Origin of the sequence: Mesorhizobium sp. M0174 (assembly GCF_040322275.1) — a bacterium.
Taxonomy (GTDB): Bacteria; Pseudomonadota; Alphaproteobacteria; order Rhizobiales; family Rhizobiaceae; genus Mesorhizobium.
In genome coordinates, this window is the sequence record NZ_JAMYTB010000002.1 from 1 (window position 1) to 108,218 (window position 108,218).

127 protein-coding genes and 4 pseudogenes (1 of these 131 running past the window's edge) are annotated in these 108,218 nt (G+C 62.8%); 64 read left to right on the forward strand and 67 right to left on the reverse strand.

The features are described from left to right. Positions 1–149 precede the first annotated feature (149 nt). From NKJ13_RS03380 to NKJ13_RS03395, 4 genes are all read left to right on the forward strand, one after another. Positions 150–890, forward strand: a complete 741-nt coding sequence (locus tag NKJ13_RS03380) for an ABC transporter permease (protein WP_352777138.1) — start codon at positions 150–152, stop codon at positions 888–890. Between the two features lie 10 nt (positions 891–900). Next, positions 901–1,683 (forward strand): ABC transporter ATP-binding protein, encoded by a 783-nt coding sequence (locus NKJ13_RS03385; RefSeq protein ID WP_352737273.1) that lies wholly within the window; start codon positions 901–903, stop codon positions 1,681–1,683. Positions 1,684–1,948: 265 nt separating this feature from the next. Further along, entirely contained in the window at positions 1,949–2,350 is a 402-nt protein-coding gene (locus NKJ13_RS03390) for a YciI family protein (protein ID WP_352475767.1), read from the forward strand. Between the two features lie 85 nt (positions 2,351–2,435). Then, positions 2,436–3,692, forward strand: a complete 1,257-nt coding sequence (locus NKJ13_RS03395; protein ID WP_352737272.1) for an RNA polymerase sigma factor — start codon at positions 2,436–2,438, stop codon at positions 3,690–3,692. Between the two features lie 138 nt (positions 3,693–3,830). On the opposite strand, the gene NKJ13_RS03400 is transcribed toward NKJ13_RS03395, so the two are convergent. Next, the gene (locus tag NKJ13_RS03400) at positions 3,831–4,256 is read right to left on the reverse strand and encodes a type II toxin-antitoxin system VapC family toxin (protein ID WP_352737271.1); all 426 of its coding nucleotides are present in this window, start codon (positions 4,254–4,256) and stop codon (positions 3,831–3,833) included. Next, positions 4,256–4,498, reverse strand: coding sequence for a type II toxin-antitoxin system Phd/YefM family antitoxin (locus NKJ13_RS03405; protein WP_352737270.1), 243 nt, complete (start codon positions 4,496–4,498; stop codon positions 4,256–4,258). The genes NKJ13_RS03400 and NKJ13_RS03405 overlap by 1 nt, the downstream gene beginning before the upstream one ends. 193 nt (positions 4,499–4,691) lie before the next feature. On the opposite strand from NKJ13_RS03405, the gene NKJ13_RS03410 reads away from it, so the two are divergent. The 6 genes and pseudogenes from NKJ13_RS03410 (at position 4,692) to NKJ13_RS03435 (ending at position 7,170) form a co-directional block, all read left to right on the forward strand. After that, positions 4,692–5,015 (forward strand): ArsR/SmtB family transcription factor, encoded by a 324-nt coding sequence (locus NKJ13_RS03410; protein ID WP_352737269.1) that lies wholly within the window; start codon positions 4,692–4,694, stop codon positions 5,013–5,015. After that, on the forward strand, positions 5,012–5,422 hold the full coding sequence (locus NKJ13_RS03415) for an SRPBCC family protein (protein WP_254818850.1): 411 nt from the start codon (positions 5,012–5,014) through the stop codon (positions 5,420–5,422). Before NKJ13_RS03410 ends, NKJ13_RS03415 begins: the two co-directional genes overlap by 4 nt. Before the next feature lie 73 nt (positions 5,423–5,495). Next, positions 5,496–5,693: pseudogene (locus tag NKJ13_RS03420) on the forward strand (VOC family protein); the annotation flags it as partial. A 282-nt stretch (positions 5,694–5,975) separates the two neighbouring features. Beyond that, positions 5,976–6,206 carry a hypothetical protein gene (locus NKJ13_RS03425; protein WP_352737307.1) on the forward strand — a complete coding sequence of 77 codons (231 nt, stop codon included), beginning with the start codon at positions 5,976–5,978 and terminating at the stop codon, positions 6,204–6,206. 4 nt (positions 6,207–6,210) lie between these two features. After that, the gene (locus NKJ13_RS03430) at positions 6,211–6,681 is read left to right on the forward strand and encodes a DUF1801 domain-containing protein (protein ID WP_352737268.1); all 471 of its coding nucleotides are present in this window, start codon (positions 6,211–6,213) and stop codon (positions 6,679–6,681) included. A gap of 108 nt (positions 6,682–6,789) precedes the next feature. Further along, a complete protein-coding gene (locus NKJ13_RS03435; RefSeq protein ID WP_352737267.1) occupies positions 6,790–7,170 on the forward strand; it encodes a DUF1801 domain-containing protein in 381 nt (126 codons plus the stop codon). Here the strand turns inward: NKJ13_RS03435 and NKJ13_RS03440 are convergent, their stop codons facing one another. Then, complete coding sequence (locus NKJ13_RS03440) at positions 7,171–8,079, reverse strand: dihydrodipicolinate synthase family protein (RefSeq protein WP_352737266.1); 909 nt, start codon at positions 8,077–8,079, stop codon at positions 7,171–7,173. 264 nt (positions 8,080–8,343) lie between these two features. On the opposite strand from NKJ13_RS03440, the gene NKJ13_RS03445 reads away from it, so the two are divergent. The 6 genes from NKJ13_RS03445 to NKJ13_RS03470 all read left to right on the forward strand — a co-directional run bounded on the left by NKJ13_RS03445 (position 8,344) and on the right by NKJ13_RS03470 (position 14,092). Next, on the forward strand, positions 8,344–9,441 hold the full coding sequence (locus tag NKJ13_RS03445; RefSeq protein ID WP_352737265.1) for a Gfo/Idh/MocA family protein: 1,098 nt from the start codon (positions 8,344–8,346) through the stop codon (positions 9,439–9,441). Positions 9,442–9,452: 11 nt separating this feature from the next. Then, a complete protein-coding gene (locus NKJ13_RS03450; protein WP_352475758.1) occupies positions 9,453–10,112 on the forward strand; it encodes a ThuA domain-containing protein in 660 nt (219 codons plus the stop codon). A gap of 150 nt (positions 10,113–10,262) precedes the next feature. After that, a complete protein-coding gene (gene uxuA, locus NKJ13_RS03455; protein ID WP_352506821.1) occupies positions 10,263–11,459 on the forward strand; it encodes a mannonate dehydratase in 1,197 nt (398 codons plus the stop codon). Beyond that, a complete protein-coding gene (locus tag NKJ13_RS03460; RefSeq protein WP_352737264.1) occupies positions 11,456–12,370 on the forward strand; it encodes a PfkB family carbohydrate kinase in 915 nt (304 codons plus the stop codon). The genes uxuA and NKJ13_RS03460 overlap by 4 nt, the downstream gene beginning before the upstream one ends. Before the next feature lie 96 nt (positions 12,371–12,466). Then, a complete protein-coding gene (locus tag NKJ13_RS03465; RefSeq protein ID WP_352737263.1) occupies positions 12,467–13,249 on the forward strand; it encodes an SDR family NAD(P)-dependent oxidoreductase in 783 nt (260 codons plus the stop codon). Between the two features lie 72 nt (positions 13,250–13,321). Next, positions 13,322–14,092 (forward strand): GntR family transcriptional regulator, encoded by a 771-nt coding sequence (locus tag NKJ13_RS03470; protein ID WP_352737262.1) that lies wholly within the window; start codon positions 13,322–13,324, stop codon positions 14,090–14,092. 59 nt (positions 14,093–14,151) lie between these two features. Here NKJ13_RS03470 and NKJ13_RS03475 read toward each other — a convergent pair whose 3' ends face one another. From NKJ13_RS03475 to NKJ13_RS03485, 3 genes are read right to left on the reverse strand one after another with little or no spacing between them, the layout of a single operon-like run. Beyond that, positions 14,152–14,340: a hypothetical protein gene (locus NKJ13_RS03475; RefSeq protein ID WP_352737261.1), complete on the reverse strand. Its 189-nt coding sequence runs from the start codon at positions 14,338–14,340 to the stop codon at positions 14,152–14,154. A gap of 8 nt (positions 14,341–14,348) precedes the next feature. Next, positions 14,349–14,483 carry a hypothetical protein gene (locus NKJ13_RS03480; RefSeq protein ID WP_352688544.1) on the reverse strand — a complete coding sequence of 45 codons (135 nt, stop codon included), beginning with the start codon at positions 14,481–14,483 and terminating at the stop codon, positions 14,349–14,351. A gap of 6 nt (positions 14,484–14,489) precedes the next feature. Further along, positions 14,490–14,702 (reverse strand): DUF2934 domain-containing protein, encoded by a 213-nt coding sequence (locus NKJ13_RS03485; RefSeq protein WP_352737260.1) that lies wholly within the window; start codon positions 14,700–14,702, stop codon positions 14,490–14,492. 147 nt (positions 14,703–14,849) lie between these two features. Between NKJ13_RS03485 and NKJ13_RS03490 the strand changes: the two genes are divergently transcribed. The 9 genes from NKJ13_RS03490 (at position 14,850) to NKJ13_RS03530 (ending at position 21,347) form a co-directional block, all read left to right on the forward strand. After that, a complete protein-coding gene (locus tag NKJ13_RS03490) occupies positions 14,850–15,320 on the forward strand; it encodes a hypothetical protein (RefSeq protein WP_352737259.1) in 471 nt (156 codons plus the stop codon). Continuing rightward, the gene (locus tag NKJ13_RS03495) at positions 15,317–16,537 is read left to right on the forward strand and encodes an NRAMP family divalent metal transporter (protein ID WP_352737258.1); all 1,221 of its coding nucleotides are present in this window, start codon (positions 15,317–15,319) and stop codon (positions 16,535–16,537) included. Before NKJ13_RS03490 ends, NKJ13_RS03495 begins: the two co-directional genes overlap by 4 nt. Continuing rightward, positions 16,537–16,899 (forward strand): hypothetical protein, encoded by a 363-nt coding sequence (locus tag NKJ13_RS03500; RefSeq protein ID WP_352737257.1) that lies wholly within the window; start codon positions 16,537–16,539, stop codon positions 16,897–16,899. Before NKJ13_RS03495 ends, NKJ13_RS03500 begins: the two co-directional genes overlap by 1 nt. After that, a complete protein-coding gene (locus NKJ13_RS03505; RefSeq protein ID WP_352752096.1) occupies positions 16,899–17,237 on the forward strand; it encodes a hypothetical protein in 339 nt (112 codons plus the stop codon). Before NKJ13_RS03500 ends, NKJ13_RS03505 begins: the two co-directional genes overlap by 1 nt. Before the next feature lie 34 nt (positions 17,238–17,271). Next, positions 17,272–18,558 carry an SDR family oxidoreductase gene (locus tag NKJ13_RS03510; RefSeq protein ID WP_352737255.1) on the forward strand — a complete coding sequence of 429 codons (1,287 nt, stop codon included), beginning with the start codon at positions 17,272–17,274 and terminating at the stop codon, positions 18,556–18,558. Next, the gene (locus NKJ13_RS03515) at positions 18,558–19,031 is read left to right on the forward strand and encodes a DUF2269 family protein (RefSeq protein WP_352737254.1); all 474 of its coding nucleotides are present in this window, start codon (positions 18,558–18,560) and stop codon (positions 19,029–19,031) included. The genes NKJ13_RS03510 and NKJ13_RS03515 overlap by 1 nt, the downstream gene beginning before the upstream one ends. A gap of 269 nt (positions 19,032–19,300) precedes the next feature. Further along, positions 19,301–20,029 (forward strand): WXG100 family type VII secretion target, encoded by a 729-nt coding sequence (locus tag NKJ13_RS03520; RefSeq protein ID WP_352737253.1) that lies wholly within the window; start codon positions 19,301–19,303, stop codon positions 20,027–20,029. After that, on the forward strand, positions 20,026–20,421 hold the full coding sequence (locus NKJ13_RS03525; RefSeq protein ID WP_352737252.1) for a phage holin family protein: 396 nt from the start codon (positions 20,026–20,028) through the stop codon (positions 20,419–20,421). The genes NKJ13_RS03520 and NKJ13_RS03525 overlap by 4 nt, the downstream gene beginning before the upstream one ends. Further along, the gene (locus NKJ13_RS03530; RefSeq protein ID WP_352737251.1) at positions 20,418–21,347 is read left to right on the forward strand and encodes a hypothetical protein; all 930 of its coding nucleotides are present in this window, start codon (positions 20,418–20,420) and stop codon (positions 21,345–21,347) included. The genes NKJ13_RS03525 and NKJ13_RS03530 overlap by 4 nt, the downstream gene beginning before the upstream one ends. Before the next feature lie 538 nt (positions 21,348–21,885). Here NKJ13_RS03530 and NKJ13_RS03535 read toward each other — a convergent pair. From NKJ13_RS03535 to NKJ13_RS03580, 10 genes are all read right to left on the reverse strand, one after another. Further along, positions 21,886–22,455: a c-type cytochrome gene (locus NKJ13_RS03535; protein ID WP_352476444.1), complete on the reverse strand. Its 570-nt coding sequence runs from the start codon at positions 22,453–22,455 to the stop codon at positions 21,886–21,888. Continuing rightward, positions 22,436–23,320 carry a cytochrome c oxidase assembly protein gene (locus tag NKJ13_RS03540; protein WP_352476445.1) on the reverse strand — a complete coding sequence of 295 codons (885 nt, stop codon included), beginning with the start codon at positions 23,318–23,320 and terminating at the stop codon, positions 22,436–22,438. Before NKJ13_RS03540 ends, NKJ13_RS03535 begins: the two co-directional genes overlap by 20 nt. Beyond that, positions 23,317–23,658: a hypothetical protein gene (locus NKJ13_RS03545; protein ID WP_352476765.1), complete on the reverse strand. Its 342-nt coding sequence runs from the start codon at positions 23,656–23,658 to the stop codon at positions 23,317–23,319. Before NKJ13_RS03545 ends, NKJ13_RS03540 begins: the two co-directional genes overlap by 4 nt. A 1-nt stretch (position 23,659) precedes the next feature. After that, positions 23,660–24,265, reverse strand: coding sequence for a cytochrome c oxidase subunit 3 (locus NKJ13_RS03550; protein WP_254818826.1), 606 nt, complete (start codon positions 24,263–24,265; stop codon positions 23,660–23,662). Next, the gene (ctaD, locus tag NKJ13_RS03555) at positions 24,262–26,238 is read right to left on the reverse strand and encodes a cytochrome c oxidase subunit I (RefSeq protein WP_352737250.1); all 1,977 of its coding nucleotides are present in this window, start codon (positions 26,236–26,238) and stop codon (positions 24,262–24,264) included. The genes NKJ13_RS03550 and ctaD overlap by 4 nt, the downstream gene beginning before the upstream one ends. Beyond that, entirely contained in the window at positions 26,235–27,209 is a 975-nt protein-coding gene (gene coxB, locus NKJ13_RS03560) for a cytochrome c oxidase subunit II (RefSeq protein ID WP_352505441.1), read from the reverse strand. Before coxB ends, ctaD begins: the two co-directional genes overlap by 4 nt. Before the next feature lie 38 nt (positions 27,210–27,247). Further along, positions 27,248–27,781 carry a c-type cytochrome gene (locus tag NKJ13_RS03565; protein ID WP_254818823.1) on the reverse strand — a complete coding sequence of 178 codons (534 nt, stop codon included), beginning with the start codon at positions 27,779–27,781 and terminating at the stop codon, positions 27,248–27,250. Next, entirely contained in the window at positions 27,778–28,647 is an 870-nt protein-coding gene (locus NKJ13_RS03570) for a substrate-binding domain-containing protein (protein WP_352751138.1), read from the reverse strand. The genes NKJ13_RS03565 and NKJ13_RS03570 overlap by 4 nt, the downstream gene beginning before the upstream one ends. Beyond that, complete coding sequence (locus NKJ13_RS03575; RefSeq protein ID WP_352612696.1) at positions 28,628–30,385, reverse strand: methanol/ethanol family PQQ-dependent dehydrogenase; 1,758 nt, start codon at positions 30,383–30,385, stop codon at positions 28,628–28,630. Before NKJ13_RS03575 ends, NKJ13_RS03570 begins: the two co-directional genes overlap by 20 nt. 104 nt (positions 30,386–30,489) lie before the next feature. Further along, a complete protein-coding gene (locus NKJ13_RS03580; RefSeq protein WP_352612095.1) occupies positions 30,490–31,269 on the reverse strand; it encodes a heme-binding protein in 780 nt (259 codons plus the stop codon). Between the two features lie 215 nt (positions 31,270–31,484). On the opposite strand from NKJ13_RS03580, the gene NKJ13_RS03585 reads away from it, so the two are divergent. The 3 genes from NKJ13_RS03585 to NKJ13_RS03595 all read left to right on the forward strand — a co-directional run bounded on the left by NKJ13_RS03585 (position 31,485) and on the right by NKJ13_RS03595 (position 33,812). Beyond that, positions 31,485–32,315, forward strand: a complete 831-nt coding sequence (locus NKJ13_RS03585) for an SIR2 family NAD-dependent protein deacylase (RefSeq protein WP_352612097.1) — start codon at positions 31,485–31,487, stop codon at positions 32,313–32,315. Positions 32,316–32,596: 281 nt separating this feature from the next. Then, entirely contained in the window at positions 32,597–33,232 is a 636-nt protein-coding gene (locus NKJ13_RS03590) for a LysE family translocator (protein WP_352505437.1), read from the forward strand. An 82-nt stretch (positions 33,233–33,314) separates the two neighbouring features. After that, on the forward strand, positions 33,315–33,812 hold the full coding sequence (locus NKJ13_RS03595) for a hypothetical protein (protein WP_352505436.1): 498 nt from the start codon (positions 33,315–33,317) through the stop codon (positions 33,810–33,812). A gap of 32 nt (positions 33,813–33,844) precedes the next feature. On the opposite strand, the gene NKJ13_RS03600 is transcribed toward NKJ13_RS03595, so the two are convergent. The 3 genes from NKJ13_RS03600 to NKJ13_RS03610 form a co-directional block, all read right to left on the reverse strand. Next, complete coding sequence (locus NKJ13_RS03600) at positions 33,845–34,141, reverse strand: DUF982 domain-containing protein (protein ID WP_352701937.1); 297 nt, start codon at positions 34,139–34,141, stop codon at positions 33,845–33,847. A 32-nt stretch (positions 34,142–34,173) separates the two neighbouring features. Further along, complete coding sequence (locus NKJ13_RS03605) at positions 34,174–34,521, reverse strand: DUF982 domain-containing protein (RefSeq protein ID WP_254818815.1); 348 nt, start codon at positions 34,519–34,521, stop codon at positions 34,174–34,176. Positions 34,522–34,639: 118 nt separating this feature from the next. Then, positions 34,640–34,843 (reverse strand): hypothetical protein, encoded by a 204-nt coding sequence (locus NKJ13_RS03610; protein WP_254818814.1) that lies wholly within the window; start codon positions 34,841–34,843, stop codon positions 34,640–34,642. Between the two features lie 295 nt (positions 34,844–35,138). Here NKJ13_RS03610 and NKJ13_RS03615 point away from each other — a divergent pair, with 295 nt between their 5' ends. Further along, positions 35,139–35,723, forward strand: coding sequence for a sigma-70 family RNA polymerase sigma factor (locus tag NKJ13_RS03615; protein WP_502899790.1), 585 nt, complete (start codon positions 35,139–35,141; stop codon positions 35,721–35,723). An 11-nt stretch (positions 35,724–35,734) separates the two neighbouring features. Here NKJ13_RS03615 and NKJ13_RS03620 read toward each other — a convergent pair whose 3' ends face one another. The 11 genes and pseudogenes from NKJ13_RS03620 to NKJ13_RS03670 all read right to left on the reverse strand — a co-directional run bounded on the left by NKJ13_RS03620 (position 35,735) and on the right by NKJ13_RS03670 (position 44,682). Next, complete coding sequence (locus NKJ13_RS03620; RefSeq protein WP_254818813.1) at positions 35,735–35,911, reverse strand: hypothetical protein; 177 nt, start codon at positions 35,909–35,911, stop codon at positions 35,735–35,737. Between the two features lie 179 nt (positions 35,912–36,090). Beyond that, positions 36,091–36,309: a hypothetical protein gene (locus NKJ13_RS03625; protein WP_023676213.1), complete on the reverse strand. Its 219-nt coding sequence runs from the start codon at positions 36,307–36,309 to the stop codon at positions 36,091–36,093. Positions 36,310–36,531: 222 nt separating this feature from the next. Beyond that, positions 36,532–37,299, reverse strand: a pseudogene (locus tag NKJ13_RS03630) (class I SAM-dependent methyltransferase); the annotation flags it as partial. Then, positions 37,296–38,285 (reverse strand): GNAT family N-acetyltransferase, encoded by a 990-nt coding sequence (locus NKJ13_RS03635; RefSeq protein WP_352505433.1) that lies wholly within the window; start codon positions 38,283–38,285, stop codon positions 37,296–37,298. The pseudogene NKJ13_RS03630 and the gene NKJ13_RS03635, both read right to left, overlap by 4 nt. Before the next feature lie 7 nt (positions 38,286–38,292). Then, positions 38,293–39,357, reverse strand: coding sequence for a glycosyltransferase family 4 protein (locus NKJ13_RS03640; RefSeq protein ID WP_352688578.1), 1,065 nt, complete (start codon positions 39,355–39,357; stop codon positions 38,293–38,295). A gap of 20 nt (positions 39,358–39,377) precedes the next feature. After that, the gene (locus tag NKJ13_RS03645) at positions 39,378–40,310 is read right to left on the reverse strand and encodes a glycoside hydrolase 5 family protein (protein WP_352505431.1); all 933 of its coding nucleotides are present in this window, start codon (positions 40,308–40,310) and stop codon (positions 39,378–39,380) included. Then, positions 40,303–41,064, reverse strand: a complete 762-nt coding sequence (locus NKJ13_RS03650; RefSeq protein ID WP_352737248.1) for a TIGR04290 family methyltransferase — start codon at positions 41,062–41,064, stop codon at positions 40,303–40,305. The genes NKJ13_RS03645 and NKJ13_RS03650 overlap by 8 nt, the downstream gene beginning before the upstream one ends. Positions 41,065–41,066: 2 nt before the next feature. Beyond that, a complete protein-coding gene (locus NKJ13_RS03655; RefSeq protein WP_352737247.1) occupies positions 41,067–41,867 on the reverse strand; it encodes a nucleotidyltransferase family protein in 801 nt (266 codons plus the stop codon). Next, a complete protein-coding gene (locus tag NKJ13_RS03660; protein ID WP_352701929.1) occupies positions 41,867–42,970 on the reverse strand; it encodes a CgeB family protein in 1,104 nt (367 codons plus the stop codon). Before NKJ13_RS03660 ends, NKJ13_RS03655 begins: the two co-directional genes overlap by 1 nt. 15 nt (positions 42,971–42,985) lie before the next feature. Then, positions 42,986–43,582 (reverse strand): histidine phosphatase family protein, encoded by a 597-nt coding sequence (locus tag NKJ13_RS03665; protein WP_352737246.1) that lies wholly within the window; start codon positions 43,580–43,582, stop codon positions 42,986–42,988. Then, a complete protein-coding gene (locus NKJ13_RS03670; RefSeq protein WP_352505425.1) occupies positions 43,579–44,682 on the reverse strand; it encodes an inositol-3-phosphate synthase in 1,104 nt (367 codons plus the stop codon). Before NKJ13_RS03670 ends, NKJ13_RS03665 begins: the two co-directional genes overlap by 4 nt. Positions 44,683–44,840: 158 nt before the next feature. Between NKJ13_RS03670 and NKJ13_RS03675 the strand changes: the two genes are divergently transcribed. Next, entirely contained in the window at positions 44,841–46,661 is a 1,821-nt protein-coding gene (locus NKJ13_RS03675) for a hypothetical protein (protein ID WP_352737245.1), read from the forward strand. A gap of 243 nt (positions 46,662–46,904) precedes the next feature. Here NKJ13_RS03675 and NKJ13_RS03680 read toward each other — a convergent pair whose 3' ends face one another. From NKJ13_RS03680 to NKJ13_RS03715, 8 genes are read right to left on the reverse strand one after another with little or no spacing between them, the layout of a single operon-like run. Beyond that, positions 46,905–47,951 carry a UDP-glucuronic acid decarboxylase family protein gene (locus NKJ13_RS03680; protein ID WP_352701920.1) on the reverse strand — a complete coding sequence of 349 codons (1,047 nt, stop codon included), beginning with the start codon at positions 47,949–47,951 and terminating at the stop codon, positions 46,905–46,907. 23 nt (positions 47,952–47,974) lie between these two features. Continuing rightward, complete coding sequence (locus tag NKJ13_RS03685) at positions 47,975–49,084, reverse strand: CgeB family protein (RefSeq protein ID WP_352701918.1); 1,110 nt, start codon at positions 49,082–49,084, stop codon at positions 47,975–47,977. Continuing rightward, positions 49,081–50,175 (reverse strand): CgeB family protein, encoded by a 1,095-nt coding sequence (locus tag NKJ13_RS03690; RefSeq protein ID WP_352701915.1) that lies wholly within the window; start codon positions 50,173–50,175, stop codon positions 49,081–49,083. The genes NKJ13_RS03685 and NKJ13_RS03690 overlap by 4 nt, the downstream gene beginning before the upstream one ends. Beyond that, the gene (locus NKJ13_RS03695; RefSeq protein ID WP_352737244.1) at positions 50,172–51,302 is read right to left on the reverse strand and encodes a CgeB family protein; all 1,131 of its coding nucleotides are present in this window, start codon (positions 51,300–51,302) and stop codon (positions 50,172–50,174) included. The genes NKJ13_RS03690 and NKJ13_RS03695 overlap by 4 nt, the downstream gene beginning before the upstream one ends. A gap of 2 nt (positions 51,303–51,304) precedes the next feature. Beyond that, on the reverse strand, positions 51,305–52,405 hold the full coding sequence (locus NKJ13_RS03700; RefSeq protein WP_352701911.1) for a glycosyltransferase family 4 protein: 1,101 nt from the start codon (positions 52,403–52,405) through the stop codon (positions 51,305–51,307). Beyond that, the gene (locus NKJ13_RS03705) at positions 52,390–53,682 is read right to left on the reverse strand and encodes a TIGR04295 family B12-binding domain-containing radical SAM protein (RefSeq protein WP_352737243.1); all 1,293 of its coding nucleotides are present in this window, start codon (positions 53,680–53,682) and stop codon (positions 52,390–52,392) included. Before NKJ13_RS03705 ends, NKJ13_RS03700 begins: the two co-directional genes overlap by 16 nt. Further along, a complete protein-coding gene (locus tag NKJ13_RS03710) occupies positions 53,679–54,758 on the reverse strand; it encodes an NAD-dependent epimerase/dehydratase family protein (protein ID WP_352737242.1) in 1,080 nt (359 codons plus the stop codon). The genes NKJ13_RS03705 and NKJ13_RS03710 overlap by 4 nt, the downstream gene beginning before the upstream one ends. Then, a complete protein-coding gene (locus tag NKJ13_RS03715) occupies positions 54,755–55,861 on the reverse strand; it encodes an NAD-dependent epimerase/dehydratase family protein (RefSeq protein ID WP_352737241.1) in 1,107 nt (368 codons plus the stop codon). The genes NKJ13_RS03710 and NKJ13_RS03715 overlap by 4 nt, the downstream gene beginning before the upstream one ends. A 256-nt stretch (positions 55,862–56,117) precedes the next feature. Between NKJ13_RS03715 and NKJ13_RS03720 the strand changes: the two genes are divergently transcribed. Continuing rightward, the gene (locus tag NKJ13_RS03720; protein WP_352505415.1) at positions 56,118–56,390 is read left to right on the forward strand and encodes a hypothetical protein; all 273 of its coding nucleotides are present in this window, start codon (positions 56,118–56,120) and stop codon (positions 56,388–56,390) included. 29 nt (positions 56,391–56,419) lie between these two features. On the opposite strand, the gene NKJ13_RS03725 is transcribed toward NKJ13_RS03720, so the two are convergent. Next, positions 56,420–57,016, reverse strand: a complete 597-nt coding sequence (locus NKJ13_RS03725; protein ID WP_352505414.1) for a response regulator — start codon at positions 57,014–57,016, stop codon at positions 56,420–56,422. Between the two features lies 1 nt (position 57,017). After that, entirely contained in the window at positions 57,018–57,215 is a 198-nt protein-coding gene (locus tag NKJ13_RS03730) for a hypothetical protein (RefSeq protein ID WP_352645256.1), read from the reverse strand. 166 nt (positions 57,216–57,381) lie between these two features. On the opposite strand from NKJ13_RS03730, the gene NKJ13_RS03735 reads away from it, so the two are divergent. The 7 genes from NKJ13_RS03735 to NKJ13_RS03765 all read left to right on the forward strand — a co-directional run bounded on the left by NKJ13_RS03735 (position 57,382) and on the right by NKJ13_RS03765 (position 62,526). Next, positions 57,382–60,486, forward strand: a complete 3,105-nt coding sequence (locus NKJ13_RS03735) for a CheR family methyltransferase (protein ID WP_352701896.1) — start codon at positions 57,382–57,384, stop codon at positions 60,484–60,486. A 14-nt stretch (positions 60,487–60,500) separates the two neighbouring features. Next, the gene (locus NKJ13_RS03740; protein ID WP_352505411.1) at positions 60,501–60,842 is read left to right on the forward strand and encodes a response regulator; all 342 of its coding nucleotides are present in this window, start codon (positions 60,501–60,503) and stop codon (positions 60,840–60,842) included. Continuing rightward, a complete protein-coding gene (locus NKJ13_RS03745; protein ID WP_352737240.1) occupies positions 60,820–61,212 on the forward strand; it encodes a hypothetical protein in 393 nt (130 codons plus the stop codon). Before NKJ13_RS03740 ends, NKJ13_RS03745 begins: the two co-directional genes overlap by 23 nt. 27 nt (positions 61,213–61,239) lie before the next feature. After that, complete coding sequence (locus NKJ13_RS03750; protein ID WP_352505410.1) at positions 61,240–61,677, forward strand: GFA family protein; 438 nt, start codon at positions 61,240–61,242, stop codon at positions 61,675–61,677. Positions 61,678–61,781: 104 nt separating this feature from the next. Next, positions 61,782–61,982 carry a hypothetical protein gene (locus tag NKJ13_RS03755; RefSeq protein WP_352701892.1) on the forward strand — a complete coding sequence of 67 codons (201 nt, stop codon included), beginning with the start codon at positions 61,782–61,784 and terminating at the stop codon, positions 61,980–61,982. 136 nt (positions 61,983–62,118) lie between these two features. Further along, the gene (locus NKJ13_RS03760) at positions 62,119–62,304 is read left to right on the forward strand and encodes a hypothetical protein (RefSeq protein ID WP_352701890.1); all 186 of its coding nucleotides are present in this window, start codon (positions 62,119–62,121) and stop codon (positions 62,302–62,304) included. A gap of 3 nt (positions 62,305–62,307) precedes the next feature. Continuing rightward, entirely contained in the window at positions 62,308–62,526 is a 219-nt protein-coding gene (locus NKJ13_RS03765) for a hypothetical protein (RefSeq protein ID WP_352701888.1), read from the forward strand. Positions 62,527–62,567: 41 nt separating this feature from the next. Here the strand turns inward: NKJ13_RS03765 and NKJ13_RS03770 are convergent, their stop codons facing one another. Then, entirely contained in the window at positions 62,568–62,834 is a 267-nt protein-coding gene (locus tag NKJ13_RS03770; RefSeq protein ID WP_352701886.1) for a hypothetical protein, read from the reverse strand. Positions 62,835–63,097: 263 nt separating this feature from the next. Beyond that, positions 63,098–63,466 carry a hypothetical protein gene (locus NKJ13_RS03775; protein ID WP_352777443.1) on the reverse strand — a complete coding sequence of 123 codons (369 nt, stop codon included), beginning with the start codon at positions 63,464–63,466 and terminating at the stop codon, positions 63,098–63,100. Here NKJ13_RS03775 and NKJ13_RS03780 point away from each other — a divergent pair. From NKJ13_RS03780 to NKJ13_RS03820, 9 genes are all read left to right on the forward strand, one after another. Continuing rightward, the gene (locus tag NKJ13_RS03780) at positions 63,371–63,994 is read left to right on the forward strand and encodes a GntR family transcriptional regulator (protein WP_352777418.1); all 624 of its coding nucleotides are present in this window, start codon (positions 63,371–63,373) and stop codon (positions 63,992–63,994) included. The two genes, NKJ13_RS03775 and NKJ13_RS03780, sit on opposite strands and share 96 nt — an antisense overlap. After that, complete coding sequence (locus tag NKJ13_RS03785; protein WP_352737305.1) at positions 63,994–65,088, forward strand: LLM class flavin-dependent oxidoreductase; 1,095 nt, start codon at positions 63,994–63,996, stop codon at positions 65,086–65,088. Before NKJ13_RS03780 ends, NKJ13_RS03785 begins: the two co-directional genes overlap by 1 nt. Next, a complete protein-coding gene (locus NKJ13_RS03790) occupies positions 65,088–65,633 on the forward strand; it encodes a flavin reductase family protein (protein ID WP_352688599.1) in 546 nt (181 codons plus the stop codon). Before NKJ13_RS03785 ends, NKJ13_RS03790 begins: the two co-directional genes overlap by 1 nt. A 91-nt stretch (positions 65,634–65,724) precedes the next feature. Beyond that, complete coding sequence (gene dctP, locus NKJ13_RS03795) at positions 65,725–66,702, forward strand: TRAP transporter substrate-binding protein DctP (protein WP_352737238.1); 978 nt, start codon at positions 65,725–65,727, stop codon at positions 66,700–66,702. 74 nt (positions 66,703–66,776) lie between these two features. Continuing rightward, a complete protein-coding gene (locus tag NKJ13_RS03800) occupies positions 66,777–67,289 on the forward strand; it encodes a TRAP transporter small permease (protein WP_352688604.1) in 513 nt (170 codons plus the stop codon). 3 nt (positions 67,290–67,292) lie between these two features. After that, entirely contained in the window at positions 67,293–68,603 is a 1,311-nt protein-coding gene (locus tag NKJ13_RS03805) for a TRAP transporter large permease (protein WP_254818782.1), read from the forward strand. A 241-nt stretch (positions 68,604–68,844) separates the two neighbouring features. Beyond that, entirely contained in the window at positions 68,845–69,342 is a 498-nt protein-coding gene (locus tag NKJ13_RS03810) for a hypothetical protein (RefSeq protein WP_352737237.1), read from the forward strand. A gap of 41 nt (positions 69,343–69,383) precedes the next feature. Further along, on the forward strand, positions 69,384–70,142 hold the full coding sequence (locus tag NKJ13_RS03815) for an HpcH/HpaI aldolase family protein (protein WP_352505399.1): 759 nt from the start codon (positions 69,384–69,386) through the stop codon (positions 70,140–70,142). Between the two features lie 12 nt (positions 70,143–70,154). After that, a complete protein-coding gene (locus NKJ13_RS03820) occupies positions 70,155–71,111 on the forward strand; it encodes a C-terminal binding protein (RefSeq protein ID WP_352505398.1) in 957 nt (318 codons plus the stop codon). 238 nt (positions 71,112–71,349) lie between these two features. Here NKJ13_RS03820 and NKJ13_RS03825 read toward each other — a convergent pair whose 3' ends face one another. From NKJ13_RS03825 to NKJ13_RS03860, 8 genes are all read right to left on the reverse strand, one after another. Next, positions 71,350–71,829, reverse strand: a complete 480-nt coding sequence (locus NKJ13_RS03825; protein ID WP_352505397.1) for a MaoC/PaaZ C-terminal domain-containing protein — start codon at positions 71,827–71,829, stop codon at positions 71,350–71,352. Between the two features lies 1 nt (position 71,830). Continuing rightward, positions 71,831–72,907: a Gfo/Idh/MocA family protein gene (locus NKJ13_RS03830; RefSeq protein ID WP_352505396.1), complete on the reverse strand. Its 1,077-nt coding sequence runs from the start codon at positions 72,905–72,907 to the stop codon at positions 71,831–71,833. After that, a complete protein-coding gene (locus NKJ13_RS03835; protein ID WP_352505395.1) occupies positions 72,900–73,229 on the reverse strand; it encodes an L-rhamnose mutarotase in 330 nt (109 codons plus the stop codon). The genes NKJ13_RS03830 and NKJ13_RS03835 overlap by 8 nt, the downstream gene beginning before the upstream one ends. A 9-nt stretch (positions 73,230–73,238) precedes the next feature. Continuing rightward, positions 73,239–74,351 (reverse strand): mandelate racemase/muconate lactonizing enzyme family protein, encoded by a 1,113-nt coding sequence (locus tag NKJ13_RS03840; RefSeq protein ID WP_352737236.1) that lies wholly within the window; start codon positions 74,349–74,351, stop codon positions 73,239–73,241. A 4-nt stretch (positions 74,352–74,355) separates the two neighbouring features. After that, positions 74,356–75,453 carry an ABC transporter ATP-binding protein gene (locus NKJ13_RS03845; protein WP_352737235.1) on the reverse strand — a complete coding sequence of 366 codons (1,098 nt, stop codon included), beginning with the start codon at positions 75,451–75,453 and terminating at the stop codon, positions 74,356–74,358. A gap of 1 nt (position 75,454) precedes the next feature. After that, on the reverse strand, positions 75,455–76,321 hold the full coding sequence (locus tag NKJ13_RS03850) for a carbohydrate ABC transporter permease (protein ID WP_352737234.1): 867 nt from the start codon (positions 76,319–76,321) through the stop codon (positions 75,455–75,457). Between the two features lie 2 nt (positions 76,322–76,323). Next, complete coding sequence (locus tag NKJ13_RS03855; RefSeq protein ID WP_352737233.1) at positions 76,324–77,220, reverse strand: carbohydrate ABC transporter permease; 897 nt, start codon at positions 77,218–77,220, stop codon at positions 76,324–76,326. 142 nt (positions 77,221–77,362) lie between these two features. Next, a complete protein-coding gene (locus tag NKJ13_RS03860) occupies positions 77,363–78,682 on the reverse strand; it encodes an ABC transporter substrate-binding protein (protein WP_352737232.1) in 1,320 nt (439 codons plus the stop codon). A gap of 159 nt (positions 78,683–78,841) precedes the next feature. Between NKJ13_RS03860 and NKJ13_RS03865 the strand changes: the two genes are divergently transcribed. Continuing rightward, complete coding sequence (locus NKJ13_RS03865; RefSeq protein ID WP_352737231.1) at positions 78,842–79,630, forward strand: IclR family transcriptional regulator; 789 nt, start codon at positions 78,842–78,844, stop codon at positions 79,628–79,630. 67 nt (positions 79,631–79,697) lie between these two features. Then, positions 79,698–80,534: an amidohydrolase family protein gene (locus NKJ13_RS03870; protein ID WP_352737230.1), complete on the forward strand. Its 837-nt coding sequence runs from the start codon at positions 79,698–79,700 to the stop codon at positions 80,532–80,534. Between the two features lie 65 nt (positions 80,535–80,599). Here NKJ13_RS03870 and NKJ13_RS03875 read toward each other — a convergent pair whose 3' ends face one another. From NKJ13_RS03875 to NKJ13_RS03890, 4 genes are read right to left on the reverse strand one after another with little or no spacing between them, the layout of a single operon-like run. Then, on the reverse strand, positions 80,600–80,833 hold the full coding sequence (locus NKJ13_RS03875) for a hypothetical protein (RefSeq protein ID WP_352737229.1): 234 nt from the start codon (positions 80,831–80,833) through the stop codon (positions 80,600–80,602). 21 nt (positions 80,834–80,854) lie between these two features. Continuing rightward, entirely contained in the window at positions 80,855–81,997 is a 1,143-nt protein-coding gene (locus NKJ13_RS03880) for an extracellular solute-binding protein (RefSeq protein ID WP_352737304.1), read from the reverse strand. Between the two features lie 20 nt (positions 81,998–82,017). After that, the gene (locus tag NKJ13_RS03885) at positions 82,018–83,178 is read right to left on the reverse strand and encodes a CaiB/BaiF CoA transferase family protein (RefSeq protein WP_352688633.1); all 1,161 of its coding nucleotides are present in this window, start codon (positions 83,176–83,178) and stop codon (positions 82,018–82,020) included. A 3-nt stretch (positions 83,179–83,181) separates the two neighbouring features. Next, positions 83,182–83,733 (reverse strand): MaoC family dehydratase, encoded by a 552-nt coding sequence (locus tag NKJ13_RS03890; protein ID WP_352505387.1) that lies wholly within the window; start codon positions 83,731–83,733, stop codon positions 83,182–83,184. Positions 83,734–83,923: 190 nt separating this feature from the next. Between NKJ13_RS03890 and NKJ13_RS03895 the strand changes: the two genes are divergently transcribed. Continuing rightward, positions 83,924–85,021 carry a lactonase family protein gene (locus NKJ13_RS03895; protein ID WP_352777141.1) on the forward strand — a complete coding sequence of 366 codons (1,098 nt, stop codon included), beginning with the start codon at positions 83,924–83,926 and terminating at the stop codon, positions 85,019–85,021. A 7-nt stretch (positions 85,022–85,028) separates the two neighbouring features. Here the strand turns inward: NKJ13_RS03895 and NKJ13_RS03900 are convergent, their stop codons facing one another. Then, a complete protein-coding gene (locus NKJ13_RS03900; RefSeq protein ID WP_023676076.1) occupies positions 85,029–85,742 on the reverse strand; it encodes a GntR family transcriptional regulator in 714 nt (237 codons plus the stop codon). A gap of 258 nt (positions 85,743–86,000) precedes the next feature. Here NKJ13_RS03900 and NKJ13_RS03905 point away from each other — a divergent pair, with 258 nt between their 5' ends. From NKJ13_RS03905 to NKJ13_RS03930, 6 genes and pseudogenes are all read left to right on the forward strand, one after another. After that, positions 86,001–87,089: an ABC transporter ATP-binding protein gene (locus tag NKJ13_RS03905; RefSeq protein ID WP_352688639.1), complete on the forward strand. Its 1,089-nt coding sequence runs from the start codon at positions 86,001–86,003 to the stop codon at positions 87,087–87,089. Between the two features lie 36 nt (positions 87,090–87,125). Further along, on the forward strand, positions 87,126–88,415 hold the full coding sequence (locus tag NKJ13_RS03910) for an ABC transporter substrate-binding protein (protein ID WP_352451581.1): 1,290 nt from the start codon (positions 87,126–87,128) through the stop codon (positions 88,413–88,415). 254 nt (positions 88,416–88,669) lie between these two features. Continuing rightward, complete coding sequence (locus NKJ13_RS03915; RefSeq protein WP_352688642.1) at positions 88,670–89,578, forward strand: ABC transporter permease; 909 nt, start codon at positions 88,670–88,672, stop codon at positions 89,576–89,578. A 4-nt stretch (positions 89,579–89,582) separates the two neighbouring features. Further along, positions 89,583–90,380: pseudogene (locus NKJ13_RS03920) on the forward strand (ABC transporter permease); the annotation flags it as partial. A gap of 16 nt (positions 90,381–90,396) precedes the next feature. Beyond that, the gene (locus tag NKJ13_RS03925) at positions 90,397–91,137 is read left to right on the forward strand and encodes an aspartate/glutamate racemase family protein (protein ID WP_352688645.1); all 741 of its coding nucleotides are present in this window, start codon (positions 90,397–90,399) and stop codon (positions 91,135–91,137) included. A 6-nt stretch (positions 91,138–91,143) separates the two neighbouring features. Further along, entirely contained in the window at positions 91,144–91,980 is an 837-nt protein-coding gene (locus NKJ13_RS03930) for a GNAT family N-acetyltransferase (protein WP_352505379.1), read from the forward strand. 46 nt (positions 91,981–92,026) lie between these two features. On the opposite strand, the gene NKJ13_RS03935 is transcribed toward NKJ13_RS03930, so the two are convergent. From NKJ13_RS03935 to NKJ13_RS03960, 6 genes are all read right to left on the reverse strand, one after another. After that, the gene (locus NKJ13_RS03935; protein WP_023716676.1) at positions 92,027–92,173 is read right to left on the reverse strand and encodes a hypothetical protein; all 147 of its coding nucleotides are present in this window, start codon (positions 92,171–92,173) and stop codon (positions 92,027–92,029) included. Positions 92,174–92,248: 75 nt separating this feature from the next. Then, the gene (locus tag NKJ13_RS03940) at positions 92,249–93,541 is read right to left on the reverse strand and encodes an NAD(P)/FAD-dependent oxidoreductase (protein WP_352505378.1); all 1,293 of its coding nucleotides are present in this window, start codon (positions 93,539–93,541) and stop codon (positions 92,249–92,251) included. Further along, the gene (locus tag NKJ13_RS03945) at positions 93,538–94,521 is read right to left on the reverse strand and encodes a branched-chain amino acid ABC transporter permease (RefSeq protein ID WP_352688736.1); all 984 of its coding nucleotides are present in this window, start codon (positions 94,519–94,521) and stop codon (positions 93,538–93,540) included. Before NKJ13_RS03945 ends, NKJ13_RS03940 begins: the two co-directional genes overlap by 4 nt. Then, positions 94,518–95,426, reverse strand: coding sequence for a branched-chain amino acid ABC transporter permease (locus NKJ13_RS03950; RefSeq protein ID WP_352688649.1), 909 nt, complete (start codon positions 95,424–95,426; stop codon positions 94,518–94,520). Before NKJ13_RS03950 ends, NKJ13_RS03945 begins: the two co-directional genes overlap by 4 nt. Beyond that, on the reverse strand, positions 95,423–96,172 hold the full coding sequence (locus NKJ13_RS03955) for an ABC transporter ATP-binding protein (protein ID WP_352505376.1): 750 nt from the start codon (positions 96,170–96,172) through the stop codon (positions 95,423–95,425). The genes NKJ13_RS03950 and NKJ13_RS03955 overlap by 4 nt, the downstream gene beginning before the upstream one ends. Continuing rightward, positions 96,169–96,966 (reverse strand): ABC transporter ATP-binding protein, encoded by a 798-nt coding sequence (locus tag NKJ13_RS03960; RefSeq protein ID WP_352505375.1) that lies wholly within the window; start codon positions 96,964–96,966, stop codon positions 96,169–96,171. The genes NKJ13_RS03955 and NKJ13_RS03960 overlap by 4 nt, the downstream gene beginning before the upstream one ends. A 126-nt stretch (positions 96,967–97,092) precedes the next feature. On the opposite strand from NKJ13_RS03960, the gene NKJ13_RS03965 reads away from it, so the two are divergent. Genes NKJ13_RS03965 through NKJ13_RS03990 form a run of 6 tightly spaced genes read left to right on the forward strand, consistent with a single transcriptional unit; the run spans position 97,093 to position 101,472 of the window. Continuing rightward, complete coding sequence (locus NKJ13_RS03965) at positions 97,093–97,830, forward strand: GntR family transcriptional regulator (RefSeq protein WP_352505374.1); 738 nt, start codon at positions 97,093–97,095, stop codon at positions 97,828–97,830. After that, positions 97,827–98,315: a DUF3830 family protein gene (locus NKJ13_RS03970; RefSeq protein WP_352688652.1), complete on the forward strand. Its 489-nt coding sequence runs from the start codon at positions 97,827–97,829 to the stop codon at positions 98,313–98,315. The genes NKJ13_RS03965 and NKJ13_RS03970 overlap by 4 nt, the downstream gene beginning before the upstream one ends. Beyond that, complete coding sequence (locus NKJ13_RS03975) at positions 98,316–98,675, forward strand: TIGR04076 family protein (RefSeq protein ID WP_352505372.1); 360 nt, start codon at positions 98,316–98,318, stop codon at positions 98,673–98,675. It begins immediately after the preceding gene. After that, entirely contained in the window at positions 98,672–99,727 is a 1,056-nt protein-coding gene (locus tag NKJ13_RS03980; protein WP_352505371.1) for an aldo/keto reductase, read from the forward strand. Before NKJ13_RS03975 ends, NKJ13_RS03980 begins: the two co-directional genes overlap by 4 nt. 8 nt (positions 99,728–99,735) lie before the next feature. Beyond that, a complete protein-coding gene (locus NKJ13_RS03985) occupies positions 99,736–100,164 on the forward strand; it encodes a DUF4440 domain-containing protein (protein WP_352505370.1) in 429 nt (142 codons plus the stop codon). 48 nt (positions 100,165–100,212) lie between these two features. After that, positions 100,213–101,472 carry an ABC transporter substrate-binding protein gene (locus NKJ13_RS03990; RefSeq protein WP_128244314.1) on the forward strand — a complete coding sequence of 420 codons (1,260 nt, stop codon included), beginning with the start codon at positions 100,213–100,215 and terminating at the stop codon, positions 101,470–101,472. Positions 101,473–101,544: 72 nt separating this feature from the next. Here NKJ13_RS03990 and NKJ13_RS03995 read toward each other — a convergent pair whose 3' ends face one another. The 3 genes from NKJ13_RS03995 to NKJ13_RS04005 form a co-directional block, all read right to left on the reverse strand. Beyond that, positions 101,545–102,462, reverse strand: a complete 918-nt coding sequence (locus NKJ13_RS03995; RefSeq protein ID WP_352505367.1) for a sigma-70 family RNA polymerase sigma factor — start codon at positions 102,460–102,462, stop codon at positions 101,545–101,547. 22 nt (positions 102,463–102,484) lie between these two features. Next, positions 102,485–103,024 (reverse strand): dihydrofolate reductase family protein, encoded by a 540-nt coding sequence (locus NKJ13_RS04000; RefSeq protein ID WP_352505366.1) that lies wholly within the window; start codon positions 103,022–103,024, stop codon positions 102,485–102,487. A gap of 139 nt (positions 103,025–103,163) precedes the next feature. Then, positions 103,164–103,703 carry an Lrp/AsnC family transcriptional regulator gene (locus NKJ13_RS04005; RefSeq protein ID WP_352476516.1) on the reverse strand — a complete coding sequence of 180 codons (540 nt, stop codon included), beginning with the start codon at positions 103,701–103,703 and terminating at the stop codon, positions 103,164–103,166. 48 nt (positions 103,704–103,751) lie between these two features. Here NKJ13_RS04005 and NKJ13_RS04010 point away from each other — a divergent pair, with 48 nt between their 5' ends. Then, entirely contained in the window at positions 103,752–104,927 is a 1,176-nt protein-coding gene (locus NKJ13_RS04010; RefSeq protein WP_352688658.1) for an MFS transporter, read from the forward strand. 49 nt (positions 104,928–104,976) lie between these two features. After that, positions 104,977–105,407, forward strand: a pseudogene (locus NKJ13_RS04015) (GNAT family N-acetyltransferase). On the opposite strand, the gene NKJ13_RS04020 reads toward NKJ13_RS04015, so the two are convergent. From NKJ13_RS04020 to NKJ13_RS04030, 3 genes are all read right to left on the reverse strand, one after another. Next, positions 105,404–106,534, reverse strand: coding sequence for an anhydro-N-acetylmuramic acid kinase (locus NKJ13_RS04020; RefSeq protein WP_352505363.1), 1,131 nt, complete (start codon positions 106,532–106,534; stop codon positions 105,404–105,406). The pseudogene NKJ13_RS04015 and the gene NKJ13_RS04020 overlap by 4 nt on opposite strands. A 6-nt stretch (positions 106,535–106,540) precedes the next feature. Beyond that, positions 106,541–107,542: a serine hydrolase domain-containing protein gene (locus NKJ13_RS04025; protein ID WP_352505362.1), complete on the reverse strand. Its 1,002-nt coding sequence runs from the start codon at positions 107,540–107,542 to the stop codon at positions 106,541–106,543. Positions 107,543–107,612: 70 nt separating this feature from the next. Next, a protein-coding gene (locus NKJ13_RS04030) for an ABC transporter ATP-binding protein (RefSeq protein ID WP_352737227.1) crosses the window boundary here: on the reverse strand, positions 107,613–108,218 show its final stretch. The gene runs 1,143 nt beyond the window's last position; 606 of the gene's 1,749 nt are visible here — the last part of the coding sequence; the start codon falls outside the window, past its right edge; its stop codon occupies positions 107,613–107,615.

The window sequence follows — 108,218 nt, forward strand, 5'->3', positions numbered from 1 at the left end:
GCGGGGGGGGGGGGGTCACGAAATGGGCCGCGCAGGGGGCCACCACCCCAACCCCGTCTCACCCCGCGCGGGGGCGGGTTATCAACCCCCCCAGCCGCCGGCGCCGACCCGCGGGTAGGGGCGCGCCCATCGCACGCTCACGCTTCCTGATGATAGCAGTGGCCGTCTTTGCCGGCCTCGGCCTCGCCTGGTGGGCGGCAACGGGGCTGGGATTGGTAAAGCCAATTTTCCTGCCGTCGCCGGGAAGCGTGGTGACCCAGCTCGGCAAGCTCTCGGGTGACGGCACGCTATGGCTGGATCTCAGGGCCTCGATATACCGTATTTCTGTTGGCTTCCTCATCGCCTCGGCATTGGCGATTCCGATTGGCGTGCTGATCGGCAGCTTCAGGACCTGGGAAGCGGCGATCGAGCCGCTTGTGGATTTCATCCGCTACATGCCGGTGGTTGCTTTCGTGCCTCTCTCCATCCTGTGGTCGGGGACTGGCGATGCCCAGAAATTCTTGATTATCTTCATAGGCACCTTCTTCCAGCAGGTGCTGATGATCATGGACAATGTGAAGCGGGTTCCCGCTGATTTCATCGGCCTTGGCAGGACGCTCGGCCTGCCGGATCGCAAGATCCTGACGCGCATCGTCGTTCCCAGCGCCTTGCCAGGCATTTGGGATACGCTGCGCATCAGTCTCGGCTGGGCATGGACCTGGCTGGTGTTGGCAGAACTTGTCGCGGCGACATCAGGCCTCGGCTACCGCATCACCGTGTCCCAGCGCTATTTCCAGACAAACACCATCATCGGCTACATCCTGCTGCTGGGCGTGCTTGGCCTCATTACCGACCAGGTCATGAAGGCACTGGGAAAAGTGCTGTTCCGGCAGGAGGGCCACGTGCAATGAGGCCGGGCCGATGAGTTTGCCCAAATTGCGGATCGAAGGCCTCCACAAAAGCTTCGGCACGGGCGCGCGGCGCACGGAAGTACTGCGCGATATCAATCTCGATCTTGCCGACAACGAGTTCGTCTCGCTGGTGGGCACGTCGGGTTGCGGCAAGAGCACGCTGCTGTCGATCGTTGCCGGACTGCAGGATTTCGAGGCGGGAGATCTTGCTATCGATGGTGCGCCGATCCTGCGGCCGGGCCTCGACCGCGGCGTCGTCTTTCAGTCCTACACCCTGCTTCCCTGGCTGACGGCGCAGCAGAACATCGAGTTCGCGCTCAAGGCCGCGGGTCATGACCGCGCGACCTGCCGCAGGATAGCGCGCGAGCATCTCGATCTGGTCAAGCTCCCTCATAGCGCCAATCGCTATCCATCTGAGCTTTCTGGCGGCATGAAGCAGCGCGTGGCCATAGCGCGTGCCCTTTCCTATCGACCCAAAATGCTTCTGATGGACGAGCCCTTTGGCGCGCTCGATGCCTTGACCAGGCATCAGATGCAGGAACTCCTGACGCAGATCTGGGAGGAGCACAGGCTCACCGTGCTCTTCGTCACCCATGATGTGGAAGAAGCCGTCTACCTGTCGGACCGCATCGTCGTGATGGGGATCGGGCCGGGACGCATCATGCAGACCTTCAATGTCGATATCGAGCGCCCGCGCCGGGAAGAGGTCATGGAAACTCCGGCCTTCATGGATTTGCAGCGCCGCGTGCACAAGGCGATCCGCGAGGCTTCTAAACGTCCCGAAATGGTTTAGGCAGGCCACTCATGCGTGTCGGGTCCAAGAGCGGAACCAACGCGGCTGGACGCGGAGGACTTTAGCGTAGAATTACTTACAATCCGCGACCAGCGTAGCGCCCAATCTCGATATCGCGCCATCGCGACCCCTGACCAGGGGAGCAGCCATCGGCATCTTTCTCTTCAAGCTCGAAAAAAAATCTGCAGGACAATGTCGATTTCCTAAACTCCGTTCGTCGTTTCGCTGCCGGTCGGTGAGGCCGGCTCAAACAAGGAGACAGACGATGCGTGTGATGGTGCTCGTGAAGGCTACCGAGGATAGCGAAAAGGGCTTTCTCCCGACGCCCGAGGCGAAAGAGGCGATGGAGGCGATGGGCAGATTTAACGACGAGCTGCGCAATGCCGGCATCTTGCTCGACGCCGACGGCCTCAAGCCCTCCTCGCAGGGCAAGCGCGTTGCGTTCGATGGTCCCCGCCGGACGGTCATCGACGGGCCTTTCGCCGAGACCCGCGAACTGGTCGCCGGTTTTTGGCTCTGGGAAGTCAAGGACATGGACGAGGCGGTCGCCTGGGTGAAGCGCTGCCCCAATCCCATGCCGGGACCGAGCGAGATCGAAATCCGGCCGCTGTACGAGATGGCTGATTGGCAATGGGAATCTGACGCCGGAGGTCACGGAAATCCGTGACCGGACGCGCGAGAAGCGCAGCGGCAACTGAACCTGTCGGCCGCAACCTGCTTGCCTCCATTGTGGCTTTGGCCGACAAGGCGGCATGACCGCAGGCGAGACGCACCAGGCGATCGAGGCGATTTTTCGCATTGAACGGGCCCGGCTCATTGCGGGCCTGGCCCGCCTCGTGCGCAATGTCGACCTTGCAGAGGAACTGGTGCAGGACGCCCTGGTCATAGCCCTCTCCGAATGGTCCAGGACCGGCGTTCCGGCCAATCCCGGCGCTTGGCTGATGACGGTCGCCAAACGCCGCGCCATCGACGCGATCCGTCGCGACAAGATGCGCGAGCGCAAGCATGAGGAGATCGCCCGGGAGCTGGACGGCGAGTGCGACCGTACGGCCGAGGGAAACGAAATGGCCATGAACGACGATCTTGGCGACGAGCTGCTGGGCCTCATCTTCACAGCCTGCCACCCGATACTTTCGGCCGACGCTCGCGCAGCGCTCACGCTGCGTGTCATCGGCGGCCTGACGACGGACGAGATCGCCCGTGCTTTCCTGTCGAGCGAGGTGACGATCGCCCAGCGCATCGTCCGCGCGAAGAGGACGATCGGAAAGGCGGGGCTTAGCTTCGAGGTGCCGCGCGGTGCCGAGCGTGCAGTGCGTCTTTCCTCGGTGCTGGAGGTCATCTACCTCATCTTCAATGAAGGCTATGCTGCCACGGCCGGCGACGACCTTGTCCGGCCGGGCCTGTGCCTGGAGGCACAACGGCTGGGCCGCATGCTGGCGGGTCTGATGGCCGAGGATGCCGAGGTGTTCGGTCTGCTGGCTCTGATGGAAATCCAGGCATCGCGCCTGCCCGCACGCATCGGGCCGGACGGCGCCCTCTCGACCCTGACCGAGCAAAACCGCGCACGCTGGGACCAACTGCTGATCCGCCGGGGCCTTGACGCGCTGGCCCGTGCCGAAGCTCTCGGGGGCGATGGCCCCTATGTGTTGCAGGCCGCGCTTGCAGCCTGTCACGCGCGGGCGCGCAGTCCGGCCGATACCGACTGGCCCCGCATCGCAGCGCTCTACGACCGGCTACGAGCAGTGATGCCCTCGCCGGTGGTCGATCTCAATCGAGCGGTCGCCCACAGCATGGCCTTCGGGCCCGAAGCGGGCCTGCGGCTGGTGGACGAGATTGCCGACGCCGCCGCCTTGCGCAATTATGCGCCATTGCCGGCGGCGAGGGCCGATTTTCTGTTTCGGGCCGGCCGGCTGGCCGAGGCCCGCGCCGAATTCGAGGCTGCGGCCAAGCTCACCCGCAACGCGCGCGAAGCGGCCTTTCTCCTCGCCCGTGCAGACGCTTGTGGTTGACAGCATCGCTCTGCGTGCCCGACGCGCCGCTAGGGCAACATCGAAAGCCGTCAGTTCGCTCCCGGCCAGCTCCCTTCAATGAGCGTGAGCAACTCGCAACGCAGCTTGGGTATATTCATTTTGGAGGAGAGGCCTTGATCATGCCAGCAACTGCGTCGGTACGCCGAGAATCGGTCCTGCCTCGACGAGCCGCTGGTCGAGGGTCCACACTGTGGCGCCATGCTCCGATGCCGTCGCGAGGTGCAGGGCGTCGCCAGCACGAAGCCCGAGCATATGCTGATCGGCGAATTTCGCGGCGACCTGAAAATGCCCGCCCGTCACCGGCAGCACGGTGAAGCTCTCAGCGACCAGCTTATTGAACATCGCGAGCGCAGCCGCGCGCTGCTCCAAGTCGATCTGTCCGGTCCGAAGCTTGATCGCCATGGCGGAGGACATCTCGGTGATGGTCCAGTCGCTGATCACAAGTTGCGCTGGGTCCTGCTCCGCCAGCCAGCCCTGAACGCGCGCGGTCATGGCTTCGTTGGATAGCGCCGCGACGATCAGCGAAGTATCGAGATAGGACATCAATAGCGATCGCCATCTCGCATCGATCGCACCAGATCGGCGGCAGCCTGAGCCTGCAGAGGCATGGTTGCGGTCAGGGATTGGAGCAGGACGGCGTCGATCCGTTTGCGAGGGCGGGCCACGGCCGTGAGCCTGGCGACCAGCTTGCCACGCCGGGTTATGTCGATCGAGTCTCCAGCCTCGACCCGGTCGATGAGCTCACTCAGATGTGCCTTGGCGTCCGCCAGATTGACCGCGTCCATGTCAGCTCCTGACCATGTAGATGGTCATATAGCGCATCACGTGTGACAATTCCAGTGCACGGCGAATGAGCAACTGGCTGCGTGAGCGAAGCAGGTGACCGCTCCTGCAACGAGAAATATGCCGCTTCCCGCTTGACTCACACATATCCCGGTGGTTATGCATTGATCAATAGCCGACGGGTTATCTATCCCAATGCCAAACGCTCACGATGTGCTCTTCAGAACGCTTGCCGATCCGACTCGGCGCGCTATTTTTGAGCGACTGTGTCGCGAGGGAGAGCAGACAGTCGGCGCTCTGACGGCTCAGGCCGGGATATCGCAACCGGCCGTGTCGAAACATCTCGGGATTTTGCGGCAGGCGGGGCTGGTGCGCGACCGCCATGCGGGACGGCAGACCCATTATAGCGCGCAGCTCGCCGCGCTTGCCCCCCTGATCGACTGGACAAGCCAGATGACCGGGTTCTGGCAGGGCCGGTTCGACGACCTCGAGGACCTGCTCAAAAGGATGGACCAGTGAACGAAATAGCGAGCGAAACGCTCTCCGTCATTGTCGAACGGGAAATCGCTTATCCGCCGGAGAAGATCTGGCGCGCGCTCACGCAACCACACTTGATCGAGGAGTGGCTTATGAAAAACGACTTCAAACCTGTCGCGGATCACCGTTTCAACCTTCACGCGGCCTGGGGCTCTGTCGAATGTCAGGTCCAGACGGTCGAGCCGAACAGAACGCTGACTTACACGTGGAATACCAAGGATCTCAAGAGTGTCGTCTCCTGGACGATCACCCCCACGAGCACCGGCGCCCGCTTGCGCATGGAACAGTCCGGCTTCCGGCCGGATCAGCAGCCTTACTTCCGAGGTGCCAAAGTCGGCTGGCCAAGGTTCTTTGACGATCTGGAGCAGGTTCTGGCGCGAACGGACTGAGATCCGCCAGCGCTATTCAAGCAAGGGCTCTGTTACAGGGCGGCAGATGGCGGAGGATAATGGAGGCAAGCCAATGAAGATCAAGTTGACCAAAGTATACGTGGATGACCAGGAAAAGGCTCTGGGTTTCTACACCGAAACGCTCGGCTTTACCAAGAAGGCCGATTTCAGCAATGGGCCGTTTCGCTGGCTGACCGACGCATCACCCGACGAGCCGGACGGTGCCGAGCTGCAACTCGCGCTCAATGACAACCCCGCTGCAAAGACCTACCAGCAAGCTATTTTCCAGCAGGGCCAGCCCGCGGTCATGTTCTTCACCGATAACGTCAAGGGGGGACTACGAGCGCATCAAAGCGCGCGGCGCCAAGTTCACCATGCCGCCGACCGAAGTAACCGGCTCGATCATAGCCCAGCTGAACGACAACTGCGGCAATCTCATTCAAATCACACAGCTGGCGCGCTGGTAAGGCACGCATTCAGTGGCGTGGCTGCCCGGCGGGAGCCGCCAAACGGGCCGCCCGATCCGCTCGGTTCGTCTTCAGAGGAGGTCTCAATGGATTGGAACAAATGGGTTCGGCAGATCCACCGCTGGCTGTCGATCATCTTTGCGGCGGTCGTCGCCGCCATCTTCATCAGCCTGGGAGTAGGCAAGGAACCCTCCTACTGGGTATACCTCATGCCGCTGTTTCCACTCGGCTTGCTCCTGCTTACCGGACTGTACATGTTCGTGCTGCCTTACGCGCCCAAGCGGCGCGGCGCGGGGGGCACTGGCGCATTGGAGTGAATGCATGGCCAACAAGACGCCCATCAAGTCATCGGCGGTCGCGAAGAAGTCCGCCGCCAAGCCTGCAGCCGCCAAGCCGGTCCTCCTCGCAGGCGGCAACCCGCAGATCCCGAAGGGTGATGGTGACGCTCCTGTGCAGGCCTACATCGCGGCCATGCCGGGCTGGAAACGCGACGTCGGGCGTCGCCTCGACGCGCTCATCGTGCGCAACGTCCCTGACGTGCGCAAGGCCGTCAAATGGAACTCGCCCTTCTACGGCGTAGAGGGTCAGGGGTGGTTCCTCAACTTCCATTGCTTCACAAAGTACATCAAGCTGGCTTTCTTCCGCGGCGCGTCGCTGCGTCCCGTCCCACCCGGTGAGTCCAAGCACAAGGACGTGCGCTACCTCGATATCTACGAGGACGACCTGCTCGACGAAGCTCAACTCGCCGACTGGATAAAGCAAGCCAGCCAATTGCCAGGCGAGCGAATGTGAGTGGAATGCCAGTCATCCCGGCAAATCCGGTGCCGACTAGCGGTATTCATGTGACGGGCGAGCGGCAACAACCAAGGGAAAGCGACAATGATGATGAAGAGTGACTCAATGGAAAGAAATGCAGGCAACTCTCCCTCTCAGCTGATCGATGCGAGGATCAGCGAGCTGGGCGATTGGCGAGGCAAGACGCTTTCCCATGTCCGCGCCCTCATCCAGCAGGCCGACCCGGAAGTGGTCGAGGAGTGGAAGTGGCGAGGCGTTCCGGTGTGGTCGCACGCCGGAATAATCTGCACTGGCGAGACCTACAAGAACGTCGTGAAAGTGACCTTCGCAAAGGGCGCCTCGCTGCAGGACCCTTCCGGCCTGTTCAACTCCAGCCTCGAAGGCAACACCAGGCGCGCCATCGATATCCGTGAGGGCGAAGACATAGATGAGAATGCGTTCAAGGCGCTGATACGCGCTGCTGCCGCCTTGAACACGGCCCGATAGTCAGCTCCGGCCGATATGGTCGGCTAGCGGGCCGAGAGCGGCGAGCACGGCTTCGCCGGTGGCTTGCGTCGCGTTCTCATGCGGCGCGCGCAGATTCAGCCAGCGTCTGTCGCCGGACCGTACCGCCAGCACTGCCTTCATCGCAGTGATGAGGCCGGCGTCCTGGATGATTTTGCGGAACGCCCTGATGGCGGCATCCGCGTCCGTAGTGTCCTCTCCCGCCAGCACTGCGTCGTAGAGGGCCCGGATCGCTGCGGCATTCAGATTGACTGTCGCCGAGATGCAGCCGGCAGCACCGTTGGCGAGGCCTTTCGTCAGCTGTGCTTCCGAACTCGGGAACACCGCGACCCTTGGGGCTGCCGCAATGACCGCCGCGGTGTTGTTCCAGTCGCCGGCGCTGTCCTTGTAAGCCACCACGACATCGGGAAACGCTTCGCTCAATCGGGCGGTCAGCGCCGGGCTCACCGCTACGCCGGAATTTTGCGGGATGTGGTAGAGGATCATCCTCATCGCCGGGTTCGCCACCCGATCGATCAGCTCGCCATAATAACGGGCCTGTCCGTTGTCACCGGCGGCCGTATAGAAGAACGACGGCAGCACCATCACCGCAGCACAGCCGAGCCCGACGGCGTGCGCGGTCAGCTCGACAGTCTCGGCAAGTGCTGTGACACCGGTGCCGGGCATAAGCCGGCTTGGCGAAATGCCGGCCTCGACCAGCCACTCCAGCGCCTGCATGCGCACGCGCAACGAGACGGACAACGCCTCGCCCGTGGTGCCGAACGGCGACAGGAAATGCGCTCCCTGATCCAGCACCCAGTTGGCGTGTGATATCCAGAGGTCGCGGGCAATGCAGCCGTCGTTTTCGAACGGCGTCAGGATCGGTGCGATGGTTCCTTGTGGGCGGATCATGTGCGTCCTTCTACGGGTGAAAATCTGTGCTGTGCTCAAAGCCGGCATCAAAATGTCGAGCAAGCTACAGGAAGCAGTGTTGCTGAGTACCGGCCGTTCGACCTCGAAAGCAAGCGGCTCGCGCATAAGCGCGCGATTGTGATCGGGCGGCGGTTCTGAGGCTCTCGAGGTAAGCACTTGTCACGGGACAACCGCGTCCGGCCGAAAGGGGGGTGACAAACGAGTTCTGCTGTTTCATCAATGCCGCCTTTTGAGGAGAAGCCCATGCGGAGGATCGGTGTCGGCATTATCGGCTGCGGCAACATTTCGGATGCCTATCTGAAGGCATCGCCGCAATTCCCGGTGCTCGACATTATCGGCGTCGCCGACATCAACCGGGCGGCAGCCGAGGCCAAGGCAGCGGCCTACGGCCTGGCTGCGATGCCGGTCGACGCGCTGTTGGCCGATCCGCGCGTCGAGATCGTGCTCAATCTGACAACGCCGCAGCATCATGTGCCGGTCGGCCTGCAGGCTGTCGGGCAAGGCAAGCACGTCTATTCCGAGAAGCCGCTGGCAATGACGCTCAGCGACGCCGAGCGGCTCGTCGCGGCCGCGCGCGAAAAGGGCGTGCGTGTCGGCTGCGCACCCGACACCTTTCTTGGCGGCTCCCACCAGACGGCGCGGCGGCTGGTCGATGAGGATACGGTTGGGACCATTGTCGCCGGCTCTGCCTTCATGCAGGTGCCCGGCCACGAGCTCTGGCATCCCAATCCGGATTTCTACTATCAGCCCGGCGGTGGGCCAATGCTCGACATGGGACCGTACTATCTGACCTGCCTGGTCAATCTCCTGGGTCCAGTAAAATCCGTGACCGGACAGGCGAAGTCATCCTATCCCACCCGCACCATCGGTTCCGGACCGCGCCAGGGCGAAACCATCCGGGTCGAGGTGCCGACCCATATTTCCGGCCTGCTCGCATTCGAGAACGGCGCGGCGGTTTCGATCACCACCAGCTTCGACGTCTGGAAGCATGAACACAATCACATCGAACTTTACGGGACCACCGGCTCGATGATCGTCTCCGATCCCAATCAGTTCCAGGGCGACATCAGGACCAGCCAGCGCAAGGGCGACTGGACGGTGGCCGATCAGATCCATTCCTATGGCGACGGCAATTACCGGGGCCTCGGCCTCGCCGACATGGCGCAGGCGATCGTCTCAGGCAGGCAACACCGCGCCAGCCTCGATCTTTCCCTCCATGTCCTGGAAATCATGGAATCGATCATCTCTTCAGCAGAGACAGGGCGGCGTATCGACCTGAGATATGGCTGCGCGCGGCCGGCGCCAATGCACGCCGATCTGCCTTTCGGAATTCTGGAATAGGGGATGACACGATGAGCAAGACGGCACTGATTTTCTGGGGCGGCTGGGAAGGCCACACGCCGGCCCGTAGCGCCCACATCGTCAAGGAGATGCTGGCCGGCAACGGCTTCGACGTGCAGCTGGAGCAGGGGACTTCGGCGCTTGCCGATCCGCAACTGGGCAAGCTCGATCTCATTGTCCCGGTGATCACCATGTCGACGATCGAAAAGCCGGAACTGCAAAACCTGACCAACGCCGTCGGGGCCGGCACCGGCCTTGCGGGCTTTCACGGCACGATGTGCGACAGCTTCCGCAACGAGCCGGAATACCAGTTCATGACCGGCGGCCAGTGGGTCGCCCATCCCGGCAACATCATCGACTATCACGTCGATATCACCATGCCAGACGATCCGGTCATGCAGGGCATCGACGGCTTCGCGTACCGTTCAGAGCAGTATTACATGCATGTCGATCCGACCAACGAGGTGCTGGCGACGACTACTTTCACCGGCGAGCATCTCGATTTCATCGCCGGCGTCGTCATGCCGGTTGTCTGGAAGCGCCGCTACGGCAAGGGCCGCGTCTTCTACAGCGCACTCGGCCACACCGCCGACGAGTTCGCAGTGCCGCAAATGCGTACGATGTTCGAGCGCGGCATGCTTTGGGCCAGCCGAAACCCGGATCTTGCGTAGCCGTTCAATCTGAACGCCACGTATCGTTGTAATCTCTCATAGGGCGGCCGCCCGAACGCGGACACAGCACTGGGCTGCGGCAAGCAATTGACTGCCATGGTAGCATCCAATAGACAGCAGTCTCGTCGGGGAGCCGTAGCTGGAGGTCGAATGGAGCAGACGTGGCGATGGTTTGGCCCGAGCGACGCGGCAACGCTTGCCCATGCCAGGCAGGCCGGCGCGACCGGCATCGTGACGGCATTGCACGACATTCCTTACGGCGAAGTCTGGCCGATCCACGCCATCAGGCAGCGCCAGGCGCTTATCGAGGCGGATCAGGCGATGGGCCTCAAATGGAGCGTCGTCGAGAGCGTGCCCGTGCACGAGGACATCAAGCTCGGCCGCGGCGATCTCGACCGGCTCTACGACAATTTCAGGCAGACCTTACGCAATCTCGGCGCCTGCGGTGTGCGCACGGTCTGCTACAACTTCATGCTGATCCTCGACTGGACCCGGACCGACCTGGCTGCGCCGCTGCCGGGCGGCGGACGGGCGCTCCGCATGAACATGCACGAGCTTGCCGCGTTCGATTGTTACATGCTGCAGCGCAAGGGATCTGAGCGCGACTATGCGTCCGATGTTCTCCAGCGGGCAAGCGAATGGTTCGAGGCGACGCCGGATGCGTCAAAAGAGCGTCTGCTTGCCAACATCATGGCCGGCCTGCCGGGCGCCTTCAAGCGCTATGACATAGCGGAATTGCGCGAAGTGGTGGCCGAGCAGTCTAGCCTGTCGCACGACCGGCTGCGCGAGAATCTCGTCCGTTTTCTCGAACACGTGCTGCCGGCGGCCGAAGAGGCGGGCGTCACGTTGGCGATCCACCCGGACGATCCGCCGCGCGATCTCGTCGGCCTGTGCCGGATCGTCAAGAACGCCGACGACATCGCCTTTATCCTGGATGCGGTGCCATCGGCCCATAGCGGCCTTACCTTGTGCACGGGGTCGCTGGGCGCCAATCCGGCCAATGACGTGCCCGCCATCGCCAGGCGCTTTGCGCACAAGATCAACTTCGTGCACCTGCGCAACGTCAGCAAGGATCCGGACGGGTCGTTCATGGAGTCCGAGCATCTGAACGGGGATGTCGACATGGTTTCGGTGGTCTCGATCTTGCTCGACGAGCAGCAACGCCGCCGCGACGCCGGGCAACCGGCGCTGCTGCCGTTTCGCCCGGATCACGGCCACGAGCTGATCGATGACGCCACGCGGCACACCCATCCCGGCTACCCCGTGATCGGCCGTCTTCGCGGCCTTGCCGAACTGAGAGGCGTAATGACGGCGATTGCCCATCAGCGCGGTTATAGGCTGCAATGAGGGCGCCCCGCCTGCTCTGCGTCGGCGCGCTCACCTACGACACGATCTTGCGCCTCGATGTCCTGCCGTCCGGCGCCGGCAAGTTCCTGCCGAGCGAGGCCGTGCAGATCGCCGCCGGCATGGCGGCAAGTGCCGCCGCGTCGGCAAGCCGCCAGGGCGGGCAGGTCTGGCTATGGGCAAGCGTCGGCAACGATGCCGTCGGCCGCGATGTCATCGCCCAGATGGAGGCGGAGCGGGTCGACTGTTCGTTGGTGCGCAGGGTTGAAGATGGCCGCTCGGCCATTGCCACGATCCTGGTCGATGCCGCCGGCGAGCGCATGATTGTGCCCTTCTACGATTCCGTCACGCAAGCCGATCCGGACCGTCTTCCGCCCGTGGATTTTTCCCGCTTCGACGCCGTCCTGGTCGACGTTCGTTGGCCCGGAGCCGCCGCGATGGCGCTGGCGAAGGCCCGCGAATGCTGCATTCCGGCGATCCTCGACGCCGATATTGCGTCGCGACCGGTGCTCGACCGATTGCTGCCGCTCGCATCGCATGTCGTTGCTTCGCTGCCCGCGGCGCGTATCCTTTGCGGTCCAGAGATCTCCGCCGGTTCCGCCGTCGCTATTCTGGGCGAACGGACCGGCGCCTTCGTCGCGATCACCGATGGGGCGAACGGCACCGCGTTCCAGCACCCGAGCAGCAATGATGTCCGTCATCTGCCGTCGCCGCGAGTCGAAGCCGTCGACACGCTGGCGGCGGGCGACGTGTTTCACGGCACCTTCGCTCTCGGCCTGGCCGAAGGTTGGGACGAAGAGCGGGCGATAGCAGTGGCAAGTGCTGCCGCCGCGCTGAAGTGCCTGCGTTTTGGCGGACGGCTCGGCGCGCCGACGCGCGCGGAAACACTGGCCTTCATGCAAGGATCGACATGACGCCGAATACGCTCGGGCCGGCTCAGCGAAAAGGGTACGTCATGCGTCGCTGATCGACTACCATGGCAGCCGCTACAACTGTTCGTGGGAGGAGAAATGCCTGAGTTCAAAAAACGCGCACTGGTCACCGGGGCGGCCATGGGCATCGGCCGTGCTGTCGCCGAAAGGCTGGCCGAGCAAGGTGTCGACCTGATCCTCTTCGACCGTGTGGGCGATCAGCTGGACGAGGTCGCGGCGCAGCTTGCGGCGCGCGGCGTGACCGTGCACACCGTGCTCGGCTCGACCGCCGACACTGAAGCCTGCTGCCGCGCCGTCGAGCTTGCCCGGTCCGCGTTCGGCGGGCTCGACATGCTTTCCCACAATGCCGGCATCCAGCGTTACGGAACGGTGGAGACCACGGACGAGGCGCTTTGGGACGAGGTGATGAACGTCAACCTCAAGGCTGCCTATCTGCTCTCCCGCGCGGCGATGCCGCTGCTGCGGCAAAGCCGCGGCGCCATCGTCCATATGAGCTCGGTGCAAGGCTTGGCCAGCCAGGAAGGGGTTCTGGCCTACAGCACGGCCAAGCACGGCTTGATCGGGCTGGTCAAATCCATGGCCGTCGACTATGCGCCGCTCGGCGTGCGCGTCAATGCCGTGGCTCCGGGCGCGGTCGACACGCCGATGCTGCGGGATGCGGTCAAGCTCAACGATAAGCCAGACGAGATCCTGCGCATCCTTGACAACATGCATCCGCTCGGCCGCACCGCCCAGCCGCAAGAGATTGCGGCCGTCGTTGCCTTCCTGCTGTCCGACGATGCCTCCTTCGTCACCGGCGAGGTCGTGCGCGTCGATGGCGGCCTGCTGGCGCGCATCGGCGGTTCCCCGCGCAAGGAATAACGTCGGCGCTGCTGCTTGCGCAGCCATTTCATGAGCGGCTTGAAGCTGCCGAGCCTTTAAGGGAATTTGCCGATGGCAGGGCTTTTGGGAATGCGGACCATCACCGAGGGGCGGCTTGGCGAAACCGGCCCCAGCGCTTCAGTCGCGGCGAAGACGTTCGAGGTCCTGCTCGACCAGATCCTGACCTTCCGCCTGAAGCCGCACGAGCTGATTTCCGAAAAGGCGATGTCGGAAGCCCTCGGCGTGAGCCGCACGCCGGTCAGGGAGGCGCTCGCCCGGCTGGCCGGACTTGGCCTGATCGACATCTATCCGCAGCGCGGCAGCATGGTGGCGCCGCTGCGGATCGCCGATCTCGAGAAATCGCAGTTCCTGCGCGAGTCGCTTGAAGTCGGCCTGGTCAAGCGTGCGGTCGAGAGCCCGCGCCGCGCCGAACTGCTCGCCATGCTCAAAGGCGAACTGGCGGTCCAGGAGACGTTCGCCTCCATCTCGGACGACAGGCGCTTCTTCAAGTCGGACGAGCTGTTCCACCAGCACATCGCCAGCGATGCCGGCTTCCCCGGAATCTGGGCCGACATCAGCGCGGCGAAGCTGCACATGGACCGCTTCCGCTTCCTGTCTTTCCCGCGCCTCGACAGCATGTCGGTGGTTCTCGGCCAACATCGGCGGATCGTCGAGGCGCTCGAGCAGGCCGACGCCCTTGCGGCGGAAGAGGCGATGCGAACGCATCTTCGCCGCATCTTCGAGGTGCTCGCAATCGTCCGGGAACGCTATCCCCATTATTTCAAGGCACCGGGCTCGGCTGGAAAGAGGACAGAAGCGGCTGCCGCCGATCTGCCCGAATGACAACCATTCGCGCGACGGAGCGAGGAGGAATGACGACGTGGAAACGTGAAACCAGCCGCTCAGTCCGGGCCTGAGCCTTTCTTCGGCGCTTCCGAAGGCAACTTGGCCTTGCTGCCGGATTTGTCGGAAGTTGGCTTGGCTTCACGATTTTGCGCCTCGCCGCCTTGCTCCTTGCGGAGCTGCTTTTCTATCGTCGATCGCGATCCTTCCGCAGGGTCCTGTTCGGGATGGCTCTCCCTAGCCGTCATGTCAGCTCCTATCCATTCTGGTCTATTGCATGTGGCGAGGGCTGAGTTTCGCCACCAGTGCTGGTCCTGTCGCGCCCAAGCATCAGCCATGCGGCGAAGAGCACGACCAGTACGACCACGATCCAGGCGACGAGACGAGGCATGGGGCCTCACTTCCCCCGCCGCTTGCTGCCGCGCACCTCGGGATCGGAGCCGGTCCCAACCGTTGGATCGGGCACGACCGGACCGCGTTCGGCTTCGGAGCCCTCAGCTTCGATCTCCTGCACGGCCTGGTCCCAATGCTCGCGCTCGCGTCCTTGCGGACGGCCTTCGCGCTCCCATATCTCATGGGCCCGCTGCCTGATACGCTCTTCCTTGTCCATGACCTTTGCCTCCTGATATCCCTAATCCGGCGATCGAAGGTTTGTTCCGCGTTGCCAGGCAGTTCCGACGGTTCAGTTGACGTGACCACCGGGCGCCCTAGATGAAATTGCACGCCGAAGTCGCCTGGTGCCGGGGAGAACAATCGTGTGGCAGCAACGCTACAAGCACGTGTTGTAGATGCCATTGCAGCTATCGGTCTTCGACCAGACCGGCTGTGCCTGCTGCTGACAACGTTTGTGCTGACGGCATGCTCGCCTTCCGACCAGATCGAGCAGCAGTCGAAAACCGCGGCTTCGGCCGCACAGACCGCATCGCTGGTCCTGGGTGCCTGGGCCGCCGGGGCAGCCCCTTCGACATATACGTCGCGCACGTTGCAATCGGTCGGCAAGGCCCTCGTCGATGCCAGTGCGCAAATCCAGTCCGCCAAGTCGCCTGAGCCCAGCGAGCAAGCCGGTCTGACGGCGGTAGTCGGACAGCTGTCGGCGGCGGTGACACGCGCCGCGACGGCGGTGCAGGACGGCAACCGATCGGAGGCGGAACAGGTGCAGCAGGATCTCCGGGCTGCCACCGCCGCCCTGAATGCATCCTACGCCAAACATTTCGCGCCGAAACCATGAAGAAGCTGCTCGAAATATCGCTGGGCATCGTCACCAGCGTTGGTGGCTTTCTCGAGGTCGGATCGATGGCAACCGCCGCACAGGCGGGTGCAGCGTTCAGGTTCCAGCTGATCTGGGCCGTCCTCCTGGGCACGATCTGCATCATCTTCCTGGTCGAGATGGCCGGCCGCTTCGCCGCTGTAAGCCATCACACCATCGCCGACGGGATCCGGGAACGGTTTGGCTTCACCGCCTTTCTGTGGCCGTTGCTTGCGACTTTGCTGGTCAACTTCCTGGTCATGGCAGCCGAGATCGGCGGTGTCGCCATTGCGCTCGAGCTCGCCACCGGCATCAGCTTTCAGTGGTGGGCCCTGCCGGTCGCTTTTCTGGCATGGCTGTTCCTCTGGAAAGGCACGTTCGGCTTCATTGAAAAGGGCGTCTCGATCCTCGGCCTGGTCACGCTGTGCTTCGTGGTTGGCGCCGTCATGCTGAAGCCCGATTGGGGGCAGGTCGCGGCCGGTGCCGTGCCCAGTCTGCCCGAGCACGACGCGGCCAATTACTGGTTCATGGCGGTCAGTATTCTTGGTGCGTCGGTCTCGCCCTACCTGTTCATGTTCTATTCGTCGGGAGCCATCGAGGACCAGTGGGACAAGAGCTATCTCGGGACCAATCGGGCCATTGCCGGATTGGGAATGAGTTTTGGCGGCACAATCTCGATCGGCGTGCTGATCGTGGCGGCGCTCGTGCTGGCGGCGCACGGCATAGAGCAGGTCGACGACTACCATCAATTGCCGCTGATGCTGATCCAGATCTTCGGTTTCTGGGGGTTCGTCCTGTTCGTTGCTTCACTAGGCATAGCCTGCTTCGGCGCTGCGCTCGAAATCGGGCTGCAGCAAGCGTACTTGGTGGCGCAGGGTTTCGGCTGGACCTGGGGCGAGGACCTGAAACCGCGCGACGATCCCGGCTTCAGCACCGTCTACACGGTCTCGCTGTTTCTCGCCGCCATTCCGATCGCCCTGGGTCTCGATCCGCTGAAGCTAACCATCTTTTCCATGGCGCTGACGGCCGCCAGCCTGCCGCTGACCGTGGTGCCGTTCCTTTTCCTGCTGAATGACGAGCGTTATGTCGGCGAGCACCGCAATGGCATGATCGCGAATGCCGCGGTCATCTTCATCATTGCGCTCGGTTTCGTGCTCGCGATCGTGACCATTCCTTTGCAGATATTCGGAGGCACGTGATGGATTTGCTGCGCGACATCCTGGACAAGCAAGTGGTTGACCGTGAGCAGGTCAAGATCGGCAAGGTAGACGGGCTGGTAGCCGAGGTCAGGCCGGGCAAGCCACCCAAAATCGTTACGGTCGAGCTCGGCTCGATCACGCTGGCGCGTCGGCTTGGCGAGCGATCCGGGCGCTGGATGGCGCGCCTTGTGGCAAGGCTCGGCGGCAAGCGCCATGCCGAACCGCACCGCATCGCCTGGAACAAGGTGCGCGACATCGGCGTCGACATCGAATTCGACATCGACGTGCGTGAAACGGCGATTTTCGACTGGCAGGATTGGCTGCGCGACCATGTCATAAGGCGTATCCCGGGAGCCGGATGATGGCCACCGTCAACCTTGAGCAATTGGCAGGCAGAAATGTGCTTTCGCAGCGCGGCAAAAGCATCGGCCATATCGAGGAGATACGCGCCGAACCGGATGGCGACGACCTCGTGGTTACCGAGTACCATGTCGGCATCTACGCGGCGTTCGAGCGTCTTTCCGCTTCGGCCATCGGCACGGCGGTCCTCGAAGTCTTTCGACTGCGCAGTCGCGGCAGCATGTACCGCATTCCCTGGGACAAGCTCGACATCTCCGACCCGACGCAGCCGCGACTGATGTGCACGATGGAAGAACTTTCCGCTATGAAGGGCAGTATCGAGGGCGATAAACCGGAATGAACGACACTTTCCCGCCGTCGGAGAATGGGGTTCAGTGAAAGTCCTGGTTACCGGCGCCACCGGCCTGATCGGTGCCTCCGTCGTGGCACGCCTTCTTTCCGAAGGGCATGAGGTAATCGGATTGGTCCGCAGCCCCGGTGCAAACCGGGCCGGCAATTACCAATTGCTGGTGCTGGACATGGCGGTGGCGCTGCAGCCCGAAGACTGGCTACCGCATCTCAGGGGTGTCGACGCCGTCGTGAATTGTGCCGGCGTTCTCCAGGACAGCCCCCGTGAAAAGACGCGCGAAGTCCATCGCGATGCGGCGGTCGCACTCTTTCGCGCCTGTGCGCGGGCAGGGGTTGCCCGGGTGATCCACTTTTCGGCGATCGGCGTCGATCGGGCGCAGCCTTCGGCGTTCTCGGCGACGAAACTGGCCGGGGACCAGGCGCTTATGATGCTTGATCTGGATTGGGTGGTCCTGCGCCCGTCCGTGGTGCTCGGCCGGCCGGTGTTTGGGGCCAGCGCATTGTTTCGGGGTCTCGCTTCGCTGCCAGTGCTGCCGTCCATGCCCGGCACCGGCCGGCTCCAGGTGGTACTACTCGACGATGTGGTCTCAACGGTCGTTTTCCTTCTCGATCCCGCCAGTCCGTCTCGCGTCGTGCTGGAACTTGTCGGTCCCGAACAACTGAGCATGGACGAGGTCGTCGGCAGTTATCGCCGATGGCTCGGTTGGGCTCCGGCAGCCAGGTTTGTCTTGCCGGCGCCTGTTGCAAGGCTTCTCTACGGCCTAGGCGACCTTGCCGCGATGTTCGGCTGGCGTCCGCCGATGCGCACCAACACGGCCAGGGAGATCGCCCGAGGAGCGGTTGGAGATCCCTCGGACTGGACCGCCGCGACCGGCATACGCCCGCAAACCCTGACGGGCTTCCTCGCGCTCAATCCGGCAACGGTGCAGGAGAAATGGTTTGCCCGGCTGTATTTCATCAAGCCGGCGATCTTCGTCGTCCTGCCCGTCTTCTGGATCATGACGGGAATTGTGTCGCTGACAACCGGCTACGGCAGCGGCGTCGATCTGATGCAAGGCACGGGGGCCGGCATCTTGTCGGCACCGATCGTGATCGCCGGCGCTCTTGCCGACATCGCCATCGGCGTGCTCATAGCCTGGCGGCCGGCGGCGCGAAAAGGCCTCTATGGCGGCATCGCGCTCTCGCTCTTCTATCTGGTCGTGGGAAGCTTCCTGAGCCCCGATCTGTGGAACGACCCGCTTGGGCCGTTCCTCAAAGTGTTGCCGATCCTGGTGCTGCACTTTGTGGCCTTGGCAGTGCTGGAGGAGCGTTGATGCTCTATTTCCTGCTGAAATTTCTGCATGTCATCGGCGCATCCGTGCTGCTTGGCACCGGCGCCGGCATCGCTTTCTTCATGCTGCTCGCCCACAGGACCGGCAATGCCGCGACGGTTGCGGCGGTGGCGCGTATCGTCGTCGTCGCCGACTTCCTTTTCACAGCGACGGCCGTGGTCGCGCAACCTTTGACCGGAGCCGCGCTTGCCTGGCAGGCTGGCTACTCGCTGTCGGAGGGCTGGATCGCACTTTCGATCGCGCTCTATATCGTCACCGGAATGTTCTGGCTCCCGGTCGTCTGGATGCAAATGGAGATGCGCAAGCTGGCATCGCAAGCCGCCGCTGGCGGTGCGCCGTTGCCGCCGCGATACCATCGGCTCTTCTGGTTGTGGTTCGCCTTCGGCTTCCCCGCCTTCGCTGCCGTGCTCGGGATTTTCTGGCTGATGATCGCGCGGCCTGCGATCGAGTGGTAGGTCGCAGGCAGGTCCCACTGCGATAATGCCCAGTCAAAGCACTGCGGAAAATTCCGGCCCCTGCACCGCGAATATCTGCCGGAGCGCACGTGCGTCTCGACCTATAAGTCGCACCGGAGTCCGGTCTCGTATCATTTCCAACCGCGCGCTCACGCCCATCGGCACAGGACAAGATCCCGTCTTGAGGCTGGTTAGGCTTCGCTTACAAAAAGATGACGCCTGAGGGGAACACGGGAAGCACATGCAAGTTCGGTGCGCAGTGGAGGAGATTGCGCCATGAACAGTGTTATTTATCTCATCGGCCTTGTCGTCGTCGTGCTTGCGATCCTCTCCTTCCTCGGATTCCACTAGGAGACACCATGCAGGACAAAGACGATCAAGGCCGTCAGACGGCCGATTTCGAGACAGCCAGAAGCGAGCTTTCGGAAAGACTGCAACGGGAAAAGCAGACCGCGACGGAAGCGCTCCACGATGCGCGTGACGAGATCACCAGGAAAGCCGGAGATTACGCATCGGAAGCAAAGCAAGCATTGTTCAACAAGGCGGAGGGAACGCAGCGCGACATGAGCGCCAGTCTCAAGGCCTTCAGCGGCGCTTTGCGCGCGGCAAGCGAGCATCTTGCCAACAATGATCAACGGACCGCTTCGAAATTCGCCCTTGACGCCGCAGGCGGGCTCGAGCGGCTTTCCTCGTCCCTGAAGGATAAACCGTTCGACGAGGTGCTTGGCGAAATTCAGTCGTTCGGCCGCGAAAACTCGGGGGCGCTGATCGCCGGCTCGGTATTGGCAGGCCTGGCTTTGGGGCGGTTCATCAAGAGCTCGCCACCCTCTGCCCAAACCGGAGCACCGGGCCAGTCGGGAACAGGCCGGGCGCCCGAGACGGGTCCTAGCTCGAATGAGTCGGGATGGCGATCGGCAGAGCCAGTTGAACCAGCCCCGTTAGGATCCGATCAGTCCGGCGATGACTGGGCCAATGCAAGCCTGGAGCGAAACCCATGACTGACAACCAGGACACTCGCAGCCTGACAACCCTTGTCAGCGATCTGGTACAGCAGGTCACAACACTGCTTCAAACCGAAAGCAGGCTGTTGCGGGCTGAAATGTCAGAAAAGTTAAGCAAGGCCGGCGCCGGCGCCGTGGAGGTAATGGGAGGCGTCATTTGCCTGCTTGCCGCCCTGATGGTGCTTTTGCAGGCGCTGGTGATTGCCTTGGCGAGCGCCGGCCTGGGAGCCGGATGGTCCTCGCTGCTCGTCGGCGTCGTGGTGGCAGTACTGGGCGTCATACTCCTGCGCTCCGGCAAGGCAAGCATGGTTCCCTCAGAGTTGACCCCCGACCGGACACAAGACCAACTTAAACGCGACGCACGCGTGATCAAGGACCAGATAAGATGACCGACAAATCCGCAGCCGAACTCGAACGCGATGCCGACATTGCCCGTGCCAAGATAACGGACACGGCAGACTCGATCCGGAGCAAGATGACACCAGGTCAGCTGATCGACGAATTCACCGGGATGTTCAGCGGCGAGGGATCCGCCATGCTCAGCAATCTTAAGACTCAGGTCAGGGACAATCCGTTGCCGCTTACATTGGTCGGCGCGGGCCTGGCCTGGCTGATGCTAGGCAAGGGCACGTCGGTAGACAGTTCAGCACTTGGTGCCTATTCGACCGGCAGGGAACCTGACGGCACCCGAAACTTCTCTGACCAGAGGGGCTTGGGCGGGGCCTGGCAGGACTCACGCGGCGATGAGTACGGTGCCGAGGGCGAAGGTTCCGCCGGCTCCATGCTCTCCGATGCCGCCCGTTCGGTTGCGTCCGTGGCAGGCGGTGCGACTGAGGCTGTGGCAGACGTTGCGAGCGGCGCCAAAGAAAGGTTAGGAAGCACGGTCGGGCAGTTCGGCTCGGCGGCCACCGATATATCGGGGCGGGTACGGCAGTCGGCGCAGGACCTGTTCCAGCGCGAACCTCTGGCAATGGCCGCGGTGGGCCTTGCCGTGGGCACCGCCATCGGCGTGATGCTGCCTCACACAGCCGCGGAAGACGCGCAACTCGGCCCATACCGCGACAAGCTTCGTGACAGTGCCGAGGAAGTCTTTGAGGAAGGCGTCGAGCAAGCCAAGCAGGTCGCCGCCGAAGCATATGAGACTGTAAAGGAAGAGGCTGACCGACAGGGTTCCAGTGGCAACGCCGAGACGTTGGTCGACCGCGTCGATAAAGTCGTGAAAAAGACGGCAAGCAAAACCGAGGAAGCCATTCGCGATCGTTTGCCGGAGACCGACGAGGCTCCCAAATCGAACGAGTCTCCCGAAACGACGTGATTGCGCTACGGTCGTTCGTGGCGACTCCGACCGCGGTCGCCTCGCGGTTGGAACATCGAAGTCGGCTAGGAGCCCGCAACCTTCCGCTGACAAATGTGATTGCGGCGCTCAAGTCATTAGCCGAGGCGCTCCGGTCCGTTCCGATTCTTCGCTCTAAATCCGTTCGGTTCTTCGGCTCCATGAGGCGTGTCTGCCCACGGCGTGGCACGCAATTCTCAGCAGCACTGTCCAATTCTGAAAAAAACAACCACCCCGTCAATTCGACTGGGACGACGACGTCGAGATTGCACTCGGCCCACTCGCCAAAGAAGCTCATATCCGAGATGCCCGCGAAACAATCCGCACAGCAGATTACCGGGCATAGCGGCGCTCGGCGATGTCCGACTGATCGCGGGCAGCCTCGCCGATGCGGGCCGGTTCCGAAAGGTTCGTCGGCAACTAAGGCATCGAGCCGAAGGCGGTGACGATTGCCGGTCCCGGCAAACCGGCATCGGTAGACTGCCGGCAGGGTTTGATCTCGACTAGGCGAGCAACGATGTCATTTCAGCGAATAGAGATAGGCAGCGACGTCCCGCGCCTCCTGCTCGGAAATCCTTGTCGAAGGCATTGCCGCGTGCGGATTGATCTCCCTTGCGGCCCGTATCCAACGGACCATGTTTCGCGGGTTGTTGGACAATACGCCGCCGATATAGACCCGGGTGGCCAAGCTGGCGTCGAGGCGTGGACCGACCATTCCCTGCGCGCCGGGAACGCCGGTGATCGTGTGGCATCCAGCACAGCCATTGGCCATCATGATGGGTATAGCGCGGGCGCCAACACCGCCGGTTGCATTGTCGGCCTTCTGCTCCACTCGACGGCTTTGCTCGAAGTACAACGCGATCCCGGCCAGGACTGCAACGAGCAAGACAATTGCTGCGGCGCCGAGTATGGGTCCGGACGGAGTAAAGCGCGATGTGGCGCGCACACCGATGCTGCTGGTGGCATTGTCCGTTTTATGCGCGACCCTGATGAGGCGCTCCGGCCACAACGTCAGCGCCGTCCAAGCTGCGGCCAGCACGACAATTGCCGTCCCGGCACCAATGACCAGCTTAGACAGCTTGGAGCGCATGCGACGTCTCCCATCTTCTCTGTCCACTGGAGCGGATCCACAGGCCGGCCAGCAGCAAAGCCGCGCCGCCATAGATCAGGCCGGCCGGAACCCACATCACCAGACCGGCGAGCTGCTGGTCCTCGAGCGGACTAAGGTTCCACAATTTCGCACCGGCTGCGTTCACCGGATACCACAGCCTTGGCGAGACCAGCAGCAGCACCCCGAGCAGGCCGGTATGCAGCGAGGTGAAGAAGAGGTGCATGACTGCGCTGCCATAGGCTTGTTCGCGGCCTGAACGCGGCAGCAGCACCCACCAGAACAGCAGCCCTGTGCCGAAGAAGCAGGCATGTTGCGCATAATGCAGGACACCCCGTGCAAGCGCCGCCTCGAACAGCGCCGGAACGTGCCACGCCCATATCGCGACGCCGTGCAGGAAGGTCGCGGCAACAGGGCGGCTGATGGCGGCCCAAACGGTTCGAAGCATCTTCGCCTGCCCGGCTGCGCCAAATGCCAGCCGCAGCTTGATCGGCAATGCCCACATCATCGCCGCCGCCGGACGGGAGGCGACCAGCAGGGGTGCCACCACCGCCATCAACAGCTCATGCTCGATCATGTGGGCGGTGAAGACGCGCTCACCCAATGCATGGAGCGGACTGACCAGTGCTGCCGCCAAAATGGCCCAGCCGGTCGCAAACAGCAGGGCTTGCCGCATCCGCAACGGGCGGCTGCGGGCGCTCCGCCGCCACAGCCGAAAGGCGCCTGCTGCGTAAAGCAGTGCGACCATGGTTAGCGGCAGCGTGATCGGCAACGCCAGCGTCCAGCCGGCCTGCGGGGCACCGGCACCGTAGCAGATCGAGGTCGAGAAAAGCGCGTCGAAGTTCATCGCAGACAGCCGTCGAGAATGAGCGAGGCGGCGCCTTGCATGACGATTACCAGCGCAAACAGCAACGCGCTGAGAATGCCGATATTGGCGACGAAACCTTCAGTGCCGCGCGCACGGTCCGGTTTAAAGGCGGCGCCACCTTGCTGTCGCGCCCGCCACGACAGCGCCCCGCCGAGCAAGGCCAGCACTGTCAGCATCAGCGCAACGACCGGTATGACAGGAATGCCGTGGGCGCACTGCCACTCCACGACCGCGTAATTCAGCTGCGTCGACACCGCCCAGGCCAAAGGCCCGGACAACAGCCCGCCCCATGATGTGCCCAAGCGAAGCGCACGCATCTCAGTCAAGCCTCGGCATCCAATAGATCAACAGATAGATCGGGATCCAGGTCGCGACCACGAAATCCCAGTAGAAGACGTTGTCGCCAACATCCCCGAAACGCCGCCCGCTATAGCCATGTCGCGTGAACATCAGGACCGTCAGCACCAGCGTGTCGCCGACGTCGGTGATCAGGTGTGTGGTGTGGAGGCCGAGCAGGACCCACAGCATTGAGCCGTACGCATTGGTATCCCAATAGATGTTGAGGGCCGGAAATTCGAACCACCGCACGACAAGCGGTGCGATACCGAGCAGCGTCATGACGATCAGGCCGATGCGCACGGGCACCATGGCACACGCTTCGGCGTAGCGGTTCAGTATGTGATTGGGCACCACGCTGGCGAGCAGCAACAGCGTGACGATGGTGCCCGGCCAATGGTTGGGCGGCGGCACGCCCAATGGCCATTCGGGCGACAGATAGGCGAGGTAAAGATAGGCGCCTGCGGCGAGCGCGAAGCCGGTGCCCTCCAGCGCCATGAAGGCGAGAGTGCCCCACCAGGTCGGGCTGCGCGGTCCGATCCCGAAGGTCGGGAGTTTGGAAAGATCGGCGGCAGGACGCTGTTTCATTCCTCATCCTCCGGATCGCCTTTCGGCCAGAACCAACCGATCAAAGTGATGGCGATTGGCCCGGCTCCCCAGACCACCGCCCACGGGCTGAAGATCGAATAAAGAAAGGTGGCGCCGACGGCGAGCGCGGCGAACAATGGCCAGATCGACGGCGTCGCCGACTTCTGGCGCACATCTGGATGCGCCTCTGCCACCGTCGAAATGACAAGTTCGCGTGCGTCGACGCGAAGCCCGGTCGCGACAGGCAGCGTGTCACGTTCGGCCCAGAGCGGCTCGGAGTGGGTAACCACCGGAATCCGAGCGAAATTATAGCTCGGCGGCGGAGAGCTTGTCGCCCATTCAAGCGTGCCCGCATTCCAGGGATTGTCCCCGGCCGGGGCGCCCCTCGAGGCGCTGTACACCAGGTTTATGGTGAACAGAACGAAGCTTAGGAACAGGACAACCGCGCCGGCTGTGATGAACAGGTTGATGTTGCCCCAGCCGAGCTCCACCGGATAGGTGTAGACCCGGCGCGGCATGCCCCACAGGCCGACAATGTGCATCGGAAAGAACGCCGCATTGAAGCCTATGAAGGCAAGCCAGAAGTGCCAGCGTCCAAGACGCTCGCTCATCATCCGGCCGGTGATCTTGGGGAACCAGAAATAGGTCGCGCCGAGCAGCGGGAACACCGACCCGCCGATCAGCACGTAGTGGAAATGCGCGGTAACGAAATAGGTGTCGTGTACTTGCAGGTCCAATGGCACCGACGCCAGCATCACGCCGGTCAGGCCGCCCGCGACGAACGTGAAGAAGAAGCCGAACACGAACAGCAGCGGCGTCCTGATTATCGGGCGTTCGTCCCACAATGTCGCCAGCCAGCAGAAGATCTGCAGCCCGTTCGGGATGGCGATCAGCATGCTTGAGGCGGTGAAGAAGCTCGCGCCGAGCTTGGGCAGGCCGGTTGCGAACATGTGGTGAACCCACAGGCCGAACGACAGGAAGCCGACCGAAATCAGCGACAGAACCATGCCCAGATAGCCGAATACCGGACGCCGGGCGAAAGCGGCGATGATCGAGGACACCATGCCGGTGGCCGGCAGGAAAATGATGTAGACTTCGGGGTGGCCGAAGAACCAGAACAGGTGCTGGAACAGCAGTACGTCGCCACCCTCGGCGGGATTGAAGATATGGGTGCCGACCAGTCGGTCGAGGATCAGGAAGGTCGACGTGATCATGACTGCCGGCATGGCGAACACGATGACGAAGGAGGTGACCAGCATCGCCCAGACATAGAGCGGAATCTTGTCCAGCGACATGCCCGGCGCGCGTTGCTTCAGCACGGTGACGATGGTGGCAACCGCAACCGCCAATGACGATACTTCGGTATAGGTGATCATCTGCGCCCACACATCGGAACGTTTGCCTGGCCCGAATTCAGGACCGGACAGCGGCACGTAGGAAAACCAGCCGACGTCGGGCGCCATGTCGAGTGCAAACGACACCCAGGCGAAGAGGCCACCGGAGAGATAAATCCAGAAGCTGAATGCATTGAGGCGCGGAAAGGCGATGTTGCGGGTGCCGACCATCAGCGGCACGAGATAGATGCCGGTCGCCTGAACGATTGGCACTGCAAACAGGAACATCATGGTCACGCCATGCATGGTGAATAGCTGGTTGTAGCGGTCCGGCCCGATCAGCCCGCGCTCCGGCCCCGACAGTTGGATGCGCATGGCAACGGCGCTGAGGCCACCGAGGCACAGGAAGACGAAAGCGGTGATCAGGTACCGCCGCGCGACAATTTTGTGGTCGACGCTCGAGAGCGCACCGATGATGCCCGGCACGGTCTGCCATGTCCGCGCCAGCCTGCGCTCGAGGCTGGCGTCGTCGAGGCCGGTATCGCGAGGGCCGTCGCGCTCGGGAACCAGGTCACCCTTTTGTGCTGCGGCGCGTTGCTGGGCGAGGTCTCGCCCATGGGCTAGGTCGGCGCTACTCATTTCAAGCCCTCGAGATAGGCTACTATCGCATTCAGCTCGTCCCCGTTCAGTCCCACCACGGGCATGCGGGCACCTGGCTTGATCCCTTGCGGATCGGCTATCCAGGCTGCGAGATTGCCGCGGCTCATCGCCAGCGTTCCGGCAGCGAGCGTCCGCCGGCTTGCGATATGTGTAAGGTCGGGAGCGACCGTGCCGCCGGCAATGGTGCCGCCGATCTTGTGGCACATCACGCATGGCCGTTTGAGGAACAGGTCGTGGCCGGTTTTGGCCTCGGTCGACACGGGGGCAGCTGCCGGCCGCAGCTGATCGTTCAGCCATGCGTCGAAGACGGGCCGAGGTTCGGCGATGATGAAGGTGCTCATATTGGCGTGCTGCGCGCCGCAGAACTCGGCGCACTGGCCGCGATAGACGCCGGGCTTGTCAGCCTTCAGATCGAGAACGTTCTCGTGGCCTGGAATGAGGTCCAGCTTGCCCGAGAGGTTCGGCACCCAGAAGGAATGGATGACGTCGGTCGAGGTCACTACAAGCCGCACCGGCTCGCCCGCCGGGATGTGGATTTCATTGGCGGTCGTCAGGATGCGGTTCGGCTGATCGTTTTCGTAGCGCACCTCCCACCACCATTGATGCCCGGTCACCCGGATCGTCAGCGCCGCATCCGAGCCGATGGCGGCAAGCGTCCGGTTAGCGAAGTAGCTCAGCAGCGTCAGGCCGACCAGGATCAGGGCGGTAGCGGCGAGTGCGGCGACGACAATTCGCATCTTGCCGCGCTCGGCGGCAGCGTCGAGGACAAGCGGATCGCCGACCGGCGCGGGGCGTCGGGCCAATGGCAGGATCAGCACGGCCATCACCAAAAGCCAGACCACCGTGCACAGCGCTGTGAAGAACCAGATCAGCCATGCAAGCTCGCCCGCGGCCGGGCCTTTTGGGTCAAGCGCGGATTGCCAGCCGCTGCATCCTGCAAGGAGCAGCATGCAGGCTGCGCCGCAGCACACGCTGCAAACAAGGCGGTTCACGGCGACTTCCCCAGAGTCGCGGCATCCGGCAGGCGATTTTCGGACGGATGGGGCATCATGTCGTCGTCGCGGCTCGGCGCAGCCGATTTTGGCGCGTTGCCGCTCAACGCGCGGACGAAGGCGGCAAGCTCCCAGATCTGGTCGTCCGGGATCTTGTCCCGAAAGCTCGGCATGCCGTTTGGCCGCCCGTCCCTGATCGTGGCGTGGATGCTTTCGATCGAGCTGCCATAGAGCCACTTCTGATCCATGAGCGCCGGGCCCATGCCGCCACCGCCATTGGCATGGCAGCCGGAACAGTTGAACCAGTTGAACAGACGCTTGCCCTCGCTGAGGTGGAACGCGTTGGCCTCGAACACTCCGGCCTTGTTGTTGGACGAGGCTGGCCGCTGCCCGCCCGGCTCGAGGGCCGTGACGGCTGCCGGTTGGTCGCCCGAGCCGAGCGCCGACTGTGGACGCGTGTCGCGTTCCTCACGCTGGCAAGCGGCAAGAACGAGCATCGCCGACAGCACGCATGGAAGGCCGCGGTTCATCGCGCTGCCGCCCCGGCGACGTCGAGGCGAGGCACGTCATATGCCGCCAGGATTGCATCGATCTCGGCGCGGTGTTTGGCGAGCGCTGCGTCTACCTCGCTGCGCAGCGCATCGTCGTCGTGGCGCACGCCCATCGAAATGTCGTAGATCATCGGCAGCAGCGGACCGTCGATTCGCGGTGTAACCGGCGTAATCCGCAACGGTACTTTTTGCCTGGCACCGAAGTAGCCGGCCAACGGCCCCCAGACGACGGCCATATCGATGTCGCCATTCGCGACCGCCTCAATGATGCGCGCTGGCGGGTTTGGCGCCGAATAGTCGCCATAGACGGGGAAACCGACGAGATGGCCGACGATGCCGCGACTGCCGAGCGCCTGGACGGGTGGCGAGTTGGCGCCGTCGTCGCCGATCAGCTGGACGCCGATGTGCAGATCGCGCAGGCGAGGATCGTTGAAGGACGCGATTTCCGGCGCATCTCTGCGTGTCACGAAGACGTAGGAAGACCGGTAGTAGGGCGCGGTGGTGCGCAGCATCTCGAGATTGGTGGGCGTGCCGGGCACCAGATCGCACAGGCCGGCTTTCAGCGTGTTGCGGACGAAGCCGCGCCGCTGTGCCCACCACGTGTAGGAAACAGTCGCACCCAGCTCCCGGGCGACGAGTTCGGCAATCTTGTTTTCAAAGCCTTCCCGGGCGGCATTGGAGAACGGCATGTTGTTGGGATCTGCGCAGATCCTCAACTCGCGCGCATCGGCAACGGCGGCCACAAGCGAGAGCGCCAGTGCGCCAACCGCGGCGGCAAGCCGCCGCGAACGCGTTTTCCGTGAGCACATAACGCGGCCGATCGTCTCAAGGCAGCCGGAACACATACAGCGTACCTCCCGCCGTGGTTACATCCTTCAGATCCTTCATGACGTTGACGAAGCCGAGCGCAGCGGTGGCGTCGCGCGGGTCGAGATCGCCGGATACGATCGCACCGGCCCAGCCGCCGACGCCCGAAAGAACCGCAACATATTGGTGCCCGTCCGGGCCGCGATAGGTGATCGGCTGGCCGATGATGCCGGACGACGTCTTGAACTGCCAAAGCAGTTCGCCGGTCCTGGCGCTGACCGCCTTGAACCAGCCTTCCATCGTGCCATAGAATACGACGTTGCCGGCGGTGGCGACCGCGCCGCTCCACACCGGAAAGTTCTCCTTCAGGCTCCACGCCGGCTTGGCGGCGGCGACATCCCAGGCAGTAAATGCACCGCGATTGCCGCCCGGCCCGGGAATCATGCGCACGTTCATGCCGACATAGGGCGTGCCGGCGATGTAATTCACCTCGACGCCTTCTTCGTCCATGCACATGTTATTATGCGGGATGTAGAGCAGGCCGGTCTTGGGCGAGAACGCCGAAGGTTGCCAGTCCTTGAGACCCGATGCGGTGGGACAGATGTCGCGGACGACCTTGCCGGTGCCGGTCTTCTTGTCCGGATTTACAATCAGCCGGCCGGTCTTCAGGTCGACGCCCTTGCTGGAATTGACAGGCCCGAACGGCACTGCCGACAGTACTTCGCCCGTAGTGCGGTCCAACAGATAGACGTAGCCGTTGCGTTCCGGTCGGACCAGCACCTTGCGGGGCTTGCCCTGCCAGGTCATGTCGAGCAGCACCTGTTCGTTGATGCCGTCGTAGTCGTGCAAATCGTGCGGGGTCCATTGATAAAACCATTTTGCTGCGCCGGTGTCGGGATCGCGGGCAAAGATGCCGGCGGTCCATTTGTTGTCGCCGGGCCGCAGATCCGGATTCCACGGACCGGGATTTCCGGTGCCGTGGAAGATCAGGTTGAGGTCCGGGTCATAGGAAATCCAGCCCCACACATTGCCGCCGCCGATCTTCCAGGCGTCGGGCGGCCACGATGTCACCCCGAGATCCTTGCCCTTGTCCATGTCGTAATGCGGCTTGAAATCGGGGCCGATCAGCACGTCGGCGTCCGGGCCGGTATTGTAGGCCGTCCAGACGACGTGCCCGTCGCCGGCGTCGAGCGCCTTGATCCAGCCGCGTACGCCCATTTCGCCGCCGGAATTGCCGACCAGTACCTTCCCCTTCACCACCAGCGGCGCCATGGTGATGGTCTCGCCGATATTGATGTTGCCGATATGGGTGTTCCAGACCGGTTTGCCGGTGGCCGCATCGACGGCGATGGCATGACCATCGAGCGTGTTGAAATAGATGTGCCCGTCGAAGAAGGCCGCACCACGGTTGACCACGTCGCAACAGGCAACGCCCTGCGCGGCGGGCTCGGGATTGGGCTCGAATTTCCACTTCATCGGCGCGCCGGGCTTGGTAAGGTCAAGCGCATAGAGGATGTTGGGAAACGGCGTCACGATGTACATCGTGTTGCCGACGACCAGAGGCGCAGCCTCCTGGCCCTTGTTGACGCCGGTCGAGAAGGTGAAGGCCACCTGCAGGTTTTTGATGTTGTCTTCGGTGATCTCCGCAAGTTCGCTGTAGCGGGTCGAGGCGTAGTTCTTTGCCGGCATCGCCCACTGGCCGTCGTCGGGCGGAGCAGCCGCGGCCGGCGGATTTATCGCAGGGCCTGATAAAGACTGAGCAACCGCCGCCGTCATCAGTGCAAACCCCGCCAGCAGCGTCCATCCCAGCCTCGCAGCCATTGGCCTGTTTCCGCCTTTGGCTGACACACGAGTTTTCGCCGCCACTTGTCGCCCTTTCCTCATTTGCGTATCGAGCCGCCGACCCCGGCGCCAAGCTCCGCCGCCACGTCCGCCTCGCTTCCGGCACACAATGGATGGCCCCAGCCGGAGGCGCTCTTGCCGCCGGGATCGAGGTCGAAAATGATAGCGTCCTTGCGGTTTGGGTTGACGCCTGCCGGTACCTTGTCCAGCCCGAGCGCGGCGCGCACACGCCAGGCGACATTGTGGTCGGCACAGGGGGAATCGCCGCTTATCCCGAGGGCCCCGACGATCCCCTTGCCGTCGTAGAGAGCCAGGCCGCCGCCAAACACGACGACACCGCCGATAGGCTTTCCCAGCAATGGATCGCTGGAGCTTCCAAACGTCGAAGGATCGCCGGCATAGGCCACCGCTGGATTGACCGGATTGGTGGCCTGCAGGCCGAATAGAGGACCGCCGGGCTGCACCGGCGCATAGAGGTTCGCGGTGGACAACGCCATGTGGGCGAGGCTGAGCCCGTTGGCGGTATTGGCTTTTTCGGCGGCGATCAGCCGGCTGCCAGGCCACTGGGCGTCGGCGGTAGGCCCACTGAAGGCGACGGCGCAGACAGTTCCGTCGCGAGCCACGACTGCCGCCCATTCATTAGTGTCGAAGCCGCCATTGCCGGGACCGCCGCTGGATTTGACGTTGGCCTTGAGGGCGGCCAGCAACTTGTCATGGTCGGCCGGGCAAGGTGCTTGAGCCCAAGCCTTTTGCTGGACGGCGCCGATCGTAAGCAGGAACAGACATAATGCTACCGAGACAATCCGATGGCGATCCATTAGCTGCGCCGTCTTTGTTGAACACTCTCCAACGCGTAGGAGGCGCAGAAGTGCCAAAGGGAACGAAATAAATATCGGATTCGGTCGGACAAACTCGGGCGACCGGAACTCGGGACAGCCGATCTGGGTGTTGGCACTCAACCGGAAATCGGAGTTATTCTTGCGATGGTCCAGGCGCCGTCGGAACAGAGCAGCACTTCTGGCAGTTGTGTCGAATGCTGTCCGCAGTCGAGCAACTGGCTCAATCGGTGAAAGAGCGACGAGCTATCTTGTTCGTTGGAGCCGGGGTGTCGATGAGCGTCGGCTTGCCGTCTTGGCAAAAGCTCATCGAACACATGCAAAACGAGCTCGGCCTTGACGAGGACATGATCGGCGCACCGGAGGCCAGCTATCAGGCGCTTGCCGAATATTACCGGCTGAAGCAGGGGAGCCTCGGCCCTTTGCGCAGTTGGATGGATCGTGAATGGAGCGTCTCGCGGGAAGAAGTGCAGCGGTCGGCAATCCACAAGCTCATCGTATCGCTCGATTTTCCGATCATCTACACCACCAATTATGATCGCAACCTCGAGGTTGCCTTCGAGATTCATGGCCGGCCCTTTGTGAAGGTGGCCAACGCAAAGGACTTGCCCAAGACGACCGGCGAGGTGACGCAGATTATCAAATTCCACGGCGATTTCGACGACGACAAATCGCTGGTCCTGGCGGAGACCGACTATTTCGACCGGCTTTCGTTCGATTCGCCGCTCGACGTGAAGTTTCGCGCCGACGCACTGGGGCGCACCCTCCTGTTCATCGGCTACAGCATGTCTGATATGAACATCCGTCTGCTGTTGCACAGGCTTTGGCAGACCTGGCGGCGGTCGGGCTACGAGAAGAGCCGCCCGAAATCCTTCATCTTCATGTCGCAGCCGAGCATCGTCCAGGAGGCTGTTCTTGGCCACTGGGGCATCGATATGCTGACCGAAGAGGCCGACGATCCTGAGGACGCGCTGCTCGCGTTCCTGAACGAACTCAAGGATAGGGTGGGCCGGCCAGACAGCGCGTGAGAAAACCTGCGGAAAGCGGATTGGTCCGGCAGTGGAACCGACTGATCCGATGTGAGTTCGGGAGGACTAGCGTATCCGGGACCGAGCCTGAATGGGCGCACGCAAACACAAGCGAAGAATGCATGCCAAACACGACCTGTCGGCCGAGTTGGCCTATGAGATCGATTTTTTTGCCCGCAGGTGCGGCCTGACGAGGGACGAAGCACTCAAGACGATGCGAGATGCCGGCCGGTTGAAGGACAGCGCGAAGGCATCTTGCGAAACCGGGGCGAAGTAGCGGCGTGGATTCCGCTTCGTGGACGGCTTTTGTCGGAACGGTCATCCTGATGCAGATGCCGCCGGGGCCCGACAGTCTGCTGGTGATTGCGCGCGGCATCGGGCAGGGCCGTGATATTGCCCTGTTCACCGTCCTCGGAATGACCCTCGGCGCCGGTATGGTCCAGCTGCCGCTCCTTGCCCTCGGCATATCGTCGCTGCTTCAGGCATCGCCGTTTGCCTTTGCCATGCTTCGCTGGGCGGGTGCAGCCTATCTCGTTTGGCTTGGATCGCGTCTGGTGCTGTTGCCGTCAGCCAGCGCCGCCGTCGAGGAGCCGCGCAATGTCGGACCGCTTGTGGCCGCACGCGAAGGAATGATCGCCAATCTGATAAATCCTTGGCCGATAACCTTTATGGTGGCATTCCTTCCGCAGTTCGTCGATCCTGCTCGCGGATCGGTCACGCTGCAATTGCTGCTGCTCGGTGGCACCCAGAAAATGACCGGTGTGCTGGTGCTGGGCACATATGCACTCGCATCCGGCACGCTCGGGGCCTGGATTATGAAACGACCGAAGGTAAGGCTCTGGCAGCAGCGGGTGGCAGGCTGTTTCGTCGTCGGTCTCGGTATCCGCATGGCGGTCGGTGGTGGCGCGCACCGCTGAGGATCGAGCGATGCAGCGGCCGCCGATGGAACATCCGCCGACAATTTTCGTTGACTTGCTCCACAAGGCGAAGAGGTCGAGCATGTCGAAGTTCCAAGCCGCTACCCCGGAGCGTTTGCAGCAGCTCAGGCTTGAGGCAACGGCGCACTTTGCGCCACTCATACTGCGCGAGGCGCTGGTGCGTCTCTGCCGGGCTTGCGGAAGCGATAGCCTCGAACGTTTCGAGAAGACCATGGTCGACCAAATCGAGGCATTGCGTGACGAAAAGGCCGATTTCGACACGATGAAGGAATTTGCCATCGAACAGCTCTATGGCTGGATTCGAGAAGTCAGGTCTTCACCGGACATGACACAGCCCCTGGAGAGCGTAGATACCCGAAGGACCCCCGGCCGCTCTGAAGAGCCGCAAACGCTGGAAGACCAGTTGCAGGCAGGCCTGGAAGATTCCTTCCCGGCAAGCGACCCGCCGGCGGTCGTCTCCACCGCGATCCCGGGCGGATCGAAGAAGCTCGTCGGAACCGACGAAATCCTCAGGCAGCAGCGCGAGAAAAAGGCCGAGAACGCCAATCACTCGAGATAAAGCCGGGCTTTGGACGGAACTGCGGGAGACACCTACAGGTTTACCCGCTGTGCTGTCGGGGCATGCCCGTCATGCGACTCGCCTTCGACAAGAATGTTTGCCTCCCACGCGGCGTCGACAAACGCTTGCCGCGCTTTGCCGGCCGTAATTTCACCGGTTCGGGCGCGATTCAATACATCAGCGGCCGCCAGCGCCAGTGGGGCATTGCGCGCCGGCCATTTCTCGCTTTTCAGGCAATGTACTGCTTCGAAAACGGAACTGACCAATCGCGATCGCCCAGGCTTGCCGAAATAGATGCAAACAGGTGTATCGAACTCTATTCTCTGCACCGGATTCCTCCCGGTTCAAGCAAGGTGTCGCTTCAAGCAAGCTGCGTGTCTTCAGGGTCTACACGACTGTCCGACGGGCGTTTCAGCCAAACGTCGTAGGCCTTCGCAGCTGTTTTGGCGCGTGCTGGTGTTTCGGCTGCGATATCGTAGGCCAGAATGCCCGCCTTGCGGGCGAATTTATCGAACGCCGCACGCACCGTCTCGACGTCGACCTCGTCAGCCAGCCCGGCGCGACAGGCGTCGAACGCCGCCTTGTGCGCCGGACCGCGGCTCGGCCATTCATTTAAGACGTCATAGGCCTGCCAGATATTTTCGACATAGCGAGGGAAACCAAGGCCGACGAGAATTGGAACCGGGCGGCCAAACAATTTTTTTGTCATCTGTGTCTCCGCGAAAGAGCCTGTCGCATCAACGCCCGGGGCGGACCCGAGGCTCATGCTCTTTAACGCGGGATTGCTGCACGGGTTGCAGCAGGTTTGTTCGATCGTGCGCGGCCGGTCACTTGTTGGTCCGCATCTTTTGCCGAGGATTGATACCGCCTTGCGGCGTGGTGTCGTTCTCGACATCGCCTTCGAACGTATTGGTGCCCTGATCGAGCCGGTCGCCCTCCTTGATCGTGCCCCTGGAACTGCCGATGCCGGGATCGTTGGCAAGATCGCTATCGGCCGGCGTTTTGCCTTTGGCGTGCTTGTTTCCTGTCATGGACTCCTCCTGTTTCTTGAGGTGGCAGGCCGCCCTTGAGGTCGCGGCCAAGGCTCGCTGCGAATCGCATTTCGACGCGCCAAATGGCGGCGCCCGAATTGTCGGACGACCTTGATTTTGAACTCCGCGATCCCGATGGTTGTTCCGTCAAAAATATCGCCGTCGGCCGGGATTGCTCAGCCAAGCCCTCTCCGGTTTTCTGGAGCGGGGTGATTTTCGCAACCGGAACGATCTTTCGCCCAATGCATTTAACTGGTCTGCGCTCGCGAACTCATTCTGGACGGGAGCTGAACCATTGCCACCCACAGCCTACGCCTTGGCGACCCGCGAAGCCGAAGAAGTTTCCATCGTCGACCTCATACCCGCTTTGAGGGCTTTCGCCCGCACCTTCTGCCGCACTCCCGATGATGCCGACGACCTGGTCCAGGAGACGCTGACCAAGGGCCTGGCCAACATTGACAAGTTCGAAGCTGGAACGCGCATGAAGTCATGGCTCTTCACGATCATGCGCAACACCTACTACACGCGTGTCAGGGCCGCCGTGAGGGAAGCGCCCGGCCTGCTCGACTGCGCTTCGCTGCGGCCGATCTCGGAAGCGACGCAGGAATGGTCCGTACAGGGCAAGGAAGTCCACCAGGCCATCCAGAGCCTTCCCGAGCATCAGCGCGAGGTTCTGATGCTAATAGGCGTGCTGGGCGTCAGCTATGAGGAAACCGCCGAAATATGCGGTTGCGCGGTGGGAACCGTGAAGAGCCGGCTCAACAGGGCCCGCGCCGGCGTGCTTGAATACCTAGGCGAAAGTTCCTCGCAAACCCTGATGGAAAGGCGCAGCTATCTGTCCGAAGGACAACTGGACTTCGACGCCGAGAGGCGCCGCTAATATATGTCACGTTAGTTACTGGTTCCGCGCAAGCGTCTTTCGACAAGCGCATGCTGCAATTCGATCGCAAGTTTGGTCAGCCGGTCAGGAACCCTTTCCTGCTCGATTGCCGCAAGCAAGGAAGCGATTTCCCGGTCTATCGTCAGATCGGCGCGCGTGCCGACGGAATCTTCCCTTGCGCGAGACATCGCGTTCTCTTGGCAAATGTTGGTCCCTTCATCTCACTCTGGTGGCAACAGTGCGAGTTTGCAAGAATTTGCAGGCCATCCATGCGACCGGCTTCGGTCCTTGCACAGCTTCGTCAGCGGTTGGGCTCTCGCTGCGTTTCAATTGCTCACCGGCTGCAAGCCATATGCTGCCGCAACGATCAGTCTTCAGGCCGCCGATCCGCTGAATGATCCTGGTACTGCTCCGATTTAACCCGATTGCCGTCGAGCCCACGCTCCTTGGTGTGCTGCTTCTTGTCTCTGTTGGACAGAACGGCGTTCTCTCCGATCTTGTCCTTGGGAAGATCGGTCATCGCGCCAGCGCCGGCGCCTTTGCCGTGACTGCCGCGACCGATGTGCTTCTTGCTGCCGGACGCCATCTCGTCCTCCTTCCTGCTGTCGAATAGCGGCTTTTCTCGTTCGGCATCCGAACCTGCGTTGGGCCGCAATGTTCCGCCGGAAATCGTAAGCAGGAAGGCATCGCCATCCCAGTGCCGGAACGGCTTTTCGCCGTCGACGACAACTTGCATGCCATTTGCGTTGGCGAACTTATGGACATCGGCGCGATCCAGCGCCGGCGATCCGCGATATGAATAATTCAAAAGCACGGCCATGCCTGGCCTCTTCAGCACGCGTGCGATTTCCACAAAATGTCGTTCCGCGAGGCCGGCCAGCACCAGATAGGGAAAGCTGTCGACGGCCAGCACGCGGTCGAAGCTGGCATCGCGAAAATCGGCAAGGTCGAAACCGCGGGTAGGGCGGAATTCTACATTGCCGAGCCCGGCGCATCGCCGGCGGGCGATCGAGATCATCGCCGGGGATATATCGCTGCCGACGATCCGGTGCGATAGAGCAGAGAGCACCTGTTCGAACCGACCGATGCCACAGCCGATATCTAGTATGTCGCGGTCGGTACCGGTAAAGCCTCGCCTCTCCAGCCATGTAACGATCTCAGCCGTAGCGGCCGCGAGGTTTTCCTCATTGCCCAGCGATGACAGCTGGACGCTCGCCGCCGGGGAGATCGCCGCCGCCGCGTCAAACCCGGCCGCCAGCCGCTTGACGACCGCATCATCGGTCTCGCCACCGCCACGCTCGTGCCGAACGGCAGCACCTATTTTGCGCAGCGTGGCGAAGATCTCAGGCCTGCGCTGAAGCAGGTCCGCGATCCGTTGTAATTTTGCCGTCTTTCGCGGATCGGCCGAATGCGTGTTTTGTGCAATCTTCGCCAGTTCTGCGGGTTCGATTCCTGTCTCGAAACGGAGAGCCAGCCTGGCGATGACGGCTTCGACGCCGGCACCGTCTGCCATGCAGTCCTCCAGCACCCGCCTTGCTGATGTCGACCGCCGAGGTCCTGGCTGGGTCGCGCTCATCGCCCTTTGCTCCGCGTCCAGATCTTGCGCATCGTCCACCGGTCGACGGCGCCCCAGCTGTATTTGTAGGCCTCTTGTCCGCGCAGAAAATCGAACTCTTCCGCGCCTTCGCAGATCGCCTGCCTTATCGCCTGGCCGATGAGCAGCGCGCCGGGACTTTCATCGGCATAGGCCGGATCGAAGCCACCGAGATAAGCGTAAGCGCGGCCCCGATGATGGAACCCGTAATAGGCGCCCACGATCACGTCACCGATGGTGATGAGCCAGCATCGGGCAAGCACTTGTGCGACCAGTTTCGGCAGCGCCTGACGGTGGAATGCTTCCACGCGGGAATCGGACAGAACCCCGTCGCCGTGTCCGGCCCAGCGCGCGCGGTGAAGGCGGATCAGGTGATCGAGGAATGTCTGCGGATCGGACAAAGCGGGTTCGATGGAGACCCTGCCGCGTCTCGACGCGGCCCCGAGGGCGCGGCGCAATTGGCGCCTCCGCCGCGCCGGAACACAGCCTTGAAGCGTCTGGTCGCCGACGAGAGCGAGCACCGGGCAAGCGGCATGACTGACGGCTTGGCACGATTCGAGCGCGGCATGCCTGATGGCAAGGCCGGCGCCGCCGGGAGGCAGGTCCTGCAAGATCCACTGCGACCAGCCGAGGGAAAGAACCGTGTCGGCGATGGCGACGGCGACCGGTTCGGCGGTTTCGGGAATACAAAGGACGTCCAGATAGTCGCTCAACGAAATGCCGAGCGGAAGCAGCCGCGCGCCGGCGTCCTGGCGTTCCAGATAGAGTGGCGCCAGGCCGACCAGATCGTCGCCACTCCAAACGGCGACGGTCGCTAGCTCGCCGGGAGCGAATGTCCGCCACCATGGCAGTAACCATGCGGGAGACTGGAACGGCGTCGCCGAGGGACTGCGCGACCAGAGTTCCCACCAGTGTGGCTCAAGGGCTTCGAGGCCGGCCGGATCGTCGATGATCTCACCGCGGAGCATGTCCCGCTCACTTCGCCGTCGCGAGCTGCCCGCTGTCTGTGCCGAGCCGTGCCAGCGCCCGATAGGCGTCCATGTAGGAGGAAACCATGCGGTCGAGTGAAAAGCGCCGCCGCGCCTCGGCCCGGCAGGTCTCGGGATCCAGGCCGGCCGCGGCAAGGATGGCTTGCGCCATCTCGTCGACATCCCCGACCAGATACCCGGTCTTGCCGTGCTCAACCACATCCGGCAGTGCGCCATTCGGGAAGGCCACCACGGGTGTGCCGCAGGCGAGCGCCTCCATGGCCACGAGCGAACTGGTTTCCGCGGCGAGGCTCGGGATGACCAGGCATCGGGCTGTGTTCAGCAGGTGCCGCTTGGCGACAAAGCCGACCGGACCAAGGAAGCGGCGCCGGTCGTCCAGCCGAGGTTCGACCTCGTCGCCAAAATACGCGGTGTGGGTTTCGTAAGGGTAGACTTTGCCGCCGATGACCAACGGCACACCGGCCTTCTTGGCTGCGTCCAGCGCCAGATGGATGCCCTTTTCCGGGCAGACGCGGCTGAGCACGAGGGCAAAGTCGCGCTTGGCCTGCCGCTCGCTGAGCGCGTCGATGTCCACTCCGTTCGGGATCGGTTCGATGAGCCTGGCTCCCGGCGGCGCGGTTCTTTGCTGAGCCGCTGATACCGCATGCAGCCACAGATCCTCCCGTGTCGGATTGAGAGCGTCGGCCGGATACCAGTCGAGCGGCAAGTGCAGGGTCACCAATGTCGGCCCGTCGCCCGGCAGATAGGCGTCGAAATCGATGCCGTGCAAATGAACCACGTCGATTGGCCAGCGAGCGCGTGCGGTAGCGATTGCAGCGCGATGAGCACGCTGCGCCCGGCGCTTCGCCGCTTCATCGAGCACGCCCGGTTCGGCCGGCGTCTCGATGAGAGTGCCCGCAGCGCTCGAGCCCTGGCAACCGATCACGATCGAGCGGTGTCCGGCCTGTACGAGCGCCTGGTCGAGCATCGACAGCACCTGCTCGGCACCACCGACCGCATCCGGCCCGACCGGGGCGAGGGGATAGGCGACGTTGAGGACGGTGAGCGTCATGGCGGGAGAGCCGAAGCTCCTCACGCCGCGGAGGCGCGTAGCCTGCCGACGGAGGGGGCAGCGATGCTGCCGGCATAGCGGCGCGTCATTGCCGCGCAGAACTCGGCGAATTCCTCCGGCACCAGCGGCGGACTGCTGTGGTGCGGCATCATTCCGCGATGCTCCGGCGTGAAGCAGAAAGTAACGGTAACGTCGAAGTCGGCCAACGCCTCCATCTGCCGGTCGAACCAGTCAAGCGCGTTCGGCCTGAAGCTGTCGGCCCAGGAAAGTCCGGTACGCAGATTGGTGACGCCGAGGCGTTTCATCCAGGCAACGGCGTCATCAAGCCGGTGATCTTCGAAATGGAACCACTGCACCAGTCCTAATGCCGGCGTGTGGTGCAGGAACTCCTCGAGCGCGGGCTTTGGCGTGCCGTCCTGGCGAAGCAGGCCCATGTAGAAATGGCGATAGTAAGACGAGCCTTCCGCCTCGCGATGGCGCGTCGTCGCTTCCCACTCGCGCGGCAGGTCGTAGAGGCTGTACCATTGGATGCGCGGTGCGTTGCCGATCAGCAATTCCGCGGTCCGGCGCAGGCCCCAGACCTGTACCTCCTCGGCGCCGAAGGTCGACACGCCGACCTCGCTGACCCATACCGGAAGATCGGTGACAGCCGAGATCTCGCCGACCTTCTGCGGCCATTCGTGGATCTGCCAGAGGTTCCAGTCGAGCGGAAAGCCGTGTACGGCGACCGCGTCGACGTGATCGAGCACGCCGAATTCCTTCATCCGGGTCATGAAGCCGGCATCGATCGGCGAGATGCCGCCCAGCACCTTGGTCAAGGCGGGATTCTCCGCCGCGATCGCGTCGGCGGCCAGGATTGCCGTAGCGGCGAAGCGGCTCCAGTCGGGGTCGAGCTCGGGATCCCAGTGGGATTTGTTGTTGGGCTCGTTCCAGATCATCGCGGCTTCAATCATTTATCTGTCCTTTCGACGGGTAGACGGCGCCGCCGCCGGCCGGCACGTCGGCGGTGCGGCAGAAATAGACCTCCTGTTCCGGTTGCAGCACGATCTTGAAGCCGGCGCTGCGAAGCATGGCTTCGGTGCAGGCGCGATTGGGAATCCACCAGTTGGTCGGGTCGTCGGCGTAACGATGCTCGATGAAATGCAGCTTTGGGAATTCCGGCCGGTCGAAAAGGTCGTGGGTCCAGAAATGATAGTTCTGCTCGAGCGCCGGCACGTTGGTGCTGCCGCGTTGCATCGACTGGAAGATCATCAGGTCGTCGGCGACGTGCTCCCGGATCAGATCGAGTGCGAGCAGAGGATGGCGCAAATGGTAGAGCACGCCCATGAACAGCACGATGTCGAACCGCTCATGCAGGGCGCCAACGTCGTAGACCGAGAGCTGCCGGAATTCGATGTCGCAGTCTGCGACCTCGGCGGCAAAGCGCGCCTGCGCCAGGTAAGCTTCATCGAAGTCGATGCCTAGCACGCGGCCGGCGCCGCGACGTTTCATCTCGATCGAGTAGAAACCCGCATTGCAGCCTATGTCGAGCACCGCCTTACCGGAAAGATCGGCGGGAATCGCGCCGGCGAATTTGCGCCATTTGATCAGCGGATAATTGCCAAGGAAATGGTCGGGAGCGGTTTCGATGCCGGCCAGCTCCATATTGTGGAACCATGGGCCGAGCGCATCGATACGGCGGCGGATCTCGGCATCGGAATGCAGCATGGCTAGCCTCCTTCGCCTGCGAGGATAGGGACGTGCTGGTGGCCGGGCAGCGTAATGGCGGCTTGGTCGTCCTTGGTACCGGCGGCGCTTTCAAGCAGCCGCAATGCGGTGCGGTAACCGTTGAAGGTGCCGACGTCGACATAGGCGGTGCCAGCCTTGATGCCATAGGCTTGGCCACCGGCGGCGAGATAGGCGTTGACCAGCGTGCCGATATATTCGTCGCACCGGTCCCGTTCCCGCCACAGCGCGGCGAGCTGATGAAGGGTGCGGCCGGGCATCTTGAACGCACCCCAGATCCAGTTCGACGCGGCATTCTGTTGCTTGACCTGGATTTGCTTCACCCGGCCGTCCTCGTCGACAATGACGGCATCGAAGAACTCCGGCTGGTCCACCGGAAACAGCAGGAAGGACAGGCCGTCGTCCGGGAGGGCCAGGAACCCGTCTTCGGGAAACCAGATCGTGTCGGGCAACCCGACCAGAACGGTCTCGTCGGCTGCGACGAGCGGCGCGGCGCGGAAGATGGCGTCGCAAAGGCCGACCGGAGAGGGCTGCACCACAAACAGCGCGGCCGCATCGGCATAGCCGGCAGAATAATATTCCAGGATATCCGACTTACCCGAGCCGATGACGAAACAGATCTTGTCGGCCCCAGCGCGCACCATGCGGCGCACCAGGTATTCGCTGACCGCGCAAGGCCGCTCGGTGTTGCCGTCGATGCGGCTGCCGACCGGCAGAAGCTCCTTCGAAAAGCCGAGCGGCTGGATGCGGCTTCCCCGTCCGGCTGCGGGCACGATGCCCAACATCAAACTGCCTCCTTCAACGGCTCGCCATGCGTGGAGCCGTGCAGTGCATCGGACAGGATGCGGTCGAATTCCTTCGCGCGCCGCGCCGAGGTGTGTTCGTCCAGCACCCGCTCGCGCGCACGGCGGCGAATCGCGTCAAGCTCGGCGTCGGACAGGTCGAGCGCCGCGACCACGTCGTCGGTGCTGTTGGCCACGACGATCTCTTCACCGGGCCGGAAAAAGGCCTCCAGTCCGGGCCATGTGTCGCTCACCATCGCAGCCCCGCAAGCGGCGGCTTCGAACAGCCGGCCGGAAGGACACCAGCCCCGTTCGGCCATCGCCTCGCGGGTCACGTTCAGGGTCATTCGTGATGATGAAAAGAAGGCGGGGTGGTCGGCCGGCGGCAGATGCCGGACGAAGAAGATATTGTCGCTCCACGGGAATTCCTGCGGATATTGTGCGCCGCCAATAATGAAACGGTGATCCGGCAGGCGCGCAGCCGGGCTGACCAGCAACCTCTCGACCCCGGCCTGGCGGTCTGCCGCATAGGTTCCAAGATAGGACAGGTCGCCGGCAAACTCCGGCCTGGGCGGGGCGGGCCGGTGTCGCTCTGGATCGACATGGCCGTAGAGCGGCATGACGCGGCGTGCACCCAGCGTCGACCTCAATGCGTCGATCGCGGTTCCTCCCGTGTAGCTCAGCACGAGATCGAAATCGCGAAGCCCTTCCGGCCCGAAATAGGCCGGAGGCTCGCCTTGTTCGATCCGCGCCAGCGTCACCGGCGTGTCCAGATCGTAGAAGACCTTCAGCCCGCGACAGGCCTGGTGAGCAAGGCGCGACGCGCTCACGGCATCGGGGCAATAGGAGGTGACGATGACGACATCGGCCTCTTTCATCGCCTGCTCGGCAACGCGCTGGATGTCCTCCCAATCCGGGTAAAGGACAAGGTTGCCGCCATCCAACTGGTCGAGATCGCGTGTACCGGCATAATAGGGAGTGTTGCGTTCGAAGAAGGTGATGGACCAGCCCAGCCCGGCCATCGCCCGGATCAATCCGCGCCACAGCGTGGCGTGGCCGTTGCCCCACGACGATGTCACGGTAAGACCGAAAATGACCATGCGCATCCGGCAAATTCCTCGTCAGGCAGCTTCGTTGAGTCTGATCAGCTTCGACCCCCAGTCCCCCCAAACAACTGTGGTGATCGACGCTGGGTCGATATCGAAGCGAAAGCAGTTCCCCAGCGACAGGCCGAGCACTTTGCACACCGCGGCCTTGATGACGTCGGCATGGCTGACCAGTGCAACGGACTGGTTCTGGTAGGTGCCGCGGACCTGTTCGATCAGCAAGACGACGCGTTGCTGCACGTCCAGCATGGTCTCGCCGCTCGGCGTTCTCGCCTGCTGACGCTGGTCGTTCCACGCTCGCCAGTCGGCATCCTTGTTCAGCTCCTCGAAGGTCTTTCCCGACCAGGTGCCGAAGTCGATCTCATCGAGTTCCTCGCGGATCACGATTTCACCGGCATTGCAGGCAAGCGCCATCGGATTGGCAGTCTCCTGCGTGCGTTCGCGCGGGCTGCAGAAGATTGCCGCTACCGGCTCGCGTGCCATACGGTCAGCCAGATGCGAGGCCTGTGCCCTGCCGGCCTCGCCGAGGCAAACGCCGGCCATCCGCCCGGCAAGATAACAGCCGACATTGTCATGCGCGGCGTGGCGCACCAGAAAAAACGTCGTCGTCATTCCGCCGCATCGAGCATCGGCTCGTCCTTGCCAGCGATGAAAGAGAGTGTGCGCTGGCGGGCTTCCGCGTCGGTGAACTGCTCGGGCGGCGATTTCATGAAATAGCTGCAGGGGCCGGTCAGCGCGCCCGCGATGCCGCGGTCGAGCGCCAGCTTGGCGCAACGCACCGCATCGATGACGACGCCGGCCGAATTGGGCGAATCCCACACTTCCAGCTTGAGCTCGGCATTCAGCGGCACGCCGCCGAAGGTCGTGCCTTCGACCCGGATATAGGCCCACTTGCGGTCGGTCAGCCATGGGACATGGTCGCTCGGCCCGACGTGAATGTTGCCGGGCTCCAGGGGAACGTCGATCTGGCTGGTGACGGATTGCGTCTTTGAGATCTTCTTTGATTCCAGCCGCTCGCGTTCCAGCATGTTGAGGAAGTCGGTGTTGCCGCCGAAATTGAGCTGGTAGGTGCGATCGATGCGCACGCCGCGCTCACGGAACAGGTTGGCGAGCAGCCGGTGGACGATCGTCGCACCGACCTGGCTCTTGATGTCGTCGCCGATCAGCGGCAGCCCGTGCTGCTCGAAGCGCCGGCGCCACTCCGGCCGCGAGGCGATGAAGACTGGTATGCAGTTGACGAAGGCGCAGCCCGCCTCGAGCGCGCACTCGGCATAAAAGCGTGTTGCCTCCTCCGAACCGACAGGCAGATAGGACACCAGGATCTCGGCGCCGCTTTCGGCGAGGATGTTGCCGACATTGGCGACCGGCTCGTCGGCCTCCTCGATCTCGTCGCGCAGATATTTGCCGATGCCGTCCAGCGTCGGTCCGCGTTCGACGCGAACGCCGGTAGGTGCAACATTGGCAAAGCGGAAAGTATTGTTGGGCGCGCTGTAGATCGCGTCTGCCACATCACGTCCGACCTTGCCCTTGGCGACGTCGAAAGCGCAGACCACCTCGATGTCCTTGACATGGTAGCCGCCAAGATCGGCATGCATCAGCCCGGGTATGGGCTCATTGCTCCTTGCGTCGCGGTAATAGGTGATGCCCTGAACAAGGGAGGAGGCGCAGTTGCCCACGCCGACTATTCCGATCCGAACTTTCTTCGATCCCACGAAACCGCTGCCTATGCTGTTGAAGGTAAGTTCTTCGTGCCAAACCGCCTTCCTCCCGGATTGTTCCTTGCCGGCTGTAAAAATCGTGCAACCGACGGTGGATCAAAGTAGCGTCGGCCGAGTTGTGCAGCGGGGGATGAGGCCAACCGGGACGGACAATGATCGTCTATGGCGACCACAAGCAAACTGAGAGCGCGCGATATGTTCGCGCCTCGGCTCGCGACGCGGCCGGGCACATCGCGGACATGCCAAGCGGGATCGGACGGCACGCAGCCCTGGTCGGCCTGTTCATCAAGGTCTCGGAATTGGTCCAGGGCCTTGCCGACGCGGAATTCGAGGCCAAGGGCACGGACAGGAATTCTCCACAACGGATCGCGGGCGCAAATCTCCTGGTCGGCTTGGCCCGGGACGTGGGCAGATCGTGGAGGGCCGGATTCGCCGTCGACGGCCCGGTCGATGCCGAAGTGCCGCGAATGTTGGCCGAACTCGAATGCGATGGCGACATTCTGACCGGCGCGGCTGAGGGCTACGCTCATTACGGGCTTTATCCGGAGAGCTATTTCGTCGCCGCGCGGCAGTCGGGTCTCGATGCGAACACATGCGTAATCGGCATCCGCAGCATCGGCCTGGGGCTTGCAGCGATGGTGGCTGCAGCCATCGGCGCGCCAGCACCCGTCAGCGTCCGTCCGACCGGCCATCCGTTTCGCAGGCGGCTTGCCGCCGATCCGGAGCTGATCGGCGGCTGGATGACGAAGCCATCGGCCCGCTTTGCCATCGTCGATGAGGGCCCGGGTCTGTCCGGCAGCTCGTTCCATGCCGTCGTCGCATGGCTACAAGCGCTGGGCATCGATACCAGGCGCATCCATCTGTTCCCAAGTCATTTGCGTGGCCCGGGCCCCGAGACATCGGCGGACATCCGTGAGGCATGGACGGTGTGCCAAAAACACACCGCGGATTTCGAACGGACTTTCCCCGCTGGGGCGCTGCGGGATTGGGTGGCTAGAATGATCGGCCGCACAGCGGTCAGCCTGATGGAAATATCCGCCGGAGAGTGGCGTCGCTTGCATTATGGCTCGCAGGATCATTGGCCGCCCGTTCATCGCGGCTTCGAGCGGCGGAAGTTCCTCGCTTCCGCGGGCCGGGAAAAATGGTCGGTCAAATTCGTCGGCCTCGGTGAAATCGGAATGCACAAGGCCGAGACCGCCAGGAGGCTGCACGACGCAGGCTTTGGCCCGGAAGTCGCCGGGCTGTGCCATGGCTTTCTGGTCGAACGCTGGATCGACGGCACAACGCTGGACCGGGCAACGCTTTCGAAAGAAAAATTGGTCGCTCACCTGGCGGGCTATCTCGCCTGGCGCGCAGCCAATCTGCCCGCCTCGGAGCCAGGTGCCTGGCTGGAGGCGCTTGCGGACATGGCCGTGCGGAATACAAGTGAGGCGCTGGGCGAAGGCCGCGCGGCGGAGCTGCAGACCTGGTTCTCGAAACAGGCTCCACCCAAGACCATGCAGCGGGTCGAGATCGACGGGCGGCTTCACCCGTGGGAGTTCATCCTTTCGCGCAGTGGAACGCTGGTCAAGACGGACGCCCTCGATCATTGCCGATCGCACGATCTGATCGGCTGCCAGAACATCGCCTGGGACATTGCCGGCGCCCGTGTCGAGTACAGCCTCTCCGACCCGGCGACTGGGGCGCTTTGCAAGGCCGTGGAAGCGAGAGCCTCCCGTCCCGTCGATGCCAATCTGGTCCACTACTATGAGCCCTGCTATCTTGCGTTCCAGCTTGGCTTGTGGAGCATGGCTGCACGATCTGGCGATGATCGGGAACAGATCCGGCTGGCGGCCGCGGCAAGACGTTATACCTCGATGTTGCTTCGTTTCCTGGAGAACCAAGGGGAGCTGCGGCCCTTCGACCAGGATCAGTCCAGCCGGCGAAGCATATCCGCTTCCTTTTCGAGGATGGCGACTACCTCCTCGCGCTGAAGATGCGTCATCATCAGGCTCACGCAACATTCCAGATAGGTGATGGAGGCGCGCCGCAGGAAGGCAGCCGTCTCCTTTGCGGCCATTTGCTCGATGTCTTTGGCGGATCGCTTCGGATGCACAATCGTCTCCATGCCGGTACCTTGGCAGAACCAGAAGCTGGACGGGTTGTTCCCGCGACGAGAAAAAGTGACCAAATCCGAAACGACCGCGCGATCATGCAGCGGCCAGACGCTCCCCGCCTCAGGCCGGCAGGTTTTGCAGCCGGCCTGAGGCAGAACGTACGGTGGCGGCAATTTGACGTCTTCTGTCGATCATCTGCGCCGTCTCAAGCTCGGCAAAATAGCCGATCGTGTGCATCAAACCTTGCCTGAGCGGCACTTTTGGCGACCAGCCGAGAAGCTTCCTTGCGCGGGAAATATCGGGTTGCCGACGACGAGGATCGTCTTGCGGCAGCGGCAGGAATTTCACGTCCGATTTGGTTGCGGTCATGCCTCTCACCAGGCTCGCCAGTTGCAGGATGGTGAACTCCCCCGGATTGCCCAGATTGACCGGCTTGCGTGGATTGGGATCGACCTCCATCAACCGGATCAAGCCGTCGACCAGATCGGAAACGTAGCAGAACGACCTCGTCTGCAGCCCGTCGCCGAATATCGTCAGCGGCCGTCTCTCGAGTGCCTGCATGATCAGATTGGAAACGATCCGTCCGTCCGCAGGGTCCATCCTGGGACCATAGGTGTTGAAGATGCGCGCGACACGGATATCGGCTTTTCCCATTCTCAGATAATCGAAGCATAGGGTCTCGGCGGTGCGCTTGCCTTCGTCATAGCAGGCGCGGGGGCCGATGCAGTTCACGTGGCCGACATAGTCTTCCTTCTGCGGATGCTGTTCGGGATCGCCATAGATCTCGCTGGTGGACGCCTGCAGGAAGCGGGCGCCACTACGGGCGGCAAGCTCCAGCAGATTGAGCGTCCCGATGACACAAGTCCGCGTCGTGTGGACCGGGTCGGCCTGGTAACGCGGCGGCGAGGCCGCGCATGCCATGTTGAAGATGCGATCCACCGGTTCGCCAGGCTCCAACGGCCGGCAAATGTCTTGCTTGATCAGCCGAAAATCCGGACGATCGGCGATCGATGCTATGTTCTCCATGCGGCCGGTAAGGAAATTGTCGACGCAGATCACGCGCCAGCCGGCCTGGAGCATTGTCTCGCAAAGATGCGAACCGAGGAAGCCGGCGCCGCCGGCGACAAGCACGGTCTTGGTCCGTTGCGCCTTTCTTGATAGCTGCATCTCTATCTTCTCCCGTCTGCGGGTCATGCTGCGCTCTCGACGTCCAGATCGAGAACAGAACGTGGCGATTTGGCTTGCGCCAGCAGCGCAACGAATTCGCGGGCTCTTGCGATGCTTGTGTGAGCTGCCAGGATGAGCACGCGCGCCTGCGTGGCCATGGCAAGCCGGGCGCCGTCGGATTCTCCAGACAGGATACCGATTACGTCCTCGGTCCTGCGCGCCGTGTGAATCGTCCGCCCTGGAAACAGGCTGTCCAGTCCGGCCCAGCTATCGCTGATGATCGCCGTGCCGCAGGCCGCTGCCTCGAAGAGGCGCACGCTGGGCGACCATCCGGCCGCGATCATGGAACTGCGCGTGACGTTCAACGTGTAGCGTTGGCGGCTGTAAAAGGCGGCATGGTCTGCCGGCGGCAGGTGTTCGATGCGATCGACATTGTCCGGCCAGGCGATTTCGCGCGGATATTGCGAGCCGGCAACGACGAAGCGACGCTCAGGCATGCGACGCGCCGGTTCGAACAGCAGGGCCTCCAGCGTCGCCTGGCGGTCGGGGCTGTACGTGCCGAGATAGCCGAGATCCCAGCGGATTGGGTCACCGGTTCCGTGATGCCGTTCCGGGTCGACGGAACAGTAGAGCGGCTCGGCCCGCCTCGCGCCGAATTCCGCAGTCAGACGGGCAAGCGTCGGCCCGCCGGTAAAGGAGAAGTAGACATCGAAATACGGGACCTGCCGCCTGGCAATATACTCGCAATCATCGGTTGAAAGCTTTGCCAGCGTGACCGGCGTGTCGATGTCGTAGAAGCAGAACTGACCTGTGCACAGCGATGCCACGACGTCGATGATTTCAGGACCTTCGGGAACGAAGGAGCCGACGACCACGATATCGGCATCGCGCAGGCAGCGCGCAAAATTGCGGCGAAGATCATCGGTCGTTTCATAGTAGCGCAACGCGCAGAAATCGGGGTCGCGCAGATCCCGGTGACTTGCGTACCACGGCACGTCGCGTTCGAGAAAGGTGACGCGGTGACCGAGTTCGTGGAGACCTTTAAGCAGCCCCCGAAAGGTGGTGGCGTGGCCGTTTCCCCAGGACGAGGAGAGCGACAGGCCAAGAAAGACGATGTCGAGCGGCTTCGTCATTCGGCCGCCTCCACGGTCGGACGCTCGAAATGGCGCCTGAAAATGGCGTCGGCCAAAACGGCCCGTGTCGTATAGGTATGTTCGCCAAGTACCCGCCGAAGCGCGGATGCCCCGATCGCCTTGGCCTGTTCGGCGCTAAGGCTTTGCATGATCTCGGCGACGTCCTCGCCATCGCGCGCGACCAGGATTTCCTCGCCGGGTTTCAGGAACAGGTCCACACCGAGCCAGGCGTCGGTGATGAGGCACGCGCCGGCGCCGGCTGCCTCGAACACGCGCGTCGCAGGTGAAAAGCCATTGGCCGCCATGCTGTCGCGGCTGATGTTCAGCACCGCCTTGGCCGTGACGTTCAGAGCATTGTGGTCACGCGTGCCGACATGGCCGAGCCATCGGACATTGGCGGGCATCTGCTTGTCGCCCCAGCCAGATCCGCCGAGCAGGAAGCGCTGATCGGCCGAGCGGCCGGCCGGGTCGAGGAAGAAGGCCTCGACGCGCGCCTCGCGGTCCGGCAGCCGGTTGCCGAGGAAGGCGAGATCGCAGGCAAAACGCATATCTTTGCCGACCGGATGATGCGTTTCCGGATCGAGCGCATTGTAGATCGGCACGCATTCGGCCGCTCCCATGGCCCGATAGGCCCAGACCACCGGGTCGCCGCCGCCATAGGTCAGCACGAGGTCGATTTCCTGCAGCGCGCGATGCAGCGGATGGTCGGGCTCGTCGCGCAACTGGCCGAGCGTCGCCGGCGCATCGACATCCCAGAATACGGTCAGCGCATCGGCACGGGCGTGATCGAGCACCGCCCGCAACAGCGCGTCGTCGGCGAAACCGACGCCGCTTGCCTTGACGACGATATCTGCCTCCGCCGCCCGCGCGGCCACCTGCATCATGGCATGCGGGGTGGCCTCGTAGACGACCACGGCACACCAGTCCGGCGCCTCGATGTCGCGGTTTTTCTGGCGATCGTAGACGTCCGGCTCGTAGAAGGTGATGTCATAGCCGAGCCTTGCCAAGGCCTTGAGCAGCCCGCGGTAATAGGTTGCCGCGCCGTTCCAATAGGACGACAGCAGACTCGATCCATAGAATGCGATCTTCATTCGGCGGCCTCCTTTGCAAGGATCGTGTCGGCGGCTTGGCGGTGCCCGCATTCGGCGAGCACGCCGAACAATTCATCCGCCCGGTGCCGGCATGTGTGCCGCAAGCGGATGGTCTCGAGGCCCGAGGTCGCCAGAGAAGCGGCGAGATCCGCATCGTGCAGCACGGCGCGAAGATGACGCCGCATCTCGAAGCCATTATTTGCAAACAAGAAATCGGTGCCGGGCCTGAACAAGCGTTCGACATCGGACCAAGGCGCCGAAACAAGCGGAATGCCGCAGGCGAGCGCCTCGAACATGCGGATGGTCGGGATGCCGGGCAGGCTTTCGCGATATGGACGCCGCGGGATGTGAACCGTGATGCGGTTCGCCGCGAATGCCTTCGGCACGTCGGCATTGGCGATCCAGCCTTCGTAGCGCAGGCCGGCGGCCGCAAGGTCGGCGAGCGCCTCCGGCGGATAGCGAACGCCGTGGACGGTTCCGCTCAGGCCGAGCTCACGCACCGGGCCGACCAGGAACTCCCTGATTTCGGCGCTGCGCTCGTCGTCGCCCCAATTGCCGATCCAGATAAGGTCGGAACTACGCTCGATTTCAGGATGCGGCTGGAACAGGTGGTCATCGGCTGCCTCGTGCCAGGTGAAGACCCGCTTGCCCCATCCGGCACGGAGATAGCTTTCCCGCAGCGCCTCGCCGAAGGCGAGCACGCCGTCATAATGTTCAAGCCGCAAGGAGGAGATCGCTTGCGTGGCCGATATGGCGCGATGGTGCGTGTCGTGGAACAGCAGCGTGAAACGCCCGCCATTCGCTTTCACCCTGCCCAGCCGCGCGACAAGATCCGGCTCGGTCCACTCATGCACGATCACCACATCGGCATCGGAGATCCAGGCTTCGTGGTCGAAGGCGGCGTCATAGGTGACCGGCATCAGCTCGGGAAAGTCGTTCCGGAATCGTTCGATGGCGAAGGATCCTTTCTCGGCCAGCAGGTTCGACCGGCTCCAGCCGTCGGCGGGCTCCAGCGCGATAGCCTGGTGCCCGCGCGCGACCAGCTCACGCATGATGCCCCGCAGGAAATGTGCGTTGCCGTGGTTCCAGTCGGAAACGATCGAATGGGTGTAGAACAAAAACCGCATAATCAACTACCCGCCATGGTGGCCAGGGCCGCCTTGTCGTAGACGCCGCGCATGGCGGTCGCCTGTCTTGCCAATGAAAATCTACGGCTTCGGCGGGCCGCTGCCTCACCGAGTTCTCGCCGGCGCTGCGCGTCACTGCACAGGCTGCTGATGCATCTGGCGAGATCGCTCGGATCGCGCGCGTCGTAGAACATGGCCGCGCCGTCCCACAGTTCGCGATAGGTCGAAATATCGGCGAGCACCAAAGGCGTCTTCGACATCGCGGCTTCCAGCGTGGCCAGACCGAACGGTTCGTAGCGCGACGGCGATACGAAAATGCCGGCCCGCGCCATCAGCAGGCGCACTTCCTCATGCGGTACCGGCCCGACGGGAACGGCGTGGCTGAAGCCAACATGCTGGCCGTCCGGGCCTTGCAGCGAGCCGGCGACGAAGACCGGCCATTGCGTGCGGGAAGCGGCCCGGTCCAGCACCGCCGCATTCTTTCCCTCGTCCCACCAGCGCGCAGCGGCGAAAACGACCGATTCCCGCCTTTCGCTCTTCGGCCCGGGCCGTGCACCGTTGCCGACGACGCTCAGGCGGGCGATCGGCCCGTAGCAGGTTTCCAGCATGTCGGCATGGCTGCGGCTGGGTGCAACGACCATGCCTGCGTCATCGAAACCGCGCCGGTTGCGGTCCTTTTGCCAGGCCCAATCGCCGTCCGCCGCCTGTCCTTTGACGGCGTGGAACCATGTCACCACGCAGGAATGCGACACCGCCACGACCGGGCAGGGCACGTCGAGCCCCGCAGCCTGCGTCGGCGCGTTGAGATGGACGATTTCGATGGCGTAGTCACGGATGAGCGGGAGCAGCTCCTGCTGCAACGCGTCGAGGTCTTGCTCGTCGCGGGTCATCCAGTCGGGCGGCGTGTTGAGCCAGGTCAGCGCCGCGAATGACTGGGCCTCCTCGGCCTGCTGCCTGGACGGTTCCGGACCAAGCCCGGCAAGCACGACACTGTCGCCTCCGGCGACGAGTTGCCTGGCCAGATCGAGCGCATAGCGCCAGACGCCGCCGACGGCATCGACAGTCATCAGGATGCGACGCGGCGGGCTCAGTGTCCGCAACATGTGGCCTCCAATTCAGCCAGCGGACGCGGACGCTTCTCCTGGATGTCGCTGAACGTCCGGAAGGATGCGAGGTAATGTTCATGCGCGCGCTCCCAGGCGAGATCGTCCGGCTCGCCCCAAAGTTCGCGGTAGCTGGGCGAACTCGGATAAGGATAAAGCGGCACCGGTTCGTTGGCCCAAACGCCGTTGTCGATCAGGTGCTTTCGCCAATAGTCGACCAGCGCGGGATCGTCTTCGACCACGCCGATGAGATTGGCCTGAACGAACGGCACATGGCGCCTGGCGTCGACCAGCAACGCAGCCAGTTCCTCGGTGCCCAGCCGGCAGCGTTTTGCCAGCATGGCGCGGCCTTCCACCGTCAGGCTTTCGAGCCCCGCCTCGATCGAGACGCAGCCGGCGGCGCCAAGCAGTTTCAGCAGTTCCGGTTTCCAGAGGTCGATCCGCGTCTGCACGCCGAACTTCACATCGCGATCGACCAGCGCTTCCAGCAATGCCTTTTGTGGCAGGAATATCTCGTCGATGAAGTAGATGTAGCCGACGCCCTGTGCGATCAGCCGGTCGATCTCGGCGATCACCGCTTCGTGGTTCCGACGGCGATAGGCGTCGCGGAAATCGATCTTGGCGCAGAAGCTGCAATTATACGGGCAGCCGCGCGAAGCCTCGACCTCGGCGCCAAAGCCGACCTGGTTGTCGTCGAAGCGGTGATGGTGGTGCGAATGGGCGGCAATCCAGTCCGATGGCCATTCGAGCGCTGGGTGATCGATGAACGAGCTCGCATGCGCGCTGCCGTTCGAAACCAGTTCTCCATCCTCAAAATGGGCGGTGGACGGCACAGCATTCCAGTCGTCGCGCCGGGCGAGTTCCGCGACCACTTCCTCGCATTCGCCGCGCACGACAATGTCGACGCCAAGCTTGCGCAAAGGCGGCGCCGGCGTCGCCGAGCCATGCGGCCCGACGGCGACGGTGCGGCCGCCGCGCCCGGCAAGATGGTTGAGAAACTCAGCCGGCACGCGCAACTCGGGCGGTGCGCAGCGCCAGAACAGGTAGGTCGGCGCGGTGCTGACGACGGTCATATCAGCCTCGAAAGCGGCGACGCGATCGGCAAGCGCGGCGTTGTCGAGCTTCTGGATCTGCCCGTCCAGCATCAGCACCTCGTGACCGGCGGCTTCGAGCAAGGCTTTCGAATAGCCGAGTTCGAGCGGCAGATGCGGCTGGCGGCAGCCGAAATAGATGCTGTCCTGGTAGGTCCAGGACGGATTGACCAGAGCGACCTTCATGCTACGTACCTCGCCGGTTCGGGATGCGGGTCGGCGCGATGACGCTGCAGCCAATCGGCGAGGTCGCGGATGCCGTTTCGCCACGAGACATGCGCTTTCCATCCCAGCGCCGCCTCGATCGCGCGTGTGTCGGCGACGAAGAACGGTTGGTCGCCGGTGCGTTCGCGGTCGTAACGGATCGAAACGTCCCGTTTCGTTATGTCGCAAATCTCCTTCAGTAGCATGCGCAGGCTGACGGCGTTTTCCGGTCCGCCGCCGAGATTGAATGCCTGGCCCTTGATTTCCTCGATCCGGTCGAGCACCGCGCGGTAGGCCGCGACCGCGTCGGCAACATGCAGGATGTCGCGCACCTGCTTGCCGTCGCCATAGATGGTGATCGGCCGGTCGGAAAACGCGCTAAGCAGGAAATGGGCGACCCAGCCCTGATCCTCCGTCCCGAACTGGCGCGGTCCATAGATGCAGCTCATGCGCAGCACCGCCGTCGGCAGATCGTATGACTTGGCGTAGTCGAGGACATACTGGTCCGCCGCGCCCTTGGAGCAGCCATAGGGCGTGCAGAAATCAAGGCCGCGCGTCTCGTCAATGCCGTGCGCCTGGATGCTGGCGTCGCAAGGCGCATATTTGCCGTCGTCTTCGCGCATCGCAATGTCAGCGAGCCGCCCATAGACCTTGTTGGTGCTGGCGAAAACGACGGGGATGCGTTTGCCGCTGCGGCGAGCGGCTTCCAGGACGTTGAACGTTCCGCGCAGGTTGATGTCGAAATCCTCGTCCGGCCGAACCAGGCTCGTGGTGACGGCGGTCTGCGCGGCAAAGTGGAAAACCGCCTTCGACCCAGCCACCAGCGGCATCAGCGCCTCCGATTCGCGGATGTCGATGATTTCAGTGGTGAGACGGCTGCCGTGCTTTTGCGTCAGCCATTCGAGGTTCTGCTCGACGCCGGGACGGCTCAGATTGTCGATGACCAGAACCGGTTCGCCATCCGACAACAGGCTGTCGGCGAGGTTGGAGCCGATGAAGCCGCTGCCGCCGATAACGGCGACGGGCGCTTCGCGAAAATCGGGTGAATCCGGTCTCATGATACCAGCCCTCGCGCTTCGAGTTCCCGCTTCATCTCGGCGCTGCGATCGATGGCGACGGTGTTGCGCACCCATGCGACGAAATCGCCGAGCGAATGCTCCAGCCGGTATTGCGGCTGGAAGCCGAGCAGTTCGCGCGCCTTCGATATGTCGGCAAAGCAATTGCGGATATCGCCGGAGCGTGCCTTGCCGAGGATTTCCGGCTGGCGGCCAGGCACGCCCATTGCTTCGGCGAGCAGCCGGGCGACGTCGCTGACTGCGTAGGCCCGCCCGCTGCCGATGTTGATGACGTGGCTGCGCGCCTGGGGCTGTTCCAGCGCCAGCCGGAAGGCGCGGGCAACGTCGCGCACGTGCACGAAATCGCGCTGCTGTTCGCCGTCCTCGAAAATCAGCGGTCGCTGGCCATTGGCGATGCGCGAGGCGAAGTTCGCCAGGACGCCGGTATACGGGTTCGAGAGCGCCTGTCCGGCGCCGAAGACATTGAACAGGCGCAGTGCCACCGCGTCGATGCCATAGGCTTCACCGAAGATCAGTACGGCGCGTTCCTGGGCGTATTTTGTCAGCGCGTAGATCGAGGCGAGGTCGACCAGTTTCTGCTCGTCGGTCGGCAGCGGCGATAGGACTTCGCCTTCCGGCGACAGGGGATTCCATTGGCCATTGCGGATGTCGTCCAGCTGCCGTCTTGCATTGTCGATGCGCCGGCCGTCCGGCGTGGCATAGAGACCCTCGCCATAGACGCTCATCGACGAAGCAACGACGATCCGTTCGATCGGGCGTTTGATCAGCGCTTCCAGCAGCGTGGCGGTGCCGAGGTCGTTGGCGCCGACATAGCGGGCGATCTCGTACATGGACTGGCCGACACCGACTTCGGCCGCCAGGTGAATGATCGCGTCGACATCGGCGACCGCCTCTGCGATGGCCTCGCGATCGCGAACGTCGCCTTTGATCAGCTTGGCGCCTGGCGGCAGGCTGATTGCCTCGCCGCCATGCACCTGGTCCAGCAACGCATCGAGAATTGAAACCCCATAGCCATGTTCAACGAGTTCCTGGGCGACGTGGCGGCCGATAAAACCGCAGCCTCCCGTGACCAGTATACGTTTCACGACAACTCCTCATACGAATGGCTTTGCCGCCCCAAACTTCCGGGCGAAAGGTTTGTTCCCTTGCTTCAACAAAGTTCCCGAGCGCTGCGCTCCGGAAGCGACCGCCTTGGGCTGGGCACGGGAACATCGAAGCGCGCTTGGTGTTAGGAGCCATAATCGACCAACCGCGCGCATATGCTCGGCAGCAATGCATCTGCTGGTTGTACGAGGCAGACCGGGATCTCGCGGTGTGCGGTGGAATCGAAGGGAGATTGGAATGTCTGAATCGAAGACGACCACCGATCATGATGAAATCCGCCGTTGGGCTGAGGATCGCGATGGCCGGCCGGCGGTGGTGCGCACCAAGGGCGAGGGCGGCATACTGCGCATCGACTTCGGCGAGCCTGAAGAGACGTTCGAGCCTGTCGAATGGGACGAGTTCTTCAGGATATTCGACGAGAACGAACTGGCCTTCCTCTACCAGGAAGAGACCAGCGGCGGCAAAACCAGCCGCTTCAACAAATTCGTCGAACGCAACCGGAAAGGCTGACCTCGTCTGATTGCCGACAACTGCCGCGGTCAGTGCAGCAGGTTCGCTCCACGTGCCCTGACGATGTTTCGCATGATGCCGTTGAGCCAGTCCTCGGTGGAGGAGCCGGATGGTCTCCGGTCGATTTCGCCGATAGCCTGTTCGAGCGTCCGCTCGACCAGCCGGTCGGAGGCCTCGACATCTCCCAGCAGCAGGCGCGCCGCGAGCCTGAGCTTAGGCAGCAGCGAAAATACGTCGTCCGAGGGCTCCGACGCTCGACCTCCTGTCGATGCCGACGTCTCGGCTGGAAAGAGAGCGTCGAAAACAGCCTGGGCGTCCGAGGATTTTCGGAGGCTGCTGGCATACCGAAGCCGCTCGGGAATAACGATGTCTTCATCGCCGCTGAAAAACACGAACGGCACGCCACGGCGCATCAGTTCGTCGGCGATCGGAAATACCCGTCGTCCGTTGAGATTGATGTCCAGGATCGCGGCTTCGGCCTCGTCCGTATGTTTCGATGCCTGTTCCACCGTCGCTACCGGGCCAAGCACCACGGCGCCCATCTTGCTGAAATAACGTGCAAGATCCCCCGCCAGCATCCATTCGTCCTCGACGATCAGGATATGCAGGCCTTGCAGGTCGCGCACCTCATTGTTCCTTCTTTCTGCGGGATCTACGCTTGTCGGCGCGGACTTCTGCAAAGTGGCGCTCCAATACCTCTTGCAACCGTTCCGCGAGCGCGAGCAGGCGAGGCGGAATGTTTTCAGATACCGGGAACTTGGTCAGATCCGGCGAGGGCAACAGAATTCGCTTGGCCGGCTTTATTTCAGGTGATCGTTTTGCCATTGGAACCGCCTCCAAAGTCAAATGTTAATGCCCACCGGCGGTACTTTGTTCCGTTGGTGGACTATTTACTGGCCTCAGGCTCGGCCCGGTCTTAATCTGAGGCGCGATTTGGGTCTAAGGCCCGATTTGACGGCTTTGTGTTTGCGGCTGTTACCAGGGGCTTGGCGTGGCATCCCAGAATGGAAGATTTCCCATAGTCGGGGTCGGCGCATCGGCCGGCGGCATTCCCGCGATGGAGGGCCTGTTCAAAGGGCTGACCGGCGACACCGGCATGGCGTTCGTCGTCGTCACGCATCTCAGCCCGGAGCGGGAAAGCCTGCTGCACGAGGTCATCCGACGTTATACCGAAATGCCGGTCTTGGTGGCCGAGGAGGGGGCAGCGGTCCAACCCGACCAGGTCTATGTGATGCCGCAAAACGTTGTCCTCACCATCCGTAAGGGCGCGCTTTCGCTGCGCCGGCCGAACACGCTCAACCGCGAGCGCAAGCCGATCGATATCTTCTTCAGCGCATTGGCCGAGGACCAGGGCGAGTATGCCGTCGGCATTATTTTGTCGGGTGGCGATTCGGACGGCACGCTCGGCGCCAGGGCAATTAAGGAGCATGGCGGGCTGACCATTGCCCAGGCCTCCAACGGTTCCGGCCCCCGCAATCCAGATATGCCGCAGAGCGCGATTTCGAGCGGCCTGATCGACATAGCGGCGCCCGCCGAGCAGATCGGTGCAAAGCTTCAGGCGTTTGTCCGCGGTTTCGACGTGCTGAACGGCCTGACCGAAGCGGACGACGAACGCAAGGCCGAGATAGATCGAGCCCGCGATGAAATCTACGCCATTCTGCGCAGCCATTCCGGTCACGACTTTTCCGGCTACAAGGCCAAGACGTTCCTGCGTCGCGTAAAGCGGCGCATGCAGATAACGCAGCTACAGTCGATCAGCACCTACATAGAACGGCTGAAGAGGGATCCCGACGAGGTGGCGAAGCTGTTTCGCGACCTGCTCATCAATGTCACCAGCTTTTTTCGGGACGCCGAAGCGTTCAAATTGCTGGAGGACAAGATCATACCGCAGATTTTCGAGGGCAGGAACGCGTCCGATGCGGTGCGTGTCTGGGTGCCCGGCTGCGCCACCGGCGAGGAGGTGTTCTCGATCGGCATGCTGATGCGCGAGCGCATGGAGAAACTTCCCGCGCCGCCGCGCGTCCAGATATTCGCGACCGACATCGACGAGCCGGCGCTCGCGGTGGCGCGTGCGGCGCGTTATCCCGAAGCGCTGCTGCACGGGCTATCGCCACAGCGCAGGCAACGCTTTTTCCACAGCGACGGCGAGAGCTATGTGCTGGCCAAAGAGGTGCGCGAACTCTGCATTTTTTCCCCGCACAGCGTCATCCGCGATCCTCCGTTCTCGCGTATGGATATGATTTCGTGCCGCAACCTGTTGATCTATTTCGGCCCGCAGATCCAGAACCGGGTCGTCCCGATCTTCCACTATGCGCTGAGGCCGGGCGGTTATCTGTTCCTCGGCACCTCGGAAAGCGTCGGTCAGCACGGCGACCTGTTCGCCACGGTCGATAAAAAGCAGCGGATATTCCAGGCGCGGGAACATGCCACGCCGCGACCGCCGGTCCTGATCGGCAATGGCTTCACAGCTGCCCTGCCGGCGGGACGCCGTGGCTCAAAAAACGATGGCGCGAGCCATTCGCTGCGCCAGGCAATCGAGGCTCAGGTGCTGGAGCGGTTCGCCCCGCCTCACGTGCTGGTCAATGGCGATGGCGACGTCGTCTACTATTCGGGGCGGACGGGTAAATATCTGGAAGCGCCGCAAGGTGCCCCGAGCCGGCAGTTGCTGACCTTGGCCCGCCGCGGGCTGAGACTTGAGATGCGCGCCGCGTTGCGGGAAGCAGCAACGACGCGCCGCACGGTCGTGCGGGAGAACATAGCGGTCGAAGAAGACGACGGACAGCTTCAGTTCATTACACTGACAGTCGAGCCGTACACGGAACGCAGCAATGGCGAGCCCCTCTACCTCGTCCTGTTCAATCCGGTGGGGCAGGCCCAGATACGCTCCGATCCGGCCCGCGAAAGCCGCGGCACAGACGACGCGGCCGATCTCGAACGGGAGTTGCGCGACACGCGCGAGCGGCTGCAGTCGACCATCGAGGAGTACGAAACCGCGCTGGAGGAAGTAAAATCTTCGAACGAGGAACTCGTCTCCGTCAATGAAGAGGCACAGTCGACGAATGAGGAGCTTGAGGCCTCGAAGGAGGAAATGCAGTCGCTCAACGAAGAGCTCAACACCATCAATGCGGAACTGACCGGCAAGATAGAGGAACTCGATCGCGCCAACAGCGATCTCAGAAACTTGTTCGAAAGCACGGAAATCGCCACCATCTTCCTCGACCGCAACCTTGTGGTGCGAACCTTTACTCCTGCCGCGTCGTCGTTCTTCAACTTGCGTCCGTCAGATGTCGGCCGACCGCTGACCGATCTTTCGAGCCAACTCGACTACCCCGAGTTGAAGCGGCACATCCAGGCGGTGTTCGAGACGGGAGAGACCCTGAACCATCACCTTGCGCGCGACGACAAGGGCCGGTTCTACCTGGTCCGCATCAACCCTTACCGGGACAAAGGCGGCAGCATCCAAGGCGTGGTCGTGACACTGATCGACGTGACGACACTGGCGCAGGCGGAAGAGCGTCAGCAGGTGCTCATCTCGGAGCTGAACCATCGCGTCAAGAACATGCTGGCGGTTGTCGCCAGCATCACCAACCGGACGCGGGAATACTCGGCGTCAAAAGACGAGTTCGCTGAAGCTTTGATCGGCCGTCTGCATGCAATGTCACGAGCCTACAGTCTGCTCTCGCGCGAAAGCTGGACGGAAGCCTCCGTCGAGGAACTGCTGCGCCAGGAGCTTGGTCCCTTCGGGGCCGAACGGTTCGAGCTCGATGGCAAGCGGGTAAGCCTCAAGCCTGTACAGGGGCTTTCGTTCGGCATGGCAATCCATGAACTGGCGACCAATGCCGCTAAATATGGCGCACTGTCGAAGCCTGCCGGGCGGATAATTGTGAAATGGTCGGTGGTGGATGGAACCTTCAAGCTCGTCTGGCGCGAGAAGGGCGGCCCCCGCATCAAGGAGCCAACCGACAGCGGCTTCGGCCTTACCCTTCTGCGCGGAGAAATCGGCTACAGGCTGGGCGGAAAAATTGAAACAACTTTCCGCTCAAATGGTTTGGAGGCGGAAATTGCATTCCCTCTGACCCGCGAGGGCTCGTCGTGACCGGAAAGGTGCGTGTGCTGATCGTCGAGGATGAATGGCTGATCGCCGACGACGCGGCGGCTTACCTGCGCAAAGCCGGCCATCAGGTGGTTGGACCGGTTTCGTCGGTAACGGCAGCACTTCGGCTCGTTGGCGAAGGCGGCATCGACGCGGCGTTGTTGGATATCCAGTTGAACGACGAAACCAGCTATCCGATCGCGGAAGCGTTGCAAACGCGCGGTGTTCCGTTCGCCTTCCTCTCCGGGTACGGCGAACGCGAAATTCCAGCCGGGTTCCGCGCTTGCAGGATCGTGCAGAAGCCGGCGAGCCAAAGTGCGATTTTGAATGCCGTAGATGAACTCGCGCGCGCCGGCTGAATTCCTGTCGTTCCAGCGGGCCCGCCTTTTCAATCCAGCGGCTTGTCGGTGGGGCAGCGAGGTGCCAGCCTGCCGCCGCCGATTCCGGTCGAGGCCTTCCGGAACCATTTCCGCCATCGTTTGTTCGGCTCGAAGAAAGGAGCCGCGCGAAATGGAGCGACGTAACGCGTTAATTGCGATGGTGATTTCGGCCATCATCATCGTCGGCTTTCTCATAGGCTTTCTGTACGGCGATATGGGCTGGCAAACCTCGCCGCTCAAAAGAGCCCCTGAACAGAACCAGGGTGGCAATGCTCCGGCCGATACCTCGCCTGCCGCCGGCATCAAGAAGAACCCCAAGGAAAATACCGAAATGCCAGGCCAGCAATGAAGGCCGGTCCAGCAATGAAGTTAACCAATGCCACGAACTGAAACGGGCTCCTGTTTTTGCGGCGCCATAACGGCGGAGATGCGCGGCGAGCCTTTCTGGATTTGCTCCGATCACGATGACGACTGTCGCAAGGCGATAGGAAGCCCTCTGACGGTGTGGGTCGGTTATCGGCCTTCCGAATTCACGTTGCTCACCGGCACGCCGAGGACCTTTTCGAAAACCTCCGGCGTGCTCCGGTCCTTCTGCGCGGATTGCGGGACATCGATCGGCTATGTCGACCAAGGGTTGCCCGACGAACTCTATCTGGCAATCGGCTTTCTCGATCATCCCGAACGGTTTCCGCCACAGGCCCATGCATACTGGGACATGAGGTTGCCCTGGGTCGACTTTCCAGACGAGCTGCCGCGGGTGGGGACGTATTCGAGGCGGCGAGATCCGACCTTCGGAAATCCGGCGGAACGCTAGCCTGGGGTCCTTGCAAGTTGGAAGACGTGCCATCGGGGCTGCGTACGAAAACGACAGTTGGCGCGGGGCCGAAAACGCGCAATTATCGGCCGATGAGCCGCCGTTTGGATGACAAGCTCGATTGCAAGGCGTGCGGGACGATCCTGATGGATATTCCCGACGACCCGAAGGATTCGACGCCGATCTATTGCAGCAATTGCGGCGCCTATCTCGGCGAATGGGGCGAACTGCAGGAGGATTTCTATAAACAGGCTTTCGGTGCCCAGGCCTTCGATCTGAACCACGGAACCATCATCAAGAAATAACCCCGGATTGTGCAGGCGTCCCCTGGGCTCAAGCCGTGGTCCGGGACCCGGCTCGTAGCGACAAGCGCCGTTCGTATCGGACCCTCGGGAACCTTTCTCCCGACCCGCTTGTTTGGGTGGCGGAAGGAGAAACGCCATGAGCACAAAACCTCCCCCTGTTCCACCGGAGAATCTGAGCCCAAAAGGAGCCGGTGACAAAAAAACGGTAGCCGCCGACCAAGCACCGCACGGCCAATCGACCGTGCCGGATCCCGACAAGCAGGGCCAGCAAGGCAATACGAAGGTCAACACCACCCACCAAGGCAACGTCCAGGATCGCTAGGTCATGTCCACGTCGAAGAAGACTCCTGCCAGCATCCGCCAGGGTGGTCCTGGCGCGGCGCACGAAAACGCCAAGAAGCCGCTGAGCGTCGAAAAGCCGCCCGCCGATCCCGACCGGCGCAGCCACAGCAAGGTCTCCGGTGGCGGCGGCGAACGCGACAGCCACCATACCCACGACCCCGAAAAGAAGGGCGACACCCGGCCTGCGCATCAGGGCAAGTGAAATCTGGTGGCGACGCGAAGATCGGTGGCTCGAGCGAAATTTCAGCGGGGACGGCGCGCCGAGGCGAACGGCACGACATTGTCGACATTTGCCGTCGGCAAATCAAACAGCATCGGAAGCCCCCGCGTCGCGGCCATCTCCACGATCAGCTCTTCGATGGAGTGATTGGTCAGACGTGTCTCGACGCCCAGCCGGATCATCGCCGCCAGCTTGTGCACCGGCACCGGCACGGACTTCGCCCGGTCGTCGAGCAGCTTGCTGATTTCGATGACGACGTCTGCGTCGATATCCCTAGGCAAGTCTCGCATAAGCGCCTCCCCGCCAAACGAAACGAAAAGCCCGCCGCACCTTTCGATACGGCGGGCGATCCAGTAATGCGCACCGGCGAGGGGATCGGATGGGCGTGCCGGCGCGCGCAGATCGCAAGTATTTTTAGTTAAATCCGCCAGCCTCGATGTGTCACGCGAAAACGTCTGTACGTTTTTACCGAACCGCGCGGATCGCTGGCTCTCCTCGCGTCGCGCGGCGCAACCCACGGATGGCGTGACCCTCTGCCCTCCGGACAACGAACCTAAACAGTATACATTATAAACTTAAAACATCTTGCCAGGCGATCCAGCCTGTGCTCCACTTCGCATTGGAACGTGGTCTGCAGGTCGAATTCTATCGATATGTAGCTGCAATTCCAACGGATCACTGCGAGAACACCAGCCTCAAACGATATACGAAATCTTCGCATGGGAAGGCGTGGATGACGGAAACGATAGAGCTCAAACGGGTTGGCGATGGCAATCTGCGTGCCCAGGTCTATCAACAAATCCGTCTGACCATACAGCATGGCGAATTGGCGCCTGGCCAGAAGCTCGTCGATGTAGACATTGCCGCCCAGCTCGGTATTTCCAGAATGCCTGTCCGCGACGCCTTGATGCAGTTGGTGCATGAGGGCTATCTCGTCGGCACCACACGCGGCTTCACCCTGCCCACGCTTACCGCGACGGATGTCGCCGACATCTTCGAGGTCCGCCGCTTGCTCGAGCCGCGGGCCGCCGCACACGCTGCGCGGACACTCGACGCCGCTGGCCTCAAGACGCTTGCGGCCGCGCTTCGGGAGGCGGAGGCTGCGGCCGCCGCCGGCGATGCCGACCGCTTCTTCCAGGCCAATTCGGCATTCAGGAATTGTTGGCTCGGCGCTGTCGCGAACCAGCGCCTTTCACAAACCATTGCAAGGTTCGCCGACCATGTCCTCGTCGTTCGTTTAAGGACGCTGTCGCACCAGCCGACGCAGGCCGTCGTCGTGGCCGGCATGCGCGCAATCTATGAGGCATTCGTCAAGCGCGACGCCGTCGCCGCTTACGACCGCATGACCCACTTCATTCAGAACGCCGAGGAGCGTTTCACGAAGCTGAGCCCACCGTCTCAACATTCCACCGGTGAAGGTGAGAACATGTCGCAGCCGGGGAAATCATGATCAGGAAGCAGCACCCGCTGAAAGGGCCGAACAGGTTCAAGCTCGGCGTCTTTTCCATGAACGCCGATGGCGGCCTGGCAATGACCACCGTTCCCGAGCGCTGGCGTGCCCGCTGGGAAGACAACCTCAATTCCGCCTGCATCGCCGACCGCGCCGGCCTCGAGTTTCTGCTGCCGATCGCCCGCTGGCGCGGCTTCGGCGGTTTGACGCATGTGCGGGAATGGTCGTTTGAGACGTTCACCTGGGCGGCGGGTCTTGCTGTCGCCACGGAAAACATCGGCCTGTTCATGACGGTGCATGTGCCGCTGGTTCATCCGCTGCAGGCTGCCAAAGCGCTTGCGACGGTCGACCACATCTCCAACGGGCGTGCCGGCTTGAACATCGTCTGCGGCTGGAACCCGGACGAGTTCGCCATGTTCGGGCAGACGGTCGGCGAGCGGACCTACGATCAGGCCGAGGAATGGATCAACATCATCGTGCGTGCCTATCAATCGAGGGAGCCGTTCGACTTCAGCGGCGAGTTCTATGATCTGAAGAGTGTCGTTAGCCGGCCGCCAAGCTTGCAAGTGCCACGACCGGTGACCATGAACGCCGCCTTCGGCGCGCCGGGGCGCAACTACGCGGCGCGCCACTGTGACTATCTGTTTTCGACTTTTTCCGAAATTGCCGACGGCCGTGCGCATGTGGTCGACATTACCAACCGCGCGGCCGAAGTCGGGCGCGAAGTCGGCGTCTATACGGTCTGTCACGTCGTCTGCCGGGAGACCCAGCAGGAAGCCGAGGACTACTACCGGCACTACGCGCTGGAATGCGCGGACGAGGGTGCCGTCGACGAGCATATGCGCAAGAAGAAGGAATTCGCGAACTCGCATGACGCGAAGGCCTTCACCGAATATCGGCAGAGGTTCGCCGGCGGTGCCGGGACGTTCCCGCTCATAGGCACGCCGGAAAAGATCGTCGACGACCTCGCCGAGATCATGGAACAGGGTTATTCCGGCGCCGCCCTCACATTCGTCAACTACACCTACGAACTGCCCTTCTTCTGCGACCGCGTGCTGCCGCTGATGCGCCAGGCCGGGCTTCGAGTAAATTGATGCCGGCGGCCGCCATTCCGACGCTATGGGTGGATGGGCACAACGCCATCGATCCGCGCGCGTTCAAGCAGGCTATGCGGGCCGTGGCGGGCTCCGTCGCCATCCTCGCGTCGGAGCATGACGAGATCGGCTTTTGCGGCATCACGGCGACCGCTCTCTGCTCGTTCAGTGCCGAGCCGCCTTCGCTGCTTGCCTGTGTCAACCGCGGCAGCACCTTTGCCTCGGCCATTCGCGAAGGTTTGCCTTTTTCGGTCAATCTTCCCGCCGGCGACCAGGAGAACGTTGTGCGTGCCTTTGGCGGCATGACCAAAGCCAAGGGCGCCGCGCGGTTCTCGTCCGGATCATGGGTGCGCGGCGAAACCGGCGCGCCCTTGCTTGTCGGCGCGCGGGCAATGTTCGAGTGCGTGGTGGCCGAAATCATCGTGCGGGCGTCGCACATGATTGTCATCGGCATCGTCTCGGGCGTTGCGCTGGATCGCGCTCACCGATCGCCGGTCTTCTACGCGCATGGGCGGTTCCTGACAGTAGGAGATGATGTCAACTAACCGCCGTTCGTGTGGCGGCGAAGCGTGCAATTTCAGATCGGCCCGATGATTGGGCCTCCGGCTAAGTGAATCTATCAGAGGGAATACGGCAATGCGCATTTGGAAATCCCTTGTTCTGGCTGCACTCATGTCGGGTGTGGCGGGTATCGCCATGGCCGAAGAGGTCGTCCTCAACGCCGTGCATTTTACGCCGACGCAGAACGGCTACGCCCAGAGCTTCCTGAAGTTCGTTCAGAAGGTGAACGAAAAGGGCAAGGGCGTGGTCCAGATCAACGTGCGTGGCGGGCCGGAGGTCATTCCACCGATCCAGCAGGGTGCGGCGCTCAGGAGCGGCCTGATCGATGTGATCGACACACCGGCAGGGCAGTTCCTCGAACTCGTGCCCGAAGGCGAGGTTTTCTCCGCATCGACGAAGACGCCGTGGGAGATTCGCGAAAATGGCGGCTGGGACTTCATCAGCGCAATTTTCGAGAAGAAGGCCAATGCCCATCTGCTGGCGCATGTCGACGCGGGCTCGGGCTTCAACGTCTTCACCGTCGACGAACCCAAGCTCAACGATGAAGGCAGCATCGACTGGGGCAGCCTGAAGATCCGCTCATCGCCGCTCTATCGCGATTTCCTCGAATCCCTGGGCGCGACAGTGATCGTGCAAGCGCCGGGGGATGTCTATACCTCGCTCGAGCGCGGCGTCGTCAATGCCAACGCCTATACCGTATTTGGCTATGCATCCTTCGGCTGGGACAAATTCACCAAATACCGTGTCGATCCGCAATTCTTCAAAACCGACGTGCTGATCTCGATCAACAAGGCCAGATGGGACACGCTGTCGCCCGAGGCGCAGAAGCTGCTGGCCGACACGGCCGTCGAATACGAGCGCGCGAGCTATGACGCCAACCTTGCCGAGTCCGAAAAACAGGCACAGGCGATGATCGACGGCGGGCAGAAGGTTGTCAGCTTGACCGGCGCCGGCCGCGACAAATTCCTGGCGGCTGCCACGCAGGCGAGCTGGGCGAGAATGGCCAAACGCGATCCCACCAACATCGATCAGTTGAAGAAATTCTTTCAGTAGCCGAGCCGAGGGTGCCTTGTGCGCCCTCCATCAAAGCTGGGCCAAGGGCAAAGGGGACATGAGGGTCGTCGGGCATGGACAGATTGTTTGCAGCGATTGGGAAGCTGAGCCTTGCGTTGGCGGCGGCGGCAAAATTGGTGCTTGGCCTCATCATTGTCGCGGTGGTTGCTGATGTGTGCGTCCGCAATCTGGGCCTGAGGCCGCTTGCCTGGGCAGTATCCGCGACGGAATACGGCTTGCTTTACGCGGCATTTCTGCCGATGCCCTGGCTGGTCCACAGCAAGGGCCATGTCTTCGTCGAGTTCCTGCGCAAGGCGCTGCCGGTGCGGGCACGGGCGGTGCTTGAAAAGCTGGTCTATCTCGCCTGCATTGCCGTCAGCCTCTACCTCGGCAGCGTCGCTCTGTCGTCCCTGACCAGTGCCGTGGCGGGCGGCGAATATGAAACGCGCAGCTTCGACATGCCGAAATGGCTGGTCTTTCTGCCCATCATGCTCGCCTTCTACCTCTCGGCGCTGGAATGGCTCAGATATCTGCTCGGCCGTGACACGCTGTACACGCTGGATCCTCTGGAAATGGAAGGGCTCTGACCGGTGGCCTGGCTGTTTCCATTCGCCGTGCTCGTTGGCACCATCCTGGTGTTGATGGGGCTGGGGCTGCCGGTTGCCTTCGCGTTCTTCGTCACCAATGTGATCGGGCTGTACCTGTTCTTCGGCGGTTCGATCGGCGTGACGCAGATGGTCGCCAACTTCTCCGACGCTGTCTCGACCTACGCGCTTGCCCCGCTGCCGATGTTTCTTGTCATGGGCAGCCTGTTCTTCCGCTCCGGCCTCGGCGAGAAAGTCATCTACGCGCTCGACCTGTGCATCGGCAATCTGCGCGGACGCCTCGCCTATGTCGTCCTCGCCGCCGGCACGATCTTTTCCGCGCTGTCGGGTTCGAGCCTCGCCAATACCGGCATGATGGGCTCGCTGATGGTGCCCGAGATGCTGAAGCGGGGTTACAAGCCGCATATGGCCTACGGCCCGGTGCTTGGCGCCGGAAGCCTTGCCGTCATCATCCCGCCATCCTCGCTGGCTGTCTTGCTCGGCTCGCTTGCCCAGATCGACGTCGGCGCGCTGCTCATAGCGGGGGCTCTGCCCGGGCTGCTGCTCGTTGTCATGTACGCAGCGCTGATCTTCGCCCAGACGAAGATCGACCCGGACGCCGCTCCGCACTATCCGGTGCCCGCCGTTCCCGCGGCCGAGAAGGTGAGGGCGGTCGCCGTCAACATCATTCCGATGAGCGTCATCGTGTTCATGGTGGTCGGCACGATCATCCTTGGGATAGCGACGCCGACGGAATCGGCGGGACTCGGCTGTGCCGCCGTTTTCGCCTTGTTGTTTGTCTACCGACGGTTCAGCTGGTCGGTTGTCTGGAAGTCGCTGGACGACGCGATGAAGGTCACCGGCATGACCTTCCTGATCATCTCGGCTTCGACGACGTTCTCGCAGATATTCGCCTTCTCCGGCGCCTCCAACGGCTTTATCCAGTTCATCGTCGGCTACGATCTTGGACCGTATCCCATGCTGCTCATGATGGTGCTCGTCATCCTGCTGCTCGGCATGTTCATGGATCAGGTCTCGATGATGCTGATCACGCTGCCGATCTTCCTGCCGATCGCCCAGCAATTCGGCTACGAGCCCGTATGGTTCGGGCTGATCCTGCTGCTCGCCTACGAGGTCGGCTTCACCACGCCGCCGTTTGGTCTGCTGCTGTTCATCATGATCGGTGTCGCGCCGAAAGGCACATCGCTCAAAACGGTTGCCATGTCAGCTGCGCCTTACATCGCGCTGACGCTTCTGCTGATCCTGCTGATTGTCCTCTTTCCGCAGATCGCTCTCTTTCTTCCGAATTTGATCTAGCCGAACTCGATCCAGAGGGTCTCCACATGCGCTTTGCCTATCTTGCCTTCTTCCATGACGACCGCGAGGCAAATTTGGCCATCGCCGGTGAAGACGTTGACGCTGTGCGGCGCGTGATTGCGTCGACCCCGGGCCTTGCGCTTGCCAACATCTACCTGCCCGAAGTGGCGACGGACATGTTCAACAACGATGGTCCACCGCCGGTCTTTGGCTTCCAGCTCTATTCGACGACTTGGCGGACATGGAGGCGGCGCTGGCGCCGTCCGGCCATCTGCAGGCACTTGCCGCACCTGGCATGCTGTCGAGCATCGCCGGTTCGAGGCCGACGCAACAGGCAATGTGCGTACGTCCGTTTCCCGTCGATGACGCTGGCGTCAAGACGTCCGGGCTGCCCTGCAGCTATCTTGTCCACTATCCCGGGCCGGCCGAAGACATGAATGTCTGGCTCCACCACTATGTGACGCATCATCCGCAATTGATGCGGGGCTTCCCCGGCATTCGCCACGTCGAGGTTCTGTCGCGACTGGATTGGTGCGGTTCGCTGCCCTGGCCGCGGATCGACCATATGCAGCGCAATCGTGTCATGTTCGACAGTCCCGCTGCATTGACGCACGCGCTGCAATCGCCGGCGCGGCTGGAGATGCGTGCCGACTACAAGACTTTTCCGCCGTTTTCAGGCGGCAGCCGGCATTTTCCGATGTCGACGGAAGCCGTGCATCCTTCGTCAAGGGCCACATAGGCAAACAGGTTTTGCCGACGCCGAAAATTTCTGGAGATTTCATGTACGACTTTCGCAAGAAATGTATCTCTCTCGATCGCCTCATCGGCACCTTCTGCGCCATCCCGCACCCTGTGGCGGTCGAAGTGGCGGCCGCGAGCGGGGTCGATTTCCTGTGCATCGACTGGGAGCATTCGCAGATCGGCCGCGAACGGCTCGAGGATCTGATCCGCGCCGCCGATGTCCACAAGGTTCCCGCGATGGTGCGCGTTCCCGGCCACGCGCCGGAGTGGATCGCGGCCGCGCTCGACGCCGGCGCGTCGGGCGTCCTGGTGCCGCGTGTCTCCACGGCCGAGCAAGCCCGCATGGCGGTCATGGCCTGCCGTTACCCGCCGGTCGGCGCACGCGGTGTCGGCCCAGGCCGCGCCGCCGGTTATGGCTACAGCATTCCGGACTACCTCAAATCGGCCAACGAGGTCCTGGCGGTCGCCATCCAGGTCGAGACGGCGGAAGGCCTCGCCAACATCGACGACATCGTCCAGGTCGACGGCGTCGACGTGGTCTTCATTGGCCCCGGCGACCTGTCGGTCTCGATCGACGCCATGGGGCCGTCCGGCCAGGACAAGCTCAATGCCGCGATTATGAGGATCGCGGCCGCGGCGCGCACGGCCCGCAAGGCCGTCGGCATCTTTCGCCCTTCGGCGGATGATGTCGGCAAATGGTCGCGGCACGGCATCAGCTTCCACGTGCTGGCCAGCGACACGATGTTTCTCGGCGCCGGCCTTGCCGCCGGTGTCGCGTCGGCGCGCAGTGCCTCATAGCAAGAGTTTGGCATGAAGATCATCAAGACCGACGGCGTGTTGTCAGTCGAGGAAGAGCAGTTGCGCTACCTCGACGGCTTGGGCGCCGAGTTTGTCGAAAAGACGCTGCTCACGGAAGACGCCCTGATCGAACACTGCCGCGACGCCGACGCATTGATGGTATTGCGCGAGCCGATCACGGCTCGCGTTTTGGCGGAACTGAAGAGGCTCAAGGTCATCGGACGGTTCGGCGTAGGGCTCGACTCGATCGACGTAGAGGCCGCCAGCCGTGCCGGTGTTCAGGTAACCTACGTGCCGGACGCCAATCTGGTGGAAGTCAGCACCCACGCCATGGCCCTGATCCTGGCCTTGACGCGCAGGCTGAAGCAGTTCGACAGCGCGGTGCGCGCCGGCCGCTGGGCTGCAATGACCGATGGCGCCGGCATCACACGGCCCGACAGGCAGATCATCGGCCTGATCGGCTTCGGCCAGATCGGGCGCCTGACTGCCGAACGGGCGCGGGTCTTCGGCTACCACATCATCGCCTACGACCCGTACATGCCGGCCGAGCGCATCACGGCCGGTGGTGCTGAACCGGTCGGCTTCGACGAGTTGCTTGCCAGCGCCGACGTCGTCTCGCTGCACGTTCCCGCGACACCGGAGACCAGAAACATCATGTCGGCGCAAGCCCTGTCGCGGATGAAGGAAGGGGCGATACTCATCAACGTGTCCCGCGGCGGCCTCGTCGACGAGGTCGCCTTGGCGGATCTGATCCGGCGTCGCCATCTGGCTGGCGCCGGCATCGACACTTTCGAGCGGGAGCCGCCTTCGCCCGACAATCCGCTGCTGGCGCTGGACACCGTCCTGGTAAGTCCACACGCGGCGCACTACTCGACCCAGTCCTACGCAGAGGTTCGCAACAAGGTGTTTGCCGATGTCGCGTCGGTCCTGCGCGGCGGCAAGCCGGTATATCCGGTCAACCGGATATGACCATTCCCGATGTGGACACCATCCGCTGCCTGTCGATTCCACCTTAACGGTCCGGGGCAGGCGCCCCTTGAGCGCGACCTCGGCAAGCGGATAAAGACGGGAACGGGTGATGAGTGAATTCGCATTTTTTGCCGACAGCGCCACATTTTGTTCTTGCTTTGTGCCGGCAGCTATGCTATTAATTTGTGCATGGTGCTGATTCGCACCGAGGACCCGCCGCAAGGCGGGTTTTTTGCCTTTAGGTTTCAGCGCCATCCGTCGAGGCTCTGCTCGGCTTGTCGCGACGCTCGACGATGTAGATGTGGTCGGCGACCAACACCACGTCGCCATGCTGGTTGATCACCTCGCAGCGCTCGACGACCCGGCCTGAATCGGGTCGCTTCGGGTCGTCTTCCCTGGCCGAGATGGTGGTGCGGGTCCGGATCGTATCGCCGATGAACACCGGCTTGATGAAGCGCAGCCTGTCGTAGCCATAGGAGAAGGCAACCGGATTGACGACGCTTGCCGTCAGCCCGACGCCGACCGAAAAGACCAGCGTGCCGTGGGCGATGCGCTGGCCAAACGGCGTCGTCTTCATGAACTCGGCGTCCATGTGGTGGGGAAAGAAATCGCCGGTATGGCCGGCATGGACGACGAAATCGGTCTCGGTGATGGTGCGCCCGCTGGTCATGCGCGACGACCCGATCTGGTAGTCCTCGAAGTAGATCGTCTGCTCCATGTCAGGGCCTCGCCGCTATCGGTGTTGCCGGCGCCGCGCTCGATTGATAGGCGGCTTCGACCAGCGCCATGGTGCTCCAGCCGTCCTCGACGGAACTGACAAGCTCGGCGTCCTCGCCCGACGCGTAGCGCTGGACATTGGCCATGCGGCCGGCAAAGGCGTCCGGAAACCATGAGCCGACGAGTGGAACCGCAATCCAGTCCCTGCCGCCTTTGGGGTAGATTTCGAGAATGTCCGGCTCGCCGCGCGGATAGTCGAGGTTGACGCCTAATTTGAGGTAAGCGGCGCCCTCGGTGCCGCAGATGCGGAATTCGCAGGCCTGGTGTTTTCGGCCGAATTTGTGATCGTGGTTGATCGACAGTGCACAGCGCACGGTGTCGCCATAGTCGAGGATCGCGCTGGTGCGCGTTTGCGCAACCTTATGGCCGGGGTGGCCGAGTGTCTTGGCGTGAACCCCCTTGGGATCGCCGAGCAATTGCCGGATCAGGTCGAGATAATGGATCGAATGCATGGCGATCTCGACGCGCGGCGCCTGCAACAGGAATTCCCAGAGCTGCCAGGGTGTCGCCAGCGCCAGCCATGCGTCGAAATCGACCACTTCGCCCAGCCAGCCCTTGGCGATCGCATCCTTCAGCGCCAGCATCATCGGCGCAAAACGGAGTTGGAAATTCACAGCGGCCCTGAGGTTTTTGGAGCGGCAGATTTCGAGGATCTCGGTCGCCTCGGTGAGGTCGCTGCCCATCGGCTTCTGGATCAGCGCCACCGCACCATCGGGCAGCGCCCTGAGCACGCCGGCGTGATTAGCCGGCGGTGTCGCCAGGTCGAAGACGGCGTCCTTGATTGACGCAGCTTCCTCGAGCGACCGGTAAGCGGTGACGCCCCATTTCTGCGCCAGTTTTTCCGCCTTGGCCAGGTCGGGGTCGAAAAGCCCGACAACCGGGAAACCGGCTTTCCCATAGGCCGGGAAATGCGCATCGCCGACGATCGAGCCGGCGCCGAAAATCACGATCGGCCTGGGCTTTGACGGTTGTGCCCAGGCCTGGGAAAGCGAGGCAGGATCGAAAATGTCATCAGTCATAATGGAAGACTTCGTCCATCGACGCCCACCACTCGCCCTCCTTGCGGGTCGGCAGTGGCTCCTGGCATGGCATGCACAGCGCCCACCATTCCTGCGTCGTGGGATCAGCAGCCATCTTCGCCATGTCGGAGGCATAGTCGGTGCCGTGGTACTCGAAGGTGCTGAACAAAAGGTGCTCCGGCTCCCTCAGATAGATCGAATAATTCTTGATGTTGCAGGCGGAAATCATCTTGAGGACGTCCGGCCAGACGGCAGCGTGAAGCCGCACATACTCGGCGACTTTCTCCGGCTTGAGACCGAGCACCATTCCCATTCGCTGCATGTCCGCCTCCTATTTCACTATCGCCATGGTGAATTCCGCGATGCTCTTCGACTTGATCGCATCCCAGTCCCAGTCGATGCCGATGCCGGGCTCGTCCGGCGCCAGCGCGTGCCCGTCCTCGATACGCATTTTCTTGCCGGTCAGCTCGTCGAGCTGGGGAATATACTCGACATATCTGCCGTTCTGAACGGCGCATGTCAGGCTGACATGCAGTTCCATCAGGAAATGCGGGCAGACCGGTATGTCGAACGCCTCGGCTGCATGCGCCACCTTCAGCCACGGCGTGATGCCGCCGATGCGACCGACATCGACCTGCACGATCGAACACGCGCCGTTTTGCATATATTCGCGGAAATGCCGGATCGAATAGAGCGACTCGCCGATGGCGATCGGCGTCGATGTGGCACTCGACAGCCGCACATGGCCGTCAATGTCGTCGGCCGGCAGCGGTTCCTCGATCCAGGCGAGGTCGAGTTCACGCAAGCGCTCGGCCCGGCGGATCGCCTCGTCGACTGAAAAGCCCTGGTTGCAGTCGGTCATGATCTCGTAGGAGTCTCCAACCGCCCGGCGCACCGCCGTCAGCCGGGCAAGATCCTGGGAACCGTGCGGCTTGCCGATCTTGACCTTCGAGCCGCGAAACCCCTGGGCCTTGGCGGCCAGCGCATCCTCGACCAGCGCCTCGGTTTCGATATGCAGCCAGCCGCCTTCGGTGGTGTAGAGCGGGCAGCGGTCCTTGGCGCCGCCGGCAAGCTTCCACAGCGGCAGGTTCTGCTTCCTCGCCCGCAGATCCCAAAGCGCAGTGTCGATGGCCGCCAGCGCGATTGCCGTGATCGCGCCGATCGTCGTGGCATGGGTGGCGAACTCCAGCTCGCGCCAGATCGCCTCGATCATGTCGGCGTCGCGGCCGATCAGCCGCGGTGCAAGGTGGTCGGCCAGGAGCCGCATCACCGACGAGCCGCCGGTGCCGATCGTGTAGCTGTAGCCGGTGCCGACCGCGCCGTCGGCGTCGGTGATGGTGACGATCGGTGTTTCCTGGCTGACAAAACTCTGGATGGCATCGGTGCGCTTGACCTTCGGCACCAAGTCGACCATGCGCAGTTCGACTTTCTCGATCTTTGCCATGATTTTAACCTCGCAATGTCTTGCCCGTTTCGGCAGAAAACAGATGGGCCTGCGACAGGTCCAGGCTCATCTTGACCCGGTCTCCGGCCTTGAGCGGCTTTGGATTGAGCATCCGCGATACCCAGTCGCTGCCGTTGAATTCGGCAAACACTAGCGTCTCGTTGCCAAGCGGTTCGGTGACGGTCACCGGCAGTTCCACCTGGTGGACGTCGACATCTTCGCCGGAGCTGATGCCGTGTCCCGTCGGATAGATGTCGTCGGGCCTGAGGCCGAATACGACCTTGTCGCCGGTTCCGACATTTGCCTTGAACTGGCTGGGCAGAGGCAGTCTCTCTCCGCTGGCGAACAGCAGCTGTCCGTCGTCGACGTCAGCCTCGTGCAAATTCATCGGCGGCGAGCCGATGAAGCCGGCGACGAAGCGTGTCTGCGGCCGGCGGAAGACCTCGTCGGGTGTGCCGACCTGCTCGATGAACCCGTCACGCATGATGACGATGCGGTCGGCCAATGTCATCGCTTCGACCTGGTCGTGGGTGACGTAGATCACCGTCGATCGGACCTTGGCATGCAGTTTCTTGATCTCGGTGCGCATCTGCGTCCGAAGCTTGGCATCGAGATTGGAAAGCGGCTCGTCGAACAGGAAGACGTCGGGATCGCGCACGATGGCGCGACCCATGGCGACGCGCTGCCGCTGTCCGCCCGACAGCTGCGACGGCCGGCGGTCGAGCAACTGGTCGAGGCCGAGAATGCCGGACGCTTCGGCTACGCGACGGTCCATTTCTTCCTTCGCGGCGCCGGCTATCTTCAGCGAGAAGCCGAGGTTTTCGCGCACCGTCATATGCGGATAGAGCGCGTAGGACTGGAACACCATCGAGATGTTGCGCGAGCGCGGCGGCAGGTCGTTGACCATGCGGCCGCCGATCTCGATGATCCCGTCGCTGATCGCCTCGAGGCCGGCGATCATACGCAGGGTTGTCGACTTGCCGCAGCCGGACGGCCCGACCAGCGCGATGAACTCGCGGTCGGCGACCTCGAGGTCGATGCCGTGCACGACCGCCACCGGACCATAGCTCTTGGTGAGTTTCTTGAGCGATACAGTTGCCATGTCAGCCTTTCACCGCGCCGGAAGTGAGGCCGCCGACGAGATGTTTCTGGACGATGAAGGTAAGCGTGAGCGCCGGTATGATCATAACCACGGCCAGCGCGCACATGCCGCGCCAGTCGATGGTGAATTCGGCCGTATAGTCGAGCAGGCCGACCGGCAGGGTCTTGGAGTTGATCGAGCGCGTCAGCTGCGAGGCGAGCGCGAACTCGTTCCAGGAGGTGAGGAAGGCAAAGATGCCGGCCGAGGCGATGCCCGGCCCGGCCAACGGAAACTCGACCTGCCAGAAGGCCTGCCAGCGCGTGCAGCCGTCGATCTGCGCCGCCTCGGCGAGGTCTTTCGGCACCTGGCGGAAAAAGCCGTCGATCAGCCAAACGGTGAAGGGCACGTTGAGCGCGACATAGACCAGGATCAGCCCGAAATGCGTGTCGATGATGCCGAGCCGCGCAAAGACGAAGAACAGCGGCAGCGACAGCGCAATGCCAGGCACCGTGCGCGTCAGCATCAGGCCAAGGAACATCGCCGATTTGGCGCGAAAGCGGTAGCGCGCAAAGGCATAGCCGCCGGCCATGCCGATAACGATGGCGATCACCGTCGAGGTCACCGAGATGATCAGCGAATTGCGGAAGTAGTCGAGCACCGGAATGCCGCCCTGGCCGACGCCGCTGAACATGGCTGTGTAGGCATCGAGCGAGAGTTGCTGCGGGATCCACACCGGCGGCTTGGCCATGATCTCGACGGTCGGCCGCAGCGACGACAGCACGATCCAGATGCCGGGCAGGCAGATGACCAGCATGGCCAGGAACAGTCCGATGCCGTGAACGATGCCGAGCGCTTTGTTGCCGACGCGATGCAGGCTGTTCTGGTCCATCCTCACCACTCCGCCGCGATCTGCGTGCGCGCCGCGGCGAGCTTGCGGTAGAAATAGACGGTGAACAGGATCGACAGCAGGATGGAGAAATAGGCCATGGCATTGGCCATTCCCATCCGGGCATCGCCATAGGCAATGCGGGCGACGAGCGTCCAGACGAGTTCGGTGCGGCCGGCAGGACCGCCGTCGGTCATGATCTTGACGATGTCATAGGCGCGCGCGACGTCGAGCGAGCGGATGGTCATGGCGATGAAGGCAAACGGCATGATGAACGGCCAGGTGACATAGCGGAATGTCTGCCACGGTGTGCAGCCGTCGACGCGCGCCGCCTCGACCGGTTCGCGCGGCATCGCCAGCAGCCCGGCAAGGATCAGGATCGCGAACACCGAGGTCGACGACCAGATCTCGGCGGTTAGGATGGCGATGAAGGCGAGATTGCCGTCGATCAGCCACGGGATGGCGCGGTCGGTCAGGCCGAGCCCCTGCAGGGCGTTGTTCACTAGGCCGATATTGTCGTTGAACATGAATTTGAACTGGAAGCCGACCAGGATCGGCGAAAACATCATCGGAAACATCATGATGGTGCGCAGAACCCGCTGGCCGCGCGATGCCTTTTCCACCAGCAGCGCCAGCCCGAGCCCGATCAGCATTTCCAGGTTGAGCGCCACCGTCAGCAGCACCACGGTGCGGGCAAAGGCGACCCAGAAAGCGCGGCTGGTCAGGATGGCGACGTAATTGCGCGCGCCGATGAAGACCCAGAACGTTTCCGGCTTGGTCAGCCGGAACGGCGTGAAGCTGGAATAGAGCGACAGCAGCAGCGGCACCATCACCACCGCCGCCAGCACGATCACCGCCGGCAGCAGGAGCAGCAATGGCGGCGAAGGTCTCCAGCCTTTCATGGCGATCCGGTTCTGGTTGGTGCCCGGACACCGAAGGCCGCCATTGGCGAGCTGGGATCAAGACAAAGCGTGTTGCGCATGGTTCGAAAAAAGTTCGGGGCGCCGCTCTTCAATGAGCGCGGCGCCCCCCTTGGTTGAATGATCAAAGCTTGCCTGCGTCCTCGAGGATCTGGGTGGCCTTGGCGGCAGCGTCGTCCAGCGCCTGCTTGGAGGTCTTGTCGCCAAGGATGGCGGCCTGCAATTCGGGATAGACGGCGTTGGAGATTTCGATCCATTCAGGTGTCTGCGGCACGGCAAAAGCGTGCTTTGCCTCTTCCTGGAAAGCCGCCAGCACTTCCTTCTTATAGGGATCGCTTGCCGCCTGCTGGATGTCCCAGTCCCACACCGCCGTGCGGGTCGGCAGTGGGCCGCTTGCCGCCTCCAGCTTCTGGCTGTCCTCATTGGTCAGGAACCAGACCAGCGACGCCGCAGCCTCCTTGCTGGCGCAGCTTTCAGTGACCGAAAATCCGTGGTGCCCCGACCAGCCGGTGCGAATGCCGGCCGATCCCTTCGGCGCCACCTTCACCCCGACATTGCCGGCGACCTTGGACGACTTCGGATCGTTGAAGAAGCCTGCCCAGCCCGGCCAGTCGAGGTTGATGGCGACGGTGCCTGAGGCAAAGCCCTGGCCGAGATCGTCCCACAGATAGTTGGTGGTGCCGGCCGGCACCGCCTTGGCCTTGTAGAGATTGACGAACCAGTCGAGTGCGTGCACGCCGGCTTCCGAGTTGAAGGCCGGCTTGCCATCCTTATCGAGGTATTCGCCGCCGTCGGCGATGAGCATCTCGTAAAACCGGCCGTTGATCGCCTCTTCCTTGCCGGCGAACTGGGTGCCGTAGAAATCGGGCGGGCTGGCGAAGAATTCCGCCTGCTGGGCGACCTCGTCCCAGGTGTCGGGCGGTGTCAGCTCCTTGCCGTACTTGGCCTTGTAGGCGGCCTTCTTGGCTTCGTCCTGGTAGAGGCTCTTCTGGTAATAGAGCGCCGACACGTCGAACTGCGCGCGCGGCAGCATCACCAGCTTGCCGTCGAGCGTCGAGGCCTTGATCGTCGACGGCACGAAGGCGTCGATCTCCTCCTTCGGCAGCAGCTTGTTGAGGTCGGTGTAGATATCAGGATACTGCGGCGCGAAGGACGAGTGGTTCGACCCAACGCACCAGTTGATGCTGCCGGAGGCGATGTCCGACTTGATTTCCTTGTCGAGCTCGAAGTGGTTTTTCTTCGAGATCACGTTGACCTTGGCGCCGGTCAGTTTTTCCCATTCGCCGATGCGCGCGTAGAGCCCTTCATATTGCTGGCCGCCGATCAGCTTGGCGTCGATGGTGACGCCGTCGAATTTGCCTGGCAGGTCGGCAGCAAGGGCAGCACTCGCACCAAGTGCGAGCAGCGTTACGCCGGCCGACAGGCCGCAGAACAGTTTCGTCATTGGTATCCTCCCAAGAGCCTGCATCGATCGCGTAGTGAGGTCGATCGGCAGCTTCATTCATATACAAACAAAACATTCATGCGATCGTCAAGCCGAAAGTTCTTTCGGAAGCAATACCGTTATGCGTATATGAAAAATGCAATTCACTGGAGAGGCGGAATGGCAGAGGACGAGGAAGACGACCGCTATCGAGCCCCAGCGCTGGACAAGGGGCTCGACATCCTCGAGCTGCTGGCCGGTGTCGATGGCGGCCTGACGCAGGCGGAAATCGCCAAGAAGCTCGACCGCAGCCCGAACGAGTTCTATCGCATGCTGGACCGGCTGGTGCGGCGCGGCTATGTCACGCGGCCGGATGGTGACCGTTACTCGCTGACGCTCAAGCTGTTTGGTCTGGCGCAGCTGCACGCGCCGGTGCGACGGCTGGTTTCCTATGCGACGCCGCTGATGCGCGAGCTGGCCGAGACCACACAGCAGGCAAATCAGCTGGTCGTCTTCGATCGCGGCTCCGCCGTGGTGATTGCCCAGCAGGAAGCGCCGGATTACTGGGGCATCTCGATCCGCGTCGGTTCGCATATCAGCCTGTTCGACACCGGCTCCGGCCATGTGCTGCTGGCGTTCCGCCCGCCGGAAGAGCGGCAGATGATGATCTCAGAACATCTGCGCAGCACCGACAAGCCGCCGCAATCGCCGGAGTTCTTTGCCCGCCTCGACCAGATCCGGGAACGCGGCTACGAGATGATGGCATCGATGCAGACCGCCGGTGTCTTCAACCTGTCGACACCGGTTCTTGGCTCGGACGGCAGGGCGATCGCCGCGCTGTCGATCCCCTACATAACCCTGGTCAACGCACCCAAGGCGCCCGACATTGCGAGGACGATTGAGCTGCTGCTGGCAGCGACCGAAAAGCTGTCCCAACTGGCGGGATCGACCGTCAAGCAATCGCGATGAATTCTTATTTGAATGAAGAATTTCTCCGTGAGATGATCGCGAAGTCGCCAAGGAGGAGCGCGCCACCATGATCTTCGACACTCATCTGCACCTGATCGACCAGTCCGCGCTGCGCTATCCCTGGCTGGCCGGCGTGCCGGCGCTCAACCGCGATTTCTCCTACGACGAATATGCAGTCCAGGCCCGCCGCGCCGGCATCGAGGGCGCATTGCACATGGAGGTCGATGTCGATCCTGCCGACATCGAGGCCGAGACCAGCCATGTGAAAACGCTGTCGCAGCAGAAGGGCAGCCTGCTACGCGGTGCAATCGCCTCCTGCCGTCCGGAAGAGCCGGGCTTTGCCGGCTATCTCGAGCGCCAGCGTGAAGATTCGTTCGTCAAGGGCTTTCGGCGTGTGCTGCACGTCATGCCGGATGAACTGTCGGAAGGCGCGCTGTTTCGTGAAAACATCAAGCGGCTTGCCGGCAGCGGCCTGACCTTCGACCTCGTCGTCCTGCCGCACCAGATCCCCAAGGCGATCGTACTCGCCGACCTCGCGCCGGATGTGCAGTTCGTGCTCGACCATTGCGGCGTGCCCGACATCAAGGGCGGTGCCGAGCACCCCTGGCGCGAGCACATGGCGGAGATCGCGCGGCGCCCGAACGTCGCCGGCAAAATTTCCGGTGTGGTCGCCTATGCGGATGCTGGATCCTGGACTGTCGAAACGCTGCGTTCCTATGTCGAGCACAGCATCGAATGCTTCGGCTGGGATCGCGTCGTCTGGGGCAGCGACTGGCCGGTCTGCACGCTCGGCGGCGGGCTTGCGACCTGGGTGGCGGCGACGCATGCGCTGCTCAGTGGTGCCAGCGACGATGAGCGGCAAAAACTGCTGTCAGGCAACGCCAAGCGGCTGTGGAGTTGGTAGAGCATTTTGCAGCCAAGCGGAATCACTTGGCGTCGCACAAATGCGGCTAAAACGAATAGACGGCCTCAGATGGTCGCCGACACGCGCCGCTCGCGACCGTAGAGCGAAACCAGGAGCACGATGACCAGGCCAGGTGCCGCCCAGGCCGACGGCAGCACCTTCTGCGGCGCGCCGTCATATCGCGCCTTCAGTTCGGTCGGCAATCCAGCGATCACGCCCGAAACGTCTTGAGCGCAGGCTATGGTCGTGAGCGATGCAAGTGCGGTTGCGGCCATAAGGCCGCGGATCAGCCTGTTCATGTTCTCCTCCGTTCGGTTGTTTCAGGCTCCTCCGCCGGAAACGCCGGACACCTGCGTCGAAAGGCTCTCCCGAAACAGGCGATTGAGATCGGCAACGACGCGAGCGGCATTGTGCCTTTCGCTCAGGCCAAGATTGATGCGATCTGACGCCGCCTGCTGGAAGGCCATGTAGCCGTCGTGCCGCGGCCTGACCCAGGCACCTTCGAGCGTGGCTCGGGTGTCCTTGTAGAAATTGCCGCTGGCGGCGTTGACGGCGGCATTCGCCCAGGCTGCCGCATGGCCGGGCTGGCCGCCGGCCGAGGCATAAGGGCCGCGCTGCACGTCACCGCTGGCGATCCAGTAAGCGAAGTCGATGGCCGCCCGCCTGGCCTTCGAAAAGGCCGACACGGCGATGCCGGTCCCGCCGAGCGCCGAGCCGATCGGACCGACATTGCCCGCAGCAGGGATATCGGCGAAAATAACGCGGCTGGGCCGGAATCCGGCGATGGCGTAGGAGACATAGCCATAGATCAGCGGCGCACAGGCGATCCGCGATCCCGATCCGGCCATTTGCTCCAGAACCGCGATCGGGTCCGTGCCAAGACAGGCCGGGTCGACGAGCGCCGCGATCTCGCGCATCATCTCGAAAACCTGCTTGCCGATTGCAGGATCCACATGGTCGCCCGGGCCTTCACCGGCGGGCCGGCCGAGATTACCGGCGAGCGTGTAGAACACCATCAGCGAATGCGGCGGCCTGAGCGGCAACAACACGCGGCCCTGCCGCGCCAGATCGAGCGCATCGGCCCATCTCGCCGGCGCAGCCGAGAGCATGTCGGGCCGCCACGCCTGCACCTGGCTGGCCGCGTCGATCGGAAACGCCCACTGCCGGCCCTGCCAGTTGTAGCTGGCATAGGATCGGCCGACGCTGCCCGCCGCAAGTGCTTTACGTTCGGCTTCCCGGCCGGCGACATCGAGCGGCGTCAGACAGTTCTCGGCGGTGATCTGGCCGACATGCGGATGGTCGATGACGATCAGATCATAGGTACGCGCCAGTTCCTCGACCGGGAAGGATTCGAAATCCTGCAGCGAGCGCTTGTCCCATTCGATAGTGACGCCGGTCCGTTCCTTCCACAGCGCCGAACAGGCGACCATCGGGTCATAGCCGCGCGGATGGCTCCAGGTCATGCCTTTGAGCATGACGTCGCTCACAGCCCGAACTCCGCGCGGATTTTTGCGCTGTGCTCGCCGATGCGTGGCGCGGCCCGCTCGACCTTGGCGCGGATGCCGTCGACCGTGAGCGGCGAGCGCGTGGTAAGGATCGAAACGTCATCCTCGCGCGTCACCGTCTGCAGCATGTCGAGAACCTGGAAGCCTTCGCTGGCCATCATTTCCGGCCAGGTCAAAACCTTGGCGCACCAGATGTCGGCAGGCTCGAGGATGGCAAGCCACTCGTCGACCGTTTTCGTCGCGATTTTTTGCGCGATGATCGCTTTGATCTCGTCGCGGGCAGTGAACCAGGTCGACGGCTGATCGCGGTAGGGCGCAAGCTCCTCGAGCCCGAGGAGATCGGCGAGTTTCGAGATCGGCGTCATGGCGATCGCCAGATAGCCGTCCTTGGCCGGATAGACGCCGTAGGGCGCCGACAGATAGGCGTGTGCGCTGCGGAAGCTCGACCGCCGCGGCAGCCGGCGCCCGTCATTGAGATGCGTGGTCAGCACCTCGAACTGGAAGTCGACCAGCGCTTCGAGCAGGCTGGTCTCGACATGGCTGCCCTTGCCGGTCACACCGCGCCGCACCAGTGCGGCGAGGATGCCTTGCGCGGCGGCCGAACCCGCCAGCATGTCGGCGATCGCCAGGCCGAAGGGCACCGGCCCCTGGTCCTCGTCGCCGTTCAGCCACATGACGCCGGAGCGGGCCTGCGCCAGCAGATCCTGCCCGGGCCGCTTGACCCATGGGCCTTCCTCGCCGTAGCCGCTGATCGAGGCATAGACCAGGCGCGGATTGATCTTGCGCACCGCCTCAAAGTCGAGGCCCAGTCGTTCGATGACGCCGGGCCGAAAATTCTGGATCAGCACGTCGGCCCTGGCCAGCAGGCCGCGCAGTGCCGCAAGGTCGGCCTCGTCCTTCAAGTCGATGGCAAAGCTTTCCTTGGCGCGGTTGATCGCGTGGAAGATAGTGGAATCGCCGCCGATCTCGGTGTCGCTGAGATAGAGACGGCGCGACAGGTCGCCGCCATCCGGCCGTTCGATCTTGATGACGCGAGCGCCGAGGTCGAGCAGTCTGAGCGAGCAGTAGGGGCCGGACAAGAACTGGCTCATATCCACAACGATGAGCCCGGTCAGCGGCAGTTCGGCAATGGCAGCCATTGCCTATTTCTCCGTCTTGCCGGCGAAATCGGCCGGATTGCGGTACTTCACCGTCTGCAGGTGCTCGCAATAAAGCACAAGCTCTCCTTCACCTTTGAAGACTTCATAGCTGGCGCGGATCAGCCCCATCTCCTTGTATTTGGGTTTCTTGTCGAGATTGGAGCGGATCGAATAGATCGTGTCGCCGATGAACACCGGCTTGATGAAGCGCAATTTGTCGTAGCCATAGGAAAAAGCGTTGATGCAGTTGGTGGCAACGAGGCCGAGCCCGGCCGAGAACACGAAGGCGCCGGCGACCAGGCGCTTGCCGAAGATGCCTTCTGTTTCGGCGAACATCTGGTCCTGCACGTAAGGATGGATATCGAGCACCAGCGCGTTGAAAAGATGGCTGTCGCCCTCGGCAATGGTCCTGCGCAGCGAGCGGATCTTCTGGCCGACCGGCCAGTCTTCGTAGAACCAGTTCTCCGCGTTCCAGACCGGAAGATCGGCGTGATCCCTAGGCATGTTGGCGGGGTGTGTCGATGCCACGCCCACGGTTGGCGCGAAACCGCTCATGACGACTTCCTCTGGGAGCGGGAATCGTCCATCAGGGCGCGCCGCAGACCAGCGAAATGCATGATCGATCCTCCCGTCAATCTTCTTTTGTGAATAGTATTTTCACATATGGGGTTGTGATGCAAGCGAGTCTCGGTGAAATTTTGGCGGCTCCGTCGCGGCCAATGCCGGCGGAACGTGGGAGGAAGTGATGCAGAATGCCTGTCTGGTTTTCGTCGGCAGCCTCAATCGCGACGCCCCCTATTTTCAGGGCGCGCGCGGCGTCGGGCTGGGCGTCTACAGTTTCGACGAGGGGACGCTGGAGACAAAGAAACTGGCCGAGACGGAAGACATCGACAATCCGACCTTCCTGTCGGTGACGCCGGACGGCTCCCACGTCTACGCCAACTCCGAAGTGTTCACCTGGCGCGAAGGGGTTGTCTCGGCCTACCGTTTCGACAGGCAGACCGCCACGCTGTCCTACATCAACAAGCAGCCGACGCTGGGCAGCATCACGGCGCATAACACCATCACGCGCGACGGGACCAAGCTGCTGGTCGCCAATTACGGCATGGGCGAGGGCGGCCCCGATCGCTCGGTCGTGGTCTTGGGGCTGCGCGAGGATGGCGGCCTGACAGCGCCGTTGTCGAGCATTGCCCATAGCGGGACCGGACCAGATCCTGCCCGCCAGGAGCGGCCGCATGCCCATAGCGTAACCGAGACGGTTGCCGGCGGCATGGCGATCGTCGCTGACCTCGGCATCGACCGGCTGGTGTCCTATCGCATCGGCTCAGACGGCAGCCTGACGAAGCTCGCCGAGTCGGCGCTTGCGCCAGGCGAGGGTCCGCGCCATCTCGCACTGCATCCGGGCGGTCGCTTCGTGTTCGTCATGAACGAGCTGGATTCGACGGTTGTCTCGCTGGCGCTGGACGAAGCATCAGGCAAGCTTACGGTGATCGACAGCAAGCCGGCCGTGCCGCCCGAGGTGCGCGACGGCAATCACTGCGCCGACATCCAGATCTCGCCTGACGGCCGCTTTCTCTACGGCTCCAACCGCGGTCATGACAGCATCGTGGTGTTTTCGATCGACCAGCAAACCGGCAGGATTGCCCTTGTCGACTATACGCCTTGCGGCGGTGCCACGCCGCGCAATCTGGCACTGACGCCCTCGGGCGGCCATCTCTTCTCGGCCAACCAGAATGCCGACCGCATCTCGATTTTCGCCCGTGATGCCGCAACCGGCCGGCTGACCGACACCGGCCGATCCATCGAAATTGGCACGCCGATGTGTGTGAGGATCGTGCGTTGACGCGATCTCAGAACTCGAGCGCCTGCCTGAGTGCCGGGCCGCTCCTGACGCGCAGATCGAGGTCGGCCTCGATATGGTCGATGTGGTGCAGCATCAGCGCGCTGGCGCGTTCGGCATTGCCATTTTCCAGCGCCTCGAGGATCTGCGTGTGTTCGTTGTGGCCGCAGCTCGAGATGCCCGAGCGGCCATAGAGTGCGATCACCAGCGATGAACGAGCGACCAATTCCTCCATGAAGCGCTGCAGGATGACGTTTCCCGCGACCGACGCCAGAAGCAGGTGAAAATCCCCCGACGCCTTGATCTCCGATCGCCTTGCGTTGGGTCCGCGTTCGGCGATGAAACGGCCTTCTTCGTCGAGCTGGGCCTTGAACGCGGCGACATGCGCCGGCGTCATCCGTCCGGCGGCGGCAATCGCGATGCCTGGTTCGATGAGCCGGCGCGAAGCAAAAACCTGCCGCGCTTCCTCCGGCGACGGATTGGCGACGAAGGCGCCGCGATTGCGCTCGGTGCGCACCAATCCCTCGAAGGAAAGCATCTGCAGTGCCGCACGCGCCACGGTGCGGCTGACATCGAACAGCGTGCCGACTTCGCCTTCGGAAAGCTTGGTTCCCGGCGCCAGCCGGCGATCGACGATCGCGTCGCGCAACTGGTCGCGGATCGCCTGCGCGCGATCCTCGTTGGCGGCCTCGATAGCAGGGAAGGTCTGGTCGGCAATGTTCATGGCAGTGGTCCTGCCTTCTTCTACCCTGAATCGCATCGCTTGGACGAGAGACAAAGTGAATACAGAGATGAAAAAGATTGCATACGATCTTTGCGAAGATCGGCGGCAATCGCCTATAATTTGTGCATTGCACAAGGGTGACGTATCGGCAGCTATATAGAGGCGGCCCTGATTTCTTCGAGGATTCAGTCGGTTGGTGCGGCGGCGCGCAACTGGCACGCATGATGCTTTGGCTAATCCGACCAAAGGGGAAGCTGGATGTCCAAAGCCGCCGAAATCGACATTGTGTCCGTTTCGAAAGTCTATGGCGCGACGACTGCCGTCGAAGGCATCAGCCTGAAAATCCCTGCGGGAACCTATTGCTGCCTGCTCGGTCCGTCCGGCTGTGGCAAGACCTCGACGCTGCGCATGATCGCCGGGCACGAGAGCATATCGAGTGGCGACGTGCGTCTCGGCAACACGGTGGTCACCGACCTGCCGCCGGCCAGGCGCGGCACTGCCATGATGTTCCAGTCCTACGCACTGTTTCCGCATCTCGACCTGATCGACAATGTCGCCTTCAGCCTGAAGATGAAAGGCGTCGGCAAGGAGGAGCGCCGCGCCAAGGCACTCGACATGCTGAAGCTGATGCAGATGGAGGCCTATGCCAGCCGCCGCCCGGCGCAGCTTTCCGGCGGACAGCAGCAGCGTGTCGCTCTTGCCCGCGCACTGATCACCGATCCCGAGGCGCTGTTGCTCGACGAACCGCTTTCGGCGCTCGATCCGTTCCTGAAGATCCGCATGCGGGCCGAACTGAAGAAGTTGCAGACGTCGCTCGGCATCACTTTCGTCCACGTCACCCACAGCCAGGAAGAGGCGATGGCGCTGGCCGACCTGATCGTGGTGATGAACGACGGCCGAATCGAGCAGGCGGCGCACCCGCGCACGGTGTTCGAGCGGCCGGCCACCCCCTTCGTCGCTCGTTTCATGGGCGACCACAATGTCATCTCCGGCCGCGTCACCGGTAGTCGCGACGGCATGGTCGTTTTCGACGTGCCCGGCGGCGTCGCGCTCGCCGCGAGCGGGCAGGGCAGGGAGACCGGGGAGCCCATCGACATCGCCATTCGCACCGACCACGTGCGCATCGGCGAGCCGGCGGCAGCCGGGCTCGGCTTCACCGGCATCATTGCAAACGTCGAGTACCGCGGTTCGACCGTGAAGCTCTCGGTCAATGGCGCCGGCATCGAGGATTTCACGGTGATCGTCGACGACACCAGCTTCTTCGCCAGGCCGGTTGCCGTCGGCGACGCCGTGCCGATCGCCTGGGATGCCGAGGACGCGATCGTCCTTGGCCGTCTCGATTCCTGAAATCCAGCATAACCAACCAAAACAGGGGAACTGAACATGACCAACACCACCGACAAGAAGACTGGAATATCGCGACGTTCGCTGCTCAAGACAGGTGCCGCCGCCGTCGGTTTCGCCGCCGGTTCCGGCGCCATATCAGGCTTTCCGACCATCTGGGCGCAATCGAACATCACGCTGCGCCAGTTCGGCACCGGCGTATCCAACCTCAATGCCATCGCCGACAAGTGCAAGGCCGACCTCGGCATCACGCTGGAGATGACAGCAACCGATTCCGACGCCGCCGCGCAGCGCGCCGTGACGCAGCCCGACAGCTACGACATCGCCGACATCGAATACTGGATCTGCAAGAAGGTGTTCCCGACAGGCGTCCTGCAGCCGATGGATGTCACCAAGCTGAAATATTACGACGAGCTGGTGCCGCTGTTCAAAACCGGCAAGCTGACGCCGGACAGCGTCATTGCCCAGGGCACCGCGCCGCATACCGTCGGTTACGTCGAGGCGCAGGACAGCAAGGTCTTCGCCAAGGCGCCGACCAACTGGTTCACCATGGTGCCGACGATCTACAATGCCGATACGCTTGGCATCCGCCCCGACCTCGTCGGCCGCGATATCACCACCTGGGCCGACATCATGGATCCGGCCTTCAAGGGCAAGACCGCCATCCTCAACATCCCGTCAATCGGCATCATGGATGCGGCGATGATCATGGAGGCAACGGGCAACATCAAATACGCCGACAAGGGCAACATGACCAAGGAGGAGATCGACAAGACGATCGACTTCCTGATCAAGGCCAAGCAAGCCGGCCAGTTCCGCGCCTTCTGGAAATCCTTCGACGAGAGCGTCAACCTGATGGCTTCAGGCGAAGTCGTAATCCAGTCGATGTGGTCGCCGGCCGTGGCCGCGGTCCGCTCCAAGGGCATCGCGTGCCGGTTCCAGCCGCTCAAGGAAGGCTACCGGTCCTGGGGTGGCGGGCTTGGCCTGGCAGCCCATCTCTCCGGCGCCGAACTCGATGCCGCCTATGAATACATCAACTGGTACACGTCCGGCTGGGTTGGCGGCTATCTCAACCGCCAGGGCTATTACTCGGCCAACATGGTGTCGGCCAAGAAGTTCATGTCCGAGGACGAGTGGGGCTACTGGATCGAAGGCAAGCCGGCAAAGGGCGATATCCTGTCGCCGGACGGCAAGGTCATGGAAAAGGCTGGCGCCGTGCGTGACGGCGGCTCGTTCGAAGAGCGCATGGGCAAGGTCGCCTGCTGGAACTCGGTCATGGACGAGGACCGCTACATGGTGAAGCGCTGGAACGAGTTCATCGCTGCTTGATGCAGCCGGGCAACAACTGAGATGCCTCATTCCTTCCCACCCCCCTCTGTCCTGCCGGACATCTCCCCCGCAAGGGGGGAGATTGCGCCGTCATCTCTGATTTCGCCAATCTCCAATGCTTCAAGAGGAGAGCTAGCAGCCAAATTGCCGATCTCCCCCCTTGCGGGGGAGATGTCCGGCAGGACAGAGGGGGGTGGGAAGGATCACGGCGTGCCGGACTATCGGCCCTCTGCGACACCCCAGGGCTGTTCCAGATGACAGTGGCACTCGATCAGCCCGCAACCATTGCCACAAAGCCTGCCAGACGTAGGCGCTCCTTTGCCGCCATCGCACCCTATCTCCAGGCAACACCACTTGCCCTGATCCTCGGCGCGTTCCTCCTGCTGCCGATCCTGATGATCGCCGTGGTCTCATTCTGGGATTACGATTTCGCGGCGATGTATCCGGATTTCCTGACCACCAATTATTCCGACACGCTCGGCTCCTGGGTCACCTGGAAAACCTACCTGAATACGCTGAAATACGCCGCCATCGTCTGGGCGCTGACGCTGTTCATCGGTTTCTGGGTCGCCTATTTCCTTGCCTTCCATATCAGGACCACGGCCATGCAGATGGTGCTGTTCCTTGTCTGCACGGTGCCGTTCCTGACCTCCAACATCATCCGCATGATCTCGTGGATTCCGGTGCTTGGCCGCAATGGCCTGGTCAACTCGACGCTGGTGCAAATGGGGCTGATCCCGAAGCCGATCGAATGGCTGCTCTATTCCGAATTCGCCGTGGTGCTGGCCATGGTGCATCTCTATACGCTGTTCATGGTGACGCCGATCTTCAACACGCTGATGCGCATCGACAAGTCGTTGATAGAAGCCGCGCGCGACGCCGGCGCTTCCGGCTGGCAGGTTCTGTGGAACGTCGTCATTCCGCTCGCCAAGCCCGGCATGGCGATCGGCACCATTTTCGTCGTCACCCTGGTGATGGCCGATTTCTCGACGGTGCAGGTGATGTCCGGCGGGCAGAGCGCCTCCGTCGCGCTGATGATGAAGAACCAGATGTCGCTGCTGCAATATCCGGCAGCCGCCGCCAACGCCGTCGTGCTCTTGGTGCTGGTGCTGCTGATGGTCGCGGGCATCCTGCGCATCGTCGACATCCGCAAGGAGCTGTGAGGCGATGAGCCAGGACAAGCGCACCCTCGAATTCTATGTGTTGGCGGCGTTCTTCGGTCTTTTCGTGTTGTTCCTCTACGGCCCGCTTTCGGCGATCCTGATCCTCTCTTTCCAGGGCGAGAACGGCGGTCTGACATTTCCGCTGAACGGCGTGTCGCTGCACTGGTTCGCCAATTTGTTCGAGCGCCAGGCGGTCGGCGACTTCGGCGGCAGCTTCAAACGCTCGCTCGTCCTTGGCCTGATGGTGATGGTCGTCACTGTCGCCGTGTCGCTGCTCGCCGGCCTGGCCTTCCGGCAGAAATTTCGCGGCGCAACCGCACTGTTCTATCTGGCCGTCGCCAGCCTGGTCGTGCCGTCGATCATCATCAGTCTCGGCATCGGCGTCGTCTTCCAGCAGATCGGCTTCCGCCCCGCCTGGTACACCTCCGCTTTCGGCGCCCATCTGACCTGGACCTTGCCTTTCGGCGTGCTGATTATGTTTGCTGTCTTCAACCGGTTCTCGCCAGCCTATGAGGAAGCCGCGCGCGATCTCGGAGCATCGTCGTGGCAGACCTTCGCACATGTCGTGCTGCCGATGATCGCGCCCAGCCTGATCGGCGTCGGCCTGTTCGGCTTCACTCTGTCATATGACGAGTTCGCCCGCACGCTGATGACCTCGGGCACGTTCAACACCTTGCCGCTCGAAATCTACGGCATGACGACCAATGTCACGACGCCGGTGCTCTATGCGCTGGGCACCGTGACGACCGTGTTTTCCTTCCTGGTGATCCTGCTGACGCTCGGCGCAATCGTCTATGTCGGCCCGAGCGTGCCTGACAGTGCAGATCCTCGTCGTCAATCCAAACACCACCGCCAGCATGACCGACACTATCGCGGCGGCGGCCCGATCGGTCGCTGCCCAATCGACGAAGATCGTTGCCGTCACCTCGTCGATGGGACCTGTATCGATCGAAGGCTATTACGATGAAGCACTTGCCGTGCCCGGCCTGCTGGTCGAGATCGCCGCCGGCGAACGCTCGGGCGCGCAAGCCGCGATCATTGCCTGTTTCGACGACACCGGCCTCGATGCCGCGCGCGCCATGGCCAACATTCCGGTCATCGGCATTTGCGAGGCATCGCTCAGCACGGCCTCGTTCATCGCCCAGCGCTTCACGGTCGTCACCACCACCGGACGTTCGCGCGTGCCGGTCGAAGGGTTGGTGCAGCGCTATGGCATGGCAGGGCGCGCGCGTGTGCGCGCCGCCGACATCCCGGTTCTTGCCCTCGAAGATCCGGCGTCCGACGCACTGCTCAGGCTGCGCAACGAGATTGCGCGCGCCATCGACGAGGATCGCGCCGAGGCGATCGTGCTCGGCTGCGCCGGCATGGCCGATCTGGCGGCGGCGCTGCAGCGGGAATTCGGGCTTCCGGTCATCGACGGCGTGGGCGCTGCCGTGAAACAGGCCGAGGCATTGATCGCCCTTGGCCTGACGACATCCAAGCGCGGCGCCTATGCAAGCCCGTTGGCAAAGTCTTATCATGGCGCGTTGAAATCCTTCGCGCCTGGCGCCGCCGAGTGATCGAAAATGCTCAGAACGATCCGAACACTCGCACTTGAAGAGGTGGAAACCCTTGTCGACTGGGCGGCGCAGGAAGGCTGGAATGCCGGCCTCGGCGACGCCGCTCTGTTCCAGGCAGCGGACCCGCAGGGCTTCATCGGCGCCTTTGTCGAAGGCGAGATGGTGGCCGGCATTTCGGCTGTGGCGTATGGCGACGATTTCGGCTTCATCGGCCTCTATATCTGCCGGCCGGACAGGCGCGGTGCGGGCCATGGCAAGGCGGTCTGGGATGCCGGCATGGCGCGGCTCGGCAACCGCACGATCGGACTCGACGGCGTCGTCGAACAGCAGGCCAACTACCGCAGCATGGGTTTTGCACCGGCCTACCGGACGATCCGGTTCGTCGGATTGCCGGATGTTCCGGCAGCCGTCGGCAGTGACATTTGCGCAATAGGGCCGGATCTCGTGCCGGACATACTGGCCTATGACCGCCGCTTCTTTCCCGGCCCGAGACAGTCCTTCCTGGAACACTGGCTGCGCCCGCCGCATATGGCGCTTGCCATGGTCAAGGACGGCGCAATTGCGGGATACGGCGTCGCGCGCCGATGCCGCGACGGCTGCAAGGTCGGCCCGCTCTTTGCCGACAATCTGGACACGGCAAGCCGTCTCTTCGCCGCGCTCGCGCAGATGTGCGGCCCCGGAAACGTCCATCTCGACGTCCCCGAAACCAGCGGGCAATTTGCAGATTTGCTGTCGTCCGCCAGCCTTCAACCGGGCTTCGAAACGGCTCGAATGTACAAGGGAAGGGCGCCGCAGCTCACGCAGTCCGGTGTCTATGCGATAACGACCTTGGAGCTTGGTTGAGACGGTGCAAGTCGGCTTCAGCGCGCAAGTCGGGGAGCAGAAATGTCTACTTTTCCTGAACTGAAATGCCGGAATCGTCGATACGAAGTTCCACGCCTTTCGGCTTGGTCTCCTCGCGATAGACGTAAATGCCCAAGGCAATGACGGCGACGACCAAAGCGCCGATGATGAGATAAAGATAGTTCTGCTTCATCCGCTGTCGTTAACAACATGATTTGAGCGAGTCTAGCGGTTCGGTATCAGGACGGCGGACGGACGCGCACGTCGATCAGCCATCCAGCCGATCGCGCAGCATGCTTAGGGGAAGCAGCATGTTTGGCGCGTGCCGCGTCAGGCCGTGGAACGGGATCGGCGACGGCGGCGCAAACGGCAGCGGCAAATCCTGAGGCTTTGTTCCGTCAGTCCAATCCGCGAGCACCTTGCCCATGCTCGTCGTCATGGCGATGCCGCGTCCGTTGCAGGCAAAGCCCGCGATCAGGCCGGGGCCGAGATCGACAAGGCGCGGCAGGAAGTCGGGCTCGACGGCAGCCATCCCCGACCAGCTATATTCAAGCGGCGGGATCTCCGGGAGGTCAAGGTGTTTTGCCAGGCGCCGCCAGATCGCCCGCGGCACCCGCGTGTCGGCACCGGGGCCAAAAACATGCATGCCGCCAGTGATCAGCCTGTTTTCGCCGTCGAAGCGGAAGGTGAAGAGATTGCGTCTTGTGTCGCCGACGCCTTGCCCGCCAGGAAGCAGGCGAGTGCGTATCTCGCGCGGCAGCGGCGCTGTCGCGATCTGGAAGATTTTCAGCGGGAAATAGGTTCGCTGCAGCGCGCGATCCAGCGGCCCGCCATAGGCGTTGGTGGCGACCAGCACCTTTCCTGCGCGTACCGAGCCGGAGGCCGTCTTCAAAGCCCAACCATCGCCTATGTGATCGATCAACGCGACACGCGTATGTTCGAAAATGCGCGCGCCGGCCTTTTCCGCCGCATCGGCGAGGCCGCGCGCATATTCGACCGGATTGAGGACGCCACCCGACCGATCCATCCAGCCGCCGACATAGCCGTGAACGCCGGTCAGATCCTCGATCGCTTGCCTGTCCAGCGCAACAGTCGGCCTTCCGCGCCTTGCCCATTGTTCGGCCCGCGATCTGGTCTTTTCCAAAGCGGCCGGTGAATGGGCTGGTTGTATCCAGCCGCTCTGGATGGCATCGCATTCGATGGCATGCCGCTTGATCAGGTCGAAGACGAGGTCGGCGCTGCCGGCGGCGAACCCGACAAGGCGTTCGCCGCGTTCGGGTCCGAGCTGGGCAATGATATCGTCGGGGTCTCTTTTTGCGAAATTCGGCACGACAAAACCGGCGTTCCTGCCGGTCGCCCCCCAGGCGATGATTTCGGCTTCGAGGACGGCGACCGAGATGCCTTTCTCGGCGGTGTGCAGCGCGGCGGAAAGGCCAGAAAATCCGCCGCCGACAATCGCCAGATCGACCTCGAGTGCACCTTCGAGCGAAGGCCGGTCGCGGCGGTTACGGCCGACGGCGTGCCATAGCGAAAGGCCGCGTGGCACGGCAACGCTGCTCATGACCTTGCAGCGCTCTCGTCCGGAGCCGCTTTCGCGCCCTTGCCGAACCTTGCGCGCCGCGGCCTGTCGCCGAACAGGCCGTTCGGCCTGACCAGAAGGATGACGCACAACATCACGCCGATCGCCACGATCTGCAGCGAAGCGGCGCGTGCCTGCTGTTCCGGCGAGAACAACACACTGGTCAAGGCTCCCGATCCGGCCCATATCGCCCAGACCAGGATGCTGCCGATGACGGCGCCGATGTTGCTGCCCGAGCCGCCGACGATCAGCATCACCCAGACCTGGAAGGTCAGCGCCGGCAGATAATTGTCCGGAGCGATGAAGCCGGTGAAATGCGCCTGCAACGCGCCGGCCAGTGCCATGATGGCACCGCCCACGGCAAAGGCCTGGACGCGGTAGAACCGTGCGCTTTTACCTAGGGATATCGCGGCCCGCTCGTCCTCGCGAAGCGCCTTCAACACGCGCCCCCACGGGCTGCGCGACAGATGCTCCAGCGCGAGATAGACGATCAGCGTCACCACCGAGACGATCGCAAGGTTCGAAAGGTTGAACAGCAACGGCGTTTCGGCAAGACCGCCGAGCGGACGCGGAATGAAGCCGATGCCGAATGGGCCGCCGGTCAGCTTCTGGGCATTGAGCGCTACCAGTTGCACGACGACGGCGACGCCGAAAGTAGTGATCGCCAGATAGTCCGATCTCAGGCGCAGCGTCGCGATGCCGGTGATGGCGGCCGCGACGCCGCCCACCAGCATGGCGCCGAGCCAGCCGACAAGGATCGGCAGATCGAAGCCGCCGAGCCGCGCGGCATCGTCGGGCGTGGTCAGCAGTGCCGAGGTGTAGGCGCCGATGGCAACGAAGCCGGCGACCCCGACATTGAAAAGCCCGGTCAGCCCCCATTGCAGGTTGAGCCCGAGCGTGACGAGCGAAAAAATCAGCGCGGTGGTCAGGAAGAAAGCGCCGTAGCCGAGCAGATCCATCAGCGTTCCCTCACTCCGAAAAGGCCGATGGGGCGCACGAACAGCACCGCCATCAGGATGATGAAGGAGACGGCCGCCCGCCATTCGGCGCCGATCAATTGCACGGCACCCGCTTCGGCCATGCCGATGATCAAACCGCCGAGAACGGCGCCGGGCACGCTGCCGATGCCGCCGAGGATGGCGGCCGCGAACATCGGCAACAGCATCTCGAAACCCATGAATGGCCGGATCTGAATGAGAATGCCGATCATGACGCCGGCGACGCAGGCCAGCGCGCCGCCGATGAGCCAGGTGACGCGCACCACCTTGGCGACGTCGATGCCAACGATGCGCGCCAGTGCCGCGTTCTGGCTCAATGCCTGCATCGAACGGCCGGTCTGGGTGCGGGTCATCAGGAGGTGCACACCGAGCACGAGCACGGCGGTCAGCAGCAGCAGCGCGATCTGGTCGGGGGTGATGCGAATGCCGAAGCCGACGGGCATGGCGATCTGGATGGCCCGGCTGAAATAGGTCGGACGCGAGGTGAAGATGAATTCGAGCAGGCTTCTCAGCGCCATCGAGGCGCCGAAGCTGGCCATCACCACGATGATCGCCTGGCCCTTGGCCCGCAGCCGCGCGAACAGCACCAGATCGAGCGCCAGTGCCAGCAGGCCGGTAACCGCCATGCCGATGATGAGCGCGGCGATCAGCGGCCAACCGAAGGAGAGGGGCGCGATCGGCGCGATCTTGCCGAACATCGCGCCAATGGCGCCAACCACGGCCAGCGTCGCATAGGCGCCCCAGGCCATGAAGTCGCCATGGGCGAAGTTCGAGAAGCGCAGGATCGAATAGGTGAGCGTCACGCCGATGGCGCCGAGGCCGATCATCGAGCCTGCCAGCAGTCCGTCGACGACAAATTGCAGGTTCATGCCGCGCCTCCTTTCCCGAAGTCGGGGCGGCGCTGGCCAAGGTAGAGTTCGGCGACGACCGGATCGTTCCAGAGCTCGGAGGCGATGCCCTGGTGCCGCTCCTTGCCCTCGACCAGCACGTAGGCGCGGTCTCCAATGGCAAGCGCTGCCTTCGCGTTCTGCTCGACCAGCAGGATGGTGACGCCGGATTTGCGGATGCCGGCCAGCATCTCGAACACCATCGACACGAATTTCGGCGACAGGCCGGCCGACGGCTCATCGAGCACCAGCGCCTTGGGATGGACGATCAATGCCCGCGCGACGGCCAGCATCTGCCGCTGTCCGCCTGAGAGATTGCCCGCGGCTGTTCTGCGCTGAAGGGCGAGATCGGGAAAGACCGCATACATTTCCTCAATGCGGGCGGGGACCTCGCGCGGCCTCAGAATGCCGCAGGCGACCTTGAGATTGTCCTCGACCGACATCAGCGGGAAGATGTTCTCCGTCTGTGGCACGAAGGCAAGGCCAAGGCGGACCATGGTGTGGGCGGGCGACGCCGTGATATCCTTGCCGTCCAGCAGCACCGTGCCGCCGGTGATCGGGACAAGGCCGGCGATGGCCTTGATAAGGCTCGACTTGCCGGCGCCGTTGGGACCGAGGACGACGACGATCTCGCCCTTGTCGACGGTGATCGAGGCGCCGCGCACGATCGGAACGCCGGGCTCATAGCCGGCTTCGAGATCGCGGACATCGAGTACCCTTTGGCTCATGCCGTGCCTCCGAGGTAGGCCTGGATGACGCGTGGGTCACGCGCCACCTCGTCCGGAGTGCCTTCGCGCAGAAGCTGGCCGCTCGCCATGACCAGCACGCGGTGGCAGAGTCGCGTCACCATGTCGATATTGTGCTCGATCAGCAGGAAGGTGATGCCGCGCGCATTGATGTCGCGGATGCGGTCGATGATGATCTCGAGCAGGGTTGCGTTGACCCCGGCCGCCGGCTCGTCGAGCAGGATGATCGCCGGGTCGGCCATCATCACGCGGGCCAGCTCGAGCAGCTTGCGCTGGCCGCCTGAAAGCACGCGCGCCGGCTCGTGCGCAAGGTGAGCGATCGTGACGAGCTCGAGTAGTTCGACGGCTCTTATCTCGGCAGCCCTTTCTTCGGCAGCGACCCGCCGGGGCGTCAGGAAATTGGCGAGCAGTTTTTCTCCGGCCTGCCCTTGAGCAGCCAGCATGACGTTTTCGATCAGCGTCAGGTTAGGCAAGGGCCGGGGGATCTGGAACGTGCGGCCGAGGCCGCGGCGGATGCGGCGATGGGCAGCTTCCCCCGACACCGATACGCCGTTGAGGAGGATTTCGCCGCTGGTCGGCAGAATGCTGCCGGCGAGCAGGTCGAACATCGTGGTCTTGCCGGCGCCGTTCGGGCCGATAAGGCCAAGTATTTCGCCCGGCCGGACGTCGAACGAGACATTGTTGACCGCGACCAGGCCGCCGAAGCGTCTGAGGACGTTCCTGGCCGTGAGGACCGGCGTACGGATCTCCTCCTGCCGTTCCGTCGTGTCGCTCATCAATTCCTCTGGCCGAAAAGCGATCTTCGTCGCCTATGATCTGATTTGTGATCACGCTTGCTTTGATCACGCTATTCGGCTTTAATTTCTTCCGCAAGCCGAAAACGGCCAAGACCGGGATTGCCTATGCAGAAGGCCGCCATCGAAAAGAACAATGAGATGATCGCAGCCCAGCTTACGCCGGTCGGCCGCGAGACCGTGCAGGATCGCGTCTATTCGGAGCTGCGCCGCGCCTTGATCGGCGGCCTTTTCGAGCCGAGCCAGGTGCTGACCATCCGCGGCCTCGCCGACGCGCTGGTCACCAGCACCATGCCGGTGCGCGAGGCGCTCGGACGGCTGATCACCGAGAAGGCGCTGGAGGCGCTTCCCAACCGTTCAGTGCGCGTGCCGCCGATCACGCTGGAGCGCATCGACGACCTCTTGCGCGCCCGCTCTCTGATCGAGGGCGAAGCGATCGCGCTGGCCGCGACGCGCATGAACCCGCGCCAGATCGCTTCGGTCGAGGCCATGCTCGGCGAGTGGGACGAGATGCGGGCGCTGAAGCACAAGAAGGACATCGACCGGGAGGCGACGCTCAATCAGAGCTTCCACTTCGAGATCTACCGATGCTGCGGTTCCGCCGTGCTGATCCCGATGATCGAGAGCCTCTGGCTGCAATCCGGACCGTGCATCCGCGTAGCCATCTACGCCTTTTCCGACGCCGGCGAGGTCGATACGGCCCACTACCACCGCAGCATCGTCGCAGCGCTTTCAAGGCAGGATGCGCAAGCGGCGCGCGAGGCTCTGGTGGCCGACATCAGCCGGCCCTTCGCCTTTCTGCGCGACAAGCTCCAATCCACAAGCAAGGAAGGATTGAGGGCATGAGGGCGCCTGGCATCAGCATCACCGAGCCACACTCGATGCTTTCCGTGACCGCGCTGATGTTGCCTGAAAAGGCGCCCGACAACGCTGCCTTCCTGCTGGCCTATCTCGAGCAGCCGCGCGTCGTTGCCGGCATCCATGCTATGTGGACGGGGCCGGAAATCTCCTGCCCGGTTCCATCAGCCGAACTTGAGGGCCAAACGTATGCCAGGCCCTTGCCGGCGGAGAACGCAACGCTGACGCCGCAGCCGGGGGACATCGTGTTGTCCTACGTGCCGCCGCGCATGTGGGGCGGCAACCCGAATGCCATCTTTGACGTCGGCCTGTTCTACGGAGCGGGTGCACGCCTGCTATTCCCGATCGGCTGGCTTGCCGGAAGCGTCGTCGCGCAGGTGGTGCCTGAGGATCGCGATAAATTCGCAGCCGCTTGTGGCGTGATCCGCCGCAACGGTGCCTGCGACATCACCTTCACCCGGGTGGAGATCTGAATGGCTGAGACCGACGACAGTTTCGAACTCTTCGACCTTCGCGTCGAGGCGGTTATCCCCAAGGGCAAGCCGATCTATTGCGGCGCCAAGCCCGGCGACTATTTCGAGTTGAAGGGCGAGATGCTGTCGATGCCGGCGGGGCAAGGTTTCTCGATCTATTCCATTGCGGCAGTGTTGCCGCTTCTGGCCGCAAAGCAGCGCCCGACCCACAGGAACGACTGGATGACGTCGGACGCCGAGATCGCTTGTCCGGATCCGAATTGCGCCAGCCGGCTGCGGATCGTCAGGACGGGCAAGCGGCGGTTCAGCCATGCCGAGACCACGGCGGTTCCGCTGCCGAAGGAGAGTGACCAGAGATGACCGCCAAGGCATTCGAACTGAGTCCCGGCTACACGATCTCGCGCGTCATTCGCGGCGGCTGGCAGCTTGCCGGCGGGCACGGCGCGGTCGATCGCCAACAGGCGGTGAGCGACCTGATCGCCACGTTCGACGCCGGCATCTGGACCTATGATTGCGCCGATATCTATACCGGTGTCGAGGAACTGATTGGTGCGGCGCGCCTGCGCCTTGCCAATGAGCGTGGCCTCGACGCTGCCGCCAAGATGAAGGTGCACACCAAGCTGGTGCCTGACCTCGAACGGCTCTCCACGATCGGCCGCGACTACATCAGCAGCATCGTCGACCAGTCGCTGCGGCGGTTGAAGACTGAGCGCCTCGATCTTGTGCAGTTCCATTGGTGGGACTATTCGGTGCCCCGCTATGTCGACGCGATGGGCTGGCTCGACGAAATCCGCAGGGAAGGCAAGGTGCGCAATATCGGCACCACGAACTTCGACACGCTGCGGCTGGCCGAGATCCTGGCCGCGGGTGTGCCGCTGGTCAGCCAGCAATTGCAATACTCGGTGCTCGACCAGCGGCCGGCGAACAGCCTTGCAGCACTCGCCAGCCGGCATGGCGTCAGTTTCCTCTGCTACGGTTCGGTGGCTGGCGGCTTCCTTAGCGAAAAATGGCTTGGCGTTACCGAGCCGCAGACGCCGCTCGAAAACCGGTCGCTGGTCAAATACAAGCTGATCATCGATGATTTCGGCGGCTGGGAGCTTTTCCAGGAGTTGCTTCGCACACTGAAGGCCATCGCCGACCACCGCGGTGTCGACATCGCCACCATCGCCAGCGCCTGGGTGCTGCAGCAGCCGCAAGTGGCGGCCGTCATCGTCGGCGCCCGCAACCAGGCGCACGCCCTTGCCAATGCCAGAATCATGGACGTCGCGCTCGATGCAGACGAACGGGCGAGGATCGCTGCCGTAATCGCGCAAAGCCGGGGGCCGCTGGGCGACGTCTACACATTGGAACGCGACCGTCACGGCCGCCACGGCTCGATCATGCATTACAATTTGAATGCAGGCAGGAAATGAACGCGGCCATGGACGAAAACCCCTCCTTGCTTTCCCGCGCCAGCGTCGAGGTGGTCGATCTCCACCGCTTCTTCGTCGACTGGTTCAATGCAGCAAGTGCGGACAATGCAGATTTCAGGCGCTTCGAAAGCGTCATGGGCAAAGGCTTCCAGATGGTTGCACCGGATGGCCAGGTCCTCGATCGTGACGCGGTGCTCGACCATGTCAGGGCAAGCCGCGCCAGCTGCGACGGCGATTTCAGTATCTCGATCGAGGACATCCGGGCCGACTGGCAGGCCGGGGACACGATCGTCGTCTGCTACGTCGAGGCACAGCAACGCGCCGGCAGGCACAGCCGCCGTCGCTCGAGTGCCGTTTTCACCACCAGTTCATCGGCGCCTAACGGCGTCGAATGGCGACATCTGCATGAAACCTGGCTGCAGGTGCCGGAAGGCTGAACAGGCTCAAGACGTGAATGAGAGTCGTGTAACGAAAGGGGAACAACAATGACAAAGACGATACTTCAGATCACCACCGCGCTCGCCTTGCTGACAGCGGCCGGCGCAGCGCAGGCCGCCGACTGCAAGATCACCGTCGGCCTCGTCATGGAACTGACCGGCCCGGCCGGCGAATACGGCCAGGCCGGCGCCAAGTCGGTCGAAATGGCCTTCCGCGACATCAACGATGCCGGCGGCGTGCGCGGCTGCGATCTCGCGACCGACACGCGCGACAGCCAGAGCCAGGGCAACATTGCGGTCGACGCCGCAACCCAGCTCGTGCAGGTCAAGAAGGTGCCGGTGATCATAGGCGGCATCATCTCCTCTGTGTCGATCCCGATCCTGACCTCGGTCACCGCGCCGGCCAAGATCGTCCAGGTGTCGCCGGCTTCGTCGTCGCCGACGCTGACGGCGCTCGGGCGCGACGGCAAGACCAACGGCATCTTTTTCCGCACCATCACCTCGGACGCTCTGCAGGGCGTCGCCGCCGCCAAATATGCCATCGACAAGGGCTTCAAGAAGCTGTCGGTCATCCACGTCAACAACGACTTCGGCGTCAACATGGTGGCGGAATTCTCGCGTGCCTATAAGGCGCTCGGTGGCACCATCGTCTCCGACACGCCTTACAATGAAAAGCAGTCGAGCTATGCCTCGGAGGTAACCGCGGCCATGGCCGGCGAACCGGACGGGCTTTACCTCGTCAGCACGCCTGTCGATGGCGCAACCATCGCCCGTACCTGGATTTCGCAGGGCGGTGTCCAGAAATTCCTGCTCAATGACGGCATGAACAGCCCGGATTTCATCGAATCCGTCGGCGCCGACTATTTGAAGGATGCCTATGGCACTTCCTCGGGCACCAGCCCGACCGCATCGACCGAATATTTCACCAAGAACTACAAGGAATTTTCGGGCATTGAGCCGTCGAACCCGGCGGCCGACCGGTCCTATGATGCCGGCGCCATTGTCGGCTTGGCTATCGCGATTGCCGGCTCCGAGGATCCGGCCAAGATCAAGGACGCGATGTACAAGGCGGTCGATCCGGCCGGCACGCCGATCTATGCCGGCAAGGACGAGTTCGCCAAGGCGCTCGGCCTGATCAAGGACGGCAAGCCGATCCGCTACGAAGGCGTCATCGGCCCTGTAGCCTTCGATAAGTACGGCGACATCACCGGCCCGTTCCGGCTCTGGAAGATCGTCGACGGCAAGGTGACGACCGATGGCGAAATGACGACGGATGACGTCAACGCCTTGCAGGCGAAGCTTCAGTAAGCCCCCTATGTCTTGTCCGGCATTGATCCCATTTCATTGAGGTTGATGCCGGACACTTGCATGTCCTGTTGGTTAGGCCGGCCTGGAAACGACCACCGCACCAGCCGTCGGCATGATCCAGCGGCAGGCATAATAATCGGTGATGCGATTTATGGTCCCGCCAGCGGCTTCGATCCGAACCGGATGGGCCGGCTTCCAACCGTCTTCGCCATGGTGGAGCACGAGCAGCACCGCCTCGCCATCGATCATGCCAATCGCCATTTTCCAGGCCGTCGAGGCTCTTTCATATTCGACGAAGTAAGGTGATTCCGACAGCCTGCCCTTGAAGCAATCCGCGACCCGCAATTGTGCGTCGGCGCTGGTCAACGCCCGAACCCCGTCCCAGTCGCGGCGGTTGAACAGTTCGACATAGCGGCTGAGCAATTCCAGAAGTTCCGGATCGCGTTGGGGCTCCGAACGCACGATTGGCTCGCCTGACAAGGCGCCCAATTTGGAGCGGCCACGGCCCAACGCGGCCTTGACGCCACCCACGGTCGAGCCGACGAGATCGGCGATCTCTTCCAGCGAATAGTCGAAGACGTCCTTGAGCAGGACGCAGGCGCGTTCCTTGGGCGGCAGGTGGATCACCAGCCGTTCCATCGCGCGATCCGCGCCCTTGCCCGCCGGCTCGACCGGCAGGATGATCTCGTCTTCGACGAAATTGGCCTCCGCATGCTGACGCACCTGCCGGCTTCGCAGGAAATCGATGCAGCGATTATGTGCAATGCGAAACAGCCAGGGGCGAAGAGCAGTCGCATCGTCCAGCTTCTCGATCTTCCGATAGGCCTCGAACAGCGCCTCTTGCATCACGTCTTCGGCGTCGAGCGTCGAACCGGTCATACGTGCACAGTAGCGGTGCAGCCGTCCACGCAAATGCGCGACTGTCTCCAGGAAGCCGGCGTAGCGGACGTCGAAAAGCCCGGTCGGGTCAAGTCTTGGCTGCATCTTCATCGGCATTCAATTCGGCGGCGGATCACAGCGGGACATAGGTCAGCGTAATGACCCCGTTCTTGAAACGGTGCGTATCTATAAGCTCCAGCTTGACCAGGGACGGGTCGACATCCTGGAAAGCGCGTTTGCCATGCCCGACGCGGGTCGGCACGATCGAGAGTTGATACTCGTCGACAAGCCTGTTGGCGAGCAGCGTCTGGTCGAGATTGCTCACTCCATACTTCAATATGTTGCCGCCGGTTTGCTGCTTGATCCTGGCGATTTCGGCAGCGACGTCGCCTTCGATCAGCGACGCGTTCCAGCTCACTGCCTTGAGGCTGCGCGAAGCGACGAGCTTGTTCAGCCCGTTCATGCGGTCCATGTACTTGCTGCCTTTGACCTGCGGCCAACGCGCCGAAAACATTTCATAGGTGATGCGGCCGAGCAGGAAAAAATCCGCCTCGCCGGCCTTTTCATATGAGTGTTCCTTCATCTCCTCGTCGAAGAAGGGCGAGGCCCATTCCATTGGTGCTTCGATGACGCCGTCCAGCGAAATGAAGCTGCCTACGATTAATTTTCTCATCGCGTGTCTCCGGTTGCGCAACAGGCATTCCGTCGGATCCAAAAACCGGCGCAAACGAACCGGCCCGACGGATGACCACAGGATGCAGTGCCTAAGACGTTTCCGGTTCGACGTTGGATACGCGTGAGGATCGTATGAGCTAATAAAGCGGCTTGGCCATGTGCCGGGGGGTCGGCCATTCCGTCGTTATCCCCGGCTGCACCGGCCGCTCGAGATAGGTCGACAGCACGACGTAGCTTCGGGTCGAGGTGACACCAGGCGTTTCGTAGAGGCGCGACAACAGGCCTTCGAGTGCCCGCGTGTCCTCGGTGCGGACCTTGATCAGCATGCATGTGTCGCCGGCCACCGAATGAATCTCCTCGACTTCGGGGTGTTCGGAGATTGCCATCAGCTCCGGCGTCTTGCCCCACCCCTTGGTGTCGATATGGACGAAGGCAAGCAGCGGCTTGTGCACCGCTTTTGGATCGATGATGATCGCGGTGTTGCGGATGGCACCGCTGCGCCGCAGGCGCTTGACGCGTTCATGGGCTGCCGGCGGTGAAAGGCCGACGCGGTCGCCGAGCTCGGCATAGCTGATCGTGGCGTCGTCGACCAGAACGCTTAATATTTTTCGGTCGATTGCATCGATATCGCGGGCGGCAGGCCTGTTCTGCGGAATGCCATCTGTTTCTTCATCCATAATGAAATTCCCTATTGATGCAGAATTTAGTACGGCCAATATCGCCATATGTCGAACAATGATCAAGTCGCAACATTTACGGCAAGGCCGCCTATCCCGGCGCTCGCTTACCTCCTCACCGGATGCATTGCCGTGATCGGCTCGAACTCGCTGGTGCTCGGTCCGATCGCACCGGCGGTTGCCGCGTCCTTCGGCACAAGCGTGCCGGCGGTTATGATCGCGTCCGCCGCGTTCGGGCTCGGTACGTCGGCGAGCGCTTTGTTCCTGGCGCGCTATATCGACCGGCTTGGTGCCCGCCGCATGCTGCAAGGAGCGTTGCTGCTGCTGGCGATAGCGCTCGTCGCCAGCGCTGCTGCGCCGACGGTGACGGCGCTGGTCGCGGCCCAGCTTCTCGCCGGCATCGCTGCAGGTGTCGCCATGCCGGCAATCTACGCCAGCTCCGCCGCGATTGCACCGCCCGGCCGCGAAAGCGGCACCATAGGCGTCGTGCTGACCGGCTGGACGCTGAGCATGATCGCCGGGGTTTCGCTGTCGGCCGTACTTGCCGACCTGGTGCATTGGCGCGCCGTTTTCGCGGCGGTCGCGGTGCTCTCAGCACTCGCATTGGCAAGCCTGACGCTGACGTCGCTGAGCGATGTCAGGAAGAGCGGCCCGGCGCCGACGCCGCTGGGCGCTTTGAGCGTCCCCGGCATAGTGCCGCTTCTGGTTGCCTGCGCCGCATTCATGACCGCGTTCTACGGTGTCTATGGCTATCTTGGCGATCACCTTCACAATGGCTTGGGACGGCCGGTCAGCGCCAACGGGCTGGCCGCGCTCGCTTATGGCGCCGGATTTGGCGCGGCGGCACTTCTTGACGGCGTTATCGACCGCCTGGGCGCGCGGCGTGTCATGCCATTTGCCTACCTGCTCGTCGCGGCCGTCTATGTCGCGATTGCCGCGGCGAGCAGTAGTTTCCATCTGACCATAGCGATGATAGCCGTCTGGGGCCTTGCCAATCATTTCGGCCTGAATGTCCTGGTGATGCGCCTGTCCGCGCTCGATCCTGCGCGGCGCGGCACGATCATGGGCTTGAACAGCGCGGTGACCTATCTCGCGGTGTTCGTCGGCACCACGGCGTTCGGACCGCTTTATTCCACATTCGGTTTTGCGGCGTCGGCGGTGGTTGCAGCCCTGCTCATGCTGATCGCTGCTGTGGCAGCGGCGTGGCGTTCGCCGAAGCTATAGCGCAGCAAGGCTTGCGTCTCGGCCCCGTCCATCGATAGATGCTTGGTGGATGGACAATACAACGCTTGAGACAACCGCCGATCCCTTGCCGCACGAGCTGGCTTTTCTCGGAGAGCGGCTTGCTGCGTTCAACGACAGTGATGTCGGCGCCTCCCGCAGGAAGGCAATGGCCGTGTTCGTGCGCGATGAGCACGGCGTAATTGTCGCCGGCATCTCGGGATACACCGCCTGGGCTGGCTCTATGTGCAATGGCTCTGGGTCGATGAAAAACTGCGCGGCCACGGCATGGCCGGCAGGATGCTCGAGGCGGCCGAGAGGGAGGCGATCGCGCGCGACTGTCACGGCGCCTGGATCGACACGTTCAATCCCAAGGCGGCCAAGGCCTATGAGCGCCACGGCTACCGGCCGTTCGGTGCGCTCGCCGACTTTCCCATTGGCCGCAGCCGCATCTTCTTACAGAAGAACCTGAAACACGATTAGCCGGCGAGCCGCCCTCCGCGCATCGGCTGCGGCACGCCGGTCGTGCTGGGGAAGCTGATCGGCAAGCCCCTAAGCACGCGCACTGCTAGGAAGGCAAAGCACTCCGCCTCCACCGCATCGCCCTTCCAGCCCAGCGCCTCGGCCGGAACCGCTTCGACGCCGGCGCGGCTGGCAAGCATGGCCATGATCGTTGGATTGTGGCGACCGCCGCCGCTGACCACCAGCCGCTTCGGCCGGTGCGGCAGAAGATCGAGCGCTTTGGCGACGGCGGCCGCGGTGAAGGCCGTCAGCAGGGCTGCCCCATCCGCGGCGTTCATTCCGTCCGCCATCGAGGCGCCGAAATCGAAACGGTCCAGCGATTTCGGGTAGGGTTTGGTCAAGTAAGGGTGCTGCAGGAGCTTGGCCAGCCGCGTCTCGTCGACCGTCCCGGCGCGGGCCAACGCGCCGTCGCGGTCCATTTCGCCAAGCCCCTTCGACTTGATGAAGTCGTTCAGCGGCGCGTTGGCCGGTCCGGTATCGAAGGCGACGACATTGTCCTTGCCGTCCCACCAGGTGATGTTGGCGACGCCACCGAGATTGAGCACTGCCGTGTCTCCACTGGCATCAGCGTCGCGCAGCAGCGCGGCGTGATAGGCGGCAGAGAGCGGCGCACCTTGGCCGCCGGCGCGCATGTCGGCCGAGCGGAAGTCATAGGCGACCCTGGTGCCAAGGATCGCATGCATCAGCTCGCCGTCGCCGAGCTGGCGGGTCTGGCCCAGCCGGCCCACTTGCGGGGCACGGTGCAGCACGGTCTGGCCATGGAAGCCGACGACGCCGATATCGGCCATGGTCAGGCCGTGACTTTCGACAAGATCCCTGACCGCGGCGGATTGGGCGCGCGTCAGTGCCTCCTCTGCCTCACGAAAAATCGCCGGTTCCGGTCCGGTGAAATTCCAGATCCTGGCCTGGCGCAACGTCTCCTCCAACAGGCTGCGGATCGACCTGGGGTAAGGCGCCAGCGTGTAGGTGCCGAAATCCGCGATCCGTTCGCCGTCGGTCTTGATCAGCGCGACGTCGATATTACCGTCCAGCACGGTGCCGGTCATCAGGCCGACAGCCCACATTGGTGCGCCATTTTTAGCAATCATGACTTGTCAGGCTCCGTTGACGAGATCGCCGATCGATTGCCTTAGCGCTGCGATCCCGCTGTTGAAATGACGTGTCGGATGGATCCGGTTGGTGAGCAAGGTCCATGCTCTGCCTTTGTCGAAGTCGACCCAAAGCCCGGTGCCGGTGAAGCCGGTATGGCCAATTGTGCCGGGGCTGCACAGCCGGCCGCCGGACCAGCCTTCGTAAGGCCGCTCCCAGCCATGGGTGCGGGTTGCCGACAAGGGCGTGCGCATCAGCGCTATTGAACGCTCGGATGCGCCGCTCCCGTCCAGCAGCCCTAGCGCAAAATCGAGGATCGCGGCCGCCGTTCCGAACAGCCCGGCGTGACCGGCCCCTTGCAATGCCGAGCAATTGTCGTCGTGGACCTCGCCGCAGAGAACACGATGGCGCCATGTGCAGTCTTCTGTGGCCGCCGCGCGATCCGGTTCGGTGGAGAACGCGAAGCCCGGACCGGGATCCATGTAGCGAATGGTCTTGCCGGACAGGCGCTCCAGGACGAAGCCGAGCAGAATGAAATTGATATCGGAATAGACCGGCTCCCCGACCTGCCACTCGCGCTGCAGGACAAAGGCGCGCAACAGCTCGGGATCGCGGCCATAGGTGTAGATTGGAGCAACGGCGGGAAACGGCGTCTGATGACCGAGACACTGGCGAAACGTCACCTTCCGTTCCCAGGCTTTTTCGTCATATTGGCGAAGGTCGGGCAGGACCGAAATCAGCGGCGCGTCGAGGTCGATGACGCCTTCTTCCGCCAGTGCAAGGATACGCGGCGTGGTGAAGATGACTTTGGTCAGCGACGCCAGATCGAACCATGTTTCGATATGCATCGGCCGTATCTTCGGCACGACTTGGGCTGAGCCGACTGCCCGGACGATGCGTTGACCGTCCCAGTCGACCATGCCGAGCACGCCGCCAGGAATGCGCGACGCAGCCACGGCCGTTTCGAGCGGGGCGAATGCACGGTCGAAGAGATCATGCTCGATCAAATGCGGCCTCCGTCTGAAAAGCAGCGAGGGGGCTGTCCGTCTGACTCTGCATGCTTTCGAGCGACAATCATCACGCTTCCACCCGTGCCCTATGGTCCGGCCCGAATTGCTGCCAATTGGCCGGGCCCGGCTCAAATCCCAGCGGGCGCACGAGCGAGGGAACCTGGCGCGTGTCCAGCTCGAAACGTTCATGCCGCCGGTCTATGGTGGGAACGGCCGCGATAAGCTGTTTGGTATAAGAGTGCTTCGGCTGCGAGAGCACCGATCTGGCATCGCCGATCTCGACGATCTGGCCGGCATAGATGACCGCAATGCGATGGGCGATCCGCTCGACGACAGCCATGTCATGCGAGATGAACAGGTAGGCCAGCCCGAATTCACGCTGCAGCTCGACCAAAAGCTCCAGCACCCTGGCCTGCACCGACACATCGAGCGCCGAAACCGCTTCGTCGAGGACGACAACCGAAGGATTGAGCATCAGCGCGCGAGCGATGCACAGGCGTTGCCGCTGGCCGCCGGAGAATTCGTGCGGATAGCGCTGCAGGCTGTTTTCCGGAAGGCCGACGCGTTTCAGCAGCGCGGCCATTTTCGCCCGCGTTTCAGCAGTTATCCGTCCGCCGCTAGCGATCACCGGCTCTGCGAGGATGCTTTCGATGGTGAGTCTGGGATTGAGCGA

Coding starts and splice junctions, on each gene's coding strand:
- NKJ13_RS03380 (WP_352777138.1), top strand. CDS start 150: ATGATAGCAGTGGCCGTCTTTGCCGGCCTCGGCCTCGCCTGGTGGGCG.
- NKJ13_RS03385 (WP_352737273.1), top strand. CDS start 901: ATGAGTTTGCCCAAATTGCGGATCGAAGGCCTCCACAAAAGCTTCGGC.
- NKJ13_RS03390 (WP_352475767.1), top strand. CDS start 1,949: ATGCGTGTGATGGTGCTCGTGAAGGCTACCGAGGATAGCGAAAAGGGC.
- NKJ13_RS03395 (WP_352737272.1), top strand. CDS start 2,436: ATGACCGCAGGCGAGACGCACCAGGCGATCGAGGCGATTTTTCGCATT.
- NKJ13_RS03400 (WP_352737271.1), bottom strand. CDS start 4,256: ATGTCCTATCTCGATACTTCGCTGATCGTCGCGGCGCTATCCAACGAA.
- NKJ13_RS03405 (WP_352737270.1), bottom strand. CDS start 4,498: ATGGACGCGGTCAATCTGGCGGACGCCAAGGCACATCTGAGTGAGCTC.
- NKJ13_RS03410 (WP_352737269.1), top strand. CDS start 4,692: ATGCCAAACGCTCACGATGTGCTCTTCAGAACGCTTGCCGATCCGACT.
- NKJ13_RS03425 (WP_352737307.1), top strand. CDS start 5,976: ATGGATTGGAACAAATGGGTTCGGCAGATCCACCGCTGGCTGTCGATC.
- NKJ13_RS03430 (WP_352737268.1), top strand. CDS start 6,211: ATGGCCAACAAGACGCCCATCAAGTCATCGGCGGTCGCGAAGAAGTCC.
- NKJ13_RS03435 (WP_352737267.1), top strand. CDS start 6,790: ATGGAAAGAAATGCAGGCAACTCTCCCTCTCAGCTGATCGATGCGAGG.
- NKJ13_RS03440 (WP_352737266.1), bottom strand. CDS start 8,079: ATGATCCGCCCACAAGGAACCATCGCACCGATCCTGACGCCGTTCGAA.
- NKJ13_RS03445 (WP_352737265.1), top strand. CDS start 8,344: ATGCGGAGGATCGGTGTCGGCATTATCGGCTGCGGCAACATTTCGGAT.
- NKJ13_RS03450 (WP_352475758.1), top strand. CDS start 9,453: ATGAGCAAGACGGCACTGATTTTCTGGGGCGGCTGGGAAGGCCACACG.
- uxuA (WP_352506821.1), top strand. CDS start 10,263: ATGGAGCAGACGTGGCGATGGTTTGGCCCGAGCGACGCGGCAACGCTT.
- NKJ13_RS03460 (WP_352737264.1), top strand. CDS start 11,456: ATGAGGGCGCCCCGCCTGCTCTGCGTCGGCGCGCTCACCTACGACACG.
- NKJ13_RS03465 (WP_352737263.1), top strand. CDS start 12,467: ATGCCTGAGTTCAAAAAACGCGCACTGGTCACCGGGGCGGCCATGGGC.
- NKJ13_RS03470 (WP_352737262.1), top strand. CDS start 13,322: ATGGCAGGGCTTTTGGGAATGCGGACCATCACCGAGGGGCGGCTTGGC.
- NKJ13_RS03475 (WP_352737261.1), bottom strand. CDS start 14,340: ATGACGGCTAGGGAGAGCCATCCCGAACAGGACCCTGCGGAAGGATCG.
- NKJ13_RS03480 (WP_352688544.1), bottom strand. CDS start 14,483: ATGCCTCGTCTCGTCGCCTGGATCGTGGTCGTACTGGTCGTGCTCTTC.
- NKJ13_RS03485 (WP_352737260.1), bottom strand. CDS start 14,702: ATGGACAAGGAAGAGCGTATCAGGCAGCGGGCCCATGAGATATGGGAG.
- NKJ13_RS03495 (WP_352737258.1), top strand. CDS start 15,317: ATGAAGAAGCTGCTCGAAATATCGCTGGGCATCGTCACCAGCGTTGGT.
- NKJ13_RS03500 (WP_352737257.1), top strand. CDS start 16,537: ATGGATTTGCTGCGCGACATCCTGGACAAGCAAGTGGTTGACCGTGAG.
- NKJ13_RS03505 (WP_352752096.1), top strand. CDS start 16,899: ATGGCCACCGTCAACCTTGAGCAATTGGCAGGCAGAAATGTGCTTTCG.
- NKJ13_RS03515 (WP_352737254.1), top strand. CDS start 18,558: ATGCTCTATTTCCTGCTGAAATTTCTGCATGTCATCGGCGCATCCGTG.
- NKJ13_RS03525 (WP_352737252.1), top strand. CDS start 20,026: ATGACTGACAACCAGGACACTCGCAGCCTGACAACCCTTGTCAGCGAT.
- NKJ13_RS03530 (WP_352737251.1), top strand. CDS start 20,418: ATGACCGACAAATCCGCAGCCGAACTCGAACGCGATGCCGACATTGCC.
- NKJ13_RS03535 (WP_352476444.1), bottom strand. CDS start 22,455: ATGCGCTCCAAGCTGTCTAAGCTGGTCATTGGTGCCGGGACGGCAATT.
- NKJ13_RS03540 (WP_352476445.1), bottom strand. CDS start 23,320: ATGAACTTCGACGCGCTTTTCTCGACCTCGATCTGCTACGGTGCCGGT.
- NKJ13_RS03545 (WP_352476765.1), bottom strand. CDS start 23,658: ATGCGTGCGCTTCGCTTGGGCACATCATGGGGCGGGCTGTTGTCCGGG.
- NKJ13_RS03550 (WP_254818826.1), bottom strand. CDS start 24,265: ATGAAACAGCGTCCTGCCGCCGATCTTTCCAAACTCCCGACCTTCGGG.
- ctaD (WP_352737250.1), bottom strand. CDS start 26,238: ATGAGTAGCGCCGACCTAGCCCATGGGCGAGACCTCGCCCAGCAACGC.
- coxB (WP_352505441.1), bottom strand. CDS start 27,209: ATGCTGCTCCTTGCAGGATGCAGCGGCTGGCAATCCGCGCTTGACCCA.
- NKJ13_RS03565 (WP_254818823.1), bottom strand. CDS start 27,781: ATGAACCGCGGCCTTCCATGCGTGCTGTCGGCGATGCTCGTTCTTGCC.
- NKJ13_RS03570 (WP_352751138.1), bottom strand. CDS start 28,647: ATGTGTTCCGGCTGCCTTGAGACGATCGGCCGCGTTATGTGCTCACGG.
- NKJ13_RS03575 (WP_352612696.1), bottom strand. CDS start 30,385: ATGACGGCGGCGGTTGCTCAGTCTTTATCAGGCCCTGCGATAAATCCG.
- NKJ13_RS03580 (WP_352612095.1), bottom strand. CDS start 31,269: ATGGATCGCCATCGGATTGTCTCGGTAGCATTATGTCTGTTCCTGCTT.
- NKJ13_RS03585 (WP_352612097.1), top strand. CDS start 31,485: ATGCTGTCCGCAGTCGAGCAACTGGCTCAATCGGTGAAAGAGCGACGA.
- NKJ13_RS03595 (WP_352505436.1), top strand. CDS start 33,315: ATGTCGAAGTTCCAAGCCGCTACCCCGGAGCGTTTGCAGCAGCTCAGG.
- NKJ13_RS03605 (WP_254818815.1), bottom strand. CDS start 34,521: ATGACAAAAAAATTGTTTGGCCGCCCGGTTCCAATTCTCGTCGGCCTT.
- NKJ13_RS03610 (WP_254818814.1), bottom strand. CDS start 34,843: ATGACAGGAAACAAGCACGCCAAAGGCAAAACGCCGGCCGATAGCGAT.
- NKJ13_RS03620 (WP_254818813.1), bottom strand. CDS start 35,911: ATGTCTCGCGCAAGGGAAGATTCCGTCGGCACGCGCGCCGATCTGACG.
- NKJ13_RS03625 (WP_023676213.1), bottom strand. CDS start 36,309: ATGGCGTCCGGCAGCAAGAAGCACATCGGTCGCGGCAGTCACGGCAAA.
- NKJ13_RS03635 (WP_352505433.1), bottom strand. CDS start 38,285: ATGCTCCGCGGTGAGATCATCGACGATCCGGCCGGCCTCGAAGCCCTT.
- NKJ13_RS03640 (WP_352688578.1), bottom strand. CDS start 39,357: ATGACGCTCACCGTCCTCAACGTCGCCTATCCCCTCGCCCCGGTCGGG.
- NKJ13_RS03645 (WP_352505431.1), bottom strand. CDS start 40,310: ATGATTGAAGCCGCGATGATCTGGAACGAGCCCAACAACAAATCCCAC.
- NKJ13_RS03650 (WP_352737248.1), bottom strand. CDS start 41,064: ATGCTGCATTCCGATGCCGAGATCCGCCGCCGTATCGATGCGCTCGGC.
- NKJ13_RS03655 (WP_352737247.1), bottom strand. CDS start 41,867: ATGTTGGGCATCGTGCCCGCAGCCGGACGGGGAAGCCGCATCCAGCCG.
- NKJ13_RS03660 (WP_352701929.1), bottom strand. CDS start 42,970: ATGCGCATGGTCATTTTCGGTCTTACCGTGACATCGTCGTGGGGCAAC.
- NKJ13_RS03665 (WP_352737246.1), bottom strand. CDS start 43,582: ATGACGACGACGTTTTTTCTGGTGCGCCACGCCGCGCATGACAATGTC.
- NKJ13_RS03675 (WP_352737245.1), top strand. CDS start 44,841: ATGATCGTCTATGGCGACCACAAGCAAACTGAGAGCGCGCGATATGTT.
- NKJ13_RS03680 (WP_352701920.1), bottom strand. CDS start 47,951: ATGCAGCTATCAAGAAAGGCGCAACGGACCAAGACCGTGCTTGTCGCC.
- NKJ13_RS03685 (WP_352701918.1), bottom strand. CDS start 49,084: ATGACGAAGCCGCTCGACATCGTCTTTCTTGGCCTGTCGCTCTCCTCG.
- NKJ13_RS03690 (WP_352701915.1), bottom strand. CDS start 50,175: ATGAAGATCGCATTCTATGGATCGAGTCTGCTGTCGTCCTATTGGAAC.
- NKJ13_RS03695 (WP_352737244.1), bottom strand. CDS start 51,302: ATGCGGTTTTTGTTCTACACCCATTCGATCGTTTCCGACTGGAACCAC.
- NKJ13_RS03700 (WP_352701911.1), bottom strand. CDS start 52,405: ATGTTGCGGACACTGAGCCCGCCGCGTCGCATCCTGATGACTGTCGAT.
- NKJ13_RS03705 (WP_352737243.1), bottom strand. CDS start 53,682: ATGAAGGTCGCTCTGGTCAATCCGTCCTGGACCTACCAGGACAGCATC.
- NKJ13_RS03710 (WP_352737242.1), bottom strand. CDS start 54,758: ATGAGACCGGATTCACCCGATTTTCGCGAAGCGCCCGTCGCCGTTATC.
- NKJ13_RS03720 (WP_352505415.1), top strand. CDS start 56,118: ATGTCTGAATCGAAGACGACCACCGATCATGATGAAATCCGCCGTTGG.
- NKJ13_RS03730 (WP_352645256.1), bottom strand. CDS start 57,215: ATGGCAAAACGATCACCTGAAATAAAGCCGGCCAAGCGAATTCTGTTG.
- NKJ13_RS03745 (WP_352737240.1), top strand. CDS start 60,820: ATGAACTCGCGCGCGCCGGCTGAATTCCTGTCGTTCCAGCGGGCCCGC.
- NKJ13_RS03750 (WP_352505410.1), top strand. CDS start 61,240: ATGCCACGAACTGAAACGGGCTCCTGTTTTTGCGGCGCCATAACGGCG.
- NKJ13_RS03760 (WP_352701890.1), top strand. CDS start 62,119: ATGAGCACAAAACCTCCCCCTGTTCCACCGGAGAATCTGAGCCCAAAA.
- NKJ13_RS03765 (WP_352701888.1), top strand. CDS start 62,308: ATGTCCACGTCGAAGAAGACTCCTGCCAGCATCCGCCAGGGTGGTCCT.
- NKJ13_RS03770 (WP_352701886.1), bottom strand. CDS start 62,834: ATGCGAGACTTGCCTAGGGATATCGACGCAGACGTCGTCATCGAAATC.
- NKJ13_RS03775 (WP_352777443.1), bottom strand. CDS start 63,466: ATGCACCAACTGCATCAAGGCGTCGCGGACAGGCATTCTGGAAATACC.
- NKJ13_RS03790 (WP_352688599.1), top strand. CDS start 65,088: ATGCCGGCGGCCGCCATTCCGACGCTATGGGTGGATGGGCACAACGCC.
- dctP (WP_352737238.1), top strand. CDS start 65,725: ATGCGCATTTGGAAATCCCTTGTTCTGGCTGCACTCATGTCGGGTGTG.
- NKJ13_RS03800 (WP_352688604.1), top strand. CDS start 66,777: ATGGACAGATTGTTTGCAGCGATTGGGAAGCTGAGCCTTGCGTTGGCG.
- NKJ13_RS03810 (WP_352737237.1), top strand. CDS start 68,845: ATGGAGGCGGCGCTGGCGCCGTCCGGCCATCTGCAGGCACTTGCCGCA.
- NKJ13_RS03815 (WP_352505399.1), top strand. CDS start 69,384: ATGTACGACTTTCGCAAGAAATGTATCTCTCTCGATCGCCTCATCGGC.
- NKJ13_RS03820 (WP_352505398.1), top strand. CDS start 70,155: ATGAAGATCATCAAGACCGACGGCGTGTTGTCAGTCGAGGAAGAGCAG.
- NKJ13_RS03825 (WP_352505397.1), bottom strand. CDS start 71,829: ATGGAGCAGACGATCTACTTCGAGGACTACCAGATCGGGTCGTCGCGC.
- NKJ13_RS03830 (WP_352505396.1), bottom strand. CDS start 72,907: ATGACTGATGACATTTTCGATCCTGCCTCGCTTTCCCAGGCCTGGGCA.
- NKJ13_RS03835 (WP_352505395.1), bottom strand. CDS start 73,229: ATGCAGCGAATGGGAATGGTGCTCGGTCTCAAGCCGGAGAAAGTCGCC.
- NKJ13_RS03840 (WP_352737236.1), bottom strand. CDS start 74,351: ATGGCAAAGATCGAGAAAGTCGAACTGCGCATGGTCGACTTGGTGCCG.
- NKJ13_RS03845 (WP_352737235.1), bottom strand. CDS start 75,453: ATGGCAACTGTATCGCTCAAGAAACTCACCAAGAGCTATGGTCCGGTG.
- NKJ13_RS03850 (WP_352737234.1), bottom strand. CDS start 76,321: ATGGACCAGAACAGCCTGCATCGCGTCGGCAACAAAGCGCTCGGCATC.
- NKJ13_RS03855 (WP_352737233.1), bottom strand. CDS start 77,220: ATGAAAGGCTGGAGACCTTCGCCGCCATTGCTGCTCCTGCTGCCGGCG.
- NKJ13_RS03860 (WP_352737232.1), bottom strand. CDS start 78,682: ATGACGAAACTGTTCTGCGGCCTGTCGGCCGGCGTAACGCTGCTCGCA.
- NKJ13_RS03865 (WP_352737231.1), top strand. CDS start 78,842: ATGGCAGAGGACGAGGAAGACGACCGCTATCGAGCCCCAGCGCTGGAC.
- NKJ13_RS03870 (WP_352737230.1), top strand. CDS start 79,698: ATGATCTTCGACACTCATCTGCACCTGATCGACCAGTCCGCGCTGCGC.
- NKJ13_RS03875 (WP_352737229.1), bottom strand. CDS start 80,833: ATGAACAGGCTGATCCGCGGCCTTATGGCCGCAACCGCACTTGCATCG.
- NKJ13_RS03880 (WP_352737304.1), bottom strand. CDS start 81,997: ATGACCTGGAGCCATCCGCGCGGCTATGACCCGATGGTCGCCTGTTCG.
- NKJ13_RS03885 (WP_352688633.1), bottom strand. CDS start 83,178: ATGGCTGCCATTGCCGAACTGCCGCTGACCGGGCTCATCGTTGTGGAT.
- NKJ13_RS03890 (WP_352505387.1), bottom strand. CDS start 83,733: ATGAGCGGTTTCGCGCCAACCGTGGGCGTGGCATCGACACACCCCGCC.
- NKJ13_RS03895 (WP_352777141.1), top strand. CDS start 83,924: ATGCAGAATGCCTGTCTGGTTTTCGTCGGCAGCCTCAATCGCGACGCC.
- NKJ13_RS03900 (WP_023676076.1), bottom strand. CDS start 85,742: ATGAACATTGCCGACCAGACCTTCCCTGCTATCGAGGCCGCCAACGAG.
- NKJ13_RS03905 (WP_352688639.1), top strand. CDS start 86,001: ATGTCCAAAGCCGCCGAAATCGACATTGTGTCCGTTTCGAAAGTCTAT.
- NKJ13_RS03910 (WP_352451581.1), top strand. CDS start 87,126: ATGACCAACACCACCGACAAGAAGACTGGAATATCGCGACGTTCGCTG.
- NKJ13_RS03915 (WP_352688642.1), top strand. CDS start 88,670: ATGACAGTGGCACTCGATCAGCCCGCAACCATTGCCACAAAGCCTGCC.
- NKJ13_RS03930 (WP_352505379.1), top strand. CDS start 91,144: ATGCTCAGAACGATCCGAACACTCGCACTTGAAGAGGTGGAAACCCTT.
- NKJ13_RS03935 (WP_023716676.1), bottom strand. CDS start 92,173: ATGAAGCAGAACTATCTTTATCTCATCATCGGCGCTTTGGTCGTCGCC.
- NKJ13_RS03940 (WP_352505378.1), bottom strand. CDS start 93,541: ATGAGCAGCGTTGCCGTGCCACGCGGCCTTTCGCTATGGCACGCCGTC.
- NKJ13_RS03950 (WP_352688649.1), bottom strand. CDS start 95,426: ATGAACCTGCAATTTGTCGTCGACGGACTGCTGGCAGGCTCGATGATC.
- NKJ13_RS03955 (WP_352505376.1), bottom strand. CDS start 96,172: ATGAGCCAAAGGGTACTCGATGTCCGCGATCTCGAAGCCGGCTATGAG.
- NKJ13_RS03960 (WP_352505375.1), bottom strand. CDS start 96,966: ATGAGCGACACGACGGAACGGCAGGAGGAGATCCGTACGCCGGTCCTC.
- NKJ13_RS03965 (WP_352505374.1), top strand. CDS start 97,093: ATGCAGAAGGCCGCCATCGAAAAGAACAATGAGATGATCGCAGCCCAG.
- NKJ13_RS03970 (WP_352688652.1), top strand. CDS start 97,827: ATGAGGGCGCCTGGCATCAGCATCACCGAGCCACACTCGATGCTTTCC.
- NKJ13_RS03975 (WP_352505372.1), top strand. CDS start 98,316: ATGGCTGAGACCGACGACAGTTTCGAACTCTTCGACCTTCGCGTCGAG.
- NKJ13_RS03980 (WP_352505371.1), top strand. CDS start 98,672: ATGACCGCCAAGGCATTCGAACTGAGTCCCGGCTACACGATCTCGCGC.
- NKJ13_RS03985 (WP_352505370.1), top strand. CDS start 99,736: ATGGACGAAAACCCCTCCTTGCTTTCCCGCGCCAGCGTCGAGGTGGTC.
- NKJ13_RS03990 (WP_128244314.1), top strand. CDS start 100,213: ATGACAAAGACGATACTTCAGATCACCACCGCGCTCGCCTTGCTGACA.
- NKJ13_RS03995 (WP_352505367.1), bottom strand. CDS start 102,462: ATGAAGATGCAGCCAAGACTTGACCCGACCGGGCTTTTCGACGTCCGC.
- NKJ13_RS04000 (WP_352505366.1), bottom strand. CDS start 103,024: ATGAGAAAATTAATCGTAGGCAGCTTCATTTCGCTGGACGGCGTCATC.
- NKJ13_RS04005 (WP_352476516.1), bottom strand. CDS start 103,703: ATGGATGAAGAAACAGATGGCATTCCGCAGAACAGGCCTGCCGCCCGC.
- NKJ13_RS04010 (WP_352688658.1), top strand. CDS start 103,752: ATGTCGAACAATGATCAAGTCGCAACATTTACGGCAAGGCCGCCTATC.
- NKJ13_RS04020 (WP_352505363.1), bottom strand. CDS start 106,534: ATGATTGCTAAAAATGGCGCACCAATGTGGGCTGTCGGCCTGATGACC.